The organism is Streptomyces plumbidurans, assembly GCF_019857225.1.
GTDB lineage: Bacteria > Actinomycetota > Actinomycetes > Streptomycetales > Streptomycetaceae > Streptomyces > Streptomyces plumbidurans.
This window is the reverse complement of sequence record NZ_JAFJSY010000025.1, coordinates 1-106,425: the sequence shown is the minus strand read 5'-3', so window position 1 is coordinate 106,425 and position 106,425 is coordinate 1. Positions and strand designations below refer to the sequence as shown.

At 70.3% G+C, this 106,425-nt stretch carries 134 protein-coding genes, 1 tRNA gene and 1 riboswitch (1 of these 136 only partly in view); of the genes, 24 read left to right on the top strand and 111 right to left on the bottom strand.

The annotated features are described in order from the left end of the window. The 14 genes from JYK17_RS18445 to JYK17_RS18380 all read right to left on the bottom strand — a co-directional run. Positions 1 to 34, bottom strand: partial view of a hypothetical protein gene (locus JYK17_RS18445; protein WP_128803721.1) — the start only. The gene continues 431 nt to the left of window position 1, outside the view; 34 of the gene's 465 nt are visible here — the first part of the coding sequence; it begins with the start codon at positions 32 to 34; its stop codon lies off the left edge, out of view. Beyond that, complete coding sequence (locus JYK17_RS18440; RefSeq protein WP_128803720.1) at positions 34 to 579, bottom strand: head-tail connector protein; 546 nt, start codon at positions 577 to 579, stop codon at positions 34 to 36. Before JYK17_RS18440 ends, JYK17_RS18445 begins: the two co-directional genes overlap by 1 nt. A 12-nt stretch (positions 580 to 591) precedes the next feature. Further along, positions 592 to 2,829, bottom strand: coding sequence for a hypothetical protein (locus JYK17_RS18435; RefSeq protein ID WP_222810844.1), 2,238 nt, complete (start codon positions 2,827 to 2,829; stop codon positions 592 to 594). A 30-nt stretch (positions 2,830 to 2,859) separates the two neighbouring features. After that, on the bottom strand, positions 2,860 to 3,135 hold the full coding sequence (locus tag JYK17_RS18430) for a hypothetical protein (protein WP_222810843.1): 276 nt from the start codon (positions 3,133 to 3,135) through the stop codon (positions 2,860 to 2,862). After that, a complete protein-coding gene (locus JYK17_RS18425; protein WP_222810842.1) occupies positions 3,132 to 3,821 on the bottom strand; it encodes a glycosyltransferase family protein in 690 nt (229 codons plus the stop codon). The genes JYK17_RS18430 and JYK17_RS18425 overlap by 4 nt, the downstream gene beginning before the upstream one ends. Further along, on the bottom strand, positions 3,812 to 4,540 hold the full coding sequence (locus JYK17_RS18420; protein ID WP_222810841.1) for a hypothetical protein: 729 nt from the start codon (positions 4,538 to 4,540) through the stop codon (positions 3,812 to 3,814). Before JYK17_RS18420 ends, JYK17_RS18425 begins: the two co-directional genes overlap by 10 nt. 27 nt (positions 4,541 to 4,567) lie before the next feature. After that, entirely contained in the window at positions 4,568 to 5,953 is a 1,386-nt protein-coding gene (locus JYK17_RS18415; protein WP_222810840.1) for a phage major capsid protein, read from the bottom strand. 142 nt (positions 5,954 to 6,095) lie between these two features. After that, on the bottom strand, positions 6,096 to 7,112 hold the full coding sequence (locus JYK17_RS18410; protein ID WP_222810839.1) for an HK97 family phage prohead protease: 1,017 nt from the start codon (positions 7,110 to 7,112) through the stop codon (positions 6,096 to 6,098). Between the two features lie 4 nt (positions 7,113 to 7,116). Beyond that, a complete protein-coding gene (locus JYK17_RS18405; protein ID WP_222810838.1) occupies positions 7,117 to 8,376 on the bottom strand; it encodes a phage portal protein in 1,260 nt (419 codons plus the stop codon). A 20-nt stretch (positions 8,377 to 8,396) separates the two neighbouring features. Further along, positions 8,397 to 9,920 (bottom strand): terminase large subunit domain-containing protein, encoded by a 1,524-nt coding sequence (locus tag JYK17_RS18400; RefSeq protein ID WP_222810837.1) that lies wholly within the window; start codon positions 9,918 to 9,920, stop codon positions 8,397 to 8,399. Then, on the bottom strand, positions 9,871 to 10,260 hold the full coding sequence (locus JYK17_RS18395) for a hypothetical protein (protein ID WP_222810836.1): 390 nt from the start codon (positions 10,258 to 10,260) through the stop codon (positions 9,871 to 9,873). Before JYK17_RS18395 ends, JYK17_RS18400 begins: the two co-directional genes overlap by 50 nt. Before the next feature lie 128 nt (positions 10,261 to 10,388). Then, complete coding sequence (locus JYK17_RS41200) at positions 10,389 to 10,715, bottom strand: HNH endonuclease (protein WP_222810835.1); 327 nt, start codon at positions 10,713 to 10,715, stop codon at positions 10,389 to 10,391. 29 nt (positions 10,716 to 10,744) lie between these two features. Next, entirely contained in the window at positions 10,745 to 11,047 is a 303-nt protein-coding gene (locus JYK17_RS18385; RefSeq protein WP_222810834.1) for a hypothetical protein, read from the bottom strand. Positions 11,048 to 11,142: 95 nt separating this feature from the next. Beyond that, positions 11,143 to 11,364 (bottom strand): hypothetical protein, encoded by a 222-nt coding sequence (locus tag JYK17_RS18380; RefSeq protein WP_222810833.1) that lies wholly within the window; start codon positions 11,362 to 11,364, stop codon positions 11,143 to 11,145. 43 nt (positions 11,365 to 11,407) lie between these two features. Here JYK17_RS18380 and JYK17_RS18375 point away from each other — a divergent pair, with 43 nt between their 5' ends. Continuing rightward, positions 11,408 to 11,611: a hypothetical protein gene (locus JYK17_RS18375; protein ID WP_222810832.1), complete on the top strand. Its 204-nt coding sequence runs from the start codon at positions 11,408 to 11,410 to the stop codon at positions 11,609 to 11,611. Here the strand turns inward: JYK17_RS18375 and JYK17_RS18370 are convergent, their stop codons facing one another. The 9 genes from JYK17_RS18370 to JYK17_RS18330 form a co-directional block, all read right to left on the bottom strand. Further along, positions 11,612 to 12,376: a hypothetical protein gene (locus tag JYK17_RS18370; protein ID WP_222810831.1), complete on the bottom strand. Its 765-nt coding sequence runs from the start codon at positions 12,374 to 12,376 to the stop codon at positions 11,612 to 11,614. A gap of 171 nt (positions 12,377 to 12,547) precedes the next feature. Beyond that, positions 12,548 to 12,805, bottom strand: a complete 258-nt coding sequence (locus JYK17_RS18365) for a hypothetical protein (protein ID WP_222810830.1) — start codon at positions 12,803 to 12,805, stop codon at positions 12,548 to 12,550. 132 nt (positions 12,806 to 12,937) lie between these two features. Further along, the gene (locus tag JYK17_RS18360) at positions 12,938 to 13,393 is read right to left on the bottom strand and encodes a zinc finger domain-containing protein (RefSeq protein WP_222810829.1); all 456 of its coding nucleotides are present in this window, start codon (positions 13,391 to 13,393) and stop codon (positions 12,938 to 12,940) included. 20 nt (positions 13,394 to 13,413) lie between these two features. After that, on the bottom strand, positions 13,414 to 13,674 hold the full coding sequence (locus JYK17_RS18355) for a hypothetical protein (RefSeq protein ID WP_222810828.1): 261 nt from the start codon (positions 13,672 to 13,674) through the stop codon (positions 13,414 to 13,416). 42 nt (positions 13,675 to 13,716) lie between these two features. Then, entirely contained in the window at positions 13,717 to 14,202 is a 486-nt protein-coding gene (locus JYK17_RS18350) for a hypothetical protein (protein ID WP_222810827.1), read from the bottom strand. 72 nt (positions 14,203 to 14,274) lie between these two features. Further along, positions 14,275 to 14,511, bottom strand: a complete 237-nt coding sequence (locus JYK17_RS18345) for a hypothetical protein (protein WP_234547511.1) — start codon at positions 14,509 to 14,511, stop codon at positions 14,275 to 14,277. A 165-nt stretch (positions 14,512 to 14,676) separates the two neighbouring features. After that, positions 14,677 to 16,755 (bottom strand): cell division protein FtsK, encoded by a 2,079-nt coding sequence (locus JYK17_RS18340; RefSeq protein WP_222810825.1) that lies wholly within the window; start codon positions 16,753 to 16,755, stop codon positions 14,677 to 14,679. A 20-nt stretch (positions 16,756 to 16,775) separates the two neighbouring features. Beyond that, positions 16,776 to 17,102, bottom strand: a complete 327-nt coding sequence (locus tag JYK17_RS18335) for a hypothetical protein (protein ID WP_222810824.1) — start codon at positions 17,100 to 17,102, stop codon at positions 16,776 to 16,778. Further along, complete coding sequence (locus tag JYK17_RS18330) at positions 17,099 to 17,350, bottom strand: hypothetical protein (protein WP_222810823.1); 252 nt, start codon at positions 17,348 to 17,350, stop codon at positions 17,099 to 17,101. The genes JYK17_RS18335 and JYK17_RS18330 overlap by 4 nt, the downstream gene beginning before the upstream one ends. A 207-nt stretch (positions 17,351 to 17,557) precedes the next feature. Here JYK17_RS18330 and JYK17_RS18325 point away from each other — a divergent pair, with 207 nt between their 5' ends. After that, positions 17,558 to 17,791, top strand: coding sequence for a hypothetical protein (locus JYK17_RS18325; RefSeq protein WP_222810822.1), 234 nt, complete (start codon positions 17,558 to 17,560; stop codon positions 17,789 to 17,791). A 12-nt stretch (positions 17,792 to 17,803) separates the two neighbouring features. On the opposite strand, the gene JYK17_RS18320 is transcribed toward JYK17_RS18325, so the two are convergent. The 44 genes from JYK17_RS18320 to JYK17_RS18105 all read right to left on the bottom strand — a co-directional run bounded on the left by JYK17_RS18320 (position 17,804) and on the right by JYK17_RS18105 (position 39,089). Next, complete coding sequence (locus JYK17_RS18320; protein WP_222810821.1) at positions 17,804 to 18,022, bottom strand: hypothetical protein; 219 nt, start codon at positions 18,020 to 18,022, stop codon at positions 17,804 to 17,806. Continuing rightward, entirely contained in the window at positions 18,019 to 19,200 is a 1,182-nt protein-coding gene (locus JYK17_RS18315; RefSeq protein ID WP_222810820.1) for a hypothetical protein, read from the bottom strand. Before JYK17_RS18315 ends, JYK17_RS18320 begins: the two co-directional genes overlap by 4 nt. Positions 19,201 to 19,254: 54 nt before the next feature. Next, positions 19,255 to 19,557 (bottom strand): hypothetical protein, encoded by a 303-nt coding sequence (locus JYK17_RS18310; RefSeq protein ID WP_222810819.1) that lies wholly within the window; start codon positions 19,555 to 19,557, stop codon positions 19,255 to 19,257. Next, positions 19,554 to 19,769 (bottom strand): hypothetical protein, encoded by a 216-nt coding sequence (locus JYK17_RS18305; RefSeq protein ID WP_222810818.1) that lies wholly within the window; start codon positions 19,767 to 19,769, stop codon positions 19,554 to 19,556. The genes JYK17_RS18310 and JYK17_RS18305 overlap by 4 nt, the downstream gene beginning before the upstream one ends. A 74-nt stretch (positions 19,770 to 19,843) precedes the next feature. Further along, a complete protein-coding gene (locus JYK17_RS18300) occupies positions 19,844 to 20,170 on the bottom strand; it encodes a hypothetical protein (protein WP_222810817.1) in 327 nt (108 codons plus the stop codon). A gap of 5 nt (positions 20,171 to 20,175) precedes the next feature. Beyond that, positions 20,176 to 20,604 carry an HTH domain-containing protein gene (locus JYK17_RS40600; protein WP_308011696.1) on the bottom strand — a complete coding sequence of 143 codons (429 nt, stop codon included), beginning with the start codon at positions 20,602 to 20,604 and terminating at the stop codon, positions 20,176 to 20,178. Next, the gene (locus JYK17_RS18290) at positions 20,601 to 20,933 is read right to left on the bottom strand and encodes a hypothetical protein (RefSeq protein ID WP_222810816.1); all 333 of its coding nucleotides are present in this window, start codon (positions 20,931 to 20,933) and stop codon (positions 20,601 to 20,603) included. Before JYK17_RS18290 ends, JYK17_RS40600 begins: the two co-directional genes overlap by 4 nt. Beyond that, positions 20,930 to 21,286 (bottom strand): hypothetical protein, encoded by a 357-nt coding sequence (locus JYK17_RS18285; protein WP_222810815.1) that lies wholly within the window; start codon positions 21,284 to 21,286, stop codon positions 20,930 to 20,932. Before JYK17_RS18285 ends, JYK17_RS18290 begins: the two co-directional genes overlap by 4 nt. Before the next feature lie 88 nt (positions 21,287 to 21,374). Beyond that, entirely contained in the window at positions 21,375 to 21,731 is a 357-nt protein-coding gene (locus JYK17_RS18280; protein WP_222810814.1) for a hypothetical protein, read from the bottom strand. Positions 21,732 to 21,764: 33 nt separating this feature from the next. Then, a tRNA-Arg gene (locus JYK17_RS18275) sits at positions 21,765 to 21,837 on the bottom strand. 107 nt (positions 21,838 to 21,944) lie between these two features. Next, a complete protein-coding gene (locus JYK17_RS18270) occupies positions 21,945 to 22,190 on the bottom strand; it encodes a hypothetical protein (RefSeq protein WP_222810813.1) in 246 nt (81 codons plus the stop codon). Between the two features lie 106 nt (positions 22,191 to 22,296). Further along, the gene (locus JYK17_RS18265) at positions 22,297 to 22,899 is read right to left on the bottom strand and encodes a hypothetical protein (protein ID WP_222810812.1); all 603 of its coding nucleotides are present in this window, start codon (positions 22,897 to 22,899) and stop codon (positions 22,297 to 22,299) included. After that, positions 22,883 to 23,329 carry a hypothetical protein gene (locus JYK17_RS18260; protein ID WP_222810811.1) on the bottom strand — a complete coding sequence of 149 codons (447 nt, stop codon included), beginning with the start codon at positions 23,327 to 23,329 and terminating at the stop codon, positions 22,883 to 22,885. Before JYK17_RS18260 ends, JYK17_RS18265 begins: the two co-directional genes overlap by 17 nt. Further along, on the bottom strand, positions 23,316 to 24,059 hold the full coding sequence (locus JYK17_RS18255; RefSeq protein WP_222810810.1) for a WhiB family transcriptional regulator: 744 nt from the start codon (positions 24,057 to 24,059) through the stop codon (positions 23,316 to 23,318). Before JYK17_RS18255 ends, JYK17_RS18260 begins: the two co-directional genes overlap by 14 nt. 1 nt (position 24,060) lies before the next feature. Further along, positions 24,061 to 24,327 carry a hypothetical protein gene (locus JYK17_RS18250; protein WP_222810809.1) on the bottom strand — a complete coding sequence of 89 codons (267 nt, stop codon included), beginning with the start codon at positions 24,325 to 24,327 and terminating at the stop codon, positions 24,061 to 24,063. A gap of 25 nt (positions 24,328 to 24,352) precedes the next feature. Beyond that, positions 24,353 to 24,619 (bottom strand): hypothetical protein, encoded by a 267-nt coding sequence (locus JYK17_RS18245; RefSeq protein WP_222810808.1) that lies wholly within the window; start codon positions 24,617 to 24,619, stop codon positions 24,353 to 24,355. After that, on the bottom strand, positions 24,619 to 25,020 hold the full coding sequence (locus tag JYK17_RS18240; protein WP_222810807.1) for a hypothetical protein: 402 nt from the start codon (positions 25,018 to 25,020) through the stop codon (positions 24,619 to 24,621). The genes JYK17_RS18245 and JYK17_RS18240 overlap by 1 nt, the downstream gene beginning before the upstream one ends. Beyond that, positions 25,017 to 25,217 carry a hypothetical protein gene (locus JYK17_RS18235; protein WP_222810806.1) on the bottom strand — a complete coding sequence of 67 codons (201 nt, stop codon included), beginning with the start codon at positions 25,215 to 25,217 and terminating at the stop codon, positions 25,017 to 25,019. Before JYK17_RS18235 ends, JYK17_RS18240 begins: the two co-directional genes overlap by 4 nt. Next, positions 25,214 to 25,480: a hypothetical protein gene (locus JYK17_RS18230; RefSeq protein ID WP_222810805.1), complete on the bottom strand. Its 267-nt coding sequence runs from the start codon at positions 25,478 to 25,480 to the stop codon at positions 25,214 to 25,216. The genes JYK17_RS18235 and JYK17_RS18230 overlap by 4 nt, the downstream gene beginning before the upstream one ends. A 1-nt stretch (position 25,481) precedes the next feature. Then, a complete protein-coding gene (locus JYK17_RS18225) occupies positions 25,482 to 25,838 on the bottom strand; it encodes a hypothetical protein (RefSeq protein WP_222810804.1) in 357 nt (118 codons plus the stop codon). A gap of 2 nt (positions 25,839 to 25,840) precedes the next feature. Continuing rightward, positions 25,841 to 26,878: a hypothetical protein gene (locus JYK17_RS18220; RefSeq protein ID WP_222810803.1), complete on the bottom strand. Its 1,038-nt coding sequence runs from the start codon at positions 26,876 to 26,878 to the stop codon at positions 25,841 to 25,843. After that, entirely contained in the window at positions 26,875 to 28,272 is a 1,398-nt protein-coding gene (locus JYK17_RS18215; RefSeq protein WP_222810802.1) for a glycosyltransferase family 2 protein, read from the bottom strand. Before JYK17_RS18215 ends, JYK17_RS18220 begins: the two co-directional genes overlap by 4 nt. 143 nt (positions 28,273 to 28,415) lie before the next feature. Continuing rightward, positions 28,416 to 29,660: a nucleotide sugar dehydrogenase gene (locus JYK17_RS18210; protein ID WP_222810801.1), complete on the bottom strand. Its 1,245-nt coding sequence runs from the start codon at positions 29,658 to 29,660 to the stop codon at positions 28,416 to 28,418. Further along, positions 29,657 to 29,884, bottom strand: a complete 228-nt coding sequence (locus JYK17_RS18205) for a hypothetical protein (RefSeq protein WP_222810800.1) — start codon at positions 29,882 to 29,884, stop codon at positions 29,657 to 29,659. The genes JYK17_RS18210 and JYK17_RS18205 overlap by 4 nt, the downstream gene beginning before the upstream one ends. Beyond that, positions 29,884 to 30,129, bottom strand: a complete 246-nt coding sequence (locus JYK17_RS18200) for a hypothetical protein (RefSeq protein ID WP_222810799.1) — start codon at positions 30,127 to 30,129, stop codon at positions 29,884 to 29,886. Before JYK17_RS18200 ends, JYK17_RS18205 begins: the two co-directional genes overlap by 1 nt. Before the next feature lie 19 nt (positions 30,130 to 30,148). Continuing rightward, positions 30,149 to 30,643 (bottom strand): WhiB family transcriptional regulator, encoded by a 495-nt coding sequence (locus JYK17_RS18195; RefSeq protein ID WP_222810798.1) that lies wholly within the window; start codon positions 30,641 to 30,643, stop codon positions 30,149 to 30,151. 3 nt (positions 30,644 to 30,646) lie between these two features. Continuing rightward, entirely contained in the window at positions 30,647 to 31,012 is a 366-nt protein-coding gene (locus tag JYK17_RS18190) for an HU family DNA-binding protein (RefSeq protein ID WP_222810797.1), read from the bottom strand. Between the two features lie 83 nt (positions 31,013 to 31,095). Further along, positions 31,096 to 31,545 carry a hypothetical protein gene (locus tag JYK17_RS18185; RefSeq protein WP_222810796.1) on the bottom strand — a complete coding sequence of 150 codons (450 nt, stop codon included), beginning with the start codon at positions 31,543 to 31,545 and terminating at the stop codon, positions 31,096 to 31,098. Next, positions 31,542 to 31,781: a hypothetical protein gene (locus JYK17_RS18180; RefSeq protein ID WP_222810795.1), complete on the bottom strand. Its 240-nt coding sequence runs from the start codon at positions 31,779 to 31,781 to the stop codon at positions 31,542 to 31,544. Before JYK17_RS18180 ends, JYK17_RS18185 begins: the two co-directional genes overlap by 4 nt. After that, on the bottom strand, positions 31,778 to 32,131 hold the full coding sequence (locus tag JYK17_RS18175; RefSeq protein ID WP_222810794.1) for a hypothetical protein: 354 nt from the start codon (positions 32,129 to 32,131) through the stop codon (positions 31,778 to 31,780). The genes JYK17_RS18180 and JYK17_RS18175 overlap by 4 nt, the downstream gene beginning before the upstream one ends. Then, complete coding sequence (locus JYK17_RS18170; protein WP_222810793.1) at positions 32,128 to 32,529, bottom strand: hypothetical protein; 402 nt, start codon at positions 32,527 to 32,529, stop codon at positions 32,128 to 32,130. Before JYK17_RS18170 ends, JYK17_RS18175 begins: the two co-directional genes overlap by 4 nt. Continuing rightward, positions 32,529 to 32,864 (bottom strand): hypothetical protein, encoded by a 336-nt coding sequence (locus JYK17_RS18165; RefSeq protein WP_222810792.1) that lies wholly within the window; start codon positions 32,862 to 32,864, stop codon positions 32,529 to 32,531. The genes JYK17_RS18170 and JYK17_RS18165 overlap by 1 nt, the downstream gene beginning before the upstream one ends. Beyond that, a complete protein-coding gene (locus tag JYK17_RS18160; RefSeq protein ID WP_222810791.1) occupies positions 32,861 to 33,277 on the bottom strand; it encodes a hypothetical protein in 417 nt (138 codons plus the stop codon). Before JYK17_RS18160 ends, JYK17_RS18165 begins: the two co-directional genes overlap by 4 nt. Positions 33,278 to 33,282: 5 nt before the next feature. Then, the gene (locus tag JYK17_RS18155) at positions 33,283 to 33,606 is read right to left on the bottom strand and encodes a hypothetical protein (protein WP_164932298.1); all 324 of its coding nucleotides are present in this window, start codon (positions 33,604 to 33,606) and stop codon (positions 33,283 to 33,285) included. Further along, entirely contained in the window at positions 33,603 to 34,751 is a 1,149-nt protein-coding gene (locus tag JYK17_RS18150) for a hypothetical protein (protein ID WP_222810790.1), read from the bottom strand. The genes JYK17_RS18155 and JYK17_RS18150 overlap by 4 nt, the downstream gene beginning before the upstream one ends. 42 nt (positions 34,752 to 34,793) lie before the next feature. Further along, positions 34,794 to 35,315, bottom strand: a complete 522-nt coding sequence (locus JYK17_RS18145) for a hypothetical protein (protein ID WP_222810789.1) — start codon at positions 35,313 to 35,315, stop codon at positions 34,794 to 34,796. Further along, positions 35,312 to 35,758 carry an HNH endonuclease signature motif containing protein gene (locus JYK17_RS18140; RefSeq protein ID WP_234547515.1) on the bottom strand — a complete coding sequence of 149 codons (447 nt, stop codon included), beginning with the start codon at positions 35,756 to 35,758 and terminating at the stop codon, positions 35,312 to 35,314. The genes JYK17_RS18145 and JYK17_RS18140 overlap by 4 nt, the downstream gene beginning before the upstream one ends. Next, positions 35,755 to 36,231 carry a RusA family crossover junction endodeoxyribonuclease gene (locus tag JYK17_RS41015; RefSeq protein WP_222810788.1) on the bottom strand — a complete coding sequence of 159 codons (477 nt, stop codon included), beginning with the start codon at positions 36,229 to 36,231 and terminating at the stop codon, positions 35,755 to 35,757. Before JYK17_RS41015 ends, JYK17_RS18140 begins: the two co-directional genes overlap by 4 nt. Before the next feature lie 542 nt (positions 36,232 to 36,773). Beyond that, a complete protein-coding gene (locus JYK17_RS18130; RefSeq protein WP_164932296.1) occupies positions 36,774 to 37,256 on the bottom strand; it encodes a hypothetical protein in 483 nt (160 codons plus the stop codon). Next, positions 37,253 to 37,915, bottom strand: coding sequence for a helix-turn-helix domain-containing protein (locus JYK17_RS18125; RefSeq protein ID WP_128803669.1), 663 nt, complete (start codon positions 37,913 to 37,915; stop codon positions 37,253 to 37,255). The genes JYK17_RS18130 and JYK17_RS18125 overlap by 4 nt, the downstream gene beginning before the upstream one ends. Next, on the bottom strand, positions 37,912 to 38,193 hold the full coding sequence (locus JYK17_RS18120; protein ID WP_128803668.1) for a hypothetical protein: 282 nt from the start codon (positions 38,191 to 38,193) through the stop codon (positions 37,912 to 37,914). The genes JYK17_RS18125 and JYK17_RS18120 overlap by 4 nt, the downstream gene beginning before the upstream one ends. Next, positions 38,186 to 38,455: a hypothetical protein gene (locus JYK17_RS18115; protein WP_128803667.1), complete on the bottom strand. Its 270-nt coding sequence runs from the start codon at positions 38,453 to 38,455 to the stop codon at positions 38,186 to 38,188. The genes JYK17_RS18120 and JYK17_RS18115 overlap by 8 nt, the downstream gene beginning before the upstream one ends. 197 nt (positions 38,456 to 38,652) lie before the next feature. Next, complete coding sequence (locus tag JYK17_RS18110) at positions 38,653 to 38,844, bottom strand: hypothetical protein (RefSeq protein WP_128803665.1); 192 nt, start codon at positions 38,842 to 38,844, stop codon at positions 38,653 to 38,655. Further along, positions 38,844 to 39,089: a helix-turn-helix domain-containing protein gene (locus tag JYK17_RS18105; protein ID WP_128803664.1), complete on the bottom strand. Its 246-nt coding sequence runs from the start codon at positions 39,087 to 39,089 to the stop codon at positions 38,844 to 38,846. The genes JYK17_RS18110 and JYK17_RS18105 overlap by 1 nt, the downstream gene beginning before the upstream one ends. Positions 39,090 to 39,295: 206 nt before the next feature. On the opposite strand from JYK17_RS18105, the gene JYK17_RS18100 reads away from it, so the two are divergent. After that, positions 39,296 to 39,808 carry a helix-turn-helix domain-containing protein gene (locus tag JYK17_RS18100; protein ID WP_128803663.1) on the top strand — a complete coding sequence of 171 codons (513 nt, stop codon included), beginning with the start codon at positions 39,296 to 39,298 and terminating at the stop codon, positions 39,806 to 39,808. Positions 39,809 to 40,685: 877 nt separating this feature from the next. On the opposite strand, the gene JYK17_RS18095 is transcribed toward JYK17_RS18100, so the two are convergent. Beyond that, complete coding sequence (locus tag JYK17_RS18095) at positions 40,686 to 42,260, bottom strand: recombinase family protein (RefSeq protein WP_222810787.1); 1,575 nt, start codon at positions 42,258 to 42,260, stop codon at positions 40,686 to 40,688. A gap of 64 nt (positions 42,261 to 42,324) precedes the next feature. On the opposite strand from JYK17_RS18095, the gene JYK17_RS18090 reads away from it, so the two are divergent. Beyond that, entirely contained in the window at positions 42,325 to 43,110 is a 786-nt protein-coding gene (locus JYK17_RS18090; protein ID WP_108009995.1) for a TVP38/TMEM64 family protein, read from the top strand. A 4-nt stretch (positions 43,111 to 43,114) separates the two neighbouring features. On the opposite strand, the gene JYK17_RS18085 is transcribed toward JYK17_RS18090, so the two are convergent. Then, positions 43,115 to 44,284, bottom strand: a complete 1,170-nt coding sequence (locus JYK17_RS18085; protein WP_108009997.1) for a thiolase family protein — start codon at positions 44,282 to 44,284, stop codon at positions 43,115 to 43,117. A gap of 119 nt (positions 44,285 to 44,403) precedes the next feature. Here JYK17_RS18085 and JYK17_RS18080 point away from each other — a divergent pair, with 119 nt between their 5' ends. Together JYK17_RS18080 and JYK17_RS18075 are read left to right on the top strand one after the other, a co-directional pair. Then, complete coding sequence (locus tag JYK17_RS18080) at positions 44,404 to 44,874, top strand: winged helix-turn-helix transcriptional regulator (protein WP_108009999.1); 471 nt, start codon at positions 44,404 to 44,406, stop codon at positions 44,872 to 44,874. Between the two features lie 136 nt (positions 44,875 to 45,010). Further along, positions 45,011 to 45,196 (top strand): hypothetical protein, encoded by a 186-nt coding sequence (locus JYK17_RS18075; RefSeq protein ID WP_108010001.1) that lies wholly within the window; start codon positions 45,011 to 45,013, stop codon positions 45,194 to 45,196. On the opposite strand, the gene JYK17_RS18070 is transcribed toward JYK17_RS18075, so the two are convergent. Then, entirely contained in the window at positions 45,180 to 46,160 is a 981-nt protein-coding gene (locus JYK17_RS18070; protein WP_222810786.1) for an LLM class flavin-dependent oxidoreductase, read from the bottom strand. The genes JYK17_RS18075 and JYK17_RS18070 overlap by 17 nt on opposite strands. A gap of 129 nt (positions 46,161 to 46,289) precedes the next feature. On the opposite strand from JYK17_RS18070, the gene JYK17_RS18065 reads away from it, so the two are divergent. Beyond that, positions 46,290 to 46,775 (top strand): nuclear transport factor 2 family protein, encoded by a 486-nt coding sequence (locus JYK17_RS18065; RefSeq protein ID WP_108010005.1) that lies wholly within the window; start codon positions 46,290 to 46,292, stop codon positions 46,773 to 46,775. 71 nt (positions 46,776 to 46,846) lie between these two features. Then, positions 46,847 to 48,421: an apolipoprotein N-acyltransferase gene (gene lnt / locus JYK17_RS18060; protein WP_222810785.1), complete on the top strand. Its 1,575-nt coding sequence runs from the start codon at positions 46,847 to 46,849 to the stop codon at positions 48,419 to 48,421. On the opposite strand, the gene JYK17_RS18055 is transcribed toward lnt, so the two are convergent. Further along, positions 48,345 to 49,250, bottom strand: a complete 906-nt coding sequence (locus JYK17_RS18055; RefSeq protein WP_222810784.1) for a Gfo/Idh/MocA family protein — start codon at positions 49,248 to 49,250, stop codon at positions 48,345 to 48,347. The two genes, lnt and JYK17_RS18055, sit on opposite strands and share 77 nt — an antisense overlap. A gap of 13 nt (positions 49,251 to 49,263) precedes the next feature. Continuing rightward, positions 49,264 to 50,448 carry an FAD-dependent monooxygenase gene (locus JYK17_RS18050; RefSeq protein WP_222810783.1) on the bottom strand — a complete coding sequence of 395 codons (1,185 nt, stop codon included), beginning with the start codon at positions 50,446 to 50,448 and terminating at the stop codon, positions 49,264 to 49,266. Between the two features lie 97 nt (positions 50,449 to 50,545). Between JYK17_RS18050 and JYK17_RS18045 the strand changes: the two genes are divergently transcribed. Both JYK17_RS18045 and JYK17_RS18040 read left to right on the top strand, forming a co-directional pair. Then, on the top strand, positions 50,546 to 51,148 hold the full coding sequence (locus tag JYK17_RS18045; RefSeq protein WP_108010013.1) for a TetR/AcrR family transcriptional regulator: 603 nt from the start codon (positions 50,546 to 50,548) through the stop codon (positions 51,146 to 51,148). Between the two features lie 77 nt (positions 51,149 to 51,225). After that, positions 51,226 to 51,747 carry a DinB family protein gene (locus JYK17_RS18040; RefSeq protein ID WP_108010015.1) on the top strand — a complete coding sequence of 174 codons (522 nt, stop codon included), beginning with the start codon at positions 51,226 to 51,228 and terminating at the stop codon, positions 51,745 to 51,747. A 596-nt stretch (positions 51,748 to 52,343) separates the two neighbouring features. Here JYK17_RS18040 and JYK17_RS18035 read toward each other — a convergent pair. From JYK17_RS18035 to JYK17_RS18005, 7 genes are all read right to left on the bottom strand, one after another. Then, complete coding sequence (locus JYK17_RS18035) at positions 52,344 to 52,868, bottom strand: hypothetical protein (protein WP_108010194.1); 525 nt, start codon at positions 52,866 to 52,868, stop codon at positions 52,344 to 52,346. Between the two features lie 148 nt (positions 52,869 to 53,016). Next, a complete protein-coding gene (locus JYK17_RS18030; protein WP_108010017.1) occupies positions 53,017 to 53,700 on the bottom strand; it encodes a uracil-DNA glycosylase in 684 nt (227 codons plus the stop codon). Positions 53,701 to 53,789: 89 nt separating this feature from the next. Then, on the bottom strand, positions 53,790 to 55,373 hold the full coding sequence (locus JYK17_RS18025; RefSeq protein ID WP_108010019.1) for an ABC transporter substrate-binding protein: 1,584 nt from the start codon (positions 55,371 to 55,373) through the stop codon (positions 53,790 to 53,792). Between the two features lie 211 nt (positions 55,374 to 55,584). After that, positions 55,585 to 56,346 carry an SDR family oxidoreductase gene (locus JYK17_RS18020; protein ID WP_128803655.1) on the bottom strand — a complete coding sequence of 254 codons (762 nt, stop codon included), beginning with the start codon at positions 56,344 to 56,346 and terminating at the stop codon, positions 55,585 to 55,587. A 14-nt stretch (positions 56,347 to 56,360) separates the two neighbouring features. Further along, positions 56,361 to 57,122 (bottom strand): 3-oxoacyl-ACP reductase FabG, encoded by a 762-nt coding sequence (fabG, locus tag JYK17_RS18015; RefSeq protein ID WP_108010023.1) that lies wholly within the window; start codon positions 57,120 to 57,122, stop codon positions 56,361 to 56,363. A gap of 184 nt (positions 57,123 to 57,306) precedes the next feature. Further along, positions 57,307 to 57,756 (bottom strand): DUF3037 domain-containing protein, encoded by a 450-nt coding sequence (locus JYK17_RS18010; RefSeq protein ID WP_128803654.1) that lies wholly within the window; start codon positions 57,754 to 57,756, stop codon positions 57,307 to 57,309. Next, positions 57,753 to 58,517 (bottom strand): HipA family kinase, encoded by a 765-nt coding sequence (locus tag JYK17_RS18005; protein WP_108010027.1) that lies wholly within the window; start codon positions 58,515 to 58,517, stop codon positions 57,753 to 57,755. Before JYK17_RS18005 ends, JYK17_RS18010 begins: the two co-directional genes overlap by 4 nt. A 191-nt stretch (positions 58,518 to 58,708) precedes the next feature. Here JYK17_RS18005 and JYK17_RS18000 point away from each other — a divergent pair, with 191 nt between their 5' ends. Beyond that, the gene (locus tag JYK17_RS18000) at positions 58,709 to 59,206 is read left to right on the top strand and encodes a Rieske (2Fe-2S) protein (protein ID WP_108010196.1); all 498 of its coding nucleotides are present in this window, start codon (positions 58,709 to 58,711) and stop codon (positions 59,204 to 59,206) included. Here JYK17_RS18000 and JYK17_RS17995 read toward each other — a convergent pair. Next, positions 59,193 to 59,840 (bottom strand): cysteine hydrolase family protein, encoded by a 648-nt coding sequence (locus JYK17_RS17995; RefSeq protein WP_128803653.1) that lies wholly within the window; start codon positions 59,838 to 59,840, stop codon positions 59,193 to 59,195. The genes JYK17_RS18000 and JYK17_RS17995 overlap by 14 nt on opposite strands. Before the next feature lie 173 nt (positions 59,841 to 60,013). Here JYK17_RS17995 and JYK17_RS17990 point away from each other — a divergent pair, with 173 nt between their 5' ends. After that, positions 60,014 to 60,481, top strand: coding sequence for a pyridoxamine 5'-phosphate oxidase family protein (locus JYK17_RS17990; protein WP_108010031.1), 468 nt, complete (start codon positions 60,014 to 60,016; stop codon positions 60,479 to 60,481). A 1-nt stretch (position 60,482) separates the two neighbouring features. Here the strand turns inward: JYK17_RS17990 and JYK17_RS17985 are convergent, their stop codons facing one another. Further along, positions 60,483 to 61,385, bottom strand: a complete 903-nt coding sequence (locus tag JYK17_RS17985; protein WP_128803651.1) for a LysR family transcriptional regulator — start codon at positions 61,383 to 61,385, stop codon at positions 60,483 to 60,485. A gap of 50 nt (positions 61,386 to 61,435) precedes the next feature. On the opposite strand from JYK17_RS17985, the gene JYK17_RS17980 reads away from it, so the two are divergent. Next, positions 61,436 to 62,392, top strand: a complete 957-nt coding sequence (locus JYK17_RS17980) for a DMT family transporter (protein ID WP_372465163.1) — start codon at positions 61,436 to 61,438, stop codon at positions 62,390 to 62,392. Between the two features lie 43 nt (positions 62,393 to 62,435). On the opposite strand, the gene JYK17_RS17975 is transcribed toward JYK17_RS17980, so the two are convergent. After that, a complete protein-coding gene (locus tag JYK17_RS17975; protein ID WP_108010037.1) occupies positions 62,436 to 63,767 on the bottom strand; it encodes an aminotransferase class I/II-fold pyridoxal phosphate-dependent enzyme in 1,332 nt (443 codons plus the stop codon). A gap of 52 nt (positions 63,768 to 63,819) precedes the next feature. Between JYK17_RS17975 and JYK17_RS17970 the strand changes: the two genes are divergently transcribed. Next, positions 63,820 to 64,506 carry a pyridoxamine 5'-phosphate oxidase family protein gene (locus JYK17_RS17970; RefSeq protein WP_128804576.1) on the top strand — a complete coding sequence of 229 codons (687 nt, stop codon included), beginning with the start codon at positions 63,820 to 63,822 and terminating at the stop codon, positions 64,504 to 64,506. After that, the gene (locus JYK17_RS17965; protein ID WP_128803650.1) at positions 64,506 to 65,153 is read left to right on the top strand and encodes an FMN-binding negative transcriptional regulator; all 648 of its coding nucleotides are present in this window, start codon (positions 64,506 to 64,508) and stop codon (positions 65,151 to 65,153) included. The genes JYK17_RS17970 and JYK17_RS17965 overlap by 1 nt, the downstream gene beginning before the upstream one ends. 51 nt (positions 65,154 to 65,204) lie before the next feature. Here JYK17_RS17965 and JYK17_RS17960 read toward each other — a convergent pair whose 3' ends face one another. The 3 genes from JYK17_RS17960 to JYK17_RS17950 all read right to left on the bottom strand — a co-directional run bounded on the left by JYK17_RS17960 (position 65,205) and on the right by JYK17_RS17950 (position 67,948). Then, positions 65,205 to 66,149, bottom strand: a complete 945-nt coding sequence (locus tag JYK17_RS17960; protein ID WP_108010041.1) for a DMT family transporter — start codon at positions 66,147 to 66,149, stop codon at positions 65,205 to 65,207. Positions 66,150 to 66,315: 166 nt separating this feature from the next. After that, positions 66,316 to 67,329, bottom strand: coding sequence for an EamA family transporter (locus JYK17_RS17955; RefSeq protein ID WP_108010043.1), 1,014 nt, complete (start codon positions 67,327 to 67,329; stop codon positions 66,316 to 66,318). A gap of 46 nt (positions 67,330 to 67,375) precedes the next feature. After that, complete coding sequence (locus tag JYK17_RS17950) at positions 67,376 to 67,948, bottom strand: Clp protease N-terminal domain-containing protein (RefSeq protein WP_308011695.1); 573 nt, start codon at positions 67,946 to 67,948, stop codon at positions 67,376 to 67,378. Between the two features lie 199 nt (positions 67,949 to 68,147). Between JYK17_RS17950 and JYK17_RS17945 the strand changes: the two genes are divergently transcribed. After that, the gene (locus JYK17_RS17945) at positions 68,148 to 68,336 is read left to right on the top strand and encodes a hypothetical protein (protein ID WP_108010047.1); all 189 of its coding nucleotides are present in this window, start codon (positions 68,148 to 68,150) and stop codon (positions 68,334 to 68,336) included. 106 nt (positions 68,337 to 68,442) lie between these two features. Further along, complete coding sequence (locus JYK17_RS17940) at positions 68,443 to 68,871, top strand: type II toxin-antitoxin system Rv0910 family toxin (RefSeq protein ID WP_108010049.1); 429 nt, start codon at positions 68,443 to 68,445, stop codon at positions 68,869 to 68,871. A gap of 89 nt (positions 68,872 to 68,960) precedes the next feature. On the opposite strand, the gene JYK17_RS17935 is transcribed toward JYK17_RS17940, so the two are convergent. Then, positions 68,961 to 69,599 (bottom strand): PadR family transcriptional regulator, encoded by a 639-nt coding sequence (locus JYK17_RS17935; RefSeq protein ID WP_108010051.1) that lies wholly within the window; start codon positions 69,597 to 69,599, stop codon positions 68,961 to 68,963. A 95-nt stretch (positions 69,600 to 69,694) separates the two neighbouring features. Further along, the gene (locus JYK17_RS41010) at positions 69,695 to 70,261 is read right to left on the bottom strand and encodes a TetR/AcrR family transcriptional regulator (RefSeq protein ID WP_108010053.1); all 567 of its coding nucleotides are present in this window, start codon (positions 70,259 to 70,261) and stop codon (positions 69,695 to 69,697) included. A 151-nt stretch (positions 70,262 to 70,412) separates the two neighbouring features. Between JYK17_RS41010 and JYK17_RS17925 the strand changes: the two genes are divergently transcribed. Then, complete coding sequence (locus tag JYK17_RS17925; RefSeq protein ID WP_261995873.1) at positions 70,413 to 70,772, top strand: nuclear transport factor 2 family protein; 360 nt, start codon at positions 70,413 to 70,415, stop codon at positions 70,770 to 70,772. A gap of 46 nt (positions 70,773 to 70,818) precedes the next feature. Here JYK17_RS17925 and JYK17_RS17920 read toward each other — a convergent pair whose 3' ends face one another. Together JYK17_RS17920 and JYK17_RS17915 are read right to left on the bottom strand one after the other, a co-directional pair. After that, the gene (locus JYK17_RS17920; RefSeq protein WP_128803648.1) at positions 70,819 to 72,459 is read right to left on the bottom strand and encodes a thiamine pyrophosphate-binding protein; all 1,641 of its coding nucleotides are present in this window, start codon (positions 72,457 to 72,459) and stop codon (positions 70,819 to 70,821) included. Beyond that, positions 72,456 to 73,241: a cyclase family protein gene (locus JYK17_RS17915; RefSeq protein WP_108010059.1), complete on the bottom strand. Its 786-nt coding sequence runs from the start codon at positions 73,239 to 73,241 to the stop codon at positions 72,456 to 72,458. The genes JYK17_RS17920 and JYK17_RS17915 overlap by 4 nt, the downstream gene beginning before the upstream one ends. A 194-nt stretch (positions 73,242 to 73,435) precedes the next feature. On the opposite strand from JYK17_RS17915, the gene JYK17_RS17910 reads away from it, so the two are divergent. Beyond that, entirely contained in the window at positions 73,436 to 74,245 is an 810-nt protein-coding gene (locus JYK17_RS17910) for a PhzF family phenazine biosynthesis protein (protein WP_222810781.1), read from the top strand. 7 nt (positions 74,246 to 74,252) lie between these two features. Here JYK17_RS17910 and JYK17_RS17905 read toward each other — a convergent pair whose 3' ends face one another. Continuing rightward, positions 74,253 to 75,053, bottom strand: a complete 801-nt coding sequence (locus JYK17_RS17905; protein ID WP_128803645.1) for a CPBP family intramembrane glutamic endopeptidase — start codon at positions 75,051 to 75,053, stop codon at positions 74,253 to 74,255. Positions 75,054 to 75,240: 187 nt separating this feature from the next. Here JYK17_RS17905 and JYK17_RS17900 point away from each other — a divergent pair, with 187 nt between their 5' ends. Further along, entirely contained in the window at positions 75,241 to 77,004 is a 1,764-nt protein-coding gene (locus JYK17_RS17900; RefSeq protein WP_128803644.1) for a substrate-binding and VWA domain-containing protein, read from the top strand. Positions 77,005 to 77,412: 408 nt separating this feature from the next. On the opposite strand, the gene JYK17_RS17895 is transcribed toward JYK17_RS17900, so the two are convergent. Further along, positions 77,413 to 78,930 carry a glutamate-cysteine ligase family protein gene (locus JYK17_RS17895; RefSeq protein WP_222810780.1) on the bottom strand — a complete coding sequence of 506 codons (1,518 nt, stop codon included), beginning with the start codon at positions 78,928 to 78,930 and terminating at the stop codon, positions 77,413 to 77,415. Positions 78,931 to 79,511: 581 nt separating this feature from the next. On the opposite strand from JYK17_RS17895, the gene JYK17_RS17890 reads away from it, so the two are divergent. Continuing rightward, positions 79,512 to 80,096: a hypothetical protein gene (locus JYK17_RS17890; protein ID WP_222810779.1), complete on the top strand. Its 585-nt coding sequence runs from the start codon at positions 79,512 to 79,514 to the stop codon at positions 80,094 to 80,096. 386 nt (positions 80,097 to 80,482) lie between these two features. Then, positions 80,483 to 80,689, top strand: a complete 207-nt coding sequence (locus JYK17_RS17885; RefSeq protein ID WP_108010071.1) for a DUF5999 family protein — start codon at positions 80,483 to 80,485, stop codon at positions 80,687 to 80,689. A 219-nt stretch (positions 80,690 to 80,908) separates the two neighbouring features. On the opposite strand, the gene JYK17_RS17880 is transcribed toward JYK17_RS17885, so the two are convergent. From JYK17_RS17880 to JYK17_RS17840, 9 genes are all read right to left on the bottom strand, one after another. After that, positions 80,909 to 81,961: an endo-1,4-beta-xylanase gene (locus JYK17_RS17880; protein ID WP_108010073.1), complete on the bottom strand. Its 1,053-nt coding sequence runs from the start codon at positions 81,959 to 81,961 to the stop codon at positions 80,909 to 80,911. A 52-nt stretch (positions 81,962 to 82,013) separates the two neighbouring features. Further along, complete coding sequence (locus JYK17_RS17875; protein ID WP_234548439.1) at positions 82,014 to 82,778, bottom strand: carbohydrate ABC transporter permease; 765 nt, start codon at positions 82,776 to 82,778, stop codon at positions 82,014 to 82,016. Between the two features lie 53 nt (positions 82,779 to 82,831). After that, positions 82,832 to 83,830: a carbohydrate ABC transporter permease gene (locus tag JYK17_RS17870; protein ID WP_108010077.1), complete on the bottom strand. Its 999-nt coding sequence runs from the start codon at positions 83,828 to 83,830 to the stop codon at positions 82,832 to 82,834. Positions 83,831 to 83,836: 6 nt separating this feature from the next. Continuing rightward, a complete protein-coding gene (locus JYK17_RS17865; protein ID WP_222810778.1) occupies positions 83,837 to 85,132 on the bottom strand; it encodes an extracellular solute-binding protein in 1,296 nt (431 codons plus the stop codon). Positions 85,133 to 85,434: 302 nt separating this feature from the next. After that, entirely contained in the window at positions 85,435 to 86,067 is a 633-nt protein-coding gene (locus JYK17_RS17860; protein ID WP_222810777.1) for a potassium-transporting ATPase subunit C, read from the bottom strand. 23 nt (positions 86,068 to 86,090) lie between these two features. Then, a complete protein-coding gene (gene kdpB, locus JYK17_RS17855) occupies positions 86,091 to 88,178 on the bottom strand; it encodes a potassium-transporting ATPase subunit KdpB (RefSeq protein WP_222810854.1) in 2,088 nt (695 codons plus the stop codon). 50 nt (positions 88,179 to 88,228) lie between these two features. Further along, positions 88,229 to 89,890, bottom strand: a complete 1,662-nt coding sequence (gene kdpA / locus JYK17_RS17850; protein ID WP_222810776.1) for a potassium-transporting ATPase subunit KdpA — start codon at positions 89,888 to 89,890, stop codon at positions 88,229 to 88,231. A 7-nt stretch (positions 89,891 to 89,897) separates the two neighbouring features. Then, positions 89,898 to 89,987, bottom strand: a complete 90-nt coding sequence (gene kdpF, locus JYK17_RS17845) for a K(+)-transporting ATPase subunit F (RefSeq protein WP_016434100.1) — start codon at positions 89,985 to 89,987, stop codon at positions 89,898 to 89,900. A gap of 473 nt (positions 89,988 to 90,460) precedes the next feature. Continuing rightward, positions 90,461 to 91,054: a DUF1707 SHOCT-like domain-containing protein gene (locus tag JYK17_RS17840; protein ID WP_222810775.1), complete on the bottom strand. Its 594-nt coding sequence runs from the start codon at positions 91,052 to 91,054 to the stop codon at positions 90,461 to 90,463. 111 nt (positions 91,055 to 91,165) lie between these two features. Between JYK17_RS17840 and JYK17_RS17835 the strand changes: the two genes are divergently transcribed. Next, a complete protein-coding gene (locus tag JYK17_RS17835) occupies positions 91,166 to 91,561 on the top strand; it encodes a TOBE domain-containing protein (RefSeq protein WP_108010085.1) in 396 nt (131 codons plus the stop codon). Positions 91,562 to 91,665: 104 nt separating this feature from the next. On the opposite strand, the gene gcvP is transcribed toward JYK17_RS17835, so the two are convergent. Then, positions 91,666 to 94,551 (bottom strand): aminomethyl-transferring glycine dehydrogenase, encoded by a 2,886-nt coding sequence (gene gcvP / locus JYK17_RS17830; RefSeq protein ID WP_222810774.1) that lies wholly within the window; start codon positions 94,549 to 94,551, stop codon positions 91,666 to 91,668. Between the two features lie 175 nt (positions 94,552 to 94,726). Then, a riboswitch (glycine riboswitch) is annotated at positions 94,727 to 94,822 on the bottom strand. Positions 94,823 to 94,935: 113 nt separating this feature from the next. Here gcvP and JYK17_RS17825 point away from each other — a divergent pair. Then, positions 94,936 to 95,328, top strand: a complete 393-nt coding sequence (locus JYK17_RS17825; protein WP_181362412.1) for a PRC-barrel domain-containing protein — start codon at positions 94,936 to 94,938, stop codon at positions 95,326 to 95,328. A gap of 732 nt (positions 95,329 to 96,060) precedes the next feature. On the opposite strand, the gene JYK17_RS17820 is transcribed toward JYK17_RS17825, so the two are convergent. The 10 genes from JYK17_RS17820 to clsA form a co-directional block, all read right to left on the bottom strand. Next, positions 96,061 to 97,422: a DNA polymerase IV gene (locus JYK17_RS17820; RefSeq protein WP_128803640.1), complete on the bottom strand. Its 1,362-nt coding sequence runs from the start codon at positions 97,420 to 97,422 to the stop codon at positions 96,061 to 96,063. Between the two features lie 104 nt (positions 97,423 to 97,526). Beyond that, entirely contained in the window at positions 97,527 to 98,210 is a 684-nt protein-coding gene (locus tag JYK17_RS17815; protein WP_108010093.1) for a MerR family transcriptional regulator, read from the bottom strand. Positions 98,211 to 98,462: 252 nt separating this feature from the next. Then, positions 98,463 to 98,936: a bifunctional nuclease family protein gene (locus JYK17_RS17810; RefSeq protein ID WP_004002801.1), complete on the bottom strand. Its 474-nt coding sequence runs from the start codon at positions 98,934 to 98,936 to the stop codon at positions 98,463 to 98,465. An 84-nt stretch (positions 98,937 to 99,020) separates the two neighbouring features. Continuing rightward, positions 99,021 to 99,755: a transcriptional regulator FtsR gene (ftsR, locus tag JYK17_RS17805; RefSeq protein ID WP_108010095.1), complete on the bottom strand. Its 735-nt coding sequence runs from the start codon at positions 99,753 to 99,755 to the stop codon at positions 99,021 to 99,023. A 44-nt stretch (positions 99,756 to 99,799) separates the two neighbouring features. Beyond that, positions 99,800 to 100,705 (bottom strand): zinc-ribbon and FHA domain-containing protein, encoded by a 906-nt coding sequence (locus tag JYK17_RS17800; RefSeq protein ID WP_108010097.1) that lies wholly within the window; start codon positions 100,703 to 100,705, stop codon positions 99,800 to 99,802. A gap of 64 nt (positions 100,706 to 100,769) precedes the next feature. Then, a complete protein-coding gene (locus JYK17_RS17795; protein ID WP_222810773.1) occupies positions 100,770 to 101,708 on the bottom strand; it encodes a DUF881 domain-containing protein in 939 nt (312 codons plus the stop codon). A 5-nt stretch (positions 101,709 to 101,713) separates the two neighbouring features. Further along, positions 101,714 to 102,046: a small basic family protein gene (locus JYK17_RS17790; protein WP_003988855.1), complete on the bottom strand. Its 333-nt coding sequence runs from the start codon at positions 102,044 to 102,046 to the stop codon at positions 101,714 to 101,716. After that, complete coding sequence (locus JYK17_RS17785) at positions 102,043 to 102,957, bottom strand: DUF881 domain-containing protein (RefSeq protein WP_108010101.1); 915 nt, start codon at positions 102,955 to 102,957, stop codon at positions 102,043 to 102,045. The genes JYK17_RS17790 and JYK17_RS17785 overlap by 4 nt, the downstream gene beginning before the upstream one ends. Positions 102,958 to 103,055: 98 nt before the next feature. Then, complete coding sequence (locus JYK17_RS17780) at positions 103,056 to 105,551, bottom strand: mannose-1-phosphate guanyltransferase (RefSeq protein WP_108010103.1); 2,496 nt, start codon at positions 105,549 to 105,551, stop codon at positions 103,056 to 103,058. A 115-nt stretch (positions 105,552 to 105,666) separates the two neighbouring features. Then, positions 105,667 to 106,275 (bottom strand): cardiolipin synthase ClsA, encoded by a 609-nt coding sequence (gene clsA / locus JYK17_RS17775; RefSeq protein WP_108010105.1) that lies wholly within the window; start codon positions 106,273 to 106,275, stop codon positions 105,667 to 105,669. Positions 106,276 to 106,425: the final 150 nt, after the last annotated feature.

Genomic DNA, 106,425 nt, shown 5'->3' with positions numbered 1-106,425 from the left:
CGATGAGCGCCGGAACACGCGAGGACCTCGTCATCAGGCGATCCCGGGAAGCTGGGTGCCGAGCAGCTCGGCGGCCCGGTTCGGGATCAGGTAGCCGGCGGGCATCATGAACTCGCCTCCGCCGCCCGGGACCGCGCCCATGCGGCCGCGCTGCGTCTCCCACAGGTGCTGAAGGATGATCAGCGCGGCGAGCCGTTCGTTGGCGGCCGCCACCGCGGGCCCGGCCACGTAGGTGAAGGTGACGAGACCGGTGAACGGGGCGCCGGACAGGACGGTGACGCTGCCGGAGGCGCCGTTCAGGTGCATCACTGCGGGGTCGACGGACCAGCTGGTCGAGCCGTCCACGGCGGCGATGCTCGTCAGCGAGGCGACCGGCACCGACCGCAGCAGGACCTGTGTCGTGCCGGACGCGAGGTCGAACTCGTCGACGAAGGTGCGCTGCTCGACGATCCGGCCGAGCTCCCGCTCGATCGGCACGTGCAGCGCGTCGATGTACAGCTGGAGCTCGAGGTCGTCGTCCGTGTCGGAGACGTCGATGTTGAGCTGCTTCTTCGCGTCCGTCAGGTTCACGATCGCCACGCGGGCCGCCTCTCAGATCGCATACCAGCCCCATGTCGTGCCGTCGTAGGCCGCCTCGACGGTGAGGGCTTCACCGTTGGCGAGCGTCGTGCTGGTGGCGCTGGTCCCGTCGCCGAGGTGGATCGGCTGCGAGCTCGTCGTGGCGACGGTGAGCGTGTTCACGCCCACGTTGCGGAGCGTGTACTGCACCGGGTTGACGTCGGCGTCCGGCAGCGTGCCGGTGATGCCCGCCGAGGTGGTGTCGCACAGCAGGGTCCGGTCGATGGGCCGCGCCGTGAAGTCCGCGCTCACGCGGCGGATCGCCCGCGGCGACTGCCCGTCGATGACCTCGATGCCGGTCGGGTGGGCGGTGCTGACTCCGGCCGGGGTGAACAGGCCGGTCAGCCGCAGCAGCCCGACGGCGGCCATCAGCGCGCCGACCGAGTTGCCGTCGATGTTCGGGGTGCTGGACTCGGTCGACAACTCGATGTCGACGATCGGGCCGACGCCGCCTGACCCGGCGCCCACGATGTACACCTCGTGCGTGCACGACTCAACGGACGCCGACAGCACCCGCATCGAATGCGCCGCACCGTTGGATCCGGCGTACGTGCCCACCAGGCACAGGGCCGCCCAGCAGTACAGGACCATGATCCGGGTGACGAGCGTGTGCTCGCTGAAGAAGATCCCGTAGGTGAAGCCGCCCTGGATCGACAGGTTGTCCACAATGGACAGGTCGTTGTTGCCGGGCGCCGGCATGAGGATGCCGATGGACAGGCCTGTCGCGAACACTCCCGGCGACGTGTAGTCGGTCGCGCTGGGGACCACGCCCAGCGAGGACACGCTGACGTTGCGGACGTGGGCGTTCGCGCAGCCGAAGAAGTTCGCCGCGCCCCAGGTGATGCCGAAGCGGCAGTGCGGAACGAGGAAGGCCATGTCCTCGAGGACCGGCATGATGTTGCTGAAGCGGCCGCTCGCGCCGTACGCAAGCCCGTTGCTGCTGCCCTCGTTGGGGCCGCTGATGATGCCCGGGTTGCCGTTCGCGTTCAGGTCGCTGGTCTGCGCCGACGTCGAGGCGTAGAACCCGAAGCTGATCCAGCACGATCCGGCGATCTGCGGAACGAGCTGCTCCCAGTGCCGTACGCCTGCCCCGGACCCGGCGCCCTTGAAGTGCGGGATCTTCTTCACGCCGGTCGTGGCGTAGACGTCGAGGGGGACTTGCCCGTTGCCGCTCTTGCTGGTGTCCAGCGGCCCGTCGATGACGTACCCGCCGGGCGGGGTGAACACCTGCGCGTAGGCGTGGCCGGCGGCGAGGTAGTCCTCGGCGGCCTGCGTGGCGGCCCGTACGGCGTCGTAGTTGTTCGTGCCGAACACGACCACGGCATCGGTGATGCTGGTCGGCGGCGTGTCCGTCAGCCCCATCGCGCTGCTGCTGCTGAAGCTCGCGAAGGTCGTGGCGAACGCGGTCACACCGTCCGCACCGGCCCCCTGGATCAGGACCGACTTGCCGACGAGGCCGCTGTGGAACGGAGCGGAGGTGGCGCAGGTCAGGGTAGCCACGCCGCCGGTCACCGCGCCGTCGCTGACGACGACCGCGTCCCCGACCGCCCCGTACGCCGGGTCCGTGATGTCGAAGACCCATTCGGGGCTGCTGCCGGACGCGGCCGCCCACTCCGCGGCAGTGGTGCCGGTGGCGGTCAGGACCTGTCCGGCCGCCGGCGTACCCGACACCGTGACCCCGTTGACCTCACCGAACCGCGGGTCGTCGCCGGCCGCGACCGTGTCCTCGTCGGTGCCGACGTCGAGCAGCGCCGCCCCGCCGAGCTCCAGGTGCTCGCGCGCCGCGGCCTTGTCGGGCACGTCGGCCAGGTTCTGCGCCTTGGCGAGGAACGTCGACGCGGGGGCGACGACCGTGAACTCACCGGTGTCCGGGTCGGGCACGAGGACCTCGGCGAGGGACACCGACGTGTCGTTCTTCGACAGGGTGATGTAGCGGACCCAGCCGGGTGCGTTGCTGAACTGGCCGCGCACCTTGTACGCCCAGCCCGTCGGCGACATGCCTGTGATGTCGTTCGGGGCCAGGATGATCGAGTACTCGCCGTCCTCCAAGACGGCTTCGGCGGAGCCGCCGAGTACGACGTCCTGCCCGGCGATGGTGACGAGGTCCGGCCCGTCGAAGAAGATCGATCCTTCGTAGGGGGTGCCGTCGGGCAGGCACAGCGGCTTGTCGGAGGACACCGTCACACCGGTGACGCCAGCAGGCAGCGACACGTCGCCCTCCGATCCGTGAGTACCGCGCGGCTACTTGCTGTCGGTCTGCGGCTTGGCCGGGGCCGCGGCCTTCTTCGCCGGGGCCTTCTTGGCGGCTGCCGTGCCCCTGGCCGGTGCCGGCGGCTGCGCCGTGTTCTCCGCGGGCCGGTCGGCGTCGGCGCGCTCCTGCTCCGGCTCCACCTCGTGGCCGTAGCTGTCGCGCAGGATCTGAGCCACGACGGCCGCGTCTTCCTCGCGTCCGGCCGTCTTGTATCCCTGGTATTCGGCGATGTAGGCGGCCTTGTAGTCCGCGTGGATATTCCTCATAGTTCCTTCACCTGCTCAATGTCGGGAAGCATCGCGTAGTACTCGGCCTTGAGCGCCTTGCGCTCGGCGGTGCGCTGTTTGGTCTGGTGCTCGAGCCGCACGTCCCAGAGAGCTTCGGCCGGCTCCAGGCGGTGCACGGTCTGATTGCCGGCCAGGACCTTGACACGGTTCTCGCCCGGGGCGGTGACCACGTAGTGGGCCTGCTGGATGCCGATGCCGGGCAGCGCCCTGAACAGCACCCGCAGCGGCGTCTGCGTATCGCGTTCGCCTCGCTCGCAGAGCCGGACCTCGGCGACGTCCAGATCGGTGTCGGCGAGCTGCTTACGGACGTCTGCGGGGACGTCGACAAGGGTCTCGTCGGCGTCGATGCGCAGGAACCAGTCGCGACCGGCCTCGGCGAACGTCATGCCGAGGCGGAACATGAAGTCCCGCTTGTCGACCTCGTTGCCCCACCACGGTTGCCGCGGCGTGTGGATGGTGCAGCCCATTCCGGCACCTGCCGCGGTGTGGGCGATGATGTCCGCCTGCTCGCTGCCCGAGGCGGCCTTGCGGGTGGCGCCGGGGAACAGGGCGTACGGCCCGTCGACCGCGATCAGGTGGTCGCAGATCTTCGCTGCGGAGGCGACGCACTGGGCGAGCCACGCGGGCGATTCCTCGTACCAGGACAGCAGGCCGATCACGCGCACGCGGTGCCTCCAGGGGTCAGGCCGCGGGTGGCAGGGTGGCGGCGGTAGTCGTCGGGGAAGTCCAGGTCGTCGGTGGCGTCGTCGATCTCGACCCACCAGGGCGGCCGGACCTCGTGCTGGCGTAGCGGGGTGCCCTGGAGCATGCGCAGGATCGTCCAGCCGTGTTTCGTCGGATCGGCCCGGCCCGCGTCCTGCTCGCGGCGTGTGGCGTCGGTGAGCGCGGACATGCGGTCGTTGTTCCGGCCGCGCCAGGAGTTCGCGAAGATCTCACCCCAGGGCGTGCCGGTCACGGTTGAGGCGTGCTCCCGGCCGAAGAACCGGAACCCGTCGTCATCAGTGCTGGTGACGGCCGCCGCGGTGAGGATCGTGTCCAGGGCACGGTCGGTGAACCACACGTCCCCGAGCAGCAGCACGTTGACGGTGTCCGGCCGCCACACCGGCCGGGACGACTCGAACTCGTTGCGGGCTGCCGCGTCCGCCTGGTGGGTGCGCGCCCCGTGCGCGGCGGCCAGCGCCTCGTACGGGCCGGGCTCGTCGGCCGGCACGGTCAGCCACACATCGCTCGTGTAGGCGGCCAGTTGCGTCAGCGTCCGCTCCAGCAGCGGCACGGCGGGCTCGTCGCCCTCCAGGACGCTGCGTACGGGAGCGAAGTGGGAGCGGACGCCGAGGTGTCCGCCCCACTTCTTCTGGCTTCCGGCAGCCGCCACGATGACGCGCATGACGGCTGCCCTTTTCTGCTCGGCCTGTCAGAACGACGGTGCGACCAGGCCCGCACCGCCGATCTCGACGACGGACTGCGGGTAGCGGCCCGCCGTGAAGGCCAGGTAGCCGTACACCTGGAGACGGACGGTGAGGTTGCCGGAGCCGACGTCCGGCAGCACCCGCGTACGGATCCCCGACTCGAACAGCAGCAGGTCCGAGGCGCGCAGCACGTGGATGACGTCCTCGGTGGTGGACGTGCCCAGCGTGGTCGGGATGGACGGGTCCGTCACGACCGGCAGGCCGTGCATCTGCCCGACGACCTGCTGCGAGCCGACCGCGCCGAGGGTGGCGACCGCGTTCATCGGGTTGCCCGCGTCCGGCACCACCAGGGGCCGGCCCTGCGAGTCGACCGCGGCGAGGAACCACGCCCAGCGGCGCGGGTGCATCACGATGACGGTCGGCGGCATGAAGCGGGAGGTGTGGACCCGCTGCACCGCGTCCGCGATCTTGCTGTAGATCGCAGACACGGTGGCCGTGCCCGCCGAGATGGTGACGATGTTCGACGTGTTGCGGACACCGGTCACCTGACCGGAGCTGCCCGAGCCGGAGATGACCTGCAGGTCCAGCTTGGTCGCGTAGTCCGCCACCAGGTCACGGAAGATGACCTGGTCGAAGCTGATCGGCGACTGGTCCAGGAGCTGGATCGCGACGTCCTGCTGACCGGCGATGGTGCGCACCGGGGCGGTCACGGAGGTGTCCGTGAGGTCGGTCTCCTGCACGCTGCCGTTGTCCGCGGTCTGGATGCCGGTCGCGGTGCCGGTGGCCAGCTTCGGGATGTTGATGCTGTCCGTGCCCGGCGGCAGCGCCTCACCGTTGCACAGGTTCGCGTACGCGCGGCCCGCGCGGGCGAGCTCGACGTACTGCGACATGAGCCACAGCGGCGGCACGAAGTAGCCGCCGGCACCGTCGGTGCGGGTGAGGTCGCGGTACTCCTTGTCGGTCTCGACCTCCTGGGCGTGACGGCGCAGCCGCTCGATCGCGGTGCCGTCGCCGTCCATGTTGAGCTGGACCCGCATCAGGTCCTGCATGTAGGAACGGCCGCTGTGCTGGTCGTAGGTGCGGCCCTCGGTGACGGACTGCACGCGGGCCTGCGCCCGGCGGACCGCTGCCGCGCCGGCGGTGACCTGCTGCTCGCGCTCGGCCTCTTCCGACAGCTCGGTGATGCGCTCGTCGAACGCGCGGATCTCCTCGTCCTTGGTCTTGACCTGCTCGGTCAGGCCGCGGAACTCGGTGTCCTCCTCCGGGGAGAGGTCCTCGCGGGCCTCCTCCTCGGCGATGTCGACGATGGCCTTGCGCTGGGCGAGCAGCTGCTCGCGGTCCTTCGCGGCCTGCTCGCGACGAGCAATGAGCCGCTTGAGACGCTCGTCCATGACGAGTCTCCTGTCTGGCGTGGGGATCATGACGGCGGCCAGTGCCAGGCCGTGATGAGCCGCCGTGCGCCAGTGCCAGGCGTGCGACAGCGCCGCGAGTCCGTGCCGGATCGCGGTTGGTTTTAGGGGGTGCTGCGGCTGGTCAGCCGCTGATGCTCCCGTCCGGGTTCCAGTTGGACGGGATCTGGTCGGACAGGCCGATCGCGCGGGCGCGGGTGGCGATGTGCTTGCGGATCGCGTCGTGCGATCCGCTGCCGCGGCCCACTGCCCTCAGCGCGGCCTCCAGGTCAGAGGCGCCGTGCATGTTCGCCGGCCGTATCGGATACGAGCCGTTCGGCATCGCCCAGCCGCGGGAGGCCGCGTACTGGCGGGCCGCGGCGTTCAGGTCTGCCGCGTTGGGCGTGGTGATGTTGCCCTGGTCGGCGCGTTCCGACAGTTCCAGGTCGCCGGCGACGACCGCGAAGGCCTCGGCGCGGCTCAGCGCGCGGGCCTCCCGGCCCGGCATCAGCCGGCGCAGCTCGGCGAGGCGTTCGCCGGCGCGGACCATGTCGCCGGCCGCGGACTGTCCCAGCGCGCGCAGCTCGGCGGCCGCGTCGTCGGGGTGCACGCTGGTGAGGTAGTCGAGGACCGAGCGCATGTTCAGCTCGGCGGACGTGGCGGGGTTGGCGCCGAAGTTGACGACGCTGACGTCACCCTTGTGCAGGGACACCTCGGTGAGGCGGCGCTGGGAGTCGTCGTCGGACCAGGCGTCGTTCTTCACGCGGAACGCGAACGACATCTCGTCCATGTCGCCCCGGGCCATCTTCGTCTCGAGGCGCTGCACGTCCGGGTCACGCCGGTCGAGGTCCGCGGTCACCAGCAGCCCGCGCGCGTCCGTTCCCAGGCGCAGGGTGCCGGACTTGGTCCGTGCGAGCGGCATGCCCTCGTGGTTGATAAGGAGGTGCACGTCGGGCTTGTTGGCCAGCGTCACGTCGAACGCCCGCCGGTCGACCACCTCGGTCCAGCCGCGCGGTGCGCCGCCGAGGACGTCGTACGGGTGGTCGAAGACGGAGGCGTAGCCGCTGAGCATGAGGGAATCCCCCGCCTGCCGCAGCTCGAAGTCGGTCGCGGCGATGGACCGCCGCTCGGGGGCGTCGATGAGCGAGCGCCGGTCAACCATGGTGTTAACCCTTCTGGTTCGTGATGAGGCGCAGCCGCGCGTCGTCCACGCCGCCGTCGTGCTCCCGGATCGCCGGAACGGCGACCGGCTTGCCCGCGGCCAGCGGCAGCGGCGTGTAGTCCGATCCGGCCCCGTCCGGCAGCGGCGGCTCGTTCTCCAGGGCGCGAAGGCCGTCGATGTTGTCCCAGCCGATGAGCCGCTTCTTCTCGTACGCCTCGATGCGCGTCGCAAGGTCCGCGCGGATCAGCACGTCGGAGTCGAACTTCACGAACTGGCCCCGCGGCAGCAGCGTGCTGAAGTGGGACTCCAGCAGCGACAGCCACGGCAGCAACGAGAACTGCACGAGCTCGATCTGCCGTTGCTCGGGCGAGCTGTACGACATCGACCCGCCGGTCTCGCCGCCGATCATCTCGGGCGGGATGCCGTAGATGGCCGCGATCTGCGAGGCCGTCAGCCGCATCGTCTGCACGAACTGCGCCTCGTTCGGCGAGATCGTGAACGGGTCGTACTCCCAGTCCTTGCCGTACACGATCGGCTCGTGCGACCGGATCGCCTGCACCAAGCGCCGCTTGATGATGTTCGCGTCATCCTGCGGGACGGTCTGCGACGTGTTCCGGAACCGGCCCGGTGGCACACCGCCGGCACGGAACCAGTCGTCGGAGAACTTCTGCGCCGCCAGCCCCGTGCTCACCGTCACCGCGTACGCGCCGATCGGCGACAGCCCGAACACACGGCCCGGCAGCTGGAACCACGGGACGTGCACCACGTCCTCGGACGGCAGCGGCTCCCCGAGGTAGAACCACTTCGGGTTCGTGAACGAGCCCGGCTCCCCGAGCGGGGCGAGCTGCACCCGGTCCTCGCACAGCACGTTCGCCGGGTCCAGCCACTCAATGGCGGTCGGGTACTCCAGGTAGTCCCGGGCCGTCACCACACCGATGGCGTTGCCTCGGTACGCCAGCGAGGTGACGGCCCGGAAGATCCAGTCGTGCAGCGTGCCTTGCGCGCACGGCTGAGTGAACAGCGACGGCGTCGGCAGCTGCTGCGTCTGACCGCCCACCTGCCGGTACACGCACAACGGCACGGAGGAGATCGTCGCCGCGAGCAGTCGGCCGGCCGCAAGCACCGGTCCCAGCCGCAGCGCCCCGTCCTCATTGACGGCGGCCGGCGCGGCCAGCGGCTCGACCGGCCACGACACCGTCGTCGAATCCAGAGCCCGCTGCTCCGAGCCGCCACGACGCAGCACGCTACGGAAGGGGTTGCGCACGGATAACTCCCCTCCAGGCGTCAGTAGATGCTGTCGAGCAGGTCATAGGACTTGGCCTCGAGCAGATGGGACCGGCTGATGTAGGACCAGCGGGCGAGGCTCATGGAAACGAGCGGCGTGATATCCACGTCGGACTTGGTGGGCGTCCACGCGATGGTGTCGCCGGACGACTTGGTCTTCGCGCCGGCCACCGCCACGTCGAGGTGCCGGTTTGGCACGACGCGGAACGCCTGCTCGCGGACACCGTCGAGGACCATGCCCGCGGCTGCGGCCATGTCGACCGGGCCCGTCACGGCAAGGTCGCCCGATTCCGGCTCCTCCGGATTCTCCGGAAGCTTGAAGCCCTCCTTGTCGAGGGCCGTCTTCAAGAACGCCCACGTGCCCTTGCCCATGGCGATCGCGAGCGGCTCGAGAGCCCCGCGCAGCTCGACCAGCCGCGGCACAACCCACTTGGTGCCGGGCCGGTAGTCGGCCAGCTGGACGTGCCCGCAGCCGTCCGCCCGCAGCCCGTACACGCAGATCGCCGCCGAGTCCCGCAGCGGGCTGATGTCGAGCCCCAGGGCCAGGCCGGCGTCCCGGTCACGCTGCGAGAACTCCTCAAGCATGGACGCCCATTTGGCCGGGTCGATGACCGTGGAACCTTCGACGCGCTTCGGCCAGATGCCGAGGATCTCCCGCGCGAAGCCCTGATCCGACATACCGCGCCGGTCGCGCGCCGACGCCTCCTGGGTGACGCGCGTGCCCCAGGCCGGATTCGTCCGCTCCCACAGCGCCTGGTCGTCCAGGTCGATGTCGGCCAGATGGTCGAGGTCGCCGTCCAGGCCCCAGTCGCGGTAGCCCAGCGAGTCGTCCCCGCCCGCCTCGGCGCGCTGGCGCAGCGCGTACATCACGTCGCCGGTATCGCCGGTCAGCGGCGGCGTCGACGTGTAGACGATCTGCGGGTTCTCGACGGCCCGCATCGTCGGCATGAGGGCCTCGTTCTGCTCCCACGTGTACGCGAAGGCCTCGTCGATGATGTTCAGATGGCCGGTGAAACCGCGCCCCGATCCCTTGCTGCGGGCGATGAACTTCAGCTCCGCATTGGTGTCGAGGCGCTCGAAGCCTTCCTCACCATTGGTGTTGCAGATCTTGATGCGGATGCCGTCGACCTCGAGCAGGTTCTCGTTGTTGCCGACCTGCTTGCCGAGCTTCTTCAGCAGCTTCCGCATACGCCGGAAGGCGCGGATCGCCGTCTTGTACTCGTGCGCCGACCACATGATCAGCTCTTCGCCCAGCAGCAGGAACCCGGCGAGCGCCCGGATCTCCAGCACGGCGCCCTTGCCGTTCTGCCGGGGCACCCACTCGGCGAACTCGAAGCAGGCCCACTTGCCGTCGGGCCGCACCGACATCAGCAGGTCGAGACTGTCCGCCTGCCACGGATCCGCGATCAGTCCCGCGCGGCGGGCGAGCTCGCAGGCCTCCGGGCCGAGCGTGTACTCGGCCGGCGGCCCGAGCTCAACCCTGGGCTTTCTTCTTGGCGATGCGGGCGGTGAGGTCACTGACACCCGTCGCCTCCTGCTCCGAACTCGGCACGACCGGCGCAAACCCTGTCTGGCCTTGGCGAATCTCGGCGATAAGCATCCGAAGAGCGCCCTGTTGCTGCCGGGTCTCCGCCAATACACCCTGAATATCGGGGAGTTCACCGTCATTACTCTTGACGTCCGCGGATCCCCGCAGGATGATGGTGTTGAGGACATCGAGCCGGTCAGTGATACGGCAAGCCTCTTCGAGCAAAACGAGATGCGCAGGCGTCAGCTGCCAAGCCTCATTTGCTTCCCGCCAGAGCCGCGATCCCCGATCCGCGAGGCCGGCCGGGAAATCAGAACCCGAATCGGGCCCCTCCATGATCATCACCCTCCTGTGAAATTCCGCGGGGGGAGAGGGAGGGTCAGGTGGGGGCGGGGTCGGCCACCCCATGATCAAAAAAGTCGATCTTGGTCAGGTCACAGCCATGATCGCGACGTTTCCGCAGCTCAGAGGCTTGCGACGTCCACTGAGAAGCTGGGGCGCGGCTGCTGCGCTCCGCGGAGCTGGTTGTTCCTGGCCGTGTTGCACTTGCGGTGGGCCAGCCGGCAGTTGGATCGGTCGAGGGGCTCGCCTCCGAGCCAGAGGGGGACGACGTGGTCGACGGTCCGGCCGTACGGGTGGGTCCTCCCGGGCAGGGACTGGTCGACGAGCTTGTGACACCACCAGCAGTGGGTCTCCTCCGCAAAGACCTGGGCTTGAACTCTTCGCCAAGGTCGTCCGCTTCGAGCCTGCCTCGTGCGCCGCTCGATCTCCTGTGCACTGAGCTGTGGCATGGGGCACCTAGGCAGTAGGGCAGTAGGGGCTACTGCTGCTGTGCTGCTGCTCTGAGCTGGTGGCAGTAGGAGGCATGGCAGGAGCGGTGCGCCAGGTGGCTGTTGTCCCTGGCTAGTGAGTCGCCACCTGCCCACAGTGGGCGGATGTGGGTGACGACAGGACCCCATGGGTGGGTGGTGCCAGGGAGGGTCTGGTCTACGGGGCCACTGCACCACCAGCAGTTGGCCTCTTCCTCGAGGACCTGGTGCTGGAGCTGCATGCGTCGTCTGTCGGCCACGCTCTGCATTGCGTCGGCTGCGATGGCGGGGCCGGCGAGGGTGGGCTCGGTCATGGCCACCCCCGGATATGCCGGAGCCCGGCTCTGTGGCCGGGCTCATGAGGCAGTACGTGCACCATGACTGATGATGCGTGGCGATTGATCTGTGGTCAAGCGGCCTTGCCTGGGCGTATGGCGCTGGTGAGGTCTGCGAGGTCCCACATGGCGGGGGCCTGGCCGGTGCTGCCGGGGGTGCGCTGGTAGTTGGCGGCCTTGACGCCGTGGCGTCGTGCCCAGCTGCGGAAGCTGTCGGGCTTCATGCCGAGCGAGTAGGCGGCCATGGCCGTGGTGACGAGGGGCCGGCCGTCACGCCCGGTGCTGGTGGTGGTCACGTGATCAGTGTGCCCGTACGACCAGGAGTGCCATGCTGGTCGCATGCACCATCTGATGCGTCGCCGGTTCGGCAAGCCCTCCATCTCCGAGCAGACTGAGTCCCTTGGCCGCGCCATTGCGGACAGTCTCGCTACGGGCCTGCGGAACCCGCGCCCGCTGACCGCCGAAGAGATGGCCGAAGTAGCGGCCTACGCCAGTGACGTGGCGCACCACTCGTTCCCGGCCCTGTACGACGACGAGGACTGATCAGCCCTGCCAGACGGTGTAGGCGGCGCGAACGGCCTTCGCCGCGGCGGGGATGCCGGTCCACTGCTCCCGGTAGCTCATGCCTGCGGGCAGATTGTCGGGCGCATTGTCCGAGGAACCAGTATCGCCGCCCACCACGTTGCCCTTCGCGTCGTACAAGACGACCTGCTGAACGACGCCGTTGGCGACAGCATCGTGAGTGCTGTTCGTGACCTTGACGGCGAGGTTGTAGGCATACGGGGCGTTGGCGTCGGTGTACAGGTCGTCTCGGCTGCCGCTGCTGAGCTTTAGCTCGCTGGAGGCGAGCATGGGGCTGTCGACGGCGCCGGCCTGGCCGAAGGCGTCCTTGTTCTGGGAGATCTGGAGCTTGGCCGGTGTGCCGGTGAGGCTCGCCGAGAAGCCACCGCCGAGGTTGCCGAAGAAGTCGAAGGTGGCGCCGGCCGGGACGTTCGGGAGGGTCTCCTGGCTGGAGCCGACGATCGTGCCGGTCTCGTCGAGGGCGCGTACGTCAATGGCGACGGAGGCTGGCGACTTGCCCGGGTTCTGGACCCGGGCGACGTACGAGACCTCGGTGTCGCCTCCGCCGTCCTTGGCAGTCCGGCTCCAGGCCAGGCGCACCGAGACAGCCTTCGTCTGCGCGGCCGGCGCCTTGAGCTTGCTGCTGCTGGTGCTCGTGTCAGCGGCTGGCTGTTTGTGGTTCCCGCTGCATGCGGTGAGTGTGGCCGCGAGGATGGCGGCGGCGACGAGCGCGGTTCTGGCGTGCATGGTCCCCCCAAGGACTGTACTGAGCCCGGCAATTGTGGGGGCAATATGGAGCAACGTGGATACTGCACGCACTCTTCGTGTCGGAGATGTGACACGGGTGAGCCCCGGGGTGGTACCCGTGCACGACGAGGCCCCCGCTGGAAGGCGGGGCCTCGATCGGTGGTTCGAGGATCAGGGCTGCGGAGCCGCCGGCACGGTGCGGTTCATGGTCATGGGTTGCATGGGGATGCGCGAGAGGTCGGTGCCGCCGTCGTAGCCGGGGAGCGGGCCGCCGAGGTCCGGGTTGAACGCTCGGCGTAGGCCGATGGCGAACGCGGCCGCGGTGTTGGGTTCGGGCTCGATGCCGAAGAGCTCGTACTCCAGCTCAGCGATCCGTGTCCGGTCGGCGCGCGGCTGCGGTGCGGGCTTCGGCTGCCAGGGCCAGCGCATGCGTTCCTCCCGAAGGGCTTGTGGGCGGGCCGGGGTTCAACCCCTCCCGGGCGCACGGGTTCGCGCGGCCCGCCCGTGACGCGGGCGGTGTACGGCCGCCCGGTACGCCTGCCCTTCTCGAGGGCTCGTCGGTCAGCGTACGTCGCCGGCGGTGGGGTCGGGTGCCTTGTCGTTGAGGCCGCGGGCGAGGCGGAATCGGTCGGCGTGGCTCTTCTTCCTTATGCCGCCGCTGCGCCCTGTCCCCACGCACCGCAGGCCGACCTCTGCGCCGCAGTACGGGCAGGCGACTTTCTGCGTGACGGCTTCCTCAGCCGCGAGCTCTGCCTCGTCGCGCTCCTGCTGCGCGCGGGTGGAGTGCTCGTGCTCCCGTTGCCGGCCTCGGATGTCCTTGTAGGCGGCCGTGGCGCGCGACACTGCGGTGGTGTGGTCCGTGCCTGCCGTCAGCTCGTTGATGACGATGAGCAGCGCCGCGGAGGCGGCGCTCTGGTGCTCGATCGGCATGTACGGGTTCGCTTCGTGTTCGAGGTCGGCCCGGAGGCGCTCGAGGTCTCGCGCGAACTGGAGGGCGTTGAAGGGTTGTTCGGTCACAGGGGCATCTTCCACCTTGGTCACCACCAGCCGTTGCGGCTGCGCCAGATCGGGATGTGCTGCGCAGTCGCCTTGCGCTGCACCAGCACGGCGACGATGTAGAAGGGTTTGAGCATCCACCAGCACAGCCAGGCCTCGAGGATCAGGCACCACCACAGGAGGAGCAACGGCGCGGTGATGCAGCCGGCACCTCCGCTGCTGCGTCGCCGGCCGCCGGTGAGCGGGATGCTGCCGCCGATGGAGAACGGGCCGGGAAGCGGGATGCGCCAGCGCAGCCGCATGTCGGTTCCTTTCGAGGTGCGGAGCGGTTGGGGTGGCCGTTCTCAGGACAGTTCGTCGATGTTGAGTGTCATGGTCAGCGTTTTCGAGCCGACGGTGATCTGCATGGTGCCCCAGCAGTCGGAGTTCGGGTCGTCCGCCGTCGGGTCGCCCTCGCAGGCGTTGTCCTCGTACTCCTGCTGCGCGGCGCGCATTTTCGCGATCTGTTTCGTGCTCTCCGGGTACTTGGCCGCGCCGCCCTGGGCGTCGATGTCCTTCTGGAGGTCGTCGACGACGGTCATGATGGCGCCGAGGTCGTCGGAGCAGGTGACGCTGCTCGGCGACTGGCAGTCGGCGACCGATCCATCGGAGACGGCGTCGAGCTTGGCGGTGTAAGTGCCGGTCAGCTTCTTCGGCTTGGCGGCCGCGGCGGATGCCTTCACGGTGGCCGAGCGCTTCGCGGGCTTGGCGTCCGACGATCCGTCGGAGCAGGCGCCGAGCGTGCCGGCGAGCAGCAGGGCAGCGGCGAGCGCGGGAATGGTGCGGTGCATGGTCCCCCCAGGACGTGTCTGTGGCTGGATGGTACGGAGTTACGCGGGAGTTGGTGCCGGATCGTGCGGATATCAGTTGCGGTATGCGCGTGCCGGCCGCTCGCGGGTGCCGGCTTCGTGGATGCGACGCCAGGCGTTGTGCAGTCGGCGGCCGCGGCGCAGTTGCCAGCGTTCGCCGCGGCAGCGCGGGCAGACGATGATGCTGCCGCGGCGTTCGGTCTTGCCGGTGCCGGCACAGCGTCGGCACTTGCGGAACGGCTGGACGAGGCATAACAGCCAGTAGCAGAGCGGTGTTGCGGCGAGCAGCAAGCAAGCAGTGAGCATGGGGGCGTCTTCCCTGTCTGAGGCCGGTATTTGGCGTCTCGCGGGGCCCTGCTGCTAGGCGCTAGTTTCCTGGTCAGGGCCGTGTTCTGCTGCTAGCGGGGGTGCTAGGCCTAGCAGTGGCGGGTGCTAGGCCTAGCGGCGCTCCGTGATCTACGCGGCGACCCGATCAGCGTCACGGCGAGTGACGGCGGCCAGGACGTCGGCCTTCTTGATGCCGCGTTTGGTGGTGCCCTTGCCGTCGTCTCCGGTGGCCCACACGTCGGCCGTGGCGACGCCCCACGGTTTGAGTGCGGGGGCGACGCTGGCGGTTGTCCATTCGCCGTAGACGTCGGGCAGCGTCTCTGCGAGGCGGGCAGCGATGCGCTCGCACCACAGCTGCTCTTCGTCGGCGTGGAACACCTTGGCGACGTCGCCGAGGACGTCCATGCCGCGGCTGGCGGACGGGCCTTGACCGATGGCGTGGCCGGTGACGTTGCCGTACGCCTCGCGCAGCTGGCGGGCGCGTGCGACGACGCCCTCGGCGGCCGGGCCGTCGACGAACGCGGACGCGGCGATGACGGGGTCGTCGCCTTCGCCGGACATCCAGCAGATGCCTCGGTCGGAGCGGCTGAACATGGTGGCGCGGATGCCGGCCTTGTAGGCGCCGGTGCCGAGGACCATGTCGTTGGCCTGGTGACTCATGACCTTGAGGCAGAAGCGGAGGATGGCGTTGGCGGAGATGCCGGGCGGCAGGCTCTTCGCGTCGGGCCGCTGCGTGGCGAAGATGCCGATGATGCCGAGGGCGGGGCCGCGCTTGGCGATGTCGGTACAGATGCTCTCGAGCTCGGCACCGTACTTCTCGTGCTCGAAGGGGACTTGACACTCGTCGAAGCCAACGACGATCGGGTGCAGGCCGAGGCTCTTGTCGTTGGCGAGGGCCGGCGTCACCTTCGACTCGGGGCAGCGGCTCTTGGGCAGGTTGCGGATCACCTTTGCGCGGCGCCTGAGTTCGTCCTTCAGCTCGCGCATGGCGTGCACGACGTACTCGAGGTCCTCGTCTTCCTCGCCGGACCGGTAGCGGTGGCAGACCGGCTCGAGGGGGCCGAGGTCGCCGGTGCCCTTGAAGTCGAACGCGAGGATCGCGGCGCGCGGGTCGAGGGCGGCGATGAGGAGCAGCAGGCGCAGCAGGAACGTCTTGCCCATGCGCGGTACGGAGCCGATGACGACCGAGACGAACATGAGGCAGACGACGACGTCCCGCATGCGCTGGTCGTTGCCGAAGACGACCGGCTTGAACAGGTCGACCTCGCCTTCCTTCAGCAGCGGCCAGGGCGGCTTCGTGGTCTCGTTCATGGGCTTGTCGCCCACCCACAGGATGAGGCGGCCTTCGTGCTCGTCGGGGTCGCCGGACGGCCACACGCAGCCGAGCTTGCGGCGCAGGCCGGAGGCGAGGGCCTGGCGCTCTTCCATGACGTCCTCGGGCACGACGCCGTACGGCAGGTCGAGGTCGGCGCGGTAGCCGGGCCCGTCGCGGGTGATCTCGCTGGTGAAGCGCATGCCGTTCATGTCGCCGCCCTTCTTGATGGCGGCGACGATCTTCGGGTTGCCGATCGATTCGAGGGCGCGCAGCACGATCGTCCCGGTCAGCTTCTGGAGCTCGGTGCGCATGACGGCGGGGCCGATGACGGGGGCGTCGGGCTGCTGGCCGGCGTAGCCGAGGGTGAGGACGGCTCCGGCGGCGAACGCGTACAGGATGTCGGGTGCCATGACGTACAGCCAGATCGCGAAGCTGAGGCCGAAGGCGGCGGCGACGGCGGTGACGAACAGGCGCAGCCGGACCCGGCCGGCGCGCAGCCGGGCGAGCTGCATGTATTCGGTGACGTCGTCCTGGGCGACGGCGAAGGCGCGCAGGGGTGCGGCCTCGCGGTCCCAGATCCACCGGTTCGTCGAGGCGACGAAGCGGCATGCGCCGCGGGGCGCCATGGTGGTGAGCTGTGCGGCGTACCAGGGGGCGCGCAGGCCGTGGAAGGCGGTGGCGTACCAGGCGTGGCCTGCGGCGCGCTTGGTGGTGGCGCGGAAGTCGCGGCTGTTGCGCAGCCACGGCGTGATGATCGGGCGGCGCTTCTCGGTGACGACGCCGGGTGCGGGCAGTTTCGGGTTGTCGACGGGCTGCGGTGGCGGGGCTGCCTCCTGCGGGCTGGTGTCGGGCTGCGCCTCGGCCGGCGCTTCGGGCGTGATGGTGTCGGTCATCGTCTCTCTCGTGATGTCCGTCAGCGGTTACGGATGTCGCGCCAGATCGAGCGCAGGATGAGGAAGCAGCCGGTGGCGCAGACCGCGCCGATGGCGACGGCGATGGCGGCCAGGGCGAACGCGATGGCGAACACGGCACCGATGGCGCCGACAGCGCACACCACTGCGCCGATGGTGAGCCACTTACGGGCGTTGAAGTCCGCGCGGGGCGCCGACGCCGGCTGTGTGTACGTCTGCTGCTGGGTGAGCTGCTGTGCCGCGAGGAAGGCGGCGATGAGCTTCAGCTGGTCGGTGTTGTCAGCGGCCTCGACCGCGTCGCGGGCGGCTTTGGCGAACTCGTCGCTCACGGTGCGGCGCGCCTCCGGGAGTGGCGCGCGACGGCGACGCCCAGCGCGGCGAGCGCCAGGATCGGCGGGTGCGCCAGGAGGTGCGCCGCGCCGAGCATGAGGAACGCGGCGGCGACGTAGAGGAGTTGCGCCAGCTGGTCGGCGAAGCCGGGCCAGACGGCGGCGACGGCGAGGAGAAGGAGGCCGGCGAGCCACGCGAGGGCGCGAAGTATGGGCGTAGCGGAGGGTCGGCTCTTACGATCAGACATGTCCTGCCCTTGCAGCTTGAAGGGTTCAAGGGTGGGAGGCCCCGGCCGAGGCGTGGAAGTTGTCGGCCGGGGCCGTTGTGCGTTGGCAGTGCGGGCTGCCTCCTCCACTGTAGGGGGGTACCTACAAGAGGGGAAGTGCCCGCCCGTTGAAGGGGATTGGGTGTGACGGAGCATGCTCCAGCGGAGGTTCAGAGGGTGTTGGACGCCTTGGCCGAGGTCGAACGGATCAAGGACCCTGCCGAGCGGGCCCGGGCCGCGACGCGCATTCTCCGGGAGAGCAAACGGCTGACCGAGCTGCGCGGCGAGGACGTCGTGCAGCTGCTCGCGCGGCCTCACGCGACGCTGCGTTCGGTCGGCGACGAGGTCGGGCTTCACTGGACGACCGTGCAGTCCATCCGGGACGCCCACCTGAGGAAGTCGGCAGCCCAGGGCGACGCCTGACCGGTGCCGGTTTCATCGCCTCCCCCAGCGCTCCACCGTTTCGGCGGCGTACTGGAGGCCGGCGGCCCGCGGGTCGAGCGGGCCGCCTGGCAGGCGCGCGGCGTCGTCACGGAGTCTTCCCGCGACGTCGTTGGCGACGACCCGGTACGCGATGAATCCGATCAGCAGGACCAGGAGGACGGCGAGCGGGATGGATGCGATGACGGCGGCGATCGCCCAGGCGTGGCTCACGGCTGCGGCTCCTCGCCGTCGGCCGCCGCGGACTGCTGCTGCGTCTTGTGGTGGCAGGGGCAGACGCATGGTGCGGCGCAGAACTTGCACTGCGCGGGCTTCTTCAGCCCGGCGATGCCGTCGACGTTCGAGCAGTAGCCGTGCTGGCCGTGCAGGCAGCCGGTGGACAGGTAGACGTGCGCCGCGGGCTGCTGCTGCGCCTCGTCGGCCAGGCGGCGCAGCAGGTCGGCGCCGTCCATCACCCCGCCGTTCCAGGCGTCGCGGTACGTGTCGTAGCCGTAGTCGTTGCTGTCGGCGTCGTAGTCCATGCGGCCAAGGGCGTCGGCGGCTTCACGGAGGACGGCGGCCCGGTCGACGGCAGGCGCGGCAGCGTAGGTCTGCGGCGGCGCGGTGACGATCTGCACAGGCACACTGGCGGCCATCATCCGGTCGATGTCCGCCTCGGTCAGGTCGGTGTCGTCGGGCTCGGTCTGATCGACGACAGACGCGGCAGCGGGTTCGGTGCCGTCGAGGGCGGCGCGCAGCCGGTCGAGGACGGCGTTCACAGCGGAGGCCGGGCCCGGCCCGGAGGTTGCGGCGACCTGCTCAGCGAACGGCAGCACGCCCTGAACGCGCTCGATGGCGGCCTGGAATCGGTCGCGGTGGTCGGTTGTGCGGGCGAGCAGGATCCCGGCAGCCTCGCTGGTCGTCTGCAGGTGGGCGAGGCGGCCCTGCAGTTCGGCTTGTTCGGCGTCCGCGACAGCCATCACCGCGTCGGCGCGCCGCCGGTAGTCGGCCTCGTCGTCCGCGTACTGGGTCGGCCACGTGTCGCCGTCCCGCTTCGCCATGGCTGCGGCGTACCGGTCGCGGCGCTCGGCCTTTGAGTCGGCTTTGGGCTCGGTGTGCTCCGGCAGGCTGGCCTCAAAGGCGGCGATTGCTGCCTCGTCCGGCTGGTCGGCCTGGCGGACGAACTCGGTGCCGAGGTCGGTCTGATTGGCGGCGGGCGCCACACCAGCAGCAGCGGGCGGGGCGCCTCCTGCGTACCAGGCGTCGACCTCGGCGAGTGCTGCCCGGGTTGCGGCGATGCGGACGCTCAGCGGCACCCAGTCCCCTGCGGCGGACAGTGCGTCAGTGATCGCGTTGTGGACGAACGCCCGCCGGTTCGATGGCGATGCGGTGGTCTCGGTCTGGTCGGTCATGGGGTTCTCCGGGTTGGGGGTGGGGGCTGGTGTGGCCCCCACGGGCGGGACGATTCAGGCGATGGTCGGCGGGGCGGCGTGGCGTTCTTGGCCAATGCGGCGGATCGCGGCACGGATCTCCCCGGTCGCGACCGCGATGGCGATGTCGGCGATGCAGTCGACGCACACCCAGTCGGCGGCGTTCTCCCAGTGGAAGCTGGTGCTGCCGTCGTGGAAGACGCGGAACCACATGCGGTTGCTGGTGAAGTGGCAGGTTCCGATGGTTTCGCCGCGACCGCAGGGACACGGGCCGCCGAGTTCGCCCAGGGTGGGCAGCTGGTCGACGGCGAGGTTGTCGTGTGTGGTGTCGGCGCTCACCGCGCACCCCCAGCGGTAGCGATGGCCGCGCGAAGGTCAGCGGCTACCGCGCGCAGCAGGCGAGCCGCGTCGACCTCGCCAACGCTGTCGAGCCAGTCGGCGTTGCCTTCAGTGATCTCGGCGCGGTGGGTGTCCAGCAGGGGGCGGACGGGAGTGGCCCGGTCCCACAGGTTCTCGATCGATTCGCGGGCGGTCGTCTGGCGTTCGGTCATGGTCAGGCTCCTGGTCGTAGGGTTCGGGGTGGTGCGGGCGCCGCAGGTTCCAGCTGCGGCGCCCGCGCTCGTCGTCATGCGGGGTGGGTTCGGCGGTACGCGTCGACTGCGGTGTGGCCGTTGGCGACGATCCGCGGGGCAGCCCACTTCGCCAGCTCCAGCGCAGTCACCCGGTTGAAGCGGTGGTCGGCCAGCCACTCGTCGTCGCGTTCGGAGGGGCGGAGTTCGTAGGACCACTCGCCCTTGGCGTTCATGCACTCGCGGCGCCGGACGACGGCCCACCGGTCATCGCCGCGGTTCTCCACGTAGATCGTGAAGACGCTCCGGTTGATGTCGTTCTCGGGGAGGACGGACACCTCGTAGCGGGTGATCTGCACGATCGGTTCAGGCTGCTCGGTCATGGCGGTCACTCGCCCTTATCGACAGCAGCCGGCGCGATGCCCTGCTCCTCGAGGACGACGTCTGCCACGGACCGGATCGCGGCGCGGGCAGCCTTGACGTTCTGCTCGTGGGTGTCGGCCGCGCCGACGGTGGCGCGCAGTGCGGCGAGGGCCTGGCGCAGCGGCTCGTCGAGCTGGAGCAGTAGGTAGCCCGGTGGCGCACTGGGGGGCGTCTGGCCGGTGGGCGCTGGCGCGGCCTGCGGCTCATCCGCGGCGGGCTCCGGCTCGGTGTGGCTCTGCGCGCGGCTCATCTCTTCGAGGTCGCGGCGCACGGTGTCCTTGCTGACGCCGAGTTGAGCTGCGATGGCGCGCTGGCTCAATGTCGGGTCGTCCTCGACGAGTTGGCGCACGAGTGCGCGGCGCGTGACGACGGTCATGGCGGGCGTCTGGCTCACTGGTCCTCTCCCCCACTGCCGTCGGTGGCGCACTGCGTCGGCTCCGGCGCCGGAGTGGACTCGCCCTCGTGCGGCTGGTCGCCGCCGCGGGTGTCCTTCTCCGTCTCGCGGGCCGCCGCGGCGCGCGCCACCCAGGACGCGATGACGGCGACCGTCGCCCAGTCCCAGCGGGACAGCCAGTCGACGAGCATCCGCTCGTACTGGCCCAGTTCGAGGCCGGCGTTGCTAAGCGTCTCGCGCAGGATCGCGGCCTGCTCGTTGGACTCGTAGAAGCCGGCCGGTCTGGTGTCGACGGGGCCGGTGGGGATGCCGAAGGGGCTGGTGTTCATCGGTCGTCGTCCTCGTCGTCCGGCTCGCAGGCGTCGAGGGCGTAGTTCCACACCCAGGACGAGTCGTCCACGTAGAGGCGGGGGAAGTCCCAGATGTTCTGGCCGTCCTCGCCCAGGTAACGCACGCGTTCGACGGGCAGCCCAGGCATCTGGATCTCGATGCTGCGTCCGTCGGCCATGGCGAGAGTGAAGGCGTAGCGGCCGTCTCCGTAGTCGGCTTCCGGGTGCCGGACCGCGTCGCTGACCGGGAGGCCCTTGGCGCCGAGGTCGAGGACGAACACGGCCGTGTTGCCCGTTGCGTTCTCTTCTGTGGCTTCCGAGACGGGGCCAGAGCCAGGATTGATGATGATCATTGTGTCTCTCCTGTGAGGCCCGGCGGCCGGTAGCGAGTCGGTGCGCTGGTGCGCGGGTCGCGTGTACGGCCGCCGGGCGGTCGGTGGGCTACTGGCGCTCGGTGATGCGCATGTAGTCGAGGTGCCAGGTGTCGCCGTTCTTGGTGGACACGGTGCACACGTAGTCGCTGCGGACACTGGCGCCGAAGCTGTTGTCGCTGTCGACGTAGCCGTTGATCTGGTACTTCCAGGGCTTCTTGCCGCTGACCGTGATGATCTTGGCGTAGTCGGGGTCCGTGACGCCGGGGAACTTGGCGCTGCCAGGCGACTTCAATCGGTCCTTGACGAAGCTCTCGCACGTCACCGCGGCGCCCTGACCGTCCGGGTCGGCGGAGCCGGAAGAGCAGGCGGTCAGGAAGGCCACGGCGCTCATGCCGAGCGTGGCGACAGCGATGCGCACGCGCATGGGTAACTCCAGTCACTGGAAGGGGAATTGAAGTAACGCCGACGGGACTCGAACCCGCGCACTGCGACTTAGAGGGTCGCTGCTCTGCCAACTGAGCTACGGCGCTTCGGTGTTGAGTTGTGGGGTGAGCCGCGCCCCGCTCGGGGGAAGTGCGGGGCGCGGCCCGGGATGGCGGTCGAGTTGGGGGATGGCTCGGCCGCCTGGTCTGTGTGCTCAGCCGCAGGCGGCGGAGCGGGTGAGGGATTCGCGGTGGGCGTGGATGGGGCCGGGGCGTTCGCCCCAGGGGTCGGCGAGGGCGAAGCGGACGTCGGGCAGGCCGAGGGCGTCCATGGCGTGGCAGGCGCGGCAGGGGCAGGGGATGGCGAGCCAGAGGCCGTGCAGGTCGGTGAGGGAGCCGTGGTAGAGGACGAGGTCGCCGGGTTCGATCAGTTCGATGGAGTGGAAGAGCGTGGTGTGCATGTCGGGTCCTCCCCACGGTGTGGTTGGGGTGTTTGCCTCAACCTCTGTAAACCACAGTACGAGAAAGTACGACCTGCCACAAGCGGTTGGGTCCAACTTTCTTTGACTATCTCGCACTTGATCTTGGCGGCTCGAACTCGGCGTCCGCCGCCCGGTTCTCCGTCAGCAGGTACAGCCGCGGCCCGTCGTACCGGGCAGGTGCACCCGTATCGCCGTCCTCGCACGCGTCGTTGACGCACCAGGCGCGCGGCCGGTCGTCGTCCGCGCGCCCGTACACGGTCCGCTGCCCGCACGACAGGCACAGGCACAGCCGGAAGTGCACCGACGGCCCGCGCAGCCCGAGAACGGTGAGGACGGTGCCGTGCCACTGGCTCACGATGCTGCGAACTTCCCGCTCCCGGCCAGCGTTCTCCGCCCCGGGCGGGATCGCCTTGAGCGCCCGGTACCAGGGCTGGGTGCGCGCGGAGCCGCGCAGCCGCATGTCCAGGCCGATCGCCTCGACCTTGATGCGCTGCGACCAGGACACGGCCTCGAGCGAGGTCGGCGGCCGGCTGCCGGGCGGGGCGTGGCCGCCGTCGCGGGGCTGGCGGGTGCGCAGGCCGAGGGTGTCGAGCCGGTGGATGAGGCCGGGGCCGCCGTCGCCGGGGTGGTCCTTGTCGCCGGTGTAGCGGTCGACGAGGTCGGCCACCAGCTCATCGAGCGTCTGCACGCCGTACCTCCTTCGTCTTCCTGAGCGTGTATCGCTTCGCGTACACGGACCTGTAGGAGCGGCCGAGCTGGATGGCGAACTCGGCGAGCGGGATGCCGTCGCGGAGCACCAGCTGGATCTCCTCCGGTTTCCAGAAGGCGCCGCTGTTCGGGGTCGCGTGCCCGGAGTGCCGTTCCTCGAAGGCCTGCACGCGCGGCCGGCCGTAATCCGTGTTCGCCGTCGTGCAGACGGGGCAGCGGCACTTCCAGTTCTTGTAGCCGCTGACTCCGTGCTCGAAGTCGGAGGTGTCCGCCCGCGCGACGCGGCGTTCGCGTCCTGCCCGGCACTTCGCGGTGTTCGCGGCCCGGCACCCCGCGCAGCGGCAGCCACGCCGGTACCCGGGGATGCCGGGCTTGGCGCATGATGCCGGGCTGCCCTCAGGCGTCTGCACCGTCGGTCTCCTGACGGGTCGCGGCGCGCCAGGCGTCGACGACCTGCTTCGGCACGCGGCCGACGGGCGGGCAGTGGACGCCGGCCGTCTTCGCCCAGGTGCGGATCTCGGCTGCGGGGTAGTCGACGGGGTTCCGGGAGCGTGACTTCTTCTGCTTCGGCGGGGTCAGTTCGGCTTCGCGGGCGCGGAGTTCAGCGAGCCGCTTCTCCAGGGCTTCGGCCTCGTCGTTGATGGCCGTCAGCTCCTGATCCGCGGCGTGGCGCTTGCGGAGGCCGGCCAGGTTCTCGCGGGCGGCCGCCGCCTGGTCGCGGACTTGCGGGTCTGCGTGCTCGTCACCCCACTTCAGGAGGTGGCCCAGGGGAAAGCTCTCGGTCTTCGGGGAGGTTGCCGGCGGGGTGGCTGGGGTGTCGTTCACTGTCTGGTCTGTCCTTTCGGGCGTGCCCGCTTCGGGCGTCACGGTGGCGAGGTGTCCACGGAGTACTTCGATGGCCTCGGAGCGCTTCCGCGGCAGGGGCGGCACGTCGTTGCGTTCGTCTGCGGTGAGGCCGCCCCGGACGCCGTGGCGGGCGCTGGGGATCTCCATCGCGAGCGCGTCGTAGAGGCATTCGGGGCGCACGGTGCAGCCGGCGCAGATGCGGAGACCGACCTGGGGATTGGAGAAGAACAGGTCCAGGTCGTCGCCTGCGCAGGCCGCCCGCGCCTGCCACGCACCGGTGTCCTGACTGGCCATGTCACGGCCCGTCGTACTGCGGTCCGAAGTCGATCCGCTGGTAGCCGGACGCTTCGTCGGTGTCTCCAGCCTTGATCGTGTAGTTGAAGTGCATGGCGATGAGGTCGAGCTGGGGGATGTGTTCCGGTCGTACATATCGGGGCCTGGGCGTCGCGCCATGCACGGACAGCTGTTGCAGCTCGGTCCAGAACTGGCCGCACGTCATCCCGGCGGCGAAGGCCGCGTCATCGTACGGGCCGCCTTGGCTCTTGACGATCACGAACGGCATGACGAGACGAAACTCGCCTTCCTGCTCAGGCATCGGCCACCGCCACGTCGTCGTCGCTTCCGCGGTAGCCGGGCCGCTTGGGGTTCTTGGGCCGCTCAGCCTGGAACGAGATGACGAGCTCGTCATCGCCGCCGTGGACGTGCACGTCCTCGGTCTGGACGCCTCGGGTTGCAAGCCGCGCCCGGTCCTGTTCGGCCACTGAAACGGCCTTCTCGACCTCCGTGTGGTGGGCGGGCTGCTTGAGCGTCCACTCGTGACGCTCGACCAAGATGATCCGCTTCGTGGCGCCCATCAGGGCTGCTCCTTTCCTTGGGATGCCTCGGCGGCGCGTTCGACGACGTCGTAGCCGAGGTACTTCGTGAGCTGGGCAAGGACGGCGCGCACCGCATCCTCGGGATACGGCTTGGCGGGCGGGGTGAAGCTGCCGGGGAAAGCGACGATGTTGATGAGGCCGTAGAGCAGCTCGCTGGGCACCAGCTGGTCGCCGGGCCATTCGACCCGCGGGTTCACGTAGCCCTTGAGCAGCTCGTCGAGTGACATGGCGGCCGTGCACAGCCCGTACTCGGGGTCGTCGACGACGAGGACGCGGCGCGTGGGGAACTCGGCGCCGTGGAGGATGCGGCCGCCGACGTGGAGGCGGAAGCCGCGGGCGAAGGCGGGCTGCATCGCTGATGGGTCGCGCTGAGTGGTCACTGGCCGCACCTCGGACACCTCTGGGTGCTGAGGTCGATGCAGACGACGCACGTGAGCTCTTCGTCGTCGCTCACCCACGGATCGCCCGTGACGTCCTTTCCGCATATGGCGACGTCTTCGACGCAGCACACGGCGTGCACGGGGCCGTCGGCGTTGTCGGTGCCGGTGGTGGTTGGTTCGGGTGCGAGGGTGGTCACGGCTGGGTCACCTCCAGGCGCCGGCGGCCGCCGCGGTCCTGCTGCGTGGCGATGACGGAGTAGCCGGCGTCACGGAGTTCCGCGGCGATGGCCTCGAGCTGGTCGGCCTCGTCGGGCCCGTCGTAGTAGACATTGACCTGGCGTGGCCCGGCCTGGGCGACGCGGAAGCCCGGGTCCCACTCCCCCGCCTCGAACTCGGAGAACTCGTGGCCGTGGTCGATAAGCAGCCGCTCGACGTTGGCGGCCTTGATACGGCGGCCCATGTCAGATGCCCCGCCGTCCGAGTTCGAGCAGAGCCTGGTCCCAGTTCTGGAAGTGCAGGGCGCGGTCGTCGATGTAGACGCGGGCGGGGAGCTTTCGGTTGGTGACGAGCAGGCTTCCTCGCTCGTTCCAGAAGACGCGTCCTTCATCGCCGCCCACGCGGACCGGTAGGCCGTGATTGAGGAGCCAGGTGGCTACCTGACCGGCGTCGCGGGTGGTGTGGATGAAGACGGCGTCCGTGTCCATGAGGAGCCGCAGTGCGTCGATGGCGCCGGGTACGGGTCCGTCATAGATGCTGCCGTCGTGCCAGCCCTTGCTGTAGGCGTGGATCACGCCGTCAAAGTCCACTGCGATGGTCACGGTCAGGCCTCCATCTCGTGCGGAAGGTCGCAGCTGTTCTCGGCGGCAGCGAGCGCGGGGTCGACGATGGCCATCACGGCGTCGCCGATCTCCCTGCGCACGCGCTCGCCGCTCGAGTGATTCAGCCCCGCCTGCCACGCGTCGCCGATTGCCTCGTCGATGCGCTTGCGCAGGGATGAGTTGGACCGCTGCTCGGGGAAGAGGACGTGGCAGTCGCACAGCAGAGCACCGCGGGTGCGGGTGTAGCTGCATTTGGGGTCGTGCTCGTCGAAGGCGTAGGCCTTCGCAACGCGCCAGCCGAGCGGGAAATCGCAGGTGGCGCCGGGATGTTGTTCCCGCAGGTGAACCATCATCTGCCGACGCGGGACAAGTCGGCAGTCCTCGCAGTGCGGGCACGGATCGCGGACCTCGATGCCGGTCAACGGGCCCTGGTTGGGCGGTAGCTGATCCCCGGCGACCGGATAGACGGCGACGGTGTCGGACCAGTGGAAGCCGCGCTCGTCGACGTGATCGCCGCGATGCTGCGCAGCCCGGATGCATTGGCGGCCATCGTCGAAGCCGCGGTGCTGGGCGGAGCATTCGGCGGCCGCCATGTCGTCCACCCCAGACATGGCCGTGACCTGGTCATTCGTCGTCAGGTGGACGACTTCTGCGGGATCAGTCCCGGAGTCGTCCAGCACGTCGCGCAGCTCGGCGCCCGCAGCGTTCACGAGGAACATGGATGAGCCGTGCGCGGACTCCCACCGGCCGGCGAGCGCGTAGGCCCGGCCGACGGCCGCCGCCAGGATCTCCCGGCCCTTCGTGGACTGCTGAGGCCAGATGACGTGCAAGTCGCCGCGGCCGCCGTGGTCGTGGATGGCGAGGATCGACTCGAGGCCGTCCGGGTGCGGTGTGGTGAGCGGCCACCGGCCGCGCCAGTGGATCGCGGCGTGCCCGTCGGGGAAGACGATGCCGTCGGCGATGATGCCCGTCCCTGAGACATCGCTGATGTCGCGGTCGCGTCGCAGGACGAAGGGCCGGCCGAAGGTGAGGTCGTTCATCGCGCGCTTCCTTCGTGTGTCGGCGACCAGGCGGTGCGCTGGCGTGGGAGGGCCACGTTCAGCGTCGTCTCTGTGTCGGGGTCGAGGAGTTTGGCCACGCGGACGCGCGGGATCTGCACGGTGTCCTCGTCGACGAGGGCCGGCATCGGGGCCGTCGCCGCAACAGGCGGCGGTGCGGGCTGTGTTGCGCGGCGCTTGCCGCTGCCGCGCCACGGGAACACGGCGAGCGGGGCGGCGATCACTCCGGCCACGCCTGCGGCAAAGAGCGGCGTGCTGCCGAGGTAGCCGCCGATCAGGGTGCCGACGGCGCCGAGGACGGCTCCGGTCTGGCCGAGCGCCCAGCGGCGGGACATAGTCATGGGAGTGATGACGGTCTTGCGGCCGCTGCGTCCAGTCCAGGCGGCGTAGTGCCGGCCGAGCAGCCATTCCCGGAACATCGATTTCGTGTACAGGTACTTGTTGTAGAAGTTCAGCAGCGTGTACGGGAGGAAGCCGAGGGCGGCCTTCTTCCAGCCGACGACGCGGGAGACCAGGTAGGTGGTCAGCGCGGTGTGTCCGGCCGCCCAGTAGCCCATGTACCGGAACATGGACAGGTGCTGCCAGGTGACCAGGTTGTAGATCACGACGGCCAGCCACCACCAGAGGGTGACCAGGTCGAACATGGCGGTTCCGACGGTGAGCAGGCTGCGCCAGTTCCACATGAGCCGCTTGTAGCGGGCGACGTTCTGGAAGTAGCCGGCCGCCCAGCGGGGCATCTGCTGGGTGTATTCGTGCCAGTTCTCGGGGTCCACGGTGAGGGTGAGCGCGTCGGCGGTGTACCAGGTCTTGTAGCCGCCTTCGTGGAGCTTCCAGGTGATGTCCATGTCGGCGCTGATGAGGCCGTTGGGGAAGCCGCCGACGGCGCGGACGACGTCCGTGCGGAAGGCGTAGGAGGCGCCGGTGAGGACCTGGAGGCGGCCGACGGTGCGCTGGCAGATGCGCCACCACTGGGAGCCGAGGCTGTACGCGAAGCGGCGGGCCTCGATGAAGAAGCCGGTCTCCTGCAAGGGCAGGATGCTGGAGCAGGTGGCGTCGTAGCCGCGGGCGATGTCCGCGACCATGCGGCTGATGCAGTCCGGTTCGGGCTTGGAGTCGCCGTCGAAACCCACGATGACGTCGCCGGTGATGTGCGGCAGGGCGTGGTTCTGGTTCGCGGCCTTGTCGGCGAACGTGGTCTCGAGGACGAGGGTGGCGCCGGCCTGGCGGGCGACCTCGGCCGTGTTGTCCTTGCAGGAGTCGGCGACGACGATGAGCTGCTCGATCGGGTAGGGCTGGTCCAGGCAGGCCTGGACCAGCTCCCCGATCGTCTCGGCCTCGTTGTGCGCGGGGATGAGGACGGAGACGGTCGGCTGCATCAGGCGCGGCTTCTCCTCGTGACGAAGCGCAGGACGGCGCCTGCTCCGCCGATCAGCAGGGCGACTCCGGTGAGCAGCATCGCTCCCAGCCCGGTGTGGGCCATCGCTCCGGAAGGCATTGGTTCTCCTCTGTGTCATGGCGGTCACAGCCGCTCGATGTGCGGGGCGTCGGGCATGACGCCCCGGGTGTCCAGCACGAACTGCGCGTGGTCGGCGACGTGCTGGAGGTCGAAGGTGTCGTGCGGGGTGAGCAGCACGACGGCGTCGTAGACGCTCAGGTCCTCAGGGATGGCCCGGAAGTCTCGCGGGGTGAGCTTCGGCAGGTGCGGTTCGACGATGTCGACGGCGGCGCCCTTGGCGCCCAGGAGCTCGACGACCTCGACGGCCGGCGACTCCCGCAGGTCGGCTGTGCCGGGCTTGTAGGCGAGGCCGAGGGCGAGGATCCGGGCCCCGTTCAGCAGGGTGCGGCGGGCGTTGAGGGCGTCTTGCAGGCGGGTGACGGTGTAGGCGGGCTGCGCCTCGTTGATGTCCTGCGCGAGCTCGACGAGCCGCATGGCGTGCCGGTGCTGGGTCCGGGCGTGGTGGGTGAGGTAGACCGGGTCGACGGGCAGGCAGTGGCCGCCGACGCCGGGGCCGGGCAGGAACTTGGTGAACCCGAACGGCTTGGATGCGGCAAGGTCGAGGGTGTGCCACACGTCGACGCCGAGCGTGCGGGCGAGGTGGCCGAGCTCGTTGACCAGGGCGATGTTGACGTGGCGGAACGTGTTCTCGAAGACCTTCGCCAGTTCCGCCGCCTCCAGGCTCTGCGCCGGTACGACGTCGCTGGTGACGGAGGTGTAGAACTCGCAGGCCCGGCGCAGGCATTCCTTCGTCAGCCCGGCCACGATCTTCGGCGTGTTCTCGAACCGCCACTGCTGGTTGCCCGGGTCGATGCGTTCGGGGCTGAAGGCCAGGTGGAAGTCGGCGCCGGGCCGGGCGCCGGAGCGCTGCTCGATGATGCGGCCGACGACGTCCCGTGTGGTGCCGGGGTGCGTGGTGGACTCCAGGACGACGAGCGCGCCGTCGTCCACGGAGTCGGCGAGGGTGCGGGCCGCGGACTCGATGAACGAGAGGTCGGGCTGACGGTCCTTGAGCGGGGTCGGCACCGTGATCACGGCAGTGTCGAAGCCTGTGAGGTGGATGTCGTCGCCGGTCGGCAGGTAGCGGCCGGTGGCGAGCGCGGCCGCCAGTCGCTCGTCGGGCACGTCTTCTACGTAGGAGGTGCCTGCCTGCAACTGTGCGCAGCGGTCGGGGTCCGGTTCGAAGCCGGTCACGCGGTGGCCGGCCTCGACGGCGGCCATGGCCAGGGGCAGGCCGACGTAGCCCTGCCCCATCACGGCGATCTTCACTGGTTGTTCCTCGGGTCGTTGGTGGTGCCGAGCGCGTCGATGGCCCGGCAGATCTGGAGGTGCTTGCGGCGGGTGCGCAGCGATTCGTGTCGGTGCAGCGCCCGGTCGGCGAGCCAGTACGCGGCCTTCCAGGCGAGGACCAGGCCGTGGTGGAGGACCGAGGCGAACAGTCCGCCGAAGAAGGCGACGAGCAGCAGCTGATGGGTGGTGAGGGTGACGGGCATCAGGTGCCGCCCTGCTGCGCGGCACGGCCCTTGAAGAGGCCGCGGAAGGCGGCTCCGGCGAAGAAGGCTCCGCCGACGAGGCAGGCGACGGCCGTGGCGTGGTGTTCCTGGTAGGCCTCACGGGCGCCTTGCAGGAGGCAGGCCATGGCCAGCAGGCTGAAGAACCACGGGTCGTTGGCGCCGACCAGGAGGGCCAGCACGGCGATGACGGCGATCGTGAGCGCGATCAGGCCGGTGTATTGCATCAGAGACTCCCTGGGCGGGTCAGGACGCGGTCTTGAGGTCGTCGGGGTCTTCGTGGAATGCCGCGGCGGCCTGCTGCCGGGCGCGGGCCGCGGAGACTCGTTCGAGCCGGTCCCGGCGGATTTCGGCGCTCCAGCACGTCGGGTCGACCTGCTCGCCCCGCCACAGGTGGCCCATCAGCGCAAGGTGCGTGCCGCAGGCCTCCGTGCCGTCGATGGCCAGGGCCTCGGCGTCGCCCTTGTAGCGGGGGACGTCGGTGTCGAGGCGCCAGCGCTCGTTGTGGGCGAGGCCGGCCACGATGCCGTCGCGCTGTTCACGTGAGGTGCCGCGCTCGAGCTGCTTGACGTTGGCGAGGCACTCCTGCCGGACGGGGCAGCGGACGATGCACACCACGCGTGCCTCATGCGTGCGGGCCTTGTCGAAGAACAGGTCGGGGTCCTCGACGGCGCACGCCATGTGTGCCATCCAGTCGTGCCGGTGGGTCCCGGTGTCGGGGACAGAGCCGGTGTAGGCCATGGCTCACTCCGCCGCCTTCGCGGTGCCCTTCGGCGCCTTGCGGATGGTGACCTTGCGGTCGCCGCGGCGTACGGCTTCGGCCAGGTGGTCGGAGACACGCAGCCGCACGACCCGGTGTGCGGGCGAGATGAACGTCTCGTTGGTCTGGGGGTTGCGGCGTGTGGACCGCTTGACGCGGTGTGAGACGAACGTGACGAAGTTGGTGATGGCCACGTCGTGGCCGCTCGCGTTGGCGCGGGCGATGGCGTCGAAGGTGGCCATCACTGCCGGCCGTACGGCGGCCGGGGTGCTGCCGAGGTCGTTGGCGACGACTTCGAGCAGGCTCGTGGTGGTCAGCCGGCGGGTGATGATGGTGGGCTTCTTCTTCACGGAGCGCTCCAGTCAGGATTGGGGTGGTTGTGCCGTCCGCCGCCGGGGCCGCTGGTCATCCGCGGCGGCGGACGGGGTCTGTGTCAGGCGCGGGCCCGCCAGGCGGTCGCGGTCTGGTCGGCGAACTGCTGGAGCTCGTCGGGCAGGGAGCTCGCGTCGTCGGCCGGCGACGGTCCGGGCCACAGCTGCCGCACCGCGCGGGCGTTGGCGAGGTCCGAGCGCAGCTGCGTGTTCTCCGCGCAGGTCGCGTCGAAGGCCTTCAGCTGCTGCTCGAGCTCTTTGACGCGCTGCTCGGCGCTCTCCTTGCCGGTGAGGGCGGTGTGCAGTTCCTCGTAGGCGCCGTCGAGTTCCGCGCACAGGCCGACCAGCTTGCAGGCCAGCTCGTCGACTTGGGCGTCCTTGCGGGCGGCCTCGGCGCGCAGCACGGAGCGGGGTACGACGTAGCGGTGTGCGCCGCGGGCGGCCGGGGCCACCTGGTAGAGGACGGTCGCGGTGCCTGCCGTGCCGAGGGACAGGAGGATGTAGCCGATCATGCTGTTCTCGCCTTCTCGGCGGCCTTGCACAGCGTGCAGTTCGCCTTCAGGCAGGCGTTGCCGTTCGCGATGGACAGTTCGTGGTAGGCGCCGAGGTTGGCGTCCTGGAGGTCGGCGACACGCTGCTCGAGGCTCCTGTTGCGGTCCCGTTCTTCGGCCAGTTGCGTGCGGAGCCGGTTGGCCTGGGCGTCGCTGAGCCGGGTACGCCAGCGGCGCAGGAAGCTGGGCGTGGTCATCTGGTCCTCCGGGTGGTTGCCATGGCCTCGTCGAGGCGGCGCGTGAAGGCGTCGAGGTCCTCGGTGAGGCCGGAGGCGATGGACTTCTGGAAGTCGGTCTGCTCGCCGGCCTCGGCGACGTAGCGGACCCACAGGTCGGCGCCTTCCTGGGTGAGTTCGGTGCGGGCCTGGAACGCGCCGCGCGGCCGGTAGGCGGGCAGCCGGTCACCGCTGCGGACCTGGTTGGCCATGTTTTTCGCGGTGACGCTGCTGGGATAGGTGCCGGCCATCACCCACAGGCCGGGCATCTCCTGGGCCTGCTGCGCGGCGTGCTGGTGGTCGGAGCGGCCTCGCTTCACGCGCCCGCTCACAGCCGCTCACCTCCCACGCCGGCGGTGGTGTCGGCGGGGTCGAACAGGCTGAGCATGCGGTGGCCTTCGAAGGGCTCGCGAGGCAGCAGTTCGCCTTGCCCGGGCGGCGTCGGGATGGGCCGCGGCTTGGGGTCGGGGTCGTCCTCGGGCCGGAACTCGGTGCAGGTGTAGTCGGCGTAGACCTCCTGCTCCTGCGTCTCGGTCAGCCACTCGGCGGGCCGCTTGCTCATGAGGGCGACGAGGATCAGCGGGCAGCCGTTGGCGTCGTCACCCTGCCGGGTGGGCCTGTCGTGGAAGCAGCGGTCGCAGTTCTTCGCCGCCCAGACCTCCCACTGGCTGCTGTTGGAGAAGGTCGATTCGTCGCGGGCGGCCGCGAAGGCCTCGTCGTAGGTGCGCATCAGTCGACGTCCTCCCGCAGGCAGGCGGGCATCCGTACGACGTGCTCGCGCAGGACACCGGTCTTGACGTCGTAGTCCTGGGCGACGGCCCAATTGGCCTGCGGGAACGCATCCTTGAGGATCATGGCCGCCTGGTAGTGCAGGCCGCGGTCATACAGCGGCACTTCCTGGCCGGTGACGCCGAAGACGGTGGCCACCCACCGTTTGCCGATGGGCCAGTTGACCCGGGTGAGACGGACTTCCTTCACGGCGCGGCCGACGAGCGTGTACAGCTGCTGCCGCAGCGCGGACACGGTCTCGCCTGCCGCCCGGTGCACGGCCGGCTGGGGGCTCATGCGTCGCCGCCGGGGTGGAAGCAGCCGCGGATGCCGGACTGGAGGCGCTCGTAGTTGGCGATGGTGCGCGGGCTCCAGCGGTGTTCGGGCCCGTGGATGTCGCGGTACCAGGCGTCGCAGGTGGCGAGCAGCAGGACCTCGCGGTCGTTGTCGCGGGCCTGGGCGCCGCCGTCGGCCGGGGTGACCCGGTCGGCGTGCTCGGCGGCCAGCCGGGCGAAGGCGTCCTCGAGGGCCGGGGCGTCCAGGAAGTGACGGTCGGGGTCGGTGAGGGGCAGGGCGTCGTGCAGACGGCCGAAGTAGACGGTCTGGGCGCGGCGGAAGTGCCGCAGCCGGAAGGCTCCCCAGCGGGATCGAAGGCAGCTCAGCAGCTGCGGTCGGGTGGTGCGACGGCTGATGTGCATCGTTGCGGTCATCGCCATCACGTCCCTTCAGTGCAGTCGGTGGTGTCGGGTCGGTGCAGGGCCGCGCGTGCGGCGGCGGCCCCGCGTTGGGCGATCTCTGGTCCGGGCGGGCGGCGCCGGCGGCGCCACAGCTCGGGTGGTGCGGCGAGCAGGTCTGGGGGTTCGGCGACCGGGTCGGCGATCAGCTGGGCGACGGCGACCAGGAGGCGGCCGAACGACATGTCGTCGTGGCAGCGGACCTGGGCGACGGCTTCGCGGAGCTGGTCGATGGACCAGTCCGGTCGGCAGGCTGCGGCGAGCTGGAGCAGCTGGTGCGTCGCGGGCCGCGGGAGGTCGGTCATGTCGGCCTCCGCAGGGGTTCGGGAGGCCGGTACGGGGTGTCGGCGCACGCCTTGCACGGGGCGCCGGTGAACCGCATGACGCCGTCCTCGCAGTCGACGAGGCCGCACCGGGAGCGGCGGGGCTCGGGGATGCGCAGGGCGGCCCCCAGCAGCCAGCGGCCCGGGTCGCGGATCTCCTGGGTGGACGCGAAACGGAACTCCAGTCGCGCCCGCAGGACTTCACCGTCGATGCCCGCGTCCAGCTGGCGGCCGATCTCCCGCGCCGCCTGCCGCACCACGTACGGCGACAGCCCGGCCATCAGCGGCTTGACAGGTTCGAGGACTCGCCAGATCCGCGGAGCGAGACTCAGCTGCGGCCCCGCGTACGGGCGCCGGTACGCGGCGGGAAGCGGAGGGTTTTCCACAGGGCCTCGCGCTACAGCCTGAGCTCGCCTGCGGCGGATGGAACCACCGGCCGGCGGTTCCTCCGGTGAGTCAGTCAGGTGGTGTTCCTTAGACGCGAGGGATCCCCCGTCAAGATCCCCACCCGATCCCTCATCAAGATCCCCAGTCAGCGAGGGCTGCGTGGGTTCCTCGAACACGGTGTAGACGTGGCGGCCGCGGTATCCGGCACGCCGGTCCACGGCGATCCAGCCGAGGTCTTCCAGGCCGCGCAGGATGCGCCGCACCGACCGCACATCGAGCGCCTGGCCGGCCTTCTTCCCGGACCGGTGACGCAGCACCTGCCCGAGGTCGGCGAGCGTGAGGTGATGCCCAGTCGCCGTCGCGTAGGCCAGGGCCGCGTACACGCGCAGCTGCCGGGGGCTGAGCGCCTCCGCAGCACGGGACGGCACCCAGGCTGCATGCTCCGCCCGGGAGGCGACCCGCACGCGCCGTACGGCCGTCGTGCCGGTGCCGCCGGGCAGCGTGCGCCGGTAGCTGGTGACCTCGGCGATGTCGTCGTCCGGGGCCGGCCGCATCAGCTGGGTCAGCGCCCGCTCGACACTCGACCGGGACAGCCCCAGCAGGCCCCCGAGGTAGGAGACCCCGGCCTCACAGCCGGTCTCGCGCCGCTCCAGGGCGGCGATCTTGACGTACACGGGCAGGGCGGCGTCGGCGTAGTAGCCGACGATGACGCGCAGCGGTACACGGACTCGCTGAGGCATGGGTCACCTCCCTTCAGGGCTTGGCGGGGCGGGCGGGTCGGGTCAGTCGTCGTTGCTGTCGCTGGCGTCGTCGCGGGCGGCGTTGAGGCTCGCGGCCAGGCCGTCGGCGACCGTCTTCAGCTCGTGCATGGCTTCGGTGACGGTGAGGTTGGGCGTGTGCAGCACGCGCCGCGAGTAGTTCGCCCAGTGGTGCAGCGCGGCCCGCAGGCGCGCGGTCTCGAGGTAGGCGAGCCGGCCGCCGGTGAGGCGGAGCGTGGACTCGTCGAGCTCCAGCTGCCCGTCGTCGTCGAGAGTTCCGCGGGCGGTGCGCTGCAGGTGCAGGAACCTGAGCGACTCCCGGACGATGCCTTCCTGGGCCTCGTTCGGCAGCTCCAGGGCGACGATGCGGACCTTGACGGAAGCTTCCTTCTCCGAGCCGGGTGCGGGCTCGGTGCGCTCGATCGCGGCGAACTCGCCGATGAAAAGGCGCCGGGCGGCGGGCGTGGCGTACACGGGGCGAACGTGCGGCTCGAGGGCCTCCTGGGCGCTCGCCGACACCTTGGCGTCAAATTTCATCTGCGTCATGAGGAACGGGCCTTTCGATTGCGCTCGTTGCGGATACGCATGCGTTGTTGGTTGCACGACCGGCAGTAGCGAATGCCGCCGCTCACGGTGGTGTTCTCTGGCGTGTATTCGTGGCCCTGCGGGCAGTGCGTGGCGGCGGCGTGCGCGGCCGTGACGGTCTCGCCGCGCAGCAAGTTCTCCCGCTGCGTGACCCCTTCCAGGTGCTCGACATTCACGCAGGCCCGATTGCGGCAGAGGTGGTCCAGCGAAAAGCCGTCCGGAATGGGGCCGATCTGGATCTCGTACGCCACGCGGTGTGCGAGCTGAGTACGTCCGGCCCATCGGAACTGGCCGTATCCGTTCGGCATCAGATAGCCGCTCCAGATGAGGCAGGGCGACGTGTAGCCCCGGTCCTCCGGCTTGGTCTTCGCCAGGAACCGTTGCGGAAGCTGGACAGCCGTCACGACTCGGACTCCTTGCTGGGGTTGTTCAGGCGCCAGACCCGGATGACGGCGCCGGGGTGCGAGAGGGCGTCAGAGCCCGTGAAGACGAAGGTCTTCGTCGCGGTCGTGGCGGTGACGACGCTGTCGTCGCGCAGCACGCCCGCGTCCTTCAAGGCGTCCTGGGTCGAGCGCAGCAGCTTGTCCAGGTCGGGCTTGCCGGTCGGGTGCGTGGGCGCGGAGGCCTTCAGCACGCCCGTGTTGCGGCCGGTGCCGTAGTGGTGCTTCGGGCGGCGCAGCGTGAACACGACCTCGAGGTGCACTGGCTCGTCGAGCGGTTTCCAGCCGATGTCGTATGCGTGCGCGTCGTGCCCGATGGCGTCCAGGGCTGCTGACTTGACTGCTTCCCGCCAGGGCTTGACCTTGGCCGACGACTCGTACATGGCGCCGGCCGCGTTGCGGGTCTTGGAGCCTTGCGGGCCGGGCGTGCCGTGCACAGTCAGCGTGAGGACTGGAATCTTGGGGTGGTGCTCGCCCGGAGCAGGCCGCGTCTGCGGAGCCGCCGTCAGGGGGGTCGGCTCCTCGTCGGCCTTGGCTCCCGCTGTGGGGGTGCTCGGGACCTCAGCGGGTGACTTTGACTCCGGGCGAGCGGTCTGGGGCCGACCCGGCGCAGGCGAGATCTCTGGAGCACAAGCAGCGCGAGCGCATTGCTCCTCCTTCGCCTTCGCTTCCGCGCGCGTCCTGTCCGCTGACGCGGATGACGTTGACGCCGGGTCGGCGGTCTGGGACCCGTTCCGCGCAGGGAGGGTCTGCGGGGCCTCTGTACGGAGAACAGGCCCCTCGTCTCCCTTCGCTCCCTGTCCGGCCGTGCATGACCCGGGGGCGGGTGACGTTGACGCGGAACGGGTGGTCTGGGGCCCGCCCGGCGCAGGCAGGGTCTCGGGAGCCGCGAAAGTGGACAGCTCCTCACCTGCCTTGGCTTCCGCACCGGCCCGGTTCACGGCGGCTGCGGACGGCTTTGACGCCGGGCGGGTGGTCTTCATCGGCCGGTCACCGTCCCGAACGTGATGCCGGGGGTGGGCGCGGTCCGGGCGTGGGCGGCGATCTCGCGCATCTGCTCCGCCCAGCTCGGGGAGAAGTCGCGCGGGGTCTGGCCGGCGAGGGCCTTGAGGACGTCGCCGTGGATGGAGTCGAGGGCGACGACCGGCTCGGGCAGGCCGCAGATCTCGGTCAGTCCGCGCGCGATGTTCGCCGGGTTCCATCCGGTGAACACGACGGGCCCGGCGTACGGCTGGAGGGGCGCGCCGAGGCTGTAGAGCAGGCAGGTGCCGACGGGGTTGCGCGGGTACTTCTTCGGGTCGAGGAGGCCGCAGTCGTTGACCCAGCCGGTCACGGCGAGCCGGGCGTCGAGGCGGACGCGGGCGCGGCCTTCGACTCCGATGACGGCTTCCCAGTCGAGTGCGCCGTCGTGGTGGGTGAGTTCGCCGTCCGTGGCGATGATCGCGTACCGGAGGGATGTCATGATGCGGGCCTTTCGTGGGTCTGGGCGGGGTCGCCGATGAAGCGCAGGCGCAGGGCCCAGACGGATTCGTCGCGGGCGAGCTCCACTTCGAAGGAGCCGCGGGGCTTGAAGTCGCGGATCAGGCCGGCCCGGATGCGGTAGGCGGCCCTGAGCGCGGACTGGCGGGACGTGTAGGGGCCGGTGGTCAGCCACTCGCCGGGCTGCTCGCGCAGCTGGCGCGCACGCTTGCGGTAGAGCTGCGTCCAGCCGGTCGCGCTGCGGCCTCGGACCGGTTCGGGCAGGCGGACGTGGTCCCGGGTGATCCAGCCGTTCATCACGCAGATGGCGACGGCCTGGTCGACGGTGTCGGCGTTGAGACGGGCGCAGGCCCGCTGACGGCGCGTGTAGATCGTCGGCAGGGCCAGGCCGAGGCGGCGGGCGGACTCCTTGGGAGCTTCGCCGTTCGCCGCGTCGATGAGCGCCGACAGGTGCACCTCGTACAGCGGGCACGGCACGCCTGCTTCGTCGGCCGGGCGGTGCTTGGCGACGGCCTGTTCGATGGCCTGAAGGGTGGCCAGGTTGTTGTCGCCGGAGGCGGCGCCCCACAGGTCCTCGATGAACGCGGCGAGGTCGTCGGCGGCGAGCTTGGCGGCCCACGGGAAGGCGAGGGTCTGTGTCACGGCCGGCCGCCTTCCAGGCGCCGCTTCAGGGCGGCGTTCTCGGCCTTGAGGCGGGCGACGGCGCCCATGTAGCGGGGCAGCGCGTCGCGTGCATGCTCGATGAACTGGAGGACGGGCAGCCGTTCGCTGTCGACCCACGTTTCGAGGAAGCAGATGGGTCCGGCCTGGTCCGGCAGCCGGGGCGGTTCGACGGACTCGATGGTCCAGGGGCCGTGCGGCGCGGCCGCGATGATGTCCTGGGTCTTCTTCAGGTCCTCGTCGGTGGGCAGGTCAAGCACCGGTGCCACCGCCCTCGGTGGTCTTGCGGCGCAACAGGTCGGTCTCGAACGGGATGTACTGGACCTTGCCGTCGAGGACGTCGCGGATGGTGCCGCTGACGACCAGGACGCGGTCGCCGAGAATGGCGGCACGCTTGGGGCCTGGCGGCACGTCGAGGGCGTCGCGGATGGCCGCCAGGAGGTCGCGGAGGTCGTGGTTCTCGGCCTCGGGTGCGCTCTTGCCCCCGGTGACGTGGAGCTGGTGTGCGATGCTGTTGGGCATCGGGTCCACCTCGGTTCTCTCAAGGTGCTGGGTTGGTGGGCCGAGGGCCTGTCGGCGGCTACCGGCGGGCCCTCAGTGCGTTCAGGAGCCGAGTGGCCGCGGGGTGCGGCACCGCCGGCACGCCATCCGGAGCACTGGGTTGCGGTGCCCGCAGGCCTCGCAGATCCAGCGGCAGACGACGTCGATCAGGGCGCGCATCAGGCCGCCGCGGGCGCGGCCGCCGCCGATGGGGCGAGGCCGGAGAGCAGGACCGTCAGCCGGGTGATCTCCACGTCGGTGAGCCCGCAGGTGGGGCAGTCGGCGGGGTTTGCTCGGCCGTGGTCGCAGGGCTCGTTCCAGCCGGCCTCGAAGGCTTCGTCGGCTGTGCGGCAGATGCGCGCCCGCGCCATCAGGCAGCGCTCTCGGTGCCGGGGGTCGACGGGCCCTCGTCGGGCAGCAGGTCGGCGATCGTGCAGCCGAGTGCTGTGGCGATCTTGCCGAGGTTGGCGGGCGAGAAGTTCGCTTTGCCCTTCTCGACCATCGACACGAGCTGCTTGCTGACCCCGGCGCGCTCGGCGAGCTGGGTCTGGTTCATCCCCGCCTCGATCCGCTTGCGCCTGAGGCGCACTCGGTCTGGTTCGGTTCGCGTTCTCATGTGCAGAACAGTAAGAGGAGGTATCTGACAGTACAACCCCTACCGGTCAGTAGCTCTGACTTTCTTTGACATGAGCTCTCGGGGTTGTACCGGTTGCGCCTCGAAGTGTGGAGATTGTGTGAGGAGCCCTAGCGGGCCCTCCGTCAAGGTTCGATACAGTCCAAGACAGTCCAACATCCCCGTATACAGAGGAGAGGTTCCCGATCATGGGAGCACCGGCGACACCCCCACCGCCGGAGGCGACGCTCATCCGCCTCGTAAGGGAGGCAGCCGGACTGAGTCCGGAGGTCGCGGCGGCGCGCATGGACATCAAATTCTCAGGCAGCCGCTGGCGCCAGATCGAGCGCGGCTGGCGGAAAGACAGCGACACCCAGGTCATCGCCCCACCGACGACCCTCGCCCACATCTGCTGGACACTCGGCATCAGCGCGGACCGGCTCGCCGAGACCGGCCGCGAAGACGCCGTGCTGATCCTGCGGGAACTCGAGCGGTCGAAGGCGCCGGCCGCGCAGGAACGCCAGGAGGCGGCCCCGTTCGCGGAGCTCGAGGAATGGCAGCAGCGGGTGATCCTGAACGCACTCGACGAACGGCCCCGGACCGCACAGGAGAAGGCGCTCCTGTTGCGCACGCTGGCCGCGAAGATCGAGGCGCAGGGCGACGAGGAAGAAGCTCCCGACGAAGAGCCGAGAGCCCGTCAGTTCCCGGGCCGTAGCGCGTAGTAAGCCCATACCTAACGCTTCATCACGACTCCGTCACGATCGGCATTTATGCGTCTGACGGAGTCTATTTCTGTCGCATTCTCATCACCTGTACGACGCATTCAAGTCAACCGTGTGCTGCTCGACGGGGGTGGGGATGCTTCCCATCATTGCGGGCGCACTCGGCGCAATTGCTCTTGTCGTGGCGCTGCTCTTCCGGCGGCTGAGTCAACTCAGCCGGCAGCTCATGGTGCTACGCGTCGAGCGCGACAGCGAAAGAATCCTTCATCAGATTGGACTCCACCCAGGACCGACCCTGTTAGATCTGGCAGGACCGGCGAGCGAACCGGTCAGGCGGAAACGGCACCTCACCCTGTACGTGGGCGGCCTTGCGGCAGCCGCGGCCAGGCTGCGCCACCTCGGGCGCCATCATCCAGGCGCCACTGCGGCCGTCGGAGCCGCCACGGTGGCGGCCGTCTGCACCACCGCCGCGCTCCTGGCCCTGGGAGGCGGGCCGCCGCCACCCCACCGAGGCCACGGAGCGCCGCCGGCCATCACGTCGCCAGGACCCAGCGGCACAGCAAGCGTCTCGCCGGAACCCACCCAGACAGGGACGACGAACGCGCCGTCACCGTCAGCCAGGGGCCCCTCCGCAGGATCGGGCTCCGACGAAGGAGGTGATGCGGCGATGTCCTCGAGCGGGCCCATCGCCCAGCAGCCGCCCACCCCGCCGGGCACCGGGCCGGGCGGCGAGCCACCGCCGGGCGGCCCGACAGCCAGCAGCCCCGGGCAGCCGCCGGGTTCCAGCCCACCGGCGACCACCGCGCCGCCGACCGCAGGCCCTCCCCCGACCTCGGCGCCGCCTCCTCCGACGATCGGTCCGGGCGCTCCGCCGCGGCTATGCGTCGACGTCCGCACGCTCGTCGAGCTGAAGCTGTGCCTCGGGCTGTGAGCTGCCCTCCGACGTGGCCCCGAGCGACATCCGGTGCAGCTTCACACTGGCCGGATTGAAGCCGGGGCCACTGCGGCCCGCGTCGAGGACCTCGATGCTGTACAGCGCCGCGATCACGTCATGCCGCACGTCAACCGGCTCCGCCTCCCACGCCTGACGGCTGATCCCGGCCATGCGCGTCAGCAGCCGCTGCCGCGCGGTCGTCGCCAGCTTCTGCCGCAGCTCGCGGATCTTCTTGTCGAAGCTGGCCAGCGACAGCATCGCCAGGCCCGCGTCGACGTCCGGATGGTCGGCGAGGTCCTGGAGCTGCTGCACCGTGTGCGCCTTGCGCGCCTCCAGCGCCGTGATCTGCGCGGCGATGTCCGGTGCCCCGTCCGTGGCCGCGGCGTGCAGCTCGGCGAGCAGCCGCGGCGAGCTCAGCAGCCGCAGCACGCGGCCGGTGACGTAGGCGTCCAGATGCTCGGCGTTGCGCGACATGTGGCACTTCGAGCAGTCGTACACGCGCCGCGGATCCGACTTGCGGATCGGCTTGGTCCGCCACTCCGCACAGCCGCACCGCCCGCAGGTGATGGCGCCGGTCAGCAGGTACTTGCGCGCCGGGCCGGGGTTCGGCTTCTCCTTGCGCTTTTGCGCCCGCAGCGCGATGAGGGCCTCGCGTTCCTCGTTCGTGATGACGGCGTCCCAGCTGGCCTCGTACAGCACCCCGTCGCGTTCCATCATCCCGGCGATGCGCGGCGCCGTGAGCACGTTCCACAGCACCTTCGACGTCCACCGTCCGCCCTGGGTCGTCGTCGACACCGAGTTCATGTAGGCGAGGCCGCCGTTCACGGACAGGCCGGCCAGCATGCGCCGGGCCACCTTCGCCAGGTGCTCCGTCTCTTCAGGGACGGGCAGGTTGAAGTCGAGGATGGGCACTTCGGTCTGCCCTCCCGTCTCACGGTCGACGACCGTGCGGGTCTTGCCCGTCGGCGCGCCCCACCCGTACGGCCGGTGGCCGCCCTGCTGGCTCTTGCCGTGCCGGGTGACCATGCGCGTGTAGCCCTCTTTGCGGCGGCGGGAGAGGTTGTCGACCTCGCGGCAGGCCTGCGCGGCCTCGATGCGCAGGACGAAGCGGTCGTCGGGGCTGGACAGGTCGCGGACGCCGCTAACGGAGGCGAGCGGGATGTGCCGGGTGTCGGCGATGTTGAGGAGCAGCTCGAGGTCGTACGGCTGCCGGATGAGCCGGTCACCGTGGTAGGTCATGATCCCGTCGTGGTGGTGATCCGCCTTGGGATCGCCGGGGATCAGCTTGCCGCTGTCGCGGTCGAGTGTGAGCAACATCCTGTCCCAGTCGGGGCGTTTCCTGTCACGCCGCCACGCGGAACGGGAGTTGTCGACGTAGACGCAGCAGAAGTCCGGCCAGGTCAGACGGGCTCCCGCCTCGCGGCCGCGTTCCTCCTGGTGCTCGCACTTCTCCAGGGAACCGTCCGGAGCGTATGAGAGTCTCGTGTACAGGCAGGGCCGTTGCGGGATCTCCAGCACGCGCGGCCTCCTTCCGGGGCATCTGACTATGATGCCTCGAAGTCGGTGTTTTCTAGGGGGTCAAGTGCTCGATGCCACCAACCGCTCTGGGGGCACCGCCACGGCCTCTCCCCCGGCCGCCACCACACAACTCGCCGTCGCCGCGCCCGGGCCCGTGCCCGCGCCCGTGCCCGCGGGCCTGAATGCGCGCTGCACGCGCGTGCTGCACTCGCCCTGGTCACGGCTGTCGCTGCTCGTCCTGCTGCTCGCCGCCGCCGCGAGCGCCGTGCTGATCTACGAGCCGCAGAAGCTGCTGGCGCACGGCTGGCCGCCGCAGCTCGGCGGGGCCGCGGCGACCGTGGTCTTCGCGGTGGCGTACGGCCTGTGCACCGTGGCCTTCGTGCCGCGGCCGCTGCTGAACCTCGGGGCGGGTGCGCTCTTCGGCTCCCAGCTCGGTACCGGGGCGGCGCTGGCGGGCACGGTCCTGGGCGCCGGGATCGCCTTCGGCCTCGGCCGCGTGCTCGGCCAGGACGCGCTGCGCCCGCTGCTGCGGGGCAGACTGCTGAACGCCGCGGACGGGCAGCTGAGCCGGCACGGCTTCCGCTCGATGATGGCGGTCCGGCTCTTCCCGGGGGTGCCGTTCTGGGCCGCGAACTACGGTGCCGCGGTCTCCCGTATGGGCTGGCTGCCCTTCCTGCTCGCGACGGCGCTCGGCTCCGTTCCGAACACCGCCGCCTACGCCGTGGCCGGCGCCCGTGCCTCCGCGCCGACGTCGCCCGCCTTCCTGATCGCCATGGCGTGCATCGCCGTACCGGCGCTGGTGGCCGCCGTGGTGGCCTGGCGCAAGCGGCACCACCTCAGAAGTCGCTAGGCCGTCACGCGGCTTCCAGGATCATCGCGTTGGCCAGGCCGCCCGCCTCGCACATCGTCTGCAGGGCGTAACGCGCGCCACGCGCGCGCATGGCGTGCACGAGGGTGGTCGTCAGTCGGGCGCCGCTGGCGCCGAGCGGGTGGCCGAGGGCGATGGCACCGCCGTGCACGTTGACCTTGTCGAGGTCGGCGCCCGTCTCCTGCTGCCAGGTCAGCACGACGCTGGAGAACGCCTCGTTGACCTCGAACAGGTCGATGTCGTCGAGCGACAGACCCGCCCTGCGCAGCACCTTCTCGGTCGCCGGTACGACTCCCGTGAGCATCAGCAGCGGGTCGCTGCCGGTGACGGCGAAGCTGTGCAGCCGCGCGAGCGGGCGCAGCCCGAGGCGGGCCGCGGTCTCGCCGGCCATGATGAGCACCGCGGAGGCGCCGTCGTTGATGGGGCTCGCGTTGCCCGCGGTGACGTTCCACTCGATCTGCGGGAAGCGCTCGGCGAAGCCGGGGTCGTGGTAGGCGGGCCGGAGGCCGGCGAGGATCTCGGTGGTGCTGCCCGGCCGGACGCACTCGTCGCGTGTGACGCCCTCCAGGGGCGCGACCTCGGCGTCGAACAGGCCCTGCTGCCAGGCAGCGGCGGCCTTGTGGTGCGAGGAGACGGCGAAGGAGTCCATCTGCTCGCGGGAGATGGACCACTTGGCGGCGATGAGTTCGGCGCTGATGCCCTGCGGGACCAGGCCCTCGGGGTAGCGCGCGGCGACGCCGGGGCCGAAGGGGTCCTTGCCCTCCGGCACGTTCGACCACATCGGCACCCGGCTCATGGACTCCACGCCGCACGCCACGACGATGTCGTACGCGCCCGCCATGACGCCCTGCGCGGCGAAGTGCACGGCCTGCTGGGAGGAGCCGCACTGGCGGTCCACGGTGGTCGCCGGGACGGTCTCGGGGAAGCCCGCCGACAGGGCGGCGTAGCGGGTGGTGTTCATGGCCTGCTCGCCGACCTGGTCGACGGTGCCGCCGATGACGTCGTCGATCAGCGCGGGGTCGACACCGGAGCGTTCGACGAGGGCGCGCAGGGTGTGGGCGAGGAGCTCGACGGGATGGACGTGGGCGAGGGCGCCACCCGGCTTGCCCTTGCCGATCGGGGTGCGTACGGCTTCGACGACGACGGCGTCACGCATGTGCGGGCCTCCATGAGGAGCAGTGACCGGACCACTGCCGGACTACCAGTGAGTAGGAAATCCAAACTCACCATAGCTCTGCGAGTTGGAAAAACAAACCCTCCCCTAGACTGGGCCTCATGGCCGCCCCGAAAGATCCGCGCCCCTGCTCCATCGCCGACACGCTCGCGCTGGTCGGCGAGAAGTACTCGCTGCTCGTCCTGCGGGAGGTGTGCCTGGGCAACGGCCGCTTCGACCAGCTGGTGCGCAACATCGGCGCCCCGCGCGACATCCTGGCCACCCGGCTGCGCCGCCTCGTCGACGCCGGGATCCTCGCCAAGCGCGTCTACAGCGAGCGGCCCCAGCGCTTCGAGTACCGGCCCACGCAGGCGGGACTCGACCTGGAACCGGTCCTGATGACCCTCATGGAGTGGGGCGACCGTCATCTGCGCACGCAGGACGACCGCCCCATGGTCATCGAGCACATCTGCGGCACCGAACTCGTCCCCGTGGTCACCTGCGGGGCCTGCGGCGAGGCGGTGCGCCACGAGGATCTGACGGCCCACCCGCAGGCCGAGGGCTGGACGGTCTCGGGACCGTCGGCGGCCTGACCAGGCTCAACGGCCTTGCGACAAGGGCGAGTTCAGGGTTCCGCCGGGTGGGGACGGCGAAATCCGTGACCCATGACATACGGTCTGGGTAGCCGTCCGGTAGCGCGCTGTCAGGTCTTCCCCCTAGGCTTGTGCCATGTCCCCCGACTCCATGACCCCTGGTTCCGTACGCTTACGGTCGGCCGCCGAGGTGAACGAGCAGATCCGCGCCCTGTGGATGCGCGCGGGCGGCACCCTGTCGGCCCAAGAACGCGCGGAGTACGAGCTGTTGGTGGTCGAGTGGGCGGCCGCGATCCGCGCCGACGTCATCGAGGCGGCGTGACCGCCTTCCGCACGAGTTCGTAGGAACGCAGGCGGTCGGCCAGGGCGTGGACCGGCGTCACCAGCATCAGTTCGTCCGCCCCGGTCGCTTCCACCAATTCCGCCAGCCGCCCGGCGACCGTGTCGGGGGTGCCGAGCGCCTGCTGCGCGCGGAAGGCCGCCAGCGCCTGCGCCTCCTGCTCGGTGAAGGTGTGGGTCGCCGCCTGCTGCGGCGTGGGGAAGGGGAAGTCTCCCCGCCCCTGCAGCAGTCCGGCCTTGACCACGTCCATCGGGCCCGCGAGCCAGGCCGCCTCCTTCTGCGTCTCGGCGCACACCGTCTCCACGCAGATCAGCACACGGGGACGCTCGCACCAGCGCGAGGGGACGAAGTGCTCGCGGTAGTGGGCGAGTCCGGCGAGCGTGTTGTCGGGGCGGATGTGATGGGCGAAGGCGATCGGCAGGCCGAGTTCCGCGGCGAGCCCCGCACCGGCCGTGCTGGACGCCAGCAGCCACGGCTCGGGGAGCGTGCCGAGCGCGACCTCGTCCACCAGGAAGCGCAGGATCGCCGAGACGTCGCTCTTGTACTCCTCGTCCGTCGTCGGTCCTGCGCCCCGTCGCAGGGCCCGTGCCGTCGGCTCGTCGAAGGTGCCCGGGCCCCTTCCGACGCCCAGGTCGATCCGGTCCGGGTGCAGTGCGGCCAGGGTGCCGAACTGCTCCGCCAGCATGATCGGGGCGTGGTTCGGAGCGAGGACGCCACCGGAGCCCACCCGCAGGGACGACGTCGACGCGGCCGCGTGCGCGCTCAGGACCACGGGCGGAAACGCTCCGATGGCCGGCGAGTGGTGGTGCTCGGCGTACCAGAGCCGCCGGTAACCGAGTTCCTCGATGCGCCGGGCGAACGCGGTGGTGTCCCGGAGCGTGTCCACGGCCGGGGCGCCCGACTGCACCATGGCCACTTCGAGCGCGCTGAGCGGCGTGGTGATCATCCGGCCAGTATAGGAAGCGCCCGTCGGCGCCCGGGCGGGGTGGCCTGCGAACGGCGGGCGCGGACACGGAAGTTGGGTTGTTGCCGTACACCCCTTGGCCCAACACGCCCCATGCCCAACACTTGGCCGATGACCCAGCGCGTGGAGCTTGCGACCGTGATGGACCGGCTGGCCGTCGACGAAGTCGTCACCGACTACGCGGCGGCCGTGGACGACGGCGACTGGGAGGCGTACCAGCGGCTGTTCACGCCCGACGGGCGGGCGGACTACCGCTCGGCCGGCGGCATCGAGGCGAGCGCCCGCGAGGTCGCCGCCTGGCTCGCCGAGAACCTGCGCCTCTTCCCGATGCGCCAGCATCTGATCGTCAACCGCCGGGTGCGGTTCGAGACCCTGGACCAGGACACCGGCGACATCGCGCGCGTGCGGGCCGACTACGTCAATCCGATGCGGTTCACCGCCGACGGCGCCGAAGCGGCTGCTCCCGACTTCGTGTGCGGCGGCCGCTATGCCTTCGGGCTGCTGCGGACTCACGACGGCTGGCGGCTCACCGACGTGGTCGTGGAGGAGAAGTGGCGGCGCCTGCCCGAGCCGCACGCCGCGCATGTGACCGACTGATCACCGGTGGCTCTGTCCACGATCAGCGAAAACACGCACACTGGAGCTCCTGGCGGGTAGGGAGGCTCTCCATGAAGTCCTTCGGTCACTGGCTCGCCTCGCCGTGGCGCCGCTCCGCGCTCGCCGCGCTGGCCGGCGCCCTGCCCGTGCTGGCCTTTCCCGCCCCGTCGCTGTGGTGGTTCGCGTATGTCGCGCTGGTCCCCTGGATCGTGCTGATCCGTTCGGCACCGACCGGGAAACGGGCCGCCTACGACGGCTGGAGCGGCGGTTTCGGCTATCTGCTGGCGGTGCACCACTGGCTGCTGCCGAGCCTGCACGTGTTCATCTTCCTCATCGCCGTGCTCCTGGGCGCACTGTGGGCGCCGTGGGGCTGGCTCGTGCGGCGCTTTCTGGGCGGAGCGCCCGGCCCGGGGCGCGGACTCGCCGCCCTCGCCGTCCTGCCGTCGGGCTGGCTGCTGGTCGAGCTGGTGCGGTCCTGGCAGGGCCTTGGCGGTCCCTGGGGCATGCTCGGCTCCAGTCAGTGGCAGGTGGAACCCGCGCTGCGGCTCGCCTCGGTCGGCGGGGTGTGGCTGCTGAGCTTCCTGGTGGTGGCCGTCAACGTCTCGGTAGCCGTACTGGTGTCGGTGCGTGAGTCGAGGGTCCCGGCGGTGGCGGGCCTCGTCGCGACGGCCGCCGCGACCTCGGCGGCCTGGGTGTGGTCGCCGCGCCCGGACGTCGACGGCCGGACGCGGATCGCCGTCGTGCAGCCGGGCGTCGTCGACGGTGCCGCGAGCAGCGACCGGCGCTTCGACCGCGAGGAACGGCTGACCCGGCAACTCGTGGGACGCGACGTCGACTTGATCGTCTGGGGCGAGAGCAGCGTCGGGTACGACCTCGGCGACCGCCCGGACCTCGCGCGGCGGATCGCGTCGCTGGCCCGCGCGACGGGGGCCGACATCCTGGTCAACGTGGACGCCCGGCGCTCCGACAGGCCCGGTATCTACAAGAGTTCGGTGCTGGTCGGCCCCGACGGTCCGACCGGCGACCGCTACGACAAGATGCGGCTGGTGCCGTTCGGTGAGTACGTCCCCTTCCGCTCGGTGCTCGGCTGGGCGACCTCGGTCGGCAAGGCGGCCGGCGAGGACCGCAGGCGCGGCACCGAGCAGGTCGTGATGGACGTCGGGCACGGGCTGAGCATCGGGCCGATGGTGTGCTTCGAGTCGGCGTTCCCGGACATGAGCCGCCATCTCGCGGAGGACGGCGCGGACGTCCTCATAGCCCAGTCGTCGACGTCGTCGTTCCAGCACAGCTGGGCCCCCGAGCAGCACGCCTCGCTCGCCGCGCTGCGCGCCGCGGAGACCGGACGCCCCATGGTGCACGCGACGTTGACCGGCGTCTCGGCGGTGTACGGGCCGAGCGGGCAGCGGATCGGCTCCTGGCTCGGCACGGGTGCGAGCAGCTCGCGGCTGTACGACATCCCGCTGGCGCACGGCACCACCCCGTACGTCCGCTACGGCGACTGGCCGGTGCAGGTCTCGCTGCTCGTCCTCGCCGTGTGGAGCGTCAGCGAGGGCGTACGGACCGTGCGGCTCAGGCGGCCCGGTCCACCACCGCGCGTACCACGCGCTCGCACAGCTCATGAGTCGCCAGTGCGTCACGGGCGCTGAGCACCTTGCCCGCGCGCACGGCGTCGAGGAAGGCCAGCACGGCCTGTTCGATGCCGCGCTGCCGGGCCACGGGCACCCAGTCGCCGCGCCGGCGCACGGTGGGCTGGCCCTTGTGGTCGATCACCTCGGCGAGGTTGAGCACCTGACGCTTGGTGTCCTGTCCCGACACCTCGAGGATCTCCTCGGTCGAACCGCTGAGCCGGTTCATCACGCCCAGCGCGGTGAACCCGTCGCCGGACAGCTGCAGCACGATGTGGTGCAGCAGCCCGTCCTCGACGCGGGCGCGCACGGTCACGTCGTCGACCGGCCCGGGGACCAGGAAGCGCAGCGTGTCCACGACGTGGATGAAGTCGTCGAGGACCATCGTGCGCGGCTCCTCCGGCAGCCCGATCCGGTTCTTCTGCATGAGGATCAGCTCGCGCGGATGGTCGGCGCACTGCGCGTAGCCGGGTGCGTGGCGCCGGTTGAAGCCGACGGCGAGCGAGACGTCGCGCTCCTCTGCGAGGGCCACCAGCCGCTCGGAGTCGGCGAGTTCGTAGGCGAGCGGCTTGTCGACGTACGTCGGCACGCCCGCCTCCAGGAGCCGGGTCACGATCTGCGGGTGCACGGCGGTGGGCGCGTGCACGAAGGCGGCGTCCAGGTCCTGGGCGAGCAGCGCGTCCAGGGTGGCGTGCCGGTGGTCCACCGGGAGGTGCAGGCCGTCACCGACGCGGTCGAGGGTGGCCGGCGTCCGGGTCTGCAGATGCAGTTCGATTCCGGGCAGGGCCCCGAGCACCGGGAGATAGGCCTTCTGCGCGATGTCGCCGAGTCCGATGCAGCCGACCTTCACGGGGTGGTCTCCTCTAGCGCTTGCCTGCCGGTGTGCTGCCGGAAGCATACGGCTGCTGCGGCGGGCGCCAGCCGGCCACGGAGTCGAAGCTGCGCAGCAGGAGCCCGGGAACCGCCTTGGACAGCACGACGATCGCGGTGTCGCGGACGGCGGTCCGGGCGCGACCGGACATCAGGTTGAGGCGGGCGGCCCGGACCGATTGCCGTGCGATCGCGGTCGTACGGGGCAGCCGGGCGGCGCTGTAGGCGGCGAGGTCGTCGTGGTGGTGGGCGAGGACGATCGCGTCCTCGACGGCCTGGTTGCCGCCCTGTCCGAGCATCGGCGGCATGGCGTGCGCGGCGTCGCCGAGCAGGGCCACCCGACCGCTGTGGTAGGCGGGCAGCGGCTCGTCGAGGTGGTGGACGTCGTGGCGCAGGACGCCCTCGGGGCCGGTCGCGGCGAGGACGGCGGGGATCGGGTCGTGCCAGTCGCCGAAGCGGCGCAGCAGTTCCGCCTTCTCGTCGTCCGGAGCACGCTCACCGGCCGGGGCGACGGCGGCCGCGTAGGCGTAGATCCGGCCGTCCTTGAGCGGCTGCGTGCCCCACAGGCAGCCGCTGCCCCAGGTCTCGTGGGGGGCGAACTCGACGCCGGGCAGCGGGACGACGATCCGCCAGGTGGTGAAGCCGGAGTAGATGGGGCCGGGGTGGTGCGGGAAGAGGGTGCGGCGTACGGCGGAGTGGATGCCGTCGGCCGCCACGACGAGTTCGGCCTCCCACTCGCCGTCGGGCGTGCTCACCCGGGCCGGCCGGTCGGCGTCGCCGGGGTCGGTGAGGGTGGCCGCGGCCGCGGTGCGGACGGCGCCCTGCGGGATCCGGGCGGCGAGGCTGGTGACGAGGGTGGCCCGGTGCAGCAGCACGAGCGGTCCGCCGAAGCGCTCGGCGGACGCGTCGGCGCTGGAGCGGGAGAGCCAGCGCCCGCCCGGGGTGCGCAGTCCCGCGTCGCCCTGCCAGGCGGCGAGGTCCCGGATCTCGTCGCCGACGCCGATGACGTCCAGGGCGCGCAGGGCGTTGGGGGTGAGCGAGATCCCGGCGCCGACCGGCTCCAGGGAGTCGGCACGCTCCAGCACGGTGACCCGCATGCCGCGCTGGTGCAGGGCCGCGGCCGCGGTCAGGCCGCCTATGCCGCCGCCGATCACGACGGCCCTTCCGGGGTGTGCCATGACTCCTCCTTCTGTACGGCCCGCGCATCACTACAGGTGTAGTGCGCGCATGCGCCGACTGTACTACAGCTGTAGTGCCCCAGGTAGGTTGGTCTGCATGTCGACCTCCGTCCCTGTGGGCACCCCGAGCGCCTCACGCGCCGACCTCGTCGCGGACACCGCGCTCGCCCTGCTCGCCGAGCGCGGGATGCGCGGACTGACGCACCGGGCGGTCGACGAGGCGGCCGGGCTCCCCCAGGGCTCCACGTCGAACCTCGCGCGAACGCGGCAGTCACTGCTGGAGCTGGCGGTGCGGCGGCTGGCCGACCGTGAGGCGCGGGTGCTGGCGCTGCACGAGATGCCGGACCCGGCGGCCGGGCTCGCCGGCCTGGTGGACGCGCTGGCCCTCGCCACCCACCGCGCCCTGACCCGCAACCGCGAACTGACGCTCGCCCGCTACGAACTGGCCCTGGAGGCCACCCGCCGGCCCGAGCTGCGCGCGCACTTCGACGCGGCCGGCGCCCGCTTCCGCGATCAGCTCACCGGCATGGTCACGGCCATGGGCTCGACCGACCCGGCCCGGCACGCCCTGTCCCTCGTGGCCTGGGCGGACGGCCTGATGTTCTCCTGCGTGGCGGGGTCGTTCAGCGCTCAGGTGCCGAGCCTGGGCGAGGTGCGGGCCGGCCTGCAGGAGCTGCTGGACGGGATGCTCGGGAAGTGAGCCGGAGGGAGTGCTGCGAGGACCTCCGGCTGTGAAATCGACTGGTACGGGATCGGCGCACGGGACAGGATGCGGGCATGACCACCGAGCGCCGTGAACCCGCCACCACCGCCGACGAACGCACCATGCTGGAGGGCTGGCTCGAGTATCACCGGCAGACCCTGGCCTGGAAGTGCGAGGGCCTGAGCGACGAACAGCTGCGGACCTGTTCCGTGGAGCCCTCCACCCTCTCCCTCATGGGTCTGGTGCGGCACATGGCCGAGGTGGAGCGCAGCTGGTTCCGCCGGGTCCTGGCGAACGAGCCGGACGAGCAGGCCGGGCCCATCTACTACAGCGACGACGACCCGGACGGCGACTTCCGGCTCACCGACGCGGACACCTGGGCAAAGGCCCACGCCACCTGGCAGGCCGAGATCGAGGCCGCGCGCGGCCATGCCGCCCGCTTCGCCCTGGACGACCTGTCCGCGGGCAAGCACCGGCGCACCGGCGAGCGCTTCAACCTGCGCTGGATCTACACCCACATGATCGAGGAGTACGCGCGCCACAACGGCCACGCCGATCTGCTGCGCGAACGCATCGACGGCGCCACCGGCGACTGACGTCACCCGCGCCGCGCGCACCGCCCCCGTACGGGGCGGGAGATCACCCGTGCGGGGCATCCTCCGCCCGTCCGCTGTCCTCCGGGCCGCCGGACCCGTCATCGTTGCGCGCGTGCAACGAACGACGACCACCGCAACGCTCCTGGTCACCGTGGCCGTCTCGGCCCTCACAGGCTGTGTGACCGTCCAGCAACCACCCGGGCCCCGGCCCACCGCCGCCCCGCCCCACCCGCGCGGTGACACCGAGCCACAGATCGTGCAGGCACCGGCCCGCGAGGCGCTGGAGATGATCGGACCGTCCCGGCGCCCGAAGCCCAAGACACCGCAACGCCATCGCCCGTCGCCGCCGCCGAAGGCTTCGGCCCCGACCGCACGAGAGCCCGCACCCGCGCCGAGCAGACACCCCCGCCCTCCTACGACGCACCCGACGACGGAGCCGCACCGTCAGCCACACGTCGACATCCCGGACCTGACCAACGGAACGGGCCTCTGCGCCCTCGGCAGACAGTACGGGGGGTGGCGGGCCGACAGCCCTGAGGCGGCCATCTGCGAGCAGACTTACGGGCGTTGAGGGAGTGGGGTCCTGGCCGAACGAGCTAGGGCCGCTGTCGTGGCGGTCCCCAGCCGCCCCCCTCCGTGGTCGGGTCCTCGTCGGCCAGGCGCAGTTCCATCCGGGCGATGGCTGCTCGCATCCCGTCGCCGTAGGTGTCGTCCGCGAGTGCGCCCGCTGCGCCGCGGGCGCGGCGTACGTGGGTGCGGGCCGCGGCACGGTGGCCGAGTCGGACGTAGTCGGCTGCCAGGTTCAGATGGAGCGAGGGGTAGAGCGCACGCACCGCGAGCGCATCCTCGTGCTCGGCGGGGCGGTCGCCGGTGAGTTCCTCAGCGGCCGTCAACGCCCGTAGGTCCCAGGTGAGTTCGTCCGCCGGGTCGTCCTGGGTGTCGGCCATGTAGTGGGCGAGGGTGCAGCGGTGCAGCGGATCGCCGTCCTCGCCGATCTCCGTCCACAGCTGCAGGAAGCGGTGCCGGGCCTCCTCGCGGTCACCGGCGTGATGGAGCATGACGACCTGCCCGATCCGCGTCATCACGGCATCCGGCGCCGTCTGCTCCTGTCCCTGGGCCACCGCGTCCTCCGCACACTCACCGACATTCACCGACACTCACCGGCTGCTCGCCTGTCCCGGTCGACGCTAGCCGCAGCCCGCGGCATTCCCGGTCAGGCGACACCGGGCCGGTTTCGGGAGGACCGGCCCGGCGGTGTTCTCGGCCCACTCAGCCGAGGTTGGGGATCGTCCAGTCGATCGGCTGGTGGCCCTGGCGCGCGACCGCCTCGTTGATCTGCGTGAACGGGCGGGAGCCGAAGAACTTCTTCGCGGACAGCGGGGAGGGGTGCGCGCCCTTGACCACCACGTGCCGGGTCTCGTCGATCAGCGGGAGCTTCTTCTGCGCGTAGTTGCCCCACAGCACGAAGACCGCGGGGTCGGGGCGCTCGGCGACCGCCCGGATCACCGCGTCGGTGAACTTCTCCCAGCCCTTGCCCTTGTGCGAGTTGGCCTCGCCGGCGCGGACCGTCAGCACCGCGTTGAGCAGCAGCACGCCCTGCCGGGCCCACGGCATCAGATAGCCGTTGTCCGGGATCGGTGTGCCGAGCTCCTCCTTCATCTCCTTGTAGATGTTGCGCAGGGAGGGCGGGGTCTTCACACCGGGGCGGACGGAGAAGCACAGACCGTGGCCCTGGCCCTCGCCGTGGTACGGGTCCTGGCCGAGGATCAGGACCTTCACCCCGTCGTACGGCGTGGCGTCCAGCGCGGCGAAGACCTCCTCGCGCGGAGGGTAGACGGGACCCTGCGCCCGCTCCTCCTCGACGAACTCCGTCAGCTCCTTGAAGTAGGGCTGCTGCAGCTCGTCGCCCAGGACCCCGCGCCAGGACTCGGGCAGCATGGCGATGTCGGTCACGTCAACGTCCTTATGTCGTGCGGTCACTTCAGGTCTCAGAACCTACAGGCGACCACTGACAACGGCCTCGCCTCCGCGCATCGCACGGTCTACCAGCTGGTCTTGCGGTGCAGCTCCCACATCAGCATGATCGTCGACGGGTCCAGCGACTGCTCCGCGCCGGAGATGTCGTCGCTGGCCGCCACGTACTGCTTGCCCTGCCAAATGGGCAGCAGCCGGGCGTCGTTGACGATGATCTGCTGGGCCTGCTCGAAGTCGGAGACCACGTTGGCGCGGTCGCTCTCGCCACGCGAGCGGGGCAGCAGCACCCCGGTGATCTCGGGGGCGGGATACGGCGTACCCAGCGCGTTCTGCTTGCCGACGAACGGCGCTATGAAGTTGTCGGGGTCCGGGAAGTCGGGGAACCAGCCGCGCCCGAACACCGGGTACTCGCCCTTCTGGTAGCCCGCCACATAGGTCTTCCAGGGACGGCTCTTGAGCGTGATCGTGAACAGCCCGGAGGACTCCAGCTGACGTTTGATCTCCGCGAACTCCAGCTTGGTGGAGGAGCCGTAGCGGTCGGTGGTGTACCAGAGGGTGAGCGGGACGCGCTGGGTGATGCCCGCGTCGGTGAGGAATCTGCGGGCCTTGGTGACGCTCGGGCTGCCGAAGTCGTCGAAGTAGTCGGTGGTGTGCGCGGTCAGGCCCTTCGGGACCATGGAGTACAGCGGCTCCACGGTGTCCTTGTAGACCTTGTGCGCGATCGCCCCGCGGTCGATGATCTGGGCGACCGCCTTGCGTACCGCGGGCTTGGCGGCCCATGAGTCCTTCGGGTTGAACACCAGGTAGTTGATCTCGACGCCGGCGCCCTCGTTGATCTGGAGGGAGCCGTCGGAGTTGTGCTTCTGGAGGTTGACGATGTCGTCGGCGTTCATGCCCCGGAAGGCGACGTCGATGTCCTTGTCCTTCAGCGCGGAGACCATGGTGGCCGAGTCCTGGAAGTAGCGGATGGTCACCGCGTCGTTCTCGAGCTGGGCGTTGCCCTTGTAGTTGCCGTTCCGGGCGAGTTCGGCCTTCTTGCCGTCGTCGTAGGCCTGGAGCGTGTATGGCCCGGAGCCGTAGATCCTGTCGTCCTTGCGCAGGGAGTCGGCCGGGTACTCCTCGGGGTCGACGATCGACATGGCCGGTGTCGCGAGCACGAACGGGAACGTCGCGTCGGGCTTGTTGAGGTGGAAGACGACCTCCCGGTCACCCGTCACCTGTACTCGCTCGAGGCTGCCGAGCAGACCGGCGGGGCCGCCGTTGACGTTGATCTTCCGGATCCGGTCGATCGAGTACTTGACCGCGTGGGCGTCCAGCGTGTGCCCGTCGGAGAATTTCAGGCCCGAGCGCAGCTCGCAGGTGTACGTCCTGTTGGAGCTGTCGGAGAAGCGGCAGGTGTCGGCCGCGTCCGGCTGGGGCGTGGTCGCCCCGGAGGGGTAGCTCAAAAGCGTCTGGTAGATGTTGCGGAAGAGTTCCCACGACTGGTCCCAGGAGGCGGCGGGGTCCAGTGTGCTGGGGGCGCTGGTCGTGCCGACGACGATGGGCCCCTTGCCGCCGGACGAGTCCGACGAGAGGATGCCGCATCCGGCCACCAGCGACGACACGGACGCCACGGCAGCCACCTGCCAGAGGCCTCGGTTCCGGTTGAACACGCGCTCGCTCCTCGATCTGCCGTACCAAGGGTCGGCAGACCATACCGCAGCGAACCGGGGGTTGAACCCGCTTTGTACAAGGCCCTTGATCAGGTTGTTTATGACGACGTTGTCATCCGGCTGTGCCGCCCTTGTGCCATGACAAGGGCGCCGTTTCCGTCAAGGAAACGGCGCCCTCGGGTACCTGATCGTTACGGCCTAACGGCTCGTTTCAGCCGACGCCGGCGTTCAGGAAGATCCCGCCGTCGACGACGAGCGTCTGACCGGTGACCCAGTCGGACTGCTCGGAGGTGAGGAACGCGGCGGCGCCGCCGATGTCGGAGGGCACGCCGAGCCGGCCGAGCGGGTAGGAGGCGGCCGCCTCCTCCTCGCGGCCCTCGTACAGCGCCTGCGCGAACTTGGTCTTCACGACGGCCGGGGCGATCGCGTTGACCCGCACCTTGGGCGCGAACTCGTGCGCCAGCTGCTGGGTCAGGTTGATCAGCGCGGCCTTGCTGACGCCGTAGGCGGCGATGAAAGGCGAGGGCGCGATGCCCGCGACCGAGGCGATGTTGACGATCGCCCCGCCGTTGTCCTTCTGCCAGGCGTGCCAGGTCTTCTGGGCGAAGCCGAGCGCGGAGATCACGTTGGTCTCGAAGACCTTGCGGGCCACGTTCAGGTCGAGGTCGGCGATCGGGCCGAACACCGGGTTGGTACCGGCGTTGTTGACCAGGAAGTCGAGGCGGCCGAAGGCCTCCATGGTGCGCTCGACGGCCTCGCTCTGGTGGTCGAGGTCGTGCGCCTTGCCGGGGATGGCGATGACGCGCTCGGCGCCGAGCTTGTCGACGGCCTCCTTCAGCGCGTCCTCGTTGCGGCCGGTGATGGCCACGCGGTCGCCGCGGGCGACGAGCGCCTCGGCGACGCCGTAGCCGATGCCGCGGCTGGCGCCCGTGACGAGGGCGGCCTTGCCGGAGAGTGCGGGCAGTTCAGTCATGGCTGGGAGTTCTCCTAGTCGAGCGGTCCGCCGGCGACGTACAGCACCTGGCCGGAGACGAATCCGGCCGCCTCGCCGGTGAAGAAGGCGATGGCGTTGGCGATGTCGTCCGGCTCGCCGACCCGCGCCACCGGGATCTGGGTGGCGGCCGCGGCCTTGAAGTCCTCGAAGCCCATGCCGACCCGCTCGGCGGTGGCCTTGGTCATCTCGGTGGCGATGAAGCCGGGGGCGACGGCGTTGGCGGTGATGCCGAACTTGCCGAGTTCCTTGGCGAGGGTCTTGGTGAAGCCCTGCAGACCGGCCTTGGCGGCCGAGTAGTTGACCTGGCCGCGGTTGCCGAGCGCCGAGGAGGAGGACAGGTTGACGATGCGGCCGAAGCCGGCGTCGACCATGTGCTTCTGGCAGGCCTTGGTCATCAGGAAGGCGCCGCGCAGGTGCACGTTCATGACGGTGTCCCAGTCGGAGGCACTCATCTTGAACAGCAGGTTGTCGCGCAGCACGCCCGCGTTGTTGACCAGGATCGTCGGTGCGCCGAGTTCGTCGGCCACGCGCGCGACGGCGGCCTCGACCTGCGCCTCGTCGGACACGTCGGCGCCGACCGCGAGGGCCCTGCCGCCCGCCGCGGTGATCTTCTCCACGGTGTCCTTGCAGGCTGCCTCGTCGAGGTCGATCACGGCGACCGCGTGGCCCTCGGCTGCCAGCCGTACGGCGGTGGCGGCACCGATGCCGCGCGCTCCGCCGGTGACGACCGCGACCCGCTGCTCAGTGGTGGACATTGCTGCTTCTCCTCGCCCTCGAGAAAGTACGCCCGCTGGAAAGTACGTCCGTTCGAATCACACCCGGTCGGGTCCGTTCCGAATCACACCCGCTCGGGTGAGCGACCGCTTAGTACCTTCGGCAGACGTGACGCTAGAAGGCCTGGCACTCGGTGTCAACGGCACATGGCGCGGGTGTGATCCATTACCTCACCAGCAGGTCGAGCAACCGCTGCGTCTCGGCCTCCGGATCGGCGGTGAGCCCAGTGTGCACCGGCCCGGGCTGCACGACCGTGGAGCGCGGCGCGATCAGCCAGCGAAAGCGCCGTCCGGCGTCGTCGCCCGCGGCCTGTCCGGCCGTCTCTCCCCCGCCGCAGACCCGCTCGACGGCGCCGAGCGCGGCCCGGATGCCGGCGACGTCCGCGGCCGGGTCGAGGGCAAGCAGCCGCGCCTCGTCGAGATGGGTGCGGGCGCCGACGTAGGCCTGCGCCCGGCAGTAGACGAGGACGCCGGCGTTGATGCACTCGCCGCGCTCCACGCGGGGCACGACCCGCAGCAGGGCGTACTCGTACACGTCGCGGTCGCCGCCCTGGCCGCCCCGGATGATGTGCCGCTCGACCACGGAGCCGGCCATGTGGATGTGGCGCTCGCTCACTTGCTCTCCTCGATTCCGGTGACGCGCTCGTGGACGGCGGCGGCCCGGGCCAGCAGCGGCCGTGCGTAGGCCCGTCTGAGGTCGTCCGGGGTGTCGAAGCCGGGTTCGCCGTCGAGCCAGGCGTCCGGGACCTGAGCGGTGACCTCGGCCAGCAGCTCCTCGGTGACCCGGGGTGCGAGCTGGGCGGCGGCGCCCGCGACATGGGGGCCGAAGCGGGCCAGGGCGTGGTCGGAGGCGTCGTAGGGACGGGCGGCGGAGGCGTCGGCGCCGGGCCAGTTGTGGTGCCAGATCATGGTGGCGCCGTGGTCGATGAGCCACAGGTCGCCCTGCCGGATCAGGAGGTTGGGGTTGCGCCAGGAGCGGTCGACGTTGCCCACCAGCGCGTCGAACCAGACGATCCGGCCGGCTTCCTCGCCGCTCACCTCGAATGCGAGCGGGTCGAAGCCGAGGGCGCCGGACAGGAAGTCCATGCCGAGGTTGGTGCCGCCGCTGGAGCGCAGCAGGTCCTGCACCTGCTGCTCCGGCTCGCCCAGGCCCAGTACCGCGTCGAGGGCGATCGTCACCAGGCCGGGCACCCTGAGACCGAGCCGGCGGGCGAGTTCGCCGCAGATCACCTCGGCGACCAGCGTCTTGCGGCCCTGTCCGGCGCCGGTGAACTTCATGACGTACGTCCCGAAGTCGTCGGCCTCGACGAGTCCCGGCAGCGATCCGCCCTCGCGCAGGGGCGCGATGTAGCGGGTCGCGATGACTTCCTTGAGCATCGCCCCAGGTTACTGGGGCACCGGCGGTCGCCGGACGCGCGGTGCGCCGACATCGACAGCAAAGCGACAGCGCGGCTTTACCCACCTGTGGACGTGACCTTGACAAGCTCTCGACGTCGACTGAACAACCCATGGCGAACGGCCGTACCCCTGTGCAGATCAACGACGCTTGCAAGGAAGGGAACGTCAGCATGACCAGCGAATCAATTCCCCCCACCCCGGCACCTGCCCGCCGTACGGTCGTGGCGGCGGTGGGCGCTGCGGGACTCGCCGTCGCGCTGACCGCGTGCGGATCCTCGGACGACAGCTCGTCGGGCAGTTCCGGCACCCAGGCCGGCGACAACGCCTCCACCGGCGGCGACAGCGGCTCCGGCAGCAGCGCCTCCTCCGGCTCGGGCGGCGGCAGCGCGCTGGCCAAGACGTCGGACATCCCCGAGGGCGGCGGAAAGATCTTCAAGGACCAGGCCGTGGTGGTCACCCAGCCCGCCTCGGGCACCTTCAAGGCCTTCTCGACGAAGTGCCCGCACCAGGGCTGCGCGGTGTCCAGCATCGCCAACGGCGCCATCGTCTGCCCCTGCCACGGCAGCCAGTTCTCGGTCGCGGACGGCAGCGTGAAGAAGGGCCCGGCGACCACGGGGCTCACCGCCCAGAACGTCACCGTCAGCGGGGACTCGATCACCCTCGCGTGACCCGGGGCCGCTCGAAGCAGCCGAGCACCTCGTCCGTGGTCGCGACCGTGGCGACCAGCGCGAGGGTGTTGCGGATCATCGCGGGGGTGTAGTCGGACGGCACCCCCGCGACGGCGTCCGCGGGCACGACGGCGGTGTAGCCGCGGTTCACGGCGTCGAAGACTGCGTTGGGGATCGCCACGTTGGCCGAGACTCCGGTCACGACCAGCGTGCGGCAGCCCAGGTTGCGCAGCAGCGCGTCGACGTCGGTGCCCTGGATCGGCGACAGTCCGTGCAGCCGCCGTACGACGAAGTCCTCCTCGGTGACCTCGATCGGAGCGGCGACGCGCACCGCCGCGGTGCCCGACAGCTGCTGGACCGGGAGGCGCTCGGCGGCGCGGAACAGGCGTGCGTTGCGGTTCGCGCCACGGCCGTCGGGGCGGCGCTCGGCGATCGCGTGGACGACCTGGACGCCTCCCTGGTGCGCGGCCGCGACCAGCCGTGCGACGTTGGCGAGGACGCCCGAGGAGCGGGCCTCCTCGGCCAGTTCGGGCAGCGCGCTGTCCGGGCCGACCACACCCTGCTGGCACTCGACGGTCAACAGCACGGTGGAGTCGGGGTCGAGGAGTTCGCTGAGCTGTTCGTACGACGGCACGGGTCCCCCTCGTCGGCGGTGGTCCGGGCGGGCGAGGGTAACGGTCATTGCGTACGGACGGAAGGTCGTTGCGACGGAAGGTCGTTGCGTACGGGCGGGCGACGGCTCATCCTTTTCTGACGTGATGTCAGAGGATCTCTCCTCTGACACGACGTGAGAGAAGAGGGGGCCGCATGACCGCTACGCAGCGCCGGGGCCGGAAGATCATGATGACGCCCGGTGAGCTGGACGACTTTCTCGCCACCCAGCGCACCTGCCGGGTGGCGACCGTGTCGGCGAACGGTGCGCCGCACGTGAGCACGCTGTGGTTCGCCTGGGACGGCAAGTCCATCTGGCTGTACTCCGTGGTACGCAGCAAGCGCTGGGCCGACCTGCGCCGCGATCCGCGGGTCGCGATCGTGGTCGACACGGGCGAGGAGTACGGCGAACTGCGCGGCGTCGAGCTGTCGGGGGCCGTGGACTTCGTGGGCGAGTTCCCGCGCACCGGGGAGCTGTGCGCCGAACTCGACTTCCCGGAGACCCTGTTCGCCCGCAAGAACTTCGGCCTGGACGAGATGCCCTACGACGGCCGGCACGCCTGGGTGCGGCTGACGCCGGAGAAGATCGTGTCCTGGGACTTCCGCAAGCTGGGCTCCGTCTGACTCAGCCCACCTTGCGCGCCGCGTCCTGCAGCGCCCCGACCGCCGCCCGGATCGACGGGCGGCGGTCGGCGTCCGCGCGCCAGACGACATACACATGTCGGCGCACGCGCTGCACCAGCGGGACGGTGACGACGCCCGCGGGCATCGGGTGACGGCCCAGCAGGGGCGCGATGCACACGCCCAACCCCGCCGCCACCAGGCCCAGTTGGGTGTGGGTCTCGGCGGCGCGGTGGCCGACGATGGGCTCGACGCCGCGCGAGCGGAGCGTGAACATCAGCCACTCGTGGCAGAACTCTCCCTCGCCCCAGGTGATCCACTCGTCCTCGGCGAACTCCCCGAGGTCCACCTCGTCGCGCCCGGCGAGCCGGTGCCGTGCGGGCATCGCCACATCCGCGGGGTCGTCCAGGAGGGAGGCCTTCACCAGCCCCTCGGGCTGCGGCATCGGCTTGTTGTACCAGTCGAGCACCACCGCGAGGTCGAGGTCGCCGCGGGCCACTCCGGCGATGCCGCCCTCCGGCTCCAGCTCCCTGGAGCGCACCCGCAGCGCCGGATGCTCGGCGCGCAGGGCAGCGAGCGCGGTGGGGAACAGGCCGCGCGCGGCGGTCGGGAACGCCGAGAGCCTGAGCTCGCCGACCACCTGCCCGCGGTGCGCCTCCAGGTCGGACCGGGCCAGCTCGACCTGCGACAGGATGCGGGTCGCGTGCTCGGCGAGCAGTCGGCCCGCGTCCGTGAGCCGCACGCCCCGGCCGTTCTTGGCCAGCAGCTGCTGGCCGACCTCCCGCTCCAGCTTGGCCATCTGCTGGGAGACCGCCGACGTCGTGACATGCAGCCCCTCGGCGGCACCGCTGACCGAGCCGTGCCGGGCCAGGGCGTCGAGAGTGCGCAGCCGCTCCAGATTCAACATGTAAGCAATACTACGAGGTACCCGTAGAGAATTCTCGATTGTGCTACGGGATGAGCTGTCGCATCGTTGTCAGCGTGACCACTGCGACCACACCCCGGACCCCTGTACGCGTCTCCGCACGCCGCCCCGCCCTCGACTGGCGTCTGCGCTTCGGCGCCCTCTCGCTGATCTGGGGCTTCAGCTTCCTGCTCATCAAGGTCGGCACGCGCGGGTACGCGCCCTTCCAGGTCACCCTGGGGCGGCTGGTGTTCGGCACCGCGGTGCTGGCCGCGGCGATGCTCGTCAAGCGGGAGCGGCTGCCGCGCGGGCTGCGGCTGTGGGGGCATCTGACGGTGGCCGCGTTCCTCCTGAACGCGCTGCCGTTCTCGCTGTTCGCGTACTCCGAGCTGACGATTCCCTCCACGCTGGCGGGCATCTGCAACGCGACCTCGCCGCTGTGGGGCATGGCGCTGTCGCTCGTCGCGCTGTCGGAGGACCGGCCGACCCGGGTGAGGGTCGCGGGGCTGGGGATCGGCTTCCTCGGCGTGCTGACCGTGCTCGGCGCGTGGGAGGGCTTCAGCGGCCTGGACGCCAGGGGCACGGCGATGGCCCTGCTGGCCTCGCTGAGCTACCCCGTCGGCTGGATCTACGTCCGCAGGACCCTCGCCGGCAGTGGCCACTCCCATCTGTCCATGACCGGCGCGCAGTTGCTGCTCGCCACGGTGCAACTGGCCGTCGTGACCCCGCTGTTCACCTCTTTCCCGGCCCACTTCTCCGTCGTGCCGCTGCTCGCGATCGCCGCCCTGGGTGCCCTGGGCACCGGCCTGGCCGTCCTGCTCCAGTACGGCCTGGTCGCCGAAGTGGGCCCGACCACGGCGCAGATGGTCACGTACTTCATCCCGGTCATCGCCACGGCCGCGGGCGTGGCGGTGCTCGGGGAGACGCTGCGGTGGTCGACTCCCGTCGGGGCCGTGATCGTTCTCGCGGGGGCGGCGCTGACGCAGGTGCGGCGGGGCGGCCGGGCCTAGCCGCCTCGACCTGGCGCGGCCTGGCGCAGGGGACCGTCCGGATCTACGCGTAACTCCGGTTCGGCGCCGGCCGCACGGCACCCGCGATCGCGTCCGCCAGCGGGGGCGCCTCTTCCGGGGCGAGGGTCGCGACCGTGATGCGGATGCCCGGGCGGGCGCTGTGGCGGAAGCGGGCGCCGGGGGCCACCGCCCAGCCGGCGTGCAGGAGGCGGGAGACTGCGCCCGTCTCGTCGGGAACCGGGATCCAGACGTTCAGACCGGTACGGCCGTGGGCCTCGATGCCGCGCTGCGCGAGCGCGTCGATCAGGAGGTCGCGGCGGGTGCGGTAGGTGGCCGCCACCTCCTGGGTGTTCAGGGCGTCGTCGGCCCACAGCCGCACCACGGCCCGCTGGACGATGCGGCTGACCCAGCCGGGGCCGAGGCGGTGCCGGCCCGTCACCCGGTCGACGGTGGTGGAGTCGCCCGTGAGGACGGCGAGGCGCAGATCGGGGCCGTAGGCCTTGGCGACCGAACGGACGAAGGCCCAGTGGCGGGTGCCTCCGGCCAGGGGGTGCAGGGGCAGGTCGACGATGCCGTGGCCGTGGTCGTCCTCGATCAGGAGAACGTTCGGGTGCTCGCGGAGCACGGCACGCAGGGCACGCGCGCGCGAGGCGGTCACGGCGGCTCCGGTCGGGTTCTGCGCGCGGTCGGTGACGATCAGGGCGCGGGCGCCCCCGTCGAGGGCTCGTCGTACGTCGTCGGGGAGCGGCCCCTCGTCGTCCACGCCCACCGGGGCGGTGCGCAGGCCGAGCGCCGGGACGAGGTCGAGGAGGCTGCCCCAGCCAGGGTCCTCCACGGCGACGGTGTCCCCGGGTTTGAGGTGCGCGGCGAGCACGCGCTCGATGGCGTCCAGCGAGCCGGACGCGACGGTCAACGGGCCGTCCGGAACCCCGTCGGCGTCGAGTGCCGCGCGTGCCGTGCGCGCCAACTCCGGCTCCACCAGGGCGTCTCCGTACAGCACGGGCTCCCGGTCGGCCTGCTCGCCCGCGGCCGCGAACACCTTCGCCAGCGACGGCAGCAGCGCCGGGTCGGGGTTGCCGTTCGACACGTCCCGCACCCCCTCCGGGACATCCATCCGGACGTACTCGCGCCCGGTGGTGGCCGGCTTGGACCGCACCCTGCTCCCCCGGCGCCCGGACGTCTCGATGACCCCGCGCTCCCGCAGGATCCGGTACGCGGACGCGACCGTGTTGGCATTCACGCCCAGCTCGGCCGCCAACTCGCGCATGGGCGGCAGCAGTTGGCCCGGCTCCAGCTCGCCCGAGCCCACCGCGCTCTCGACGCTGCCCGCGATGTCCGCTGCGCGCCGTCCTTCGATCCGATATCCTCCTAGCACAAAGCAGATTATGCACTAGTGCAATATGGACCGCAACACGATGGAGATCGCCATGCAGGGGACAGCGCAGCAGCCGACGCCGCAGCCCGCCGCCTACACGCCGACCGACCGCACCGTCCCCACCCGCTCCCCGGAACGGGCGTCGTACGACCGGGAGTTGGTGCACGCGATACTCGACGAGAGCTACGTCTGCCATCTCGGCTTCGTCCGCGACGGACGGCCGGTGGTGCTGCCCACGCTGTACGCCAGGGTCGGCGAGCGGCTCTATGTGCACGGCTCGACGGGTTCACGCCCGCTGCGGATGACCGGCAAGGCCGACCCCGGTCTTCCGGTGTGCCTGACGGTGACGCACGTCGACGCGCTGGTCCTGGCCCGCTCGGCCTTCCACCACTCCATCAACTACCGCTCCGTGGTGGTCCACGGCACCGCCCACGACGTGACGGACCCCGAGGAGAAGCGCGCCGCCCTGGACGCCCTGGTCGACCATGTCGTGCCCGGCCGCGCGGCCGACAGCCGCCCCGCGAACAAGAAGGAACTCGCGGCCACCGCCGTGATCCGCCTCGATCTGAACGAGATCTCCGCCAAGCTCCGCACAGGCGGCGTGAACGACGAGCCCGAAGACCTGACCCTGCCCCACTGGGCGGGCATCGTCCCCCTGCGCAAGGGCTATGAACCCCCGGTGCCCGACACGGACTTGGCCCCCGGAACCCAGCTCCCCGAGTACCTGGCGGTGCCGTGATGCTGATCCATCCCTGGGATGCGCCTGGCGACGACGCCGAGTGGCAGCAGTGGCTCGGTTCGCACGACTTCGGGCAGCTCGCCGTGAACGGTCCGCCGGGCGAGCCGCCCCACGTCCAACCGCTGCACTTCGCCTACGACGCCGGGCGCGCCGAGGTCGTCACGCATCTGGCGCGGCCCAATCCCCTGTGGCCCGCGCTGGAGGCCGACCCGAATGTGCTGCTGAGCGTGGTCGACGACTACGTCTTCGTCCCCGGGCCCTGGCAAGCCCCGCCGGACGTCCCGCCCGAGCACGGCGTCCCGACGAGTCTCTACGCCGCGGTCCAACTCCGCTGCCGGGCCCATGTCGTGGACGATCCCGCCGAGAAGGCCGGACTCCTTAACCGCCAGGTCGGCCACTTCCAGCCGGAGGGCGCATCCGTGGCGGTGGTGGCGGGTGAGGAGCCGTTCGGGAGGATGCTCTCGGGGATCCGCGTGCTGCGGCTCGAAGTGGTCGGCGTACGGGCGAAGTTCAAGTACGCGATCCACAAGCCGCAGGAGGTGCAGGACCAGGTGGTGGCCGGACTCGCGGCGCGCGGAGGACCCCGGGACGCGGCCGCCCGCGAGCACCAACTGCGGCGGCGTGGGGTGTGGTCGGCGGCACGGTGAGGCCGCTCTCTCGGAAGAGGGGGCGGGGGCCGGACCCCGCCCCACCCCGGATCACACCAGCACGGGTTCCTCCGCCCCCGTACCGCGTGCTTCCGCGACCGTCAGGCCCGCGACCGAGCCCAGCATCAGCAGTGTGCCCACGACGGTGGACGTGGTGAGTCGTTCGCCCAGGAGCACGATCGCCAGGACCGCCGCGCCGACCGGTTCGAGCAGCATGATCACGGACACGGTGGCGGAGCGGACCACGGCTGCGCCCGCGAAGTAGAGGGCGTAGGCCAGGGCCGTGGGGACCGCCGCGATGTAGGCCAACAGCCAGACCACATGGGCGGGTTGGGCCGTGTGCGGCACGAGACCGTCGGACAGGGCGAACGGGAGCAGGCACAGGCTGGTGACCGCGAACGCGCCCACCGACGTACCGCCCGCGTCCGCTGCGCCGTTGCGGCCCCACCAACGGGTCAGCAGCGTCATCACGCAGTACCCGGCCGCGGACAGCAGCGCCAGCAGCACGCCCCACGGCCGTACGGACGCTCCCCCGCCGCCGAGCACGAGCACGGCCAGGCCCGCCAGCGCCCCGGCCACGGCGGCGATGCCGCCCCGGCCGAGCCGCTCCCCCAGCGTCATCCGGGCGCCGAGCGCGATGAGCACGGGACCGGCGCCGAGGGTGACCACGGTGGCCACGGCGAGCCCGGTGGCGGCGACGGCGGCGAAGTAGGCCGTCTGGAAGACGGCGAGCCCCATGCCCGTGGCGAGGACCCGCAGTGCGCGGCGCCCCAGCGGCTCGGACACGGCGGCTCGGGGGCGCCTGCGCAGCAGACGGGCGGCGAGCAGCAGGACGAGGCCTGCCGCGCAGCGCCAGAAGGAGAGGGTGACGGCGCCCATGTCACTGGTCCGGTAGACCAGGGAGGCGGCCGCGCCCGCGGTGCCCCAGGCGGCACCGGCGACGATCAGGAAAATCAGGCCACGCCCTACGGGCAGGCCGAAAGCAGCTTGCGACACGAATGTCTCCGCAGAAGTTCGGAAAGGGGCCCGGATCGGCCGGGCCGTGGACTGCTTCTGCGGGCAGCACCGTTCAGCCCGGCCGACGGCCGGGCGGGATTCCGGAGGGCGCCCGCCTCAGGCGGCGGGGGGCGGAAGAACGAGCGTCGAAGGCATGAACCGCACTCTAGGCAGCCCTCTCGCGGGACGACAACCGCGTTTCCTGGCCGCCGCTCGCCACCGGCTCCTGCGAGCTCCTGGCGGGCGCCGACGACTGGGCGATGAACGCGCCCACCAGGACGACGAAACCGCCGATGATCTGCGGCGCCGACAGATGCTCACCGAGCAGCACCCAGGCCAGGACGGTCGCGATGACCGCTTCGAGGCAGGCGACGACGCCCGCGACCTGCGGTGAGAGCCGACGCACCGAGACCACGCCGGTGACGTAGGCGAGGACGGTGGCGACGAGCACGATCCAGGCCAGCAGGAGGGCGGCGGCGACCGGGGTGCCGTTCATGCTCGCGGTGCCCGTCAGCACCGACCAGTGCATGGTCCAGGGGCGGGCCACCGCGGTCAGGACGACGGCGCCGATCAACAGGCCGTAGGCGATGACACCGAGCGGGTCGGGCGCCTCGTCGCCGGCGTCGCTGCCCTGGTCGGACAGGACGAAGTAGCCGACCTGGCAGCAGGCGGCGCCGAGCGCGAGCAGCAGGCCGAGGGCGTCGAAGCTCAGCCCCGACCACACCTCGACGACGCAGGCGAGGCCGGCGGCCGCGAGGACCACGCCGAGCGCGGCCGCGCGGGTCACCGGGCGCCGCTGCACGAACCGGACCCAGCCGAGGACGAGGGCGGGCGCGAGGTACTCGACGAGCAGCGCGACGCCGACGGGTATGCGGGATATCGCGGCGAAGTAGCAGGCCTGCACTCCGGCCACGGCCAGCAGCCCGAACCCGGCGAGCAGCGCCGGGCGGCGCAGCGGCAGCGCGCGGTGGCGTACGGCGACCGGCAGCATCACCAGGGCCGCGCCCGCCACCCGCAGCCACACCACGTGCAGCGGGTCGAGGCCCGCCTCGATCAGCGGCTTCGCCGCGACCCCGGACCCGCCGAAGGCCACCGCGGACCCGAGGGCGAGCCCGAGCCCGACCCCCCTCCCACTCCCGGCCCTGCCGACCTGACGGCTCTCAGACGTATGCACAGGCACATGATGACAGGCGACGACAGGAGCGTCACCCCCGTTGACACCTGTCTCAGCGGTTGGACCACCGCGACCGGCTCGCACGGTCCTCGATGCGGGCGAGCACCGCGTCGGCCGCGATGCCGGCGCGGTCGAGGACCTCGACGGCGCGGGCCTGCGGATCGGCGACGAGGCAGGCCAACAGGTCGATGCCGCGGGCGGGTTCGGTGCCGCGGGCTGCGGCGCGCTCGCCGGCGTGGTCCATCGCCGCGGCGGCCAGCGGGGAGAAGCCGTCCGACTCCCCCATCACCGGTACCGCGCCGGAGTCCTCCATCACCGGTACCGCGCCGGAGTCCTCGACCGAGCCCTGCCAGCGCAGGCCGTAGCCGATGCTGCGCTGCACGAGATAGCCGAGCAGCCGGGCGATCTCGGGGCCGTCGTCGAAGACGGAGCGCACCTCGGGGTCGTGCTCCAGCAGGGAGTGCAGCAGATGGGCGGTGTCGATCTGCCGGTCCCCGTCCCTGACGGCCCGGCGGCGGGCACCGGTGACCACGGCCGCCAGCTCGTCGGTGAGCCCGGCGTCGCCGTCCGCGCGAGGGCCGAGGGCTTGCTCGCCGACCGACTGCCGGGGGATACGGGGTTGCACATCCCCTACCCCATCAGCCCCTTCGCCCGCGGTCATCCCCGAGGGGAAGCATCTTGGCGTCCCACACAAAGTGGACCCGGCGCGTCAGAATCTCCTCCTTACGGATGAGATCAGGCCGTTTTACCCGCAGGGGCGCGCGCCGTCTTGCCGCGCGCCGTACACGCAACCGCGGTGCTCCGTCGCACGTCCCAGGAGGTGCATGGAGACCAGGTCCTGGCTGGTGTCGCTGCCGGCCGTCGACGGCAAGCAGTACGTGTACCGGGTGTACGCCCCGGAGGACGCACTGCCCGCGGACCTGTTCTGGGACGCCTGGCACTGCCACGACGAGAGCCCACTCCCGCGCGCGTGGGACGTCTTCGACGCGGCGGTGATACGGCGGGTCGCCTGAGCACTCGCAGTGACCCTCACATTTTCTGACGGTTCATCAGTATTGAATGTTCCGGGCCGTGCGGCTACTTTCCGCGACACCGTAGCCCGACAGAAGAGGTGGTCGCATGGCCGAGGTCAGCGCGGAGGCCCGTATCGAGGCACCCGCCGAGAAGGTGTGGGCGCAGCTCACGGACTGGTCCGCGTACGGCGAGTGGAACGCGACCCACACCAGCTTCCCCCAGGGCGGTCCCCAGAGCCTGGAAACCGGCGGGACCTACCAGGAGAACATGAAGCTCATGGGCTTCCCGGCCGAGGTCGAGTGGACCATCGACGAGCTGGAGCCGGCCCGGGTGTTCGCCACCCGGGGCAAGGGCCCGATGGCGGTGAGTCTGGTCAACCGCTACACGCTGACCCCCGACGGCGAGGCCACGACCGTTCGCATCGACAGTGAGTTCACGGGCGCGGCGGTGTCGCTGATGGCGGGCAGGCTCAAGGACTCGGCGACGGCGGCGCTCAACGAGTCGCTGCGGAAGCTGGCCGGACTGGTGACCTGACGCGCCGGGCAGCGAGGCGGCCGGGCACAGACATGAGGGCGCCCCGCGGAAACGTTCCGCGGGGCGCCCTCCTCACGGCGGGGAGGCCGTCAGTCCTCGTCGGCGAGGATCAGGTACAGCTTCTTGCGGGCTTCGTTGATGACGGCCAGCGCCTTCTCGCGCTGCTCCTTGCTGCCGGTCTTCCAGACCTGGCCGAAGGCCTCCATCAGACCGAAGCCGGCCTGCCGGATCTCACCGAGCGCCTCGAAGTCGATGCCGCGGGAGGCTTCCTCCCAGGGCGCGTCCGGGCCCTCGTCGGCCGCCGTACGGCCGGACTCGGTCAGCGCGAACAGCTTCTTGCCGCCCTCGGTCTCATTGATGATCAGGCCCTCGTCCTCCAGCAGCTGGAGGGTCGGGTACACCGAACCCGGGCTGGGCTTCCACGCCCCGCCACTGCGCTCGGCGATCTCCTGGATCATCTCGTAACCGTGCATGGGCCGGTCCTTCAGCAGGGCCAGGATCGAGGCCCTCACGTCGCCTCGCCGTGCCCTGCCCCGCGGTCCGCCACGCCCTCGTGGCCCCCAGGGGCCCGGACCGAATCCGGGTCCGCCGGGACCGCCGAAGCCGGGAAGACCACCGCCGGGACCGCCCGGCCCGAAGGGCCCGAAGGCGCCACGGAGCCCCTCGAAACCACCCCGACCGCGCGAGCCGTGTCCACCGTGTCCACGTTCGTATCCATGGGAACGCATCGCAATCACTCCTTCTATCGCTGATCTGTCGCGATGCGTCAACGATATATCGGAACAACGGGCAGAGCAAGGGTCGGCGGAAAAACGACTTGGGTTCAGCCCTGCGGTCCTGTCAGGGCCTTGATGGCGGGGCGGAGCAACGCGGCGATGTGATCCGCAGGGACCTCACGAAGCGTCGCCAGGCCGAGGAGTCGGTGGCCGATGGTCACGCCCAACAGAGCGGTGACGACCAGTGCGGCACGCAGTTCGGCATCCTCGGCAGCGGGCAGGGCGGCACCGACGCTGTCGATCTGCCGGCCGAGAGCGGCGCGGACGTGATCGGCTGCCGCCTGGTCGGTGAGCATCGACCGCATCATCGCCAGCGCGCCCTCGGGAAGACCACCGAGCTTGAGTCCGAGCGAGGCCAGCAACTGATCGACGAGCTCGTCGGCATCAGTGGCCGTCAGCGGGCCGGGCAACGTCTGCACGGCCTGGCTGAACAGCTCCCGCTTCGAGCCGAAGTACTGCATGACCAGAGCCGGATCGACGCTCGCCGCGGTCGCCACGGCGCGGATGGTGGTGCGCTCGAATCCCTTCTCGGCGAACAGCTCCCGAGCGCTGTCGAGGATGCGCGCCTCGGTCGCTCGGCGGCGGTCGGCGCGGGACTGGTGAGGAGTGGACACCGATTCACTCTACAGCCGTTGACCGAAACTCCGGCCGATCCTACGGTGAGTGAGTCAACAAGCGTTGAGTGAATGGACCACTCCCATGTCACATCTGGATGCACCTAGGACCCGCACCCCTCACGAGGTGCTGACCTGCTACTACCAAGCCATGCTCGACAAGTCCCCGGACGATCTCGCCGATCTCTACGCCGTCGATGCGGTGCACGAGTTCCCGTTCACCTCGCCCGGGTTCCCCTCGTGTTTCGAAGGTCGTGAGGCCGTGCGCGCCGGATACCGGGCGGCCTGGGGCGCCAGTCCCGCCGAGGTGCAGGAGGTCAGGAGGGTCGCGGCCTACGAGACCGTCGATCCGGGACTGATCGTCGCCGAGCATGTGGTGGTGGGGACGCTGCCGGCCGAGGCCACCACGTTCACCGTCCCCGGTCTGCTGATACTGCACGTCCGCGACGGACTGATCACGCGAGCCCGTGACTACATGGACGCCTCAGGAGTCGCCGCCGCCAGGGCGTGAGGGCCCGGCCCCACGTCAGGGCCGGGCCCGCAGGCGGCAACGCCTCTCAGTGGCCGCGGAACGCCTCCTCCAGCCACCAGGCCCCGTGGTCGCGGGTCACCTTGGCGTCGATGAGCAGGGGTGCCGAGCGCGGTCCCTCGACCCAGTCGCGTACGGCCTTGAGGTCGGCGGCCGTACGCACGGTCACTGCCTCGAAGCCGTAGCCGCGGGCCACGGCGGCGATGTCCGTCTCGGGGAAGGTGACCGTGTCGAGCGGATGGCCGTCGGGGCCGAAGTGGTGGACCTCGGCTCCGTAGGCCTCGTCGTTGTAGACGACGACCACCATCGGCAGGCCGAGGCGGCGCACGGTGTCGAGTTCCACGGCGCTCATCAGCGCGCCGCCGTCGCCCAGCGCGGCCACGGGCAGGCGGTCCGGCTGCGCCAGGGCCGCGCCGATCGTGGTGGCAAGGCCGAGGCCGATCGACTGGAAGGCCTGGGTGAAGCAGAAGCCGTTGTGGTCCGGCACCGACAGGTATGCGCTCGGGTAGCCCATGAAGTTGCCGGAGTCCACGCCGACGATCCGCTCCGCGGGGAGGATGTCGTCGAGCCCGATGCTGAGCGTGCGCGGGTCGATGCGCTCGCGGGTGGACTCGTCCTCGTACGGTACGTCGCGCCACCGCGCCCGCGTGGCGAGGGCGGCGGCGACCTCGGGCGTCCGGTACCCCTCGCGGCCCGCGCCGCCCGCCTCCAGGGCGCGCCGTGCCGTGTGTTCCACGTCGCCGGTGACGCCGAGGCCGATCTCCCGGTGGGCGCCGAGGGCCTCGGGGTCGTCGTCGACCTGGACGACCTTCGCGCCGGCGCCGATCAGCCGGCCGTGGCGCATGGTCCACATGTTCAGCGCGCAGCCCCAGCCGACGACCAGGTCGGCGCCCTGCATCAGTTCGGCCACCAGCGGCGCCGCGAAGCCGCCGGACACGTCCAGCGACCAGGGGTTGCCCTGGAACAGACCGCGGGCGACGGCCGAGGTCGCGAGCAGGGCGCCGTGCCGGTCGGCGAGTGCCGTGAGGGCGTCGCGGCCGGCGGGGGTGCGGGCGCCGCGGCCCGCCACGAAGACGGGGCGCCGGGCTGCTTCGAGCGTACGGACCAGGTCGTCGACGGCCGTCCGCGACGGCTCGACGGGCCGGGGCGCGGGCATCGGCTCGCCCGAGACGGACACGCCTTCGGGCACGTCGAGGGCCTGCACCTCCAGGGGGAGGTTGAGGACCACGGTGCGCCGTTCGTGGCGTGCCCGGCGCAGCGCGGCCAGGGCCTGTTCGACCGCGTCGTGCGCGGTCGTCAGGCGGGCGGTGACGGCACCCACGGCGTGCGCCGCGACTGCCTGGTCGATACGGAAGTTGGACCGCGGCTGCGTCGCCTCGGCGGCCAGCACCAGCAGCGGCGTACGGCTCTTGGCCGCCTCGGTGATACCGGTCAGGGCGTTGGTCAGACCGGGGCCCTGGTGGACGCTGAGCGCGGCCGGTGCGCCGCTCGTGCGGACGTAGGCGTCCGCCATCGTCGCCGCACCGCCCTCGTGCCGTGCGGCGACGTACCGTGCGCCCGCCGCGACCATGGCGTTGGTCAGATGGAAGTTGCCGGAGCCGACCACGCCGAAGACATGGTCGATCCCGGAGGCGGTCAGGGCCCGTCCGACGGCTTCGGCGACCCTCACGACCGCTCCACCAGGGCGAGTACGCGCGCGGGGGCGCCGGAGCCCGAGACGATGGGCAGTGGCCCGGCGACGACGAGCGCGCCGGTCGGGGGCAGGGAGCCGAGGTTCTGCAGCTGCGTGAGCCCGTACTTGTCGCTGCCCAGGAGGTGGGAGTGGCAGGGGAAGGGCGGGTCGAAGGAGGGTGCGCGACCGGCGTCTGTGCCCACGGTCTCCACGCCGAGGCCGATCACCGGCGCCTCCTCGGCCACCCACCGGGCGCACTCCGGTGACAGGCCGGGGGTGTGCGGACCGTTCTCGTCCGCGTTGAGGAACTCCTCCTGCGACTGCGAGCGGGCGTCCCAGCCGGTGCGCAGCATCAGCCAACCCCCTTCCGGCAGCGGCCCGTTGTCGGCCTCCCAGGCCTTGATGTGGTCCACCTCGACCAGGAAGTCGGGGTCCTTCGCGGCCGCCGCGGAGAAGTCCAGGACGGCCGCCGGCCCGATCAGCCGGCTCGCCGGCACCGACGCGACGTCCGTGAGGTCCTTGCCGGTGACCCAGTGCACCGGCGCGTCGAAGTGGGTGCCGGTGTGCTCACCGCTGCGGAAGTTGTTCCAGTACCAGGCCGGACCCCGGTCGTCGTACCGGCTGATCTCCTCCAGCTCGAAGACCTGGGTCTGCCCGAACTGCGGCGGCAACTGGATCACCGGTGTGGACGCCGACAGCGGCGACGTCAGGTCGACCACTTCGATCGACCCACCCCGCAACCCGGACAGCAGAGCGGCGAGCACGGACGGCTGGGACATGACGGCCTCCAGGGACGGTGCTGAACTGCCAACGCCTTTCTGTACAGCCTGTCAGCCGGTGCCCGTCCGCGCCGAGACCACGGCGCCCGAATTCAGGCCGGCGTCCCCGATTTCAGGCCCGCGTCCCCGAATTCAGGCCGCGATTCCCGGATTGGCATTGGCGGTCGCGCTCCGTGCCGTCCTAGCGTCGGGTCATGCGTATTCGAATCGTCGACGCCTTCACCGACCGCCCCTTCACCGGCAACCCCGCCGGGGTGCTGCTGCTCGACTCGTTCCCGGCCGACGAGCGGCTGCAGCGGATCGCACTGGAGGTCAATCACGCCGAGACGGCGTTCGCGCACCGGCTGGACGGGGGCGGCGAGGCCGACTGGGCGCTGCGGTGGTTCACCCCGGAGACCGAGGTGAACATGTGCGGGCACGCCACGCTGGCGACAGCGCACGTGCTGCACACCACCGGGGCCCACGAGGGCGCCGTGCGCTTCGCCACCCGCAGCGGCGTGCTGGTGGCGACGCCGGGCGAGGACGGTTCGATCACGATGGACTTCCCGACCGCGCCGCTCACACCGGTCGAGGTCCCGGCCGGGGTCGCCGAAGCGCTGGGGGCCGTCCCGCGCGCCGCCTGCGACACCGGGCCCAACGTGGGCGACCTGGTGGTGGAGCTCGCCGACGAGAAGACGGTGCGCGCCCTCACTCCGGACCTCAGGGCGCTCGGCCGCTACTCCGAGCGCGGCATCATCGCCACCGCTCGCGCCGAGGACCCCTCGCGCGGCTACGACTTCGTCTCCCGCTGCTTCTTCCCGAACGTCGGCATCGACGAGGACCCGGTCACCGGCAGCGCCCACACGGCGCTCGCCCCCTTCTGGTCCGAGCGCCTCGGCAGCGCCGTCCTGACCGGACTGCAGGCCTCGCCCCGCTCCGGCCGGGTCCGCACCGAACTGCGCGGCGACCGCACCCTGCTGAGCGGTCGCGCGGTCACCACGATCGAGGGCGAGCTGCTGGTCTAGCGGGACGTCAGGCCGTCGGCAGCCAGCCCACCTTCCCGGCCAGCAGCGCGTATCCCACGAACGCCCCGATGTCGAGCAGGGAGTGCGCCACCACCAGGGGGCCCACCCGCCCCCAGCGGCGGTACAGGTAGACGAACACCACGCCCATCACCATGTTGCCGAGGAAGCCGCCGATGCCCTGGTAGAGGTGGTACGAGCCGCGCAGTACGGCACTGGCCACCAGGGCGGCGCCCGGCGTCCAGCCCAACTGCCCGAGCCGGCGCAGCAGATAGCCGACCACGACGACCTCTTCGAGGATCGCGTTCTGCATCGCCGACAGCACCAGCACCGGGTACTTCCACCACACGTCGGGCAGCGCCTCCGGAACCACCGTGAGGTTGAAGCCGAGCCCGCGCGCCGCCAGGTAGAAGGCGATCCCGGTGCTGCCGATCACCGCCGCGATCACCGCGCCGCGGCCGAGGTCGGGCCAGGGCCGGGTGCGGTCGAAGCCGATCGTGCGCATGCTCTCGCCCTCGCGCAGCAGCAGATGCGCGACGAGGACGACCGGCACCAGAGCGCTCGCGATCCCGAACAGTTGCCAGGCGAGATCGAGCCAGGGGCGGCCCGGGGCGGCCGACGCGTTGAGGGTCGCCGCCTGGTCCTTCAGACCCCCCGGTTTGGTGACCGATCCGACAAAGCTGATCAGGGCGGACACGCCACTCGCACCGAGCGAAAGCCCCAGAACGAGCAACGTCTCGTCACGGAAGATCCGTCGCGAGGGCCGCTCCGGCGGAACGGAATCAGCCACCGGGCCCGCCTCTGCCTGCACACCTGCCTCCAGTTGAGTAATCCAGCCTCATCCCCACCGTCGCACCGCTAGGGTCTCGAAAGAAGTTACGAAGATCGTGCGCGACAGGCCGTCTGGGGGGACGGGCGCCGTACGGGGCGTACCTCCCCCTTGTCTGCCATACGGCCGAAATCCGCCGCGAGGTTCAACAGGGAGGGGCACCACCGTCATGGGACGTCACAGCTTGCCCGATCAGTATGGGGCGGGCCGCAGCGACCCCCGTCCACGCGCGCGCCGCCGCACGGTGGCCATCGCGACGGTGCTCGTCCTCACCGTCGCGGGCGGCACCGCGGCAGCCGCCAGAAGCGGGCTGCTGTCGTTCGGTTCCTCGTGCCAGGACAACCCGGTGCGCCTTCGGCTGGACGCCGCGCCGGACATCACCCCCGCCCTCACGGCCGCGGCGCGGCGGGCCCGCGGCGACAAGATCACCTCGGACGGCCGGTGTCTCGCGGTCACGGTGACCGCGCGGGACGCCTACAAGGTCGCGGACGCGCTCGCCGCGGGCCGGAAGGTCGACGCTCAGCTGTGGGTGCCGGACTCGGACCTGTGGGTCGACCGGATCACGGCGAACAACAGCGCTGTCGACGTGACCCCGGCGGGGACGATCGCCTCGACGCCGATCGGCGTGGCGATGGTGCCGACGGCCGCGAAGTCCCTGGGCTGGCCGCAGAAGACGTACAGCTGGCTGGAGTTGGTCGGTGCCGCCATGCAGAGCGACTCGGTCAGGCTCGGCGCGGGCGACCCCGCGCGCAGCGCCACCGGGCTGCTCGCCCTCACCCAGCTCAGCACGGCCGCCACCAAGGTCAAGGGCGGTGACACCCAGGCCGTGGCCATGATGAAGACGCTGTCGCAGCGCACCTCGGACAGCGACAGCCAGGTCGTGGACACTTTGCCGCGCGACTCCTCGGGCACCGAACTGGGCAATCCGAAGCGGAACCAGGCGCTGATCCTCTCCGAGCAGGCGGCGTACACGTACAACTCCTCGGCCGACAGCGCCTCCGGTCTGGACATGTTCTACCCGAAGGACGGCTCGCCCCGGCTGGACTATCCGTACGCGATGATCGGCGAGCTGAGCACCGACCAGAGCCGGGCCGCGCTGCGGTTCATGAACTATCTGCGCCAGCCGGAGCAGCTGCGGCTCCTGCAGAAGTACGGCTTCCGAACCTCCGACGACGACACGCCGCAGACGGTGGTCACGGAGGCGGGCGGCAGCAGCCCTCAGCCGTACGAGGAGCCCGCGCTGAAGCCGGCCGCGACCGCGGCGCTCCAGGAGGCCCTCGGCACCTGGACGATCACCGTGCAGAGCGCCCGGATCACCACGGTCGTGGACGCCTCCTCGTCGATGTCGGAGACCGTGCCGGGCACCGGCCAGTCGCGCATGGACGTCACCAAGGGGGCACTGCTGCAGGCCCTCGCCACGTTCACGCCCGAGGACGAGATCGGCCTGTGGAAGTTCTCCACGAAGCTGGACGGCGACAAGGACTACCGCATCCTGGTGCCGACCGAGCGGCTCGGCGACCAGAAGGGCGGCGGCACCCAACGCGACCGCCTCTCGGCGGCCTTCGGCTCCCTCAAGCCGCTCCCGAACGGGGCCACCGGGCTCTACGACACCACGCTCGCCGCGTACAAGGCGGCTGTCTCGTCCTACGCCAAGGGGAAGTTCAACGCCCTGGTGATCCTGACCGACGGCGTCAACCAGGACCCGGGCAGCATCTCCCGCGACGACCTCATCACCCAGCTCCGGAAACTCACCGACCCCGAGCGCCCGGTACCCCTCATCATGATCGCCGTAGGCCCCGACGCCGACCGCGAGGAGGCCGACCAAATCGCCCGAGCCACCGGCGGCTCGGGCCAGTCGGTCAGCAACCCCGCCCAGATCCAGTCGGTGATCCTGAAGGCGATCGTGGCGGCGGGTTCCCAGGGCGACAGCTAGGTCTGCGCCCCGGCGCGGGGCAGGGCCGCTCGGGCCGCGGGCACCGGCTCACGGCCGCCCGGCCTGATCGGCACCCACCGCTCAAACCGGTCGGCACGCGACATCCCCGGCGGCCGACCTCGAGGTACGGCCGCTGGGCCGCGAGGACCGGTCTACGCCGCTCAACCCGGTCGGCACCGGCCACGGCCGCCCAGCCCGATCGGCACCGCTCACGGCGCTCAGGCCAGCCCCCACCGGACCGCAGCCACGCTCAGGCCAGCCGCCACCGCACCACAGCGTCGCGCACCCCGATCGGCACCGACCCACCTCCGCCCAACCCGAGCGGCACGCGCCCCCCGGCAGCCGGCCTGACCCCACGGCAGACCCCGGCGCTGCCCGACCAGGCCCTTCGGCGCCCGGTGCCGTAGTTCAGCCCGTAGGCACCGGCTCCGGCATCGCCACCGGCCAGGTGTGCACCGGGTCGCCCAGGTGCATCAGGCGGCGGTAGGTGCGGGTTGTGGCTGCGAGGGCGGCGTCGCGGGGCAGGCCTGCTTCCAGGGCGCGGTGGAAGGTGGCGGCCTGCCAGGTGGCGCCGTTGGCGCGGCGGCGGCAGCGTTCGTCGATGACGCCGAGGTACAGGTCGCGGTCGGCGCGTTCGATGCCCCATGCGGCGAGGCCCGCCTCGGCGAGGGGGAGGAGTTCGTCGCGCACGAGGGTCACCGCGTCGATCTGTGCGGTGCCGCCGTACCGGCCGCGCCGTGGCCACTCGAGGCGGGCCTCGATCCCGTGCTTGCAGGCGGCGTCGAAGTTGGCCTCGGCCGCCTCGAAGGGCAGCCGGGTCCACACCGGCCGCGACTCCTCGGCGAGAGCGCGGACGACGCCGTAGTAGAAGGCGGCGTTCGCGATGACGTCGGTGATGGTGGGTCCCGCGGGCAGGACCCGGTTCTCCACGCGCAGGTGCGGGACGCCGTCGGCGATGCCGTAGACCGGGCGGTTCCAGCGGTACACGGTGCCGTTGTGCAGGACGAGTTCGGCGAGTTTGGGGACGCCGCCGGCGTCGAGGACCTCCAGCGGGTCCTCCTCGTCGCAGATCGGCAGCAGCGCGGGAAAGTACCGCAGGTTCTCCTCGAAGAGGTCGTACGCCGAGGAGATCCACCGCTCCCCGAACCAGGTGCGGGGGCGCACCCCCTGGGCCTGCAGCTCGGGCGGACGGGTGTCGGTGGACTGCAGGAACAGCGGGGGCCGGGACTCGCGCCACAGCTCACGCCCGAACAGGAACGGCGAGTTGGCGCCGACGGCGATCTGGGCCGCGGCGACGGCCTGCGCGGCGTTCCAGACGTCGGCGAACCGGCCCGGGGTGACCTGCAAGTGCAGTTGCACGGAGGTGCAGGCGGCTTCCGGCGCGATGGATTTGGAGGTGCAGGTCAGGCGCTCGACCCCGTCGATGTCGAGTACGAAGTCCTCGCCGCGGGCGGCCACGATCTGTTCGTTGAGCAGGGCGTAGCGGTCGACGTCGGAGAGGTTGGAGGAGATCAGGTCGTCCCGGTCGAGCGTCGGCAGAATGCCGATCATCACGATTCCCGCATCGACCTCGCCCGCTTTTCGGTCGGCATATGCCAGTGACGTCCGCAGTTCTTCCGCGAGCCGGTCGAATACCCGACCGCCCAAATGATGTGGGGCTATGTTCACTTCCAGATTGAACATGGCGAGTTCTGTTTGGAAATCGCGGCTCGCGATCCGTTCGAGGACTTGCGCATTGAGCATTTTCGGCATGCCGTCGCCACCGGCCAGATTCAGTTCGATCTCCACGCCCATGAGGTTCTTCGGGCGGTCGAACCGTTTCTGGTCCAGAAGTCGCTCCAGTCCCGTCAGGCAGCTGCGGAGCTTGTCGCGGTAGAGCTGCCGATCGGACAGGTCGAACTGCCCTGCCACGACCTTCTCCCCCATCGAAGCGTCCCTCCTAGAATCTGCGGCTCCAGGATCCGGCCGCCGGCTTCGGGTCACGGAAGAGGATGCCCAGCCCTGGCGATCGATAACGTCCCCACGCGGGCCTGCCGACCGCTACTCTGACGGATGTGACCCGGGGCACATTCACCAGGCATGGACATGTCGCAGTTTCCGGCGCAGTGACTGGCGCTGTTTCCGGCAGGCGACAACCTCGTGAAAAACGCCGACGAGAATTGGCCGACCGCTTCCCGGCTATTTCCCGAGGTCACCGCCGCGGCACCGGAGCGGAATCGGGATGATTCCCACGTATCGCCGACCGTATACGCCCTTGCCGAGTACACCGGAAACGGCTAGACGAAACACCGTCTGAACACATGTCGTATAAACTCCGCGAACAAGACAGAGGGCCGGCATCCGCGGTCAAGGAACCGGCCGTCGAGGTGACGTGCGGCAGGCCTCACCCACACTCCTCGTTCCCGGGCCCCGGCCCCCGCCCCTCTGTCCCCACGTGAGCTGACAGTGCCGTCCGCCCCCGCCCCGCCCTCGCGCCATCGTGCCTGTCGAATGAGAGGCGACCCACCATGCCGCTGCATGTCCCCCCGGCTCCCGCGCCTGCCCTGCGCTCCGTCCTCACCGCCCTTGGTTCACCCACCGCGGTACGCGAGGCGCGAACGCCCTCCCTGCTCCACGCCCAGGGCCCGCTGACACCCGAACTCCCGCTGCCCGTGCACATCCTGGACCGGTTCACGCCCGCGGGCGCATCGTCCACCCGACTGGCCGGGTGGCGCTTCCTGATCCGCTGCGGCGAGCGCGCGGTGGCCGCGGCCGACACCATGCTGACCCCCGACGGCTGGGCCTTCTCCCGCTTCTTCGAGGGCCCCTACATCGCCTCCACCGAGCGCGCGCTGCGCCAGGCCGAGACGATGAGCCAGTCGTACCAGCCGCGTCTGCTCTCGATGCCCAGCCTCTACATGCTCACCCTGTGGCTGCACGGCGACTGCACCGAGGACGCCGCGAGCGGCCACCCCGCCGCCACGGACCTGCTCGTCCCGCTGGCGCCGGCCCCGCCCGGCATCGCGCCCCACCGACCGCACCGCGTCGCCGAACTGCTCCCGGTCCTCACCCATCGGGTGACTCCCGCCCCGCTGCTGGGCTCCCCCGCCTGAACAAGGCTCCCGCACCACCCTTCGTACCCCGCCCCGGAATTCCCCGAGGCGGGGTACGTCGCTTTTCCGCTCCGCATTGTGCTCGTACGAGCCAATAGTTGCTCGTACGAGCCGGAAAAGCTCTCTGACCAGTAGGGACTAGCCCTATCCGGCCCCCCGGAACCACCCGAACTGACAGTGCAGTTGGAATGAACCGTCCGCGCGGGTGATGCGTCATCAACCTGTGAGAAGCGGTGCTGCAAAATCCCTGCGGATCGACGCCCGTGGGGCAACACTGGGTCTGGACCGAATTATCACTACGGGGGGCGGCCATGAACGGAGCTTCAAGCCGCAGGACAGACAACACAGCCATCTCACACACCACGACAGAGCGAAAGATCCCATCAATGTGCCAGCACCAGCCGCCGTGTCCGACAGCCGACTCCGCCGACCGGGAATCCGCGCGCCTCGTGGCGCACCACCCGGAACAGGGATGGAGCCTGCTGTGCAACGGAGTTCTGCTCTTCGAGGACACCGGTGAGCTCCTGCCCGACGGCCAGATCATCGCGCCGCACCGCCCGCCGGGTGCGAGCCAGGTGATGACGGCCGCCTGAGCGCGGCCGGGCGGCGCACACCGCCGCCCGGAGATTCGAGGGGCCGCTCGCAGCACTTGCTGCGAGTCGGCCCCGGCGCATGTCCGGAGCCCGTCACTGCGTGTAGTTCCCCGTGCGTGGTGCGGTCATCGCCGTGCACCCCCGGCGCCCTGCCCGGGGGTGCCGGACCCCGGCGGCGCTCCCCACTGCACCGCCGGGGCGTCTCGGAACCCGGCGCCCTTACTTGCCGGCCAGCGCCTTTCTGATCGCGAAGCAGGCGGGCTTGGGCCGCAGTTGCTCGTCCCAGGGCAGCGCGGCGCCCTCACCGGGGAAGACCGCCGGGATCCACGAGTACTTGTCGGTGTAGTCCCACACAGTGATCCCCACGCAGCGCCGCACGGCGAGACAGGCCGACGTCAGGTCCCGGTACCAGTCCGCCTGCTGGGCCAGCTTCTCCTCGGTGGCCGGCAGCAGCATCCGTACGTCGACCTCGGTGAGCGCGGTGTCGAGGCCCAGCCGGGAGAAGCGGCGGAGGTTGTCCTCCACGGTCGCCGGATAGCCGTACTGCAGGGCCAGGTGAGCCTGCAGGCCGATGCCGTCGAGCGGGACGTGCCGTGCCCTGAGGTCCTTGACCAGCTGGTAGTAGGCGTCCGACTTCGGGCCGACGGCCTCGATGTTGTAGTCGTTGAGATAGAGCTTGGCGTGCGGGTCGGCCTGGTGGGACCAGCGCAGGGCATCGGCGATGTAGCCGGGGCCGAGCGTCCGGTACCAGAGCGTGTCGCGGTAGGTGCCGTCCTCGTTGAACGCCTCGTTGACGACGTCCCAGGAGTAGACCTTGCCGCGGTAGTGCCGTACCTCGGTCTGGATGTGCCTCTTCAGTACGGCCCTCAGCTCGTCGGCCGTCCACTCGCGGCCGGTGAGCCAGTCGGGCAGCTGGCTGTGCCAGACCAGGGTGTGGGCGCGCACCCGCTGGTGGTGCTTGCGCGCCAGGTTCACGATCTGGTCGCCGTTGGTCCAGTCGAAGACGCCCTGCTGGGGCTCGGTGGCGTACCACTTCATGCCGTTGCCGGGCGTGATCATGTCGAACTCGCGGCTGAGCAGGGCCGTGTAGGCGGTGTCGGTGAGTTCGGGGTTGTCGGTGGCGCTGCCGAAGTAGCGGCCGTGGCGCTGGGCGAGCTCCGCGAGCGTCGGCTGCCGCGGGCTCGCCTGGGCGCCCGGCCCGGTGGCGAGCCCGGCCGTGACCAGGGCGGCAGCCAGTGCGCCGACGAGTCTCAGGCGGGTGGTCCTGCGCATGGTGCGACTCCTCACGGTGGGTGGTGTGGGGCCGTACGTCCGCCGGTGCGGGTCATCCCTTCGTCGCACCAGCGGCCAGGCCGCCGACGAGTTGGCGCTCGGCGACCGAGTAGAAGGCGAGGGCGGGGACCATCGCCAGGAAGAGATAGGCGAAGACTCGGGCGTACTGCGCCGAGTACTGGCCCTGGAACTGGGCCACGCCGAGCGGCAGCGTCCACCACTTGGAGTCGGTGAACACCAGCAGCGGCAGCATGAAGTTGTTCCAGCTGGTGACGACGGCCAGCACCGAGACCGTGCCGAGCGCCGGCCGTGCCATGGGCAGCAGGATCCGCCAGAAGAACCCGAAGGCGGTGCAGCCGTCGAGGGTGGCGGCCTCCTCCAGCTCGCCGGGGATCTGCCGGAAGAAGCCACGCAGGATGATGATCGTCATCGGCAGCCCGAAAGCCGCCTGCGGGAGGATCACGCCGAGCGGGTTGTCCAGCAGACCGAGGTAGCGCAGCAGCAGGAACAGCGGGAGGGCCGCCACCGCGAAGGGGAACATCAGCCCCATCGTGAAGAGCGTGAACAGCACCTCCCGTCCGCGGAAGGCGAACCGCGCGAAGGAGAAGGCCGCGAGCGCGGAGACGGCGACCACGAGCACGGTCGTCGCGACCGCGATCAGCGTGCTGTTGCCGAGCAGCCGCCAGAAGTCGCCCGAGCCGAGGATGTCGGTGTAGTTGCCGGTCAGCCAGTGTTCGGGGAGCCCGAAGGCGTTGCGGGAGAGTTCGTCGGTCGACTTGAAGCCGGACAGGGCGGCGTACAGCAGGGGTACGACCATCACCGCGCCGACCACGACGAGGAGCACGTGCAGCGGCAGGTTGCGTACGGTCTTCACTTGCCGTCCCCCCTCATCGTCGTGGTGGCCCCTTCGAGGTCGCGGCGGAGCACGAACCGCTGGTATGCGAGGGCGAAGACGAGACAGATGCCGAACATGACCACGCTGATCGCGCTGGCGTAGCCGACCTGGTAGCGCTTGAAGCCGTACTGGAACATGGTCACGGCCATCGTCTCGGAGTGGTGGTCGGGTCCGCCCTGGGTGATCACCCAGACCAGGTCGAAGAGCTGGATCGCCCCGATGACGGAGAGGAACACGCTGATGCGCAGCGTGGGCGCGAGCAGCGGCAGGATCACATTGCGGAAGCGCTGCCATGGGTTCGCGCCGTCGATCAGCGCCGCCTCCGTCAACTCGGCCGGGATGGACTGGAGTCCGGCCAGGTAGAGCATCATGTGGAAGCCGAAGTACTTCCAGGTCATGACGAGGAAGAGGCTCGCCATCACCCAGGAGGGGTCGGCGAACCACTCGCCGCCGAGCCCGTCCAGGCCGATGGCGCCGAGGACATGGTCGGCGAGACCGTCGTCCGGGGCGAAGATCATGCTGAACAGCACGCCGGTGATGGCCTCGGACAGGACGTACGGCGCGAAGAAGAGCATCCGGTAGATGGCCCGGCCGCGCATTTTCTGGTTCAGGGCGACGGCCATGGCCAGCGCGAACGGCAGTTGCAGGGCGAGCGAGAGCACGACCAGGAGCAGGCAGCGCCACAAGTCGCCCAGAAATACGGGGTCCTGGAACAGGTGGGTGAAGTTGTCGCCGCCGATGTAGTCGGAGGGCATGCCGAAGCCGCCCCAGCGGAAGAAGGCTGCGTACAGCGCGAACAGCATCGGCAGCAGCACGAGCCCGATGAACAGCACCAGCGCGGGCACCTGGAAGCCGACCGCAGTGAGCCAGTTCAGCAGGCGCCGGCGCGCCCGTCCCCGGGCCGATGTCGCGGCCGGGGACGGGAGGGCGATGTCGGGGCCCCTCCGCTTGTCCGGGAGGAAGGTCGAGGTCATCGCCGGCTACTGCTCTTCCTTCGCGACCTTGGTGATCGACTGCGCGACCTGCTCAGGCGACTTGGACCCGGCGATGAGCGCGGCGACGCTGTCGTTGACCTCCTGGCCGACGGCGGGGGCGTACGCCTGGTCGAGGTAGAGCTGGAAGCCGGTGGCGCCCTTCAACTGGGCTTGTACGGCCTTGGTGTTGGGGTCGGCGAGTGCCTTCTCGGCGCCGGGCACGACGGGCAGGGTGTTGGTCTTCTTGACCAGTTGCAGGTCGGTGGTCTCGGAGGCGAAGAACTTCAGGAAGTCGACGGCCTCCTTGGGGGCGCCCCTGCGCAGGGCGTGCCCGCCGCCACCGCCGAAGACCTCGGTGATCGCGCCTTCCCCGCCGTCGACGGCGGGGAAGGGGAAGAACCCGAGGTTGGAGCCGAGGCCCTTGCCCGCGTCCGCCTCGACGACGGGGGCCCACTGTCCCATCAGCTCCATCGCCGCCTTGCCGTTGCCGACCGTGGCGGCCTGGCCGTTGGGCGCGGAGTAGGCGGCACCGAGGAAGCCCTTCTGGAACGGGTGCAGGTCGACGAGGTCCTTGAGGTGCTGTCCGGCCTGGACGAAGCCGTCGCCGGTGAAGTCCTTGTTCTCGTTGGCCTTCTCCAGGGCGTCGATGCCGGCGGTGCGCATCGCGAGGTACGCCCAGTAGTACATGCCGGTCCAGCTCTCCTTGCCCGCGAGTGCGAGCGGGGTGATGCCCTTGGACTTCAGCTTCTTCACGGCGTCGAGGAAGCCCGTCCAGGTGGTGGGGGGCGCGTCGATGCCGGCCTGCTTGAAGAGCGCCTTGTTGTACCAGAAGCCGACCATGCCGATGTCGAACGGGATGCCGTAGAGCTTCTTGTCGATCAGGTACGGCTGCTTGGCGACCGACAGCATTCCGTCCGACCAGGGCTTGGTGCTGTCGCTGAGGTCCTCCACGAGCCCTGCGTCGACCTGCTGCTTGAGCACGCCTCCGCCCCAGGTGTGGAAGACGTCCGGGAGCTTGCCCGAAGCGATGAGCGCCGTCATCTTCGACTTGTAGGCGTCGTTCTCGAGCTGGACGATCTTCAGCTTGACCTTGGGGTTCTGGGCCTCGAACTTTTTGGCGAGGCCCGCCCAGACGGTCTTGGTGGGTTCGGTGGTGGAGATGTTCCACCACTCGATCGTGGTCGTCCCGTCCGACGACCCCCCGTCCGAATCGCCGCCGCAGCCGCTCAGTGCCGTCATGCCCAGACCGGCCGCGGCGGAGGCCGCCAGGAACCCGCGGCGGGACAGTGCCCGGTCGCCCATTGTGCGCTCCTTGGGGTAGGGACGGCGCGCGTCTACGACCGTCCGCTGGGACCGAAAGTTTCGGAGAAGATCCAGAAAGATGCGCTGTTGCCGCACCCTAGAGACAGCTCCCAAACCGTGGCAACCCCTTGTGCACGGTAAATCTCGCGGAGGCCCGACAGCACACCACCCCGACTCGACAGACGCCGAGTCGGGGTGGATACCTCCGACGACGGTTCTCGGGTGCCGACCTCCGTAAGGTTCGCCGAATTATCCGAATGTTTCGGCGCCTCAGTGGGCGTTACGCGATGTGCGTAACGCCATCACCCCTTGGCCACCAGCGCCTTGAGCGCGACGTTGAGTTCCAGGACGTTCACGCGGGGATCGCCGATGAAGCCGAGGGTGCGGTCCTGCGTGTGCTCCTCGACGAGCCGGTTGACCTGGGCGAGGGACAGTCCGTTGCGCTCGGCGACCCGGTGCACCTGGATCTCGGCGTACCGAGGCGAGATGTCCGGGTCCAGGCCCGAGCCGGACGACGTGACCGCGTCGGCGGGGACCTGCGACGGCCTGACCGTGTAGCCGGCGACGGAGTTGTCCTTGACGACCTGCGCCCTGGCCTTCCGCACGGCCTTGACGAGATCGGGGTTGTCGGCCGAGAGGTTCGTGGCACCGGAAAGGATCAGCTTGTACCGGGTATTGAGCGAGTTCTCACCCAGTCCGTTCGCCGGGCGCGGCTGGAAGTACCGCAGGCTGTAGCCCTGTTGGCCGATCAGCGAGGAGCCGACGACCTTCCCGGCCGACCTGATCTCGGAGCCGTTCGCCCTGTGGTGAAACAGCCCCTGTGCGATGCCGGTGACCGCCAGTGGATAGATGACACCGGTCACCAGGGTCAGCACGAGGAGGGCGCGCAGGCCCGCCCCGAGCAGACGGACGGTGCCGGCAACGGAGTTGTTCATGGTGATCAGCGCGCCTTTCGCCATCACAGGCCCGGGATGAGGGAGATGAGCAGGTCGATGAGCTTGATGCCGATGAAGGGGGCGATCAGACCGCCGAGACCGTAGATCCCGAGGTTGCGCCGGAGCATCCTGTCGGCGCTCACCGGCCGGTACCGCACACCGCGCAGGGCGAGCGGCACCAGCGCGACGATGATCAGCGCGTTGAAGACGACCGCCGAGAGGATCGCGGAGTCCGGCGAGGACAGGTCCATGATGTTGAGCTTGTCCAGGCCCGGGTACACCACCGCGAACATCGCCGGGATGATCGCGAAGTACTTCGCGACGTCGTTGGCGATGGAGAACGTCGTGAGCGCGCCCCGGGTGATGAGGAGTTGCTTGCCGATCTCGACGATCTCGATGAGCTTGGTCGGGTCGGAGTCGAGGTCGACCATGTTGCCGGCCTCCTTGGCGGCCGACGTACCCGTGTTCATCGCGACACCGACGTCCGCCTGGGCCAGCGCGGGCGCGTCGTTGGTGCCGTCGCCGGTCATCGCGACGAGCTTGCCGCCCGCCTGCTCCCGCTTGATCAGCGCCATCTTGTCCTCGGGAGTCGCCTCGGCGAGGAAGTCGTCGACGCCCGCCTCCTCGGCGATCGCCTTGGCGGTCAGCGGGTTGTCGCCCGTGATCATGACGGTCCTGATGCCCATGCGGCGCAGCTCGTCGAACCGCTCGCGCATGCCCTGCTTGACGACGTCCTTGAGGTGGATGACACCGAGGACGCGGGCACCGCGCCCGTCCTTGACGGCGACCAGCAGCGGGGTGCCGCCCGCCTCGGAGATCCGGCCCGCGATCCCGTCCGCGTCGCCCGCGACCGTGCCGCCCTCCTCCTGGACCCAGGCGATGACCGAGCCTGCCGCACCCTTGCGGATCTTCCGCCCGTCGACGTCCACACCCGACATCCGGGTCTGGGCGGTGAAGGCGATCCAGTCGGCGTGGGCGAGCTCGCCCTGGTGGCGCTCGCGCAGCCCGTACCGGTCCTTGGCCAGTACGACGACGGAGCGGCCCTCGGGCGTCTCGTCGGCGAGCGAGGAGAGCTGGGCCGCGTCGGCGACCTCGGCGTCGGTGACGCCCCTGACCGGTACGAACTCGGCGGCCCTGCGGTTGCCGAGGGTGATGGTGCCGGTCTTGTCGAGCAGCAGCGTGGAGACGTCACCGGCGGCCTCAACTGCCCTGCCGGACATGGCCAGTACGTTGCGCTGCACCAGCCGGTCCATGCCCGCGATGCCGATCGCCGAGAGCAGGGCGCCGATCGTGGTCGGGATGAGGCAGACCAGCAGGGCGACCAGCACCACCATCGTGAGGTGGGTGCCCGCGTGGTCGGCGAACGGCGGCAGCGTGGCGACGGCCAGCAGGAAGACGATCGTCAGCGACGCGAGCAGGATGTTCAGGGCGATCTCGTTGGGCGTCTTCTGCCGGGCCGCGCCCTCGACGAGGTTGATCATCCGGTCGATGAAGGTCTCTCCGGGCTTCGTCGTGATCTTGACGACGATGCGGTCGGAGAGCACCTTCGTGCCGCCGGTGACGGCGCTGCGGTCGCCGCCGGACTCGCGGATGACCGGGGCCGACTCACCGGTGATGGCCGACTCGTCGACCGAGGCGACCCCCTCGACCACGTCACCGTCGCCGGGGATGACGTCGCCGGCCTCGCAGATCACGAGGTCGCCGATGCTCAGCTCGGTGCCCGCGACCACGGTTCCGTCGGCCTTGTGCGCGACGGTGTCGGTCTTGGCCTTGCGCAGGGTGTCGGCCTGCGCCTTGCCGCGGCCCTCGGCGACCGCCTCCGCCAGGTTGGCGAAGACCACGGTCAGCCACAGCCAGGCGCTGATCGCCCAGCCGAACCAGTCGCCCGGGTCCTTGAAGGAGAAGACGGTGGTGAGGATCGAGCCGATCCACACCACGAACATCACGGGCGACTTGATCTGCACCCGCGGATCGAGCTTGCGGACGGCGTCAGGCAGCGAGCGGAGCAGTTGCCCGGGGTCGAAGAGGCCCGCGCCGACACGGCCTTCGGGAGGCTTGTGCCCGGAGGGTACGTCGGTGTGCGGCGCGCGGGTGGGAGTGGCTGTGGACATGGAGTCCTCGGGGTTTTCGGTGACTTCGACTGGGGTGGTACGAGTGGTCATCACGCCAGCCCCTCGGCCAGCGGGCCCAGCGCGAGCGCCGGGAAGTAGGTCAGGCCGACGATGATCAGGACGGCGCCGACGAGCAGGCCGGTGAACATCGGCTTCTCGGTGCGCAGGGTGCCGGCGGTCACCGGCACCGGCTTCTGCTCGGCGAGCGAGCCGGCCAGGGCCAGGACGAGCACCATCGGCAGGAAGCGGCCGAGCAGCATCGCGAGCCCGGTCATGGTGTTGAACCAGTCGGTGTTCGCGTTCAGGCCCGCGAAGGCGGAGCCGTTGTTGTTGGCGGCCGAGGTGAAGGCGTAGAGCACTTCGCTGAAGCCGTGCGCGCCCGGGTTGAGCATCGAGTTCGGCGGGGTCGGCAGCGCCATCGAGAAGGCGGTGAGGATCAGCACCAGCGCGGGCGTGATGAGGATGTAGACGGCGGCCAGCTTGATCTCGCGGGAGCCGATCTTCTTGCCCAGGTACTCGGGCGTACGGCCGACCATCAGACCGGCGATGAACACCGCGATGACCGCGATGATCAGCATCCCGTAGAGGCCGGAGCCGGTACCGCCGGGTGCGATCTCGCCCAGCATCATCGACAGCATGGTGATGCCGCCGCCGAAGCCGGTGAAGGAGGAGTGGAACGAGTCCACCGCACCGGTCGAGGTCAGGGTGGTGGCCACCGCGAAGATCGAGGAGCCACCGACGCCGAAGCGGACCTCCTTGCCCTCCATCGAGGCACCCGCGATCTGCAGCGCGCCCTCGTGATGGGCGAACTCGGTCCACATCATCAGCGCGGTGAAGCCGAGCCAGATCGCGCCCATCGCGGTGAGGATCGCGTACCCCTGCCGCACCGAGCCGACCAGCACACCGAAGGTGCGGGTCAGGGCGAAGGGGATGACCAGGATCAGGAAGATCTCGAAGAGGTTGGTGAACGGCGTGGGGTTCTCGAAGGGGTGGGCGGAGTTGGCGTTGAAGTAGCCGCCGCCGTTGGTGCCCAGCTCCTTGATGGCCTCCTGCGAGGCGACCGCGCCGCCGTTCCACTGCTGCGAACCGCCAATGAACTGACCGACCTCGTGGATGCCGGAGAAGTTCTGGACGGCGCCGCAGGCGACCAGGACGACCGCGGCGACGGCGGCCACCGGCACCAGGATGCGGACGGTGCCGCGCACCAGGTCGGCCCAGAAGTTGCCCAGTTCACCGGTGCGCGAGCGTGCGAAGCCACGCACCAGCGCCACCGCGACGGCGATGCCGACCGCGGCGGACACGAAGTTCTGCACGGCCAGACCGGCGGTCTGCACGACGTGCCCCATGGTCTGCTCGCCGTAGTAGGACTGCCAGTTGGTGTTCGTCACGAACGAGACGGCCGTGTTGAACGACTGCGCCGGATTGACCGATGAGAAGCCGAGCGAGCCCGGCAGGATGCCCTGGAGCCGCTGCAGCAGGTACAGGAAGAGCACCCCGGCGACCGAGAAGGCGAGCACTCCGCGCAGATACGCCGGCCAGCGCATCTCGGTGTCCGGGTCGGCACCGATGCCTTTGTAGATCCACCTCTCGACGCGCAGATGCCGATCGGAGGAGTAGACCCTGGCCATGTGGTTGCCAAGGGGGACGTGGACGAGAGCCAGCGCGCCTATGAGCGCCAGCAGTTGAAGGACCGCGGCTGGTACGGGACCCATGGGTGTCTCAGAACCTCTCCGGGAAGATCAGGGCGAGGACGAGATAGCCCAGCAGGGCGACGGCCACGACGAGGCCGACGATGTTCTCGGCGGTCACAGCTTGGTCACCCCCTTGGCGACGAGGGCCACCAGAACGAAGGACGCGATCGCGACGACGACGAAGGCCAGATCGGCCACCGTGAACTCCTGGAGTGAGGTTGGTCGAACGGGACGCTCCCAGAAAACAGCCTTCGCGGCTCGAATCGAGCGCCGTTGACGGGTCCCATACGGCCCACCGCACGCCTTTGACGGAACTCATACGCGAGGGGGATCACTGCAGGTCGGGGGTGATTCGGGGCGTGCCGGACGAGCACGGGCGCGGCCCGCACCCGGGTGCCAAGCTCCCGGCCCATGCGGGACCGCACTGCCTCGCGCTCCTTGCCCCCGGCGCAATCCGTGGGCCCGTCACGCTCCCCATACGCTGGTGCCACACCACACGCCCGAACGCACCGCGCCCCGCTACTCGGCCCCTCCCGACGCGCACACCCAGCACACCGGCGCCGTCCCGCCCCCCACCCACAGCGTCAGCGCCTACCTCCCCCGCGTCCGCCCCCGTGACCGTACGACCACGCGCCCGAGGCTCAGACGCCCGTCGACCACCACTCGCAGTACGACGGGCACGTCCGGGCCGCGGCCTGGGCGTCCCTTGATCTTGGCGTAGTGGGTGACCAGGGAGTCCGTGTCCACCACGACGCCCGGGGGCGTCAGCAGCCGCAGCGCCCCGCCGCGCATGTCGAGGGCGATGTGCAGGGTGTCGTGTGTGATCACCGCGCCGGTGAAGTCGAGGGTCACATCGCCCCACTCGGACGCGATCTGCAGTCGGCGCGGTACCACCCACCCGCCGCCCCGCCGGGCCGAACCGCCCTTCTGCTCGATACGGACGACGTCCTTCGCGTCGGACGCGAGATCGGTGGTGGGCCCGGTCGGCAGATCCGCGGTCAACACCGCCAACTCCCCCATCGTGCGCGCGGTGAGGGCAGCCTCCACCCGCTCGTCGAGCTCCTCGACGGTCAGCCGGCCGTCACCCGCCGCGACGCGCAGCACATCGACGACCCGGTCGCGATCAGCGTGCGAGGCCCTGAGGTCCGGCGACGCCTCGCCACTCCGCGCGCTCTCTCCGGACATGTCCACACCCCGAATTCCAGTCACCGGCCCGACTCCGTATCGCGTTGTACCCGACCCCCAGCCCCCAACCCCACGTCCACCATGCCCCATTGCCGGCCATATGGTGACCGCATGCAGAGCTACACGATCGGCCAGGCAGCACGGCTGCTCGGCGTGAGTCCGGACACCGCACGCCGCTGGGCCGACGCCGGCCGGGTGGCGACCCATCGCGACGAGGGCGGCCGTCGGCTCATCGAGGGGCGGGATCTGGCCGCGTTCTCCGTGGCACTCGCCAAGGCGGGCGGCGCCGAGGAGGAGACCTCCTACACCTCGGTCCGCAACGCGTTCCCCGGCATCGTCACCGCGATCAAACTCGGCGACGTGGCGGCCCAGGTCGAGATCCAGGCCGGCCCGCACCGCCTGGTCTCCCTGCTGACCCGCGAGGCCGTCGAGGAACTGGGCCTGGAGGTCGGCATGGAGGCCACCGCCCGCGTCAAGTCGACAAACGTACACATCGACCGCGTCTGACCCCCGAAACCGCACCCCCCGTCGTCGTTCACGAGCCCCACGCAGAAGGACCCCGCCGAAGCGGGGCCCTTCACACCATGCCTGTCCAAGCTCCAAGCGGACGTTCAGTCCTCGTACGCATCCAGCGGCGGGCAGGAGCAGACCAGGTTGCGGTCGCCGTAGGCCTGGTCGATCCGGCGTACCGGCGGCCAGTACTTGTCGGCGGCCGAGACCCCGGCCGGGAAGACGGCCTCCTCGCGCGAGTACGCGTGCTCCCACTCACCGCCCAGCGCGGCAGCCGTGTGCGGGGCGCCCCGCAGCGGGTTGTCGTCGGCAGGCCACTCGCCCGCCCCGACCTTCTCGATCTCCGCCCGAATGGCGATCATCGCCTCGCAGAACCGGTCAAGCTCGGTCAGGTCCTCCGACTCGGTCGGCTCGATCATCAGCGTGCCGGCCACCGGGAACGACATCGTCGGCGCGTGGAAGCCGTAGTCGATCAGCCGCTTGGCGACGTCGTCGACGCTCACGCCGGTCGCCTTGGTCAGCGGCCGCAGGTCGATGATGCACTCGTGCGCGACCAGCCCGCCGGGGCCGGTGTAGAGCACCGGGTAGTGCGGTTCGAGCCGCTTGGCGATGTAGTTGGCGGACAGCACGGCCACCTGCGTGGCACGCTTCAGCCCCTCGCCGCCCATGAGCCGGACGTACGCCCACGAGATCGGCAGGATGCCCGCGCTGCCCCACGGAGCGGCCGAGATCGGCCCGACACCGGTCTCAGGACCGGCCGCGGGCTGCATCGAGTGGTTCGGCAGATACGGCGCCAGGTGCGCGCGTACGCCGACCGGACCGACGCCCGGACCGCCGCCGCCGTGCGGGATGCAGAACGTCTTGTGCAGGTTGAGGTGCGAGACGTCGCCGCCGAAGTGCCCCGGCTTGGCGAGCCCCACAAGGGCGTTGAGGTTGGCGCCGTCGACGTAGACCTGCCCGCCGGCCTCGTGGACCTGCGCGCAGATGTCGGCGACGTGCTCCTCGAACACACCGTGGGTCGAGGGGTACGTGATCATCAGCACGGCCAGCTCGTCGCGGTACTGCTCGATCTTGGCCCGCAGGTCCTCGACGTCGATCTCGCCGTCCCCGGCGGTCTTCACGACGACGACCTTCATGCCGGCCATCACGGCGCTCGCGGCGTTGGTCCCGTGCGCGGAGGAGGGGATCAGGCAGACCGTGCGCTGCTCGTCGCCGTTGGCGCGGTGGTAGCCGCGCACCGCGAGCAGTCCGGCCAGCTCGCCCTGCGACCCGGCGTTGGGCTGGAGGGACACCTTGTCGTACCCGGTGACCTCGGCGAGACGGTCCTCCAGCTCGTGGATGAGCGTGAGGTAGCCCTCCGCCTGCTCGGCGGGCGCGAAGGGGTGCAGCTGGCCGAACTCGGGCCAGGTGACCGGCTCCATCTCGGTGGTCGCGTTGAGCTTCATGGTGCAGGAGCCCAGCGGGATCATGCCGCGGTCGAGGGCGTAGTCGCGGTCGGCCAGCCGGCGCAGGTAGCGCAGCATCGCGGTCTCGGAGCGGTGCTGGTGGAAGACGGGGTGGGTGAGGACGGCGTCGTTGCGCAGCAGGTCCTGCGGCAGCGCCTCCTCGGCGGCCGCGTCCAGCGCCTCGATGTCGGCCTGGACCCCGAACGCGTTCCACACGGCGGCCAGTTGGGCCCGCTTGGTGGTCTCGTCGCAGGCGAGGGAGACACGGTCGGCGTCGACGAGGCGGAGGTTGACGCCGTTCTTCCGCGCGGCGGCGACGATCTCGGCGCCGCGGCCCGGCACGCGCACGGTGAGCGTGTCGAAGTAGGAGCCGTGCTCGACCTCGACGCCTCCGGCCCGCAGGCCCTCGGCGAGGATCGTGGCGTAGCGGTGGGTGCGCTGCGCGATCGCCCGCAGGCCGTCGGGCCCGTGGTAGACGGCGTACATTCCGGCCATTACGGCGAGCAGCACCTGCGCGGTGCAGATGTTGCTGGTGGCCTTCTCGCGCCGGATGTGCTGCTCACGGGTCTGCAGCGCGAGCCGGTAGGCCTTGTGCCCGTCGGCGTCCACGGAGACCCCCACGAGCCGGCCGGGCAGGCTGCGCGCGAACTTCTCGTGCACGGCCAGGTAACCGGCGTGCGGCCCGCCGAAGCCCATCGGCACACCGAAGCGCTGGGTCGTGCCGACGGCGATGTCCGCGCCGAGCTCGCCGGGCGACTTCAGCAGCGTCAGCGCGAGCAGGTCGGCGGCGACGGTGACGAGCGCGCCGAGCTCGTGCGCCTGGTCGATCAGCGGCTTGATGTCGCGTACGGCACCGGAGGCGCCGGGGTACTGCAGGAGCACGCCGTTGATCTCACGCTCCGCGACCTCGGCCGGGATGCCGTCGGAAAGATCGGCGACCACGACTTCCACACCGGCCGGTTCGGCACGCGTCTGGATCACGGCGATGGTCTGCGGCAGCACGTCCGCGTCGACCAGGAACAGGCCCTTCTTGTTCCTGCCCATGCGCCGCGACAGCGCCACGGCCTCGGCGGCGGCCGTGCCCTCGTCGAGCAGGGAGGCACCGGAGGTGGGCAGTCCGGTGAGGTCGGCGACCATCGTCTGGAAGTTCAGCAGCGCCTCGAGCCGGCCCTGCGAGATCTCGGGCTGGTAGGGCGTGTACGCCGTGTACCAGGCCGGGTTCTCCATGACATTGCGCAGGATCACGGGCGGCGTGAAGGTGCCGTAGTACCCGAGTCCGATCATGGAGTCGAGCACCTCGTTGCGCTCGGCCAGCTCGCGCAGTTCGGCCAGCACCTCGGCCTCGGTGCGCGCGCCCGGCAGCGCCAGGGAGTCCGCGTTCTTGATCACGTCGGGGACCGCGGCGGCCGTGAGCTCGTCCAGCGAGCCGTAGCCGACCTGCGCGAGCATCTTGGCCCGGGCCTCGAGGTCGGGGCCGATATGACGCTGTTCGAAGGGAATGCCCTTCTCCAGCTCGGTGAGCGGAATGCGATGCGGGGTCATTGCGGAGGCCTCCTGGTCGACACGACCTTCGAGGGGCACCACGGCGCGGGTACCCGGACGGCCTCCCCCTCTGTCATCTCAACCTGAGAGCTTCACCGGGTCGCCCGAAGGCTCCCGGTTTTCACCGTCGGTGAGAGCGGAAGCCGTCGACACCCGCCCTGCTTTCCAGAGTGACCTCGTCCGCGCGGTACGTGTGCCTGAGAGATTCCGGGGAGGATTTGCTCCTTCGGCGCCTCCGGTGGTGTCTGGAGGACTCTCCCGCACGGGGTCAGCAGCCGTTGTCAGCCTACCAGCGAGCGCCCTGCACGTTTCTTCGAGTGGCCGCCTCGCCCGTTGTGCTCTTTTGTAGTGCTTACGGATGAGTTGCGACCAAGTGGAGGGACCGTGCAGACCGACATCGATCCGCGCAACCTGATCGGCCGCAGGGCGTTCGACCGCAACGGCACCAAGCTCGGCACCATCGACGAGGTCTATCTCGACGACGCGACCGGCGTGCCGGAGTGGGCGGCCATACGCACCGGTCTGTTCTCCCGGGACGCCTTCGTCCCCCTGGCGCCCAGCGAACTCGTCGAGGGCACCCTGCACGTCCCCTTCGACCGCTCCCTGATCAAGGACGCCCCGGACTTCGGCGTAGGCCGCCACCTCTCCCCCGAACAGGAACTCCAGCTCTACCACCACTACGGCCTCGACATCAGCACCCCCATGCCGGACCGCCCCTTCGGCAAGATCGCAGGCACCGAGAACACGGAGACCCGGGACACCTCGGCGGATGCCTAGGCAGCTGGCCGAGCCGGTCCAGCCAGCCCGGCCGACGCCTGGGCAATTGGCTGACGCGACTGCGACAACTTGGCTGACACCTCGGACACCACGGCCGACCTTGCTGGGGCACTCTGGCCGACGCCTCGGCAACCTGGGCCGACCCGACCGGGACACTTCGGCCCGCCCCGGCTGGGGGCACCCCGGCTGACGCCTCAGACTCCACGGCCGACCCGACTGGGGCACCCCGACCGGCGCCCGGCAATCCCGCCCAACCCGACTGGAACACTCCGGCCAACGTTTATGACCGCCGACCCAGCCGGGGCGCCTCGGCCCCACGCCCGACCCTGCTGGGACCTCTGGTCGACACCTCGGCACCCCCGGCAACCCGACCGGCACCCCAGCAACCACCGCCGACCCAGCTGGGGCGCTCCGGTAGCCCCCTCGGCCCCCCGGCCCACCCGACCGACGCATATGACACTGTCGACCCAGCTGGGACACCGGCCGACGCCTCGGCTCAACGGCCGACCCAGCTCGGGCATCCCAGTACATCCCGGCCCACCCGACTGCGGCACCCCGGCCAACCCGACCGGGACCCCCGCTGACACCTCGGCGACCACGGCCGACCCGACTGGGGCACCCCGGCCGACATCTCGGCCCCACGCCCGACCCTGCTGGGACCTCTGGTCGATACCTCGGCAATCCGGCCGTCACCCCGGCAACAACCGCCGACCCGACCGGAAACCCCGCCGCCTACAACACCCCACCCACGGAAGCCCCCGCCCCCCGCTCCACCAGCGGCAACGGATCCGCCCTCTCCAGGTCGCCGTCGTCGGTCCGGAAGGTTCGCACCCGCCCCGGGCCCGAATCCGGTGTCTCGAAGCGCACGGTGACCCGGCCCAGGCCGCTGCCCTGCACCCACCCGTGCCCGAATTCCGCGTGCCGCACGTCGTGGCCCGCGGGCCAGCGTCGCTCGGCCGGCTCCTGCGGCGCCTCGGCGGTCTCCGGCGACGGCTCCTCCACCGGCGCGGCGGCCTGTTCCCCCGCGGCCTGTGCGAACAGGTCCTCCTGTGTGTAGTCGGCGAGACCGCTGACCCCGACGCCCAGCAGCCGTACCCCGCCCGTGGTGTCCACCGTTTCCAGCAGCCGGGCCGCCGCCTCCCGCACCACCGCCGGATCGTCCGTCGGCCCCCGCAGTGTCTCGGAGCGCGTCAGCGTCGAGAAGTCGTAGCGGCGCACCTTGAGCACGATCGTCCGCCCCGACAGCCCCGCCTCGCGCAGCCGCCGTACGCAGCGCTCGGCCAGCCGCTGCACCTCCATGCCCACTCGGAGCCGGTCGTGGATGTCCACGTCGTACGTGTCCTCGACCGACACCGACTTGGTCTCCCGCTCCGCCACCACCGGCCGGTCGTCGCGCGCCAGCGCCATGGCGTACAACGCGTGCCCGTGGGCCTTGCCCAGCAGCCGCACCAGCTCGTCCTCGCCCGCCTCGGCGATCTCGTCGACCGTGCTGATCCCGGCCCGTCTGAGATGATCCCCCGTCGCCGGCCCCACCCCCGGCAGCGTCCGCACCGACATGGGCCCCAGCAGCGCCCGCTCGGTCCCGGGTTCGATCAGCACCAGCCCGTCCGGCTTGGCCTCCTCTGAGGCGATCTTCGCGACCATCTTGGACGCGGCGAGGCCCACGGACCCGGTGAGTCCCGTGCCCACCCGTATGTCGGAACGCAGCTTCTCCCCCACCAGCCGCGCCGACGCGTCGTCCCAGGCCATGTCCCCGGCCTCCAGGTCCACGAAGGCCTCGTCCAGGCTCAGCGGCTCCACCAGCGGCGACAGCGCATGCAGCAGCGCCATGACCTGCTCGCTGATCGACCGGTAGAACCCGAAGCGCGGCACCAGATACGCGGCGTGCGGCGCCAGCCGCCGCGCCTGCGCCATCGGCATCGCGGACCGCACCCCGAAGACCCGCGCCTCGTACGAGGCCGTCGCGACCACACCGCGCGGCCCGAGTCCGCCCACGATCACGGCCTTCCCGCGCAGACTCGGCTTGGACGCCTGCTCCACCGAAGCGTAGAAGGCATCCATGTCGAGATGCAGGATCGTAGCCGCGTTCCTCACATGTCCGATGCTGCCCTACGCCACTGACAATGCCGTCGCAGCACCGCTCGAACGCGCGTCTCTAGAGACGTCAGGGAGCCTGGGGTGTCGGGAAGCCAGGAGGCTCAGACCGCGCGGTTCCGCCGCCGCGCCAGTTCGTCCGCGGGGTTGTGCCCGATCAGCGTCTCGCCGGTGTCCACCCGCTCGCCGTGCAACTGCGACAGGGCGCTCTCGACGTCCCGCCACACCACGCCGACGGCGATCCCGAAGATCCCCTGACCGCCCTGGAGCAGCGCGTGCACCTCGTCGGGCGAAGTGCACTCGTAGACCGTCGCACCGTCGCTCATCAGCGTCATGCGCTCCAGGTCCCGGAAGCCGCGCTCCCGCAGATGCGTCACGGCCGTGCGGATGTTCTGCAGCGAGACGCCGGTGTCCAGGAACCGCTTGACGATCTTCAGGACGACGACGTCCCGGAAGCTGTACAGCCGCTGCGTCCCCGACCCGTACGCCGGCCGGACGCTCGGCTCGACGAGTCCGGTGCGGGCCCAGTAGTCCAGTTGGCGATAGGTGATGCCGGCGGCCGCGCAGGCCGTCGGACCGCGGTAGCCGATCTCCTCCGACGCCATGGACGTCGTCCCTCCGCCGCTCGGCACTGCGGCCGGTCGCTGCGGAGCGTGGTCGGCCGCGCCGCCGTGATGGGGATACCCACCGCCAGAGCGGAGCCGAGAGCCGGGGGAAGGGTACGGACCGCTCTCCCCCGGACTGCGTCCAGGGGCTCCCCCAGCCGTACCGTCGCCGCTGCTTCTCACGCCGACCTCCGTCCTTGACCTGCCTCCTCGAAGGTAGGCAGCCACTCGGGGTGCGTCAACGACCGCCACACTCGGCACGCCGAGTGATAATCACCCTACGAGTGGTTTCCCGCGTCCCACCGCGGGGAAAGGCTAGCCGAATGCCTTCGGGCGGGGCCGCGGGACGCTCTCGCTCGCCTCTGGCACTTGCGGGCATTTCACCCGCGGCCTCCACCGGCCCGGGCCGTCGTCGACGGGCGGTCCGGCCTCGTCTCACTGGCTGCTGGTCCCGAAGTCCTCCGGCGAGATCTGGTCGAGGAACTCGCGGAACTTCTCGACCTCGTCCTCCTGCTCGTCCGGGATCGCGATTCCCGCGTCGTCGAGCACACCGTCGCTGCCGTAGATCGGCGTTCCCGTGCGCAGGGCCAGCGCTATGGCGTCGGAGGGACGGGCGCTGACCTCGACCCCGCTGGCGAAGACCAGCTCCGCGTAGAAGACGCCCTCACGCAGGTCGGTGATGCGTACTTCGGTGAGCTCCTGGCCGACGGCCTCCAGCACGTCCTTGAACAGGTCGTGGGTCAGCGGCCGCGCGGGGGCCATGCCCTGCTGGGCGAAGGCGATCGCCGTCGCCTCCCCCGGTCCGATCCAGATGGGGAGGTAGCGGTCGCCTCCCACTTCACGCAGGAGCACGATCGGCTGGTTGGAGGGCATTTCGACCCGGACACCTACGACATCGAGCTCGTTCACACAGTAACCCTAGGACGTGCCCGGGACGTTTGGGTAGTCGGACCGACAACGGGGGGACTATCCGGCCTCGGCGAACGCGCCGGCTCAGGGCAGTCGCACACCGAGCGCGGTCTGCACGAGCGAGGCGTGCAACTTGACCGTGAGCGCGGCGAGCTCTTTCGTACGCGCCTCGGCGTGCGCCCTGGTCTGCGGGTTGCGATGGCGCTTCAAGGGCGCCACCACCTGGTCCACCAGCCCGGCCTCGCGCTCGGCGGAGGCCTTCATCGCCCTGAGATGACGCGGCTCGATCCCGAACCGGCCCAGCTCCAGGACGAGCGAGGCCACCGTCACCGCCTCCGCGTCGTACGTCCCGTCCGCCATTGGTGCGAGGAGCCCGTACGACTCCCACTCCTGGAGCTGCTGCTCACCGATCCCGGCGGCGGCGAGCAGCTCGGCCCGTCCGATGCGGGCCGCCGTGGGCCCCTCGGCCGGCTCGAGCAGGGGCTCGCCCTCCCGCTGGCGCCCCACCGCGGGCAGCGGGACGGCCTCACCGCGCTCCATGGCGTCCAGATGCTCGCGGATGACCTTGAGGGGCAGATAGTGGTCCCGCTGCATCCTCAGGACATGACCGAGGCGCTCGACGTCCTGCGCGCTGAACTTGCGGTAGCCCGAGGGGGTGCGCTGCGGCTCGATCAGCCCCTCGGACTCCAGGAAACGGATCTTGGAGATGGTGACTTCGGGAAACTCGTCGCGCAGCACGGTCAGCACCGTGCCGATGCTCATCAGACCGTCCGTGGCGGCGGTACCGTGACCGGCACCGCCGCTCGGTGTTCGCAGCATGGACATTCCCTGTAGATCCCCCCGGACGAAGTCCGGTGGCCGGGTCAGTAGCCCCGCTGGCTCGCGTAGAAGACCAGCCGGTACTTTCCGATCTGCACCTCGTCACCGTTGTTCAGGCCGACCTGGTCGATCCGCTCGCGGTTGACGTACGTGCCGTTCAGGCTGCCCACGTCGGCCACCGTGAACGAGCCGTCCCCGCCGCGGCGGAACTCCACGTGCCGGCGCGAGACCGTCACGTCGTCCAGGAAGATGTCGCTCTGCGGATGACGTCCGGCCGTGGTCAGGTCGCCGTCCAGCAGGAAGCGGCTGCCCGAGTTCGGCCCACGGCGCACGACGAGGAGCGCGGAGCCCACCGGCAGCGCGTCCACGGCCGCCTGGGCCTCCGGGGACAGCGCCGGCATCTGCGTCTGACCGGTCGCCTCGGCGTCGTAGGCCTCGATGCCGGAGATCGAGATCGTGGACGTCGTCTCCGACGGGCGCTCGGGGGTGGCCCCCGCCCGCAGCGGCGCGCCGCAGTTGGAACAGAAGCGGCTGTTCTCCGCGTTGCGGTTACCGCACCTCGTACACACCAGGGCCGACATAGGGGAAAACCCTCCACCCGTACTTGAGGTTGACGGTTGCCCGAAACCTATGCCGCCGGACTGCGCAGGGTCAACAGACGGCGCGCCCTGACCTCCGGAGATGTCGCCGCCCGGGCCTGGGACCTGGTCCCGGAACAGCGGGCGCCCACCTTCCGCGTCTGGCTGCGCGCGATGGCGAGCGGTCGCGTTCTCGCTGTCCTCTCGCGCACTCTTGCCGAACAACTTCGCAAACAACTTCACGGGCGATTCCCCTTGACCGAAACAGACCCGCCCGTGGGGCAGGACGAACCCTGATTGCATACACCGGCCGACCCGGACACCTTCACAACGTCCGTATCCACCAGACAGTTTCCACCACGCACCACCCATTCGGTGCGCCGACCCCCCGCAACCTCATGCCCCTGCCGGACGTCCCCCATGCACCGCCGGTTCACTAGGAGGACGACCGAGCGTAGTCAGGCCGCTTCGCGGCTCGCAAGGCGTCCACAACGATCTTGCCCGAACGCTCGACGGCGACGGTGGCCTGCTCCTTCTCCAGGGTCTGCACCACGCCTCCAGGGATGTTGAGCGCCGGTTCGAGGTCCTCCGGCTTGCCGATGACCTTGAAACGATACGGGGCGTTGATCTTGTTCCCGTCGACACTCACGCTCTTGCCGGAATCGGTCAGATAGGTGCCGGCGACCACGCGCACGTCGTTCACCTGGATCGCCTCCGCCCCCGCCGCACGCAGTTCCTGGATCGCGTCGAGCAGCATGTCCGCCTGTACCGACCCCTTCGTGTCCTCGATGGTCATCGTGATGCCGGGGCCCTGAGCCGCCACGGTGCCCGCCAGAATGCCGAGTTGCTTCTCCTTCTCGACGGTCTGCTTGCGGGCCTCCTCGGCCTGGTCGGAGCTGTTCTCCAGCTCGTCGCGCTGCTTCTCCAGTCCCTGCTTCTCGTCCTCAAGACGTTGTGTGCGGTCGTCGAGTTCATCGAGGATGCGAACGAGATCTTCCTGGCGCGCACCGCGCAGGGCACTGTCGCTGTTGCTGTTCGAGGCGACCTGGATGGCCAGACCGAAGCCGAGGCCGAACAGCAGGACGGCGACGATGAGTTGGGCTCGGGTGACTCGCGGCGGCCAGATGCCCTTCGCCAGCCGCTGCCGCCCGGTCAGGTCGCTCTGCTCGGGCCGCTTCTGCTCGGGAGCCTCCGCGGCGTCCGGGGGCGTCTCCGGGGCGTTCTCGGACGTCTTCCCGGTGCCGGGCGCCTTCCCGGGCGTCATGTCGGGCGTCTCGTCAGGCGTCTTGTCCGCAGCGGGACCGGTGGGCGCGGGCCGCTCGGCGGGCAGTTCCCTGCGCAGCCTGTCCCGGGGTGTCTCTTCGTTGTCGCTCATCGGCCTCACGCCCGGAAGACGTGCCGGCGGATCGCCGCGGCGTTCGAGAAGATCCGGATGCCGAGCACCACCACGACACCGGTGGACAGCTGGGCGCCCACGCCCAACTTGTCGCCCAGGAACACGATCAGGGCGGCCACGACCACGTTCGACAGGAACGACACCACGAAGACCTTGTCGTCGAAGATCCCGTCGAGCATGGCCCGCAGACCACCGAAGACGGCATCGAGCGCCGCGACGACGGCGATCGGCAGATAAGGCTCGACGACCGCCGGAACCTCAGGCCGGACCAGCAATCCAGCCACGACTCCCACGACGAGGCCCAGTACGGCGATCACGATGTGCCCTTCCCAGATTTCTCGTTGTTCGGCTGTGCAGTACGTACGATCACACTCGGCGCGGCCGGCAGCCGCAGGTCGCTCTCCACGGAAATGCTGTTCCGGATGCCGTAGTTCTCCTGCAGGGCATGCAGATACAGCCCGTCGGCACTGTTCTGGAACCTGTTGCTGAGCTGCTTGCCGTTGCCCACGGCCAGCACCGTGTAGGGGGGAACCAGCGGCTTGTTGTCGACCAGTATCGCGTCGCCCGCGGCCCTGATCGCCGACAGCGCCGTGAGCCGCTGGCCGTTGATCGCCACGGCTTCGGCGCCCGACTCCCACAGGCCGTTGACCACGCGTTGCATGTCGCGGTCGCGCACCCGGCCCGTGTCGGAGAAGTCCGAGGTCTCGCGCGGGTCCCCGTTGCCGCCGCTGGTCGCTTCCTTGGCGTCGTCGACCACCAGCTTCACGCCGGGGCCGTGCACCTCCACCGCACCCGACAGAATGCCGACCAGCTCGCCGTTGTCCCCGCCACCGCTCTTCTTCAGCGCCTCGCGCTGCCGCGTGTTGACATCGTCGCGAAGCTTGTCGACGGAGCCCTCCAGCTTGTCCGCCGCCGCGGTCTCCCGGTCGATGCGATCGATCAGCTCCTCGCGCTCCTTGGCGACGACGGGAGCCGCCACGCGCGCCTGTGCCGCTCCGACGGTGACGACGAGCGCCGCGAGCACCAGCCCGGCGGCCAGACCGAGCCTGGCCCGGAGCGTCTTCGGCATACCGCTCGCGCCCACGGCCTTCTTGCGGGCGGCCGCCTCGGCGTAGCCGTCGTCGAGGCTGTGGTCCATGACGTTGGTGAGCAGCGACATGGAAGCGTCCGGACGCGAGGGTCGCGTAGGTGTGCTCCGAACGGGGGGGTGCTGCGGCATGCCGCACATAGTCGCATGTCGCGAGCGCTACCTCCGAATGGCCCCACCGGCAAGCCGGACAGGCCCCGTTGGAGAGGCCTGCCCGGCACGCGCGCGTGCCGCGCTTTTCAGCGGCCGGCGCTGTCCACGACAGCCGACCACTCGTCGAGCAGGGCCTGCGCGGAGGCGTCGTCCGGCCCTTCCGCCCACAGGTGGGTGACGGCCTCGGCCGGGTCGGGCAGCACCATCACCCAGCGCCCGTCGGTCTCCACCACCCGTACGCCGTCGGTGGTGTCCACAAAGCGCTCACCAGCCGCTTCGACCACTCGCCGCATCACCAGTCCCTTGACCGCCCACGGAGTGGCGAGATCCCGCTTGAGGACGTGTGCCCGCGGGATCCGGGCGTCGATCTGGCTGAGCGTGAGCTGGGTCCGCGCCACCAAGCCGATCAGCCGTACGAAGGCAGCCGTACCGTCAAAGACGCTGCTGAACTCCGGGATGATGAAGCCGCCCTTGCCGTCACCGCCGAAGATGGTCGCGTCACCACCGCCGACCCGCGTCAGGTCGTCGGGCGAGGTGGTCGTCCACTCCACCTGCGTGCCGTGGTACGCCGCCACCTGCTCGGCGATCCTCGTCGTGGTCACCGGCAGCGCCACGCGCCCGCTGCGCCGCTCCGCGGCCACCAGGTCCAGCATGACGAGCAGAGCCCGGTCGTCCTCGACGATCCGCCCCTTCTCGTCGACCAGCGACAACCGCTCGCCGACGGGGTCGAAGCGCACACCGAAGGCCGCCCGCGACGACGCCACGATCTCACCGAGCCGCACCAGCCCCGACCGCCGCACATCTGCGGTCTCGGTGGGCCGGGACTCGTCGAGCCCGGGATTGATGGTGAGCGAGTCCACACCCAGCTTGCCGAGCAGACTGGGGAGCACCAGGCCGGCACTGCCGTTCGTCGCGTCCACGACGACCTTCAGCCCGGACTCACTGATCCCGGTCGTGTCGACATTGCGCAGCAACGACCCGGTGTACGAGTCGAAGACGCTGGACGGGAAGTGCAGATCCCCGATCTCGCCGGGGAACGCCCGCCGGTACTCCTGCCGCGCGAACACCCGGTCCAGCTTCCGCTGGCTGCCCTGGGACAGGTCCGCGCCATTGCCGTCGAAGAACATGATGTCGACGGAGTCCGGCACCCCTTGCGTGGTCCGGATCATGATCCCGCCGGCACTGCCCCTGGCGGTCTGCTGCCGCGCTACGGGCAGCGGTACGTTCTCCAGGTCGCGTACGTCGATGGCGCTGGCCTGCAGGGCGGAGATCACCGCCCGCTTGAGCGCACGGGCACCACGGGAGTGGTCGCGAGCCGTGGTGACGGTCGAACCCTTCTTCAGGGTCGTCGCGTAGGCGCCCGCGAGCCGCACCGCGAGCTCTGGCGTGATCTCGACGTTCAGGATGCCGGAGACCCCACGGGCGCCGAAGAGATGCGCCTGCCCCCTGGACTCCCAGATCACCGAGGTGTTGACGAAGGCACCGGCCTCGATGGTCTTGAACGGGTAGACCCGCACATTGCCCTGAACGATCGATTCTTCGCCGATCAGGCACTCGTCGCCGATGACCGCGCCGTCCTCGATCCGCGCGGCACGCATGATGTCGGTGTTCTTCCCGACCACGCAGCCCCGCAGATTGCTGTGCTGCCCCACGTACACGTTGTCGTGTACGACGGCCTTGTGCAGAAAGGCCCCGCTCTTCACGACGACGTTCGAGCCGATGATCGTGTGCTCACGAATTTCGGCGCCGGACTCGACCTTGGCGTAGTCGCCGATGTAGAGCGGACCGCGGAGCACGGCATCGGGATGCACCTCGGCGCCCTCGGCCACCCAGACGCCTGGAGAGATCTCGAAGCCGTCCAGCTCGACGTCGACCTTGCCCTCCAGGACATCGGCCTGCGCCTTTACGTAGCTCTCGTGCGTGCCGACGTCCTCCCAGTAGCCCTCGGCGACATAGCCGTAGATCGGCTTGCCCTCCTTCATCAACTGCGGGAAGACGTCCCCGGACCAGTCGACGGGCACATCGGCCTCGACATAGTCGAAGACCTCGGGCTCCATGACATAAATGCCCGTGTTCACGGTGTCGGAGAAGACCTGCCCCCAGGTGGGCTTCTCAAGGAAGCGCTCGACTTTCCCCTCTTCGTCGACGATCGTGATCCCGAATTCCAGCGGATTGGGCACTCGCGTCAGACAGACGGTGACGAGCGCACCCTTTTCCTTGTGGAAATTGATCAGTTCGGTGAGGTCGAAGTCGGTCAGGGCATCGCCGGAAATGACGAGGAAGGCGTCGTCCTTCAACGCCTCCTCGGCGTTCTTGACGCTTCCGGCGGTACCGAGTGGCTTCTCCTCATTGGCATAAGAGAGCTCCATTCCGAGCTCCTCGCCGTCACCGAAATAGTTCTTGACCAGTGAGGCCAAGAACTGGACAGTGACGACGGTCTCGGTCAGCCCATGCCTTTTGAGCAGCCGAAGCACATGCTCCATGATCGGGCGGTTCGCCACGGGCAGGAGCGGCTTGGGCATGCTTGAGGTCATCGGACGAAGGCGTGTGCCTTCGCCTCCGGCCATCACGACGGCCTTCATGTCGGAAGCGTCCTCCTCAAAGAGACGACGGTCTAGCCGACTTCACCCGTCCAGATTGTCCCGCACTTTTTGACCGAGGGCCATCGAGCCACTACGGCCGCGGCAATCGGCAAGTTCAATCGGCCATGGCGTCCGCTCGGACCAGGCGGCGGACTTGTACCACGTAGAGCACTCCTGCCCACCAATAGAGGGTTGTACCCCATCCAGCGAACGCCCATCCGAAAATAGCAGCGAGTGACGAGATCCATCCACTTCCGTCACTGAGCAGGAGCAACGGGAAGGCATACATCAGGTTGAAGGTGGCTGCCTTGCCGAGGAAGTTCACCTGCGGAGGCGGATAGCCGTGCCGCCGGAGGATGCCGACCATCACCAGCAGGACCAGCTCACGCGCGAGAAGTACAGCCGTCAACCAGAGCGGCAGAATCTCGCGCCAGGTGAGGCCCACCAATGTCGAGAGAATGTAGAGCCGGTCGGCCGCGGGGTCGAGGAGCCGGCCGAGGCTGCTGATCTGGTTCCAGCGGCGGGCGAGCTTGCCGTCCAGATAGTCGCTGATTCCGCTCAGCGCCAGTACCAGCAGGGCCCAGCCGTCACTCTTGGGGCCCCCGAACTCAGGCCTTAGAACCAGCCACAGGAAGACCGGCACGCCGGCGAGACGCGCCATGCTGAGGATGTTGGGGATGGTGAGCACCCGATCCGTCTGGACGCGGGTCTCCTGGACCTCCACCCGGGGGCCTCCTGTAGGAAACGTGCCAACGATGCTCCCTGACCTTACCTCAACGCAAAAAAGCTCTGGCTCTCGGGCTGTGTGCCCAAGAGCCAGAGCTCTAAAGGGAGTTCGGCGGCGTCCTACTCTCCCACAGGGTCCCCCCTGCAG

What these genes read in the sequence shown, in the direction of transcription:
- JYK17_RS17970 (WP_128804576.1), top strand. Translation starts at nt 63,820, where the DNA reads ATGCAGGGGACAGCGCAGCAGCCGACGCCGCAGCCCGCCGCCTACACG.
- fabG (WP_108010023.1), bottom strand. Translation starts at nt 57,122, where the DNA reads ATGTCCACCACTGAGCAGCGGGTCGCGGTCGTCACCGGCGGAGCGCGC.
- JYK17_RS18050 (WP_222810783.1), bottom strand. Translation starts at nt 50,448, where the DNA reads ATGGCACACCCCGGAAGGGCCGTCGTGATCGGCGGCGGCATAGGCGGC.
- JYK17_RS18070 (WP_222810786.1), bottom strand. Translation starts at nt 46,160, where the DNA reads ATGATCACCACGCCGCTCAGCGCGCTCGAAGTGGCCATGGTGCAGTCG.
- JYK17_RS41200 (WP_222810835.1), bottom strand. Translation starts at nt 10,715, where the DNA reads ATGCCACAGCTCAGTGCACAGGAGATCGAGCGGCGCACGAGGCAGGCT.
- kdpB (WP_222810854.1), bottom strand. Translation starts at nt 88,178, where the DNA reads ATGTCCACAGCCACTCCCACCCGCGCGCCGCACACCGACGTACCCTCC.
- JYK17_RS17890 (WP_222810779.1), top strand. Translation starts at nt 79,512, where the DNA reads ATGCCGCTGCATGTCCCCCCGGCTCCCGCGCCTGCCCTGCGCTCCGTC.
- JYK17_RS18000 (WP_108010196.1), top strand. Translation starts at nt 58,709, where the DNA reads ATGACCAGCGAATCAATTCCCCCCACCCCGGCACCTGCCCGCCGTACG.
- JYK17_RS18300 (WP_222810817.1), bottom strand. Translation starts at nt 20,170, where the DNA reads ATGACCGAGCAGCCTGAACCGATCGTGCAGATCACCCGCTACGAGGTG.
- JYK17_RS17965 (WP_128803650.1), top strand. Translation starts at nt 64,506, where the DNA reads ATGCTGATCCATCCCTGGGATGCGCCTGGCGACGACGCCGAGTGGCAG.
- JYK17_RS18195 (WP_222810798.1), bottom strand. Translation starts at nt 30,643, where the DNA reads ATGGCCTACACCGGCTCTGTCCCCGACACCGGGACCCACCGGCACGAC.
- JYK17_RS17900 (WP_128803644.1), top strand. Translation starts at nt 75,241, where the DNA reads ATGGGACGTCACAGCTTGCCCGATCAGTATGGGGCGGGCCGCAGCGAC.
- JYK17_RS18315 (WP_222810820.1), bottom strand. Translation starts at nt 19,200, where the DNA reads ATGACCGACCAGACCGAGACCACCGCATCGCCATCGAACCGGCGGGCG.
- JYK17_RS18285 (WP_222810815.1), bottom strand. Translation starts at nt 21,286, where the DNA reads ATGATCATCATCAATCCTGGCTCTGGCCCCGTCTCGGAAGCCACAGAA.
- JYK17_RS18365 (WP_222810830.1), bottom strand. Translation starts at nt 12,805, where the DNA reads ATGCGCTGGCCCTGGCAGCCGAAGCCCGCACCGCAGCCGCGCGCCGAC.
- JYK17_RS18290 (WP_222810816.1), bottom strand. Translation starts at nt 20,933, where the DNA reads ATGAACACCAGCCCCTTCGGCATCCCCACCGGCCCCGTCGACACCAGA.
- JYK17_RS18005 (WP_108010027.1), bottom strand. Translation starts at nt 58,517, where the DNA reads ATGCTCAAGGAAGTCATCGCGACCCGCTACATCGCGCCCCTGCGCGAG.
- JYK17_RS17835 (WP_108010085.1), top strand. Translation starts at nt 91,166, where the DNA reads ATGCAGAGCTACACGATCGGCCAGGCAGCACGGCTGCTCGGCGTGAGT.
- JYK17_RS17880 (WP_108010073.1), bottom strand. Translation starts at nt 81,961, where the DNA reads ATGCGCAGGACCACCCGCCTGAGACTCGTCGGCGCACTGGCTGCCGCC.
- JYK17_RS18115 (WP_128803667.1), bottom strand. Translation starts at nt 38,455, where the DNA reads ATGCCCAACAGCATCGCACACCAGCTCCACGTCACCGGGGGCAAGAGC.
- JYK17_RS18150 (WP_222810790.1), bottom strand. Translation starts at nt 34,751, where the DNA reads ATGCCTCAGCGAGTCCGTGTACCGCTGCGCGTCATCGTCGGCTACTAC.
- JYK17_RS18160 (WP_222810791.1), bottom strand. Translation starts at nt 33,277, where the DNA reads ATGACCGCAACGATGCACATCAGCCGTCGCACCACCCGACCGCAGCTG.
- JYK17_RS18155 (WP_164932298.1), bottom strand. Translation starts at nt 33,606, where the DNA reads ATGACCGACCTCCCGCGGCCCGCGACGCACCAGCTGCTCCAGCTCGCC.
- JYK17_RS17780 (WP_108010103.1), bottom strand. Translation starts at nt 105,551, where the DNA reads ATGAAGGCCGTCGTGATGGCCGGAGGCGAAGGCACACGCCTTCGTCCG.
- JYK17_RS17895 (WP_222810780.1), bottom strand. Translation starts at nt 78,930, where the DNA reads ATGGGGGAGAAGGTCGTGGCAGGGCAGTTCGACCTGTCCGATCGGCAG.
- JYK17_RS18100 (WP_128803663.1), top strand. Translation starts at nt 39,296, where the DNA reads ATGGGAGCACCGGCGACACCCCCACCGCCGGAGGCGACGCTCATCCGC.
- JYK17_RS17990 (WP_108010031.1), top strand. Translation starts at nt 60,014, where the DNA reads ATGACCGCTACGCAGCGCCGGGGCCGGAAGATCATGATGACGCCCGGT.
- JYK17_RS18255 (WP_222810810.1), bottom strand. Translation starts at nt 24,059, where the DNA reads ATGGCCAGTCAGGACACCGGTGCGTGGCAGGCGCGGGCGGCCTGCGCA.
- JYK17_RS18395 (WP_222810836.1), bottom strand. Translation starts at nt 10,260, where the DNA reads ATGGAGGGGCCCGATTCGGGTTCTGATTTCCCGGCCGGCCTCGCGGAT.
- JYK17_RS17800 (WP_108010097.1), bottom strand. Translation starts at nt 100,705, where the DNA reads ATGGGTGGTGCGTGGTGGAAACTGTCTGGTGGATACGGACGTTGTGAA.
- JYK17_RS17785 (WP_108010101.1), bottom strand. Translation starts at nt 102,957, where the DNA reads ATGTGCGGCATGCCGCAGCACCCCCCCGTTCGGAGCACACCTACGCGA.
- JYK17_RS18215 (WP_222810802.1), bottom strand. Translation starts at nt 28,272, where the DNA reads ATGCAGCCGACCGTCTCCGTCCTCATCCCCGCGCACAACGAGGCCGAG.
- JYK17_RS18165 (WP_222810792.1), bottom strand. Translation starts at nt 32,864, where the DNA reads ATGAGCCCCCAGCCGGCCGTGCACCGGGCGGCAGGCGAGACCGTGTCC.
- JYK17_RS17910 (WP_222810781.1), top strand. Translation starts at nt 73,436, where the DNA reads ATGCGTATTCGAATCGTCGACGCCTTCACCGACCGCCCCTTCACCGGC.
- JYK17_RS18170 (WP_222810793.1), bottom strand. Translation starts at nt 32,529, where the DNA reads ATGCGCACCTACGACGAGGCCTTCGCGGCCGCCCGCGACGAATCGACC.
- JYK17_RS17870 (WP_108010077.1), bottom strand. Translation starts at nt 83,830, where the DNA reads ATGACCTCGACCTTCCTCCCGGACAAGCGGAGGGGCCCCGACATCGCC.
- JYK17_RS17945 (WP_108010047.1), top strand. Translation starts at nt 68,148, where the DNA reads ATGGAGACCAGGTCCTGGCTGGTGTCGCTGCCGGCCGTCGACGGCAAG.
- JYK17_RS18105 (WP_128803664.1), bottom strand. Translation starts at nt 39,089, where the DNA reads ATGAGAACGCGAACCGAACCAGACCGAGTGCGCCTCAGGCGCAAGCGG.
- JYK17_RS18280 (WP_222810814.1), bottom strand. Translation starts at nt 21,731, where the DNA reads ATGCGCGTGCGCATCGCTGTCGCCACGCTCGGCATGAGCGCCGTGGCC.
- JYK17_RS18350 (WP_222810827.1), bottom strand. Translation starts at nt 14,202, where the DNA reads ATGCACCGCACCATTCCCGCGCTCGCCGCTGCCCTGCTGCTCGCCGGC.
- JYK17_RS17875 (WP_234548439.1), bottom strand. Translation starts at nt 82,778, where the DNA reads ATGGTCGTACCCCTGCTGTACGCCGCCCTGTCCGGCTTCAAGTCGACC.
- JYK17_RS18250 (WP_222810809.1), bottom strand. Translation starts at nt 24,327, where the DNA reads ATGCCGTTCGTGATCGTCAAGAGCCAAGGCGGCCCGTACGATGACGCG.
- JYK17_RS17885 (WP_108010071.1), top strand. Translation starts at nt 80,483, where the DNA reads ATGTGCCAGCACCAGCCGCCGTGTCCGACAGCCGACTCCGCCGACCGG.
- JYK17_RS18375 (WP_222810832.1), top strand. Translation starts at nt 11,408, where the DNA reads ATGCACCATCTGATGCGTCGCCGGTTCGGCAAGCCCTCCATCTCCGAG.
- JYK17_RS18110 (WP_128803665.1), bottom strand. Translation starts at nt 38,844, where the DNA reads ATGGCGCGGGCGCGCATCTGCCGCACAGCCGACGAAGCCTTCGAGGCC.
- JYK17_RS17795 (WP_222810773.1), bottom strand. Translation starts at nt 101,708, where the DNA reads ATGAGCGACAACGAAGAGACACCCCGGGACAGGCTGCGCAGGGAACTG.
- gcvP (WP_222810774.1), bottom strand. Translation starts at nt 94,551, where the DNA reads ATGACCCCGCATCGCATTCCGCTCACCGAGCTGGAGAAGGGCATTCCC.
- JYK17_RS18085 (WP_108009997.1), bottom strand. Translation starts at nt 44,284, where the DNA reads ATGCGTGACGCCGTCGTCGTCGAAGCCGTACGCACCCCGATCGGCAAG.
- JYK17_RS18200 (WP_222810799.1), bottom strand. Translation starts at nt 30,129, where the DNA reads ATGCAATACACCGGCCTGATCGCGCTCACGATCGCCGTCATCGCCGTG.
- JYK17_RS18330 (WP_222810823.1), bottom strand. Translation starts at nt 17,350, where the DNA reads ATGTCTGATCGTAAGAGCCGACCCTCCGCTACGCCCATACTTCGCGCC.
- JYK17_RS17915 (WP_108010059.1), bottom strand. Translation starts at nt 73,241, where the DNA reads ATGTCCCAGCCGTCCGTGCTCGCCGCTCTGCTGTCCGGGTTGCGGGGT.
- JYK17_RS18045 (WP_108010013.1), top strand. Translation starts at nt 50,546, where the DNA reads ATGTCGACCTCCGTCCCTGTGGGCACCCCGAGCGCCTCACGCGCCGAC.
- JYK17_RS18430 (WP_222810843.1), bottom strand. Translation starts at nt 3,135, where the DNA reads ATGAGGAATATCCACGCGGACTACAAGGCCGCCTACATCGCCGAATAC.
- JYK17_RS17985 (WP_128803651.1), bottom strand. Translation starts at nt 61,385, where the DNA reads ATGTTGAATCTGGAGCGGCTGCGCACTCTCGACGCCCTGGCCCGGCAC.
- JYK17_RS17940 (WP_108010049.1), top strand. Translation starts at nt 68,443, where the DNA reads ATGGCCGAGGTCAGCGCGGAGGCCCGTATCGAGGCACCCGCCGAGAAG.
- JYK17_RS18245 (WP_222810808.1), bottom strand. Translation starts at nt 24,619, where the DNA reads ATGGGCGCCACGAAGCGGATCATCTTGGTCGAGCGTCACGAGTGGACG.
- JYK17_RS18370 (WP_222810831.1), bottom strand. Translation starts at nt 12,376, where the DNA reads ATGCACGCCAGAACCGCGCTCGTCGCCGCCGCCATCCTCGCGGCCACA.
- JYK17_RS18185 (WP_222810796.1), bottom strand. Translation starts at nt 31,545, where the DNA reads ATGATCGGCTACATCCTCCTGTCCCTCGGCACGGCAGGCACCGCGACC.
- kdpA (WP_222810776.1), bottom strand. Translation starts at nt 89,890, where the DNA reads ATGGGTCCCGTACCAGCCGCGGTCCTTCAACTGCTGGCGCTCATAGGC.
- JYK17_RS18040 (WP_108010015.1), top strand. Translation starts at nt 51,226, where the DNA reads ATGACCACCGAGCGCCGTGAACCCGCCACCACCGCCGACGAACGCACC.
- JYK17_RS18410 (WP_222810839.1), bottom strand. Translation starts at nt 7,112, where the DNA reads ATGGTTGACCGGCGCTCGCTCATCGACGCCCCCGAGCGGCGGTCCATC.
- JYK17_RS18205 (WP_222810800.1), bottom strand. Translation starts at nt 29,884, where the DNA reads ATGCCCGTCACCCTCACCACCCATCAGCTGCTGCTCGTCGCCTTCTTC.
- JYK17_RS17865 (WP_222810778.1), bottom strand. Translation starts at nt 85,132, where the DNA reads ATGGGCGACCGGGCACTGTCCCGCCGCGGGTTCCTGGCGGCCTCCGCC.
- JYK17_RS18065 (WP_108010005.1), top strand. Translation starts at nt 46,290, where the DNA reads ATGACCCAGCGCGTGGAGCTTGCGACCGTGATGGACCGGCTGGCCGTC.
- JYK17_RS18075 (WP_108010001.1), top strand. Translation starts at nt 45,011, where the DNA reads ATGTCCCCCGACTCCATGACCCCTGGTTCCGTACGCTTACGGTCGGCC.
- JYK17_RS17980 (WP_372465163.1), top strand. Translation starts at nt 61,436, where the DNA reads ATGAGCTGTCGCATCGTTGTCAGCGTGACCACTGCGACCACACCCCGG.
- JYK17_RS18305 (WP_222810818.1), bottom strand. Translation starts at nt 19,769, where the DNA reads ATGACCGAACGCCAGACGACCGCCCGCGAATCGATCGAGAACCTGTGG.
- JYK17_RS17935 (WP_108010051.1), bottom strand. Translation starts at nt 69,599, where the DNA reads ATGCGTTCCCATGGATACGAACGTGGACACGGTGGACACGGCTCGCGC.
- JYK17_RS18230 (WP_222810805.1), bottom strand. Translation starts at nt 25,480, where the DNA reads ATGGGCCGCCGTATCAAGGCCGCCAACGTCGAGCGGCTGCTTATCGAC.
- JYK17_RS18080 (WP_108009999.1), top strand. Translation starts at nt 44,404, where the DNA reads ATGGCCGCCCCGAAAGATCCGCGCCCCTGCTCCATCGCCGACACGCTC.
- JYK17_RS18340 (WP_222810825.1), bottom strand. Translation starts at nt 16,755, where the DNA reads ATGACCGACACCATCACGCCCGAAGCGCCGGCCGAGGCGCAGCCCGAC.
- JYK17_RS18355 (WP_222810828.1), bottom strand. Translation starts at nt 13,674, where the DNA reads ATGCGGCTGCGCTGGCGCATCCCGCTTCCCGGCCCGTTCTCCATCGGC.
- lnt (WP_222810785.1), top strand. Translation starts at nt 46,847, where the DNA reads ATGAAGTCCTTCGGTCACTGGCTCGCCTCGCCGTGGCGCCGCTCCGCG.
- JYK17_RS17925 (WP_261995873.1), top strand. Translation starts at nt 70,413, where the DNA reads ATGCTCGACAAGTCCCCGGACGATCTCGCCGATCTCTACGCCGTCGAT.
- JYK17_RS18270 (WP_222810813.1), bottom strand. Translation starts at nt 22,190, where the DNA reads ATGCACACCACGCTCTTCCACTCCATCGAACTGATCGAACCCGGCGAC.
- JYK17_RS18220 (WP_222810803.1), bottom strand. Translation starts at nt 26,878, where the DNA reads ATGAACGACCTCACCTTCGGCCGGCCCTTCGTCCTGCGACGCGACCGC.
- JYK17_RS17860 (WP_222810777.1), bottom strand. Translation starts at nt 86,067, where the DNA reads ATGAACAACTCCGTTGCCGGCACCGTCCGTCTGCTCGGGGCGGGCCTG.
- JYK17_RS18180 (WP_222810795.1), bottom strand. Translation starts at nt 31,781, where the DNA reads ATGACCACGCCCAGCTTCCTGCGCCGCTGGCGTACCCGGCTCAGCGAC.
- JYK17_RS17840 (WP_222810775.1), bottom strand. Translation starts at nt 91,054, where the DNA reads ATGTCCGGAGAGAGCGCGCGGAGTGGCGAGGCGTCGCCGGACCTCAGG.
- JYK17_RS18415 (WP_222810840.1), bottom strand. Translation starts at nt 5,953, where the DNA reads ATGGACGAGCGTCTCAAGCGGCTCATTGCTCGTCGCGAGCAGGCCGCG.
- JYK17_RS18145 (WP_222810789.1), bottom strand. Translation starts at nt 35,315, where the DNA reads ATGACGCAGATGAAATTTGACGCCAAGGTGTCGGCGAGCGCCCAGGAG.
- JYK17_RS18385 (WP_222810834.1), bottom strand. Translation starts at nt 11,047, where the DNA reads ATGACCGAGCCCACCCTCGCCGGCCCCGCCATCGCAGCCGACGCAATG.
- JYK17_RS18020 (WP_128803655.1), bottom strand. Translation starts at nt 56,346, where the DNA reads ATGACTGAACTGCCCGCACTCTCCGGCAAGGCCGCCCTCGTCACGGGC.
- ftsR (WP_108010095.1), bottom strand. Translation starts at nt 99,755, where the DNA reads ATGCTGCGAACACCGAGCGGCGGTGCCGGTCACGGTACCGCCGCCACG.
- JYK17_RS18420 (WP_222810841.1), bottom strand. Translation starts at nt 4,540, where the DNA reads ATGCGCGTCATCGTGGCGGCTGCCGGAAGCCAGAAGAAGTGGGGCGGA.
- JYK17_RS18130 (WP_164932296.1), bottom strand. Translation starts at nt 37,256, where the DNA reads ATGACATCCCTCCGGTACGCGATCATCGCCACGGACGGCGAACTCACC.